This is a genomic window from Kribbella sp. NPDC000426 (assembly GCF_040300265.1).
Taxonomy (GTDB): domain Bacteria; phylum Actinomycetota; class Actinomycetes; order Propionibacteriales; family Kribbellaceae; genus Kribbella.
On sequence record NZ_JBEPDK010000002.1, the window covers coordinates 111,509 to 223,617 of the forward strand.

Sequence of the window (112,109 nt, forward strand, 5' to 3'; positions counted from 1 at the left end):
CCTGCTCGAGGCCTTCGTCGACCAGTACAACCACCGCCGCCCGCACCGCTCCCTGCCGCACCGAGCCACCCCAGCGACCGCCTACCACGCCCGCCCGAAAGCCGGCCCCACCACCGACCGCACCGGCGAGGTCCACCACCGGGTCCGCACCGACAAGGTCGACGACACCGGCGTGGTCACCCTGCGGGTCAACGGCCGGCTCCATCACCTCGGCATCGGGCGAACCCACGCCCGAACCCACGTCCTGATCCTCGCCCACGACCTACACATCCGCGTCGTCGACGCCGCCACCGGCGAACTCCTGCGCGAACTCGTCCTCGACCCCACCAAGGACTACCAACCCACCGGACGACCACCCGGACCCGTCCCCAAAAGAAACAGGTGAACCCACGTTTCGTGGGTTCACCTGTCCGGGATGTCTTGAGACATCACATTTGCGCGCCCGGCAGGATTCGAACCTGCGACCCACAGATTAGAAGTCTGTCGCTCTATCCAGCTGAGCTACGGGCGCGTGGCAGGGAAGAGTGTCTCAGATCGGCGGGTGATCTCGCCTCTGGGTTCCTGATCGGCGCGGTTCGCGCGGCGCGAAGTACAGGGTTGTCGTTCCATCCCGGTAACGCTGAGTGGGTGGTCCTGCCGGTTGATCGGCACCCCAACTAGGCTTCGGGGCATGAGTCACCCCTCACCAGGCCCGGCAGGCACGCCGCAACCCGCGGCGGGGTCGGCGTACTCGCCCGGCGGACCGTACCCGCAGCCGAACGTTCTCGGCAGCCATCCGGTTCCCGGCCAGCGCCGCAACCAGGGCGTGCTGATCGGCATCGTGATCGCGGTGGTCTTCGCGATCGCGGGCCTGGTGATCTTCGGAATCGTGGCCAAGTCGACCGGCGCCGGCGGCTTCACCTGGGGTCTGATCTTCGCGTTCGTGCCGGTGATCCCGGTCATCGCGCTCTACCTCTGGCTGGACCGGTACGAGCCGGAGCCGACGAGGTACATCGTCTTCGCGCTCTGCTGGGGCGCGTTCATCGCCACGCTGGCCGCTATCTTCATCAACACCGAGGTGTCGCACCGGCTGGCCGAGACCGGCGTCGGTGGCGACCGGTCCGCGGTCTTCGTCGCCCCGCCGGTGGAAGAGTTCGCCAAGGGGTCCGTCATCCTGCTGCTGGCGCTGGTACGCCGCAAGGAGTTCGACGGCATCATCGACGGCCTGGTGTACGCCGGGATGGTCGGTGTCGGCTTCGCCTTCACCGAGAACATCCTGTACTACGGCCGCGTCTTCAACACGCTCTCCGAGGAGTCCGGCAGCGACGCCGGTCTGCGTGGCGCGTTCGCCCTGTTCATCATCCGCGGCGTGATCTCGCCGTTCGCGCATCCGCTCTTCACGTCGTTCACCGCGATCGGGATCGGCGTCGCCATACGCCACCGAAGTACGGTGGTCCGTTTTCTGGCGCCCGTCGTCGGGTACCTGGCTGCGGTGCTGGCGCACGCGTCCTGGAACGCTTCGGCGAGCTGGGCCGGTGGCGGGGGCTTCATCGTCGCGTACCTGTGTCTGATGGTGCCGCTGTTCATCTGCCTGGTCGTCTTTGCGCTCGTGATGCGATCACGGGAGGGACAGATGATCGCGTCGCGGTTGTACGACTATGTGCGGTTCGGCTGGCTGGTTCCACAGGACGTACCGCTGATAGCGACGCTGCGAGGGCGCAAGGCGCTGCGGCAGAACGCGCGGCGGTACGGGCCCCAGGCGGAAACGGCCGCGAAGGCGTTCCAGCACGCCGCGACCGAGCTGGCGTACCTGCGGGACAAGATCGTGCGCCAGGTGATCGGGCCGGACGCATTACAAACGGAGAAGCAGCTGCTGGACGAGCTGCGGGAGCGGAGGCCGAGCGTGCCCTTCCCTCCGATGCCTGCGTTCGCACAGGCGGCTCCGCAGTACGCCGGGGGAGCGTTCCCGCCGGGTGCTCCGGGGATGCCGATGGGTCAGATGGGTCCGGGTATGCCGATGGGGCCGGGCGGTCAGATGGGACCGGGCGGTCCGATGGGCGGCCCGGGTGCCCCGATGGGTCCGGGCGGACCGGGTGGTGCCGGGCAGGCACCTGGTGGGCCGGGTCCCGGCGTACCGGGAGGTGGCGCCGGGGAAGGCGCATACCCGCCGCCTCAGGGTGGTTATCCGCCCGCTCAGCCGGGGTATCCCTCGGGGCAACCCGGTTACCCAGCCGGTCAGTCTGGTTACCCACCGGGACCCCCCGGTCAACAAGGACCGCCGGGAGGATACGGTCCGTATCCACCACCGCAGTGACTGCCACCCGTCCACGCCGCCAAACGGGACTGACGATGACTTTGCTTCTGCGCTGTCCGACCGGGCACTCTGTGCTCGTGGGCGGACGACGTGGCTGACACCAGGTCAGCAGCTGGTGACGGTTCGGAACCGGGGGTTCCGAACCAGGATCAGCATGCCCAGGAGCTGGCGAACCTCATCGCCCAATCCACCCCCAAACCCCGAGGCTTCTGGCGCCGCCGCCGCAAAAAGCCGGCCGACCAGGACCCGACCCCCACAACACCGCCGCCCGAGGCCCAGTCCTCCGACGGACCCGCTGCCGAGGCACTCGACGGTGCAGTCACCCCTGCCCCCAAGGACAAGGTGACGCAGGACGGCACCCCCACGCCCAACCAGCCAACCGAGCAGTCAGCTGAGCCCACCGCGAGCACGTCCGACGCCCCCAAGCCCGCCGACGCCGCAGCCACGGCCGCCGGAGCCACGGCCGCCGGAGCCCTCGCGACGGACTCCGACCAGCCTGGTACGACCGACGCGTCCTCCGGGACCAACCAAGCGACCTCGAACGCCACCTCGAACGGCGCATCCGCCTCGGCCGACCCGTCGGCGGCCGAGCCCACCGACGTACACACGGACGACGCCACCGGCGACGCGGCTAAAGCCTCCGCGCACGCGAATGGCGACACCGCACAGACCGACGTCGGTACAGCGAAGGCCGGCGACGGCACGGGCCAGGCCGGCGATGGCAGCGTGCCGGGTGGTCACGGCACGGCGCAGGTCGACGTGGCGCAAGCCGGTGACGGCACCTCGCAGGCTGGTGACGGCACGGCGGAGGACGAAGGCGCCGTGCCGGGCGGCGCCGGAATGGCGCAGGCTCGTGACGGTGCTGGACCCGCCGGCGCAGGCGCCGCACAGGGCGGTGAGGGCACGGAGCGGGCCGGCGAGGGTAGTGCGCAGGCTGGTGACGGCAGCGCGGTACCAGATGCGGGCCGTGCGGGATCGCCGCGGGCTGGAGGCACCGGCGTACCCGAGGTAGCCGACGAGGTGCGGCCGCGAGTGGGTGTTGTGTACGAGCCGGATGAGTCGCCTGACGGCTTTCCGCTCGAGTACGGCAACATCATCATCGGTCTGCCCAAGCAGCCGGAAAACACCACCCAGGACGCCGCAGGAACACAGTCTGACGCCGACCCGGACGCTCAGACCGGCTCAGGTGAGCAGTCGGACGTGAGCGACCCCGACCCAACGGACGCAGCCGCCCACGAGAGCGCCGACGGTGCTTCGGACGGGACCGACCTGGCTGGCGAGTCGGGTGCGGAGGAAGGCACGGCCGAGCAGGCCGAGCCCGCGGCCGCGGACGAGTCAGTTGAGATCGCCCACGAGTCGTCGGACGGCGTGGTGGACGAGGCTGAGGACGGTGCTGCCGCCGAGGTACCTGAGGACGCCACCGACTCGGCAGGCGAGTCGAGCGCTGAAGGCGCGGAGCACGCGAGCGAGTCGAACGCTGAAGGCGCGGAGCATGCGAGCTCCGAGGCCCCAGAGGCCGCAAGCGGCGCTGAGCCTGGTGCTGCCGGCGCGGCTGGTGCTGGAGCGGCTGGTGACGGCGTGGTTGGTGACGGGCCGGATGCAGCGGACGGCGACGTAGTGGAGTCGGCGGTTGATGGTGCTGCTCATGCAGGACGGCATGCTGCGGGCGCTGCAGTTGACGCGGATGCTGCGCAAGAGTCGCCGGGGGCGCCTGAGGCGGACGGTGCGGCCGAGCAGGCCGAGCGCGCGGCCGCGGACGGTGACGCCGCCGGTGACCAGGCCGTGGACGAGGCCGCGGACGGTGACGCCGGGGATGAGGCCGCGGACGGTGACGCCGGGGATGAGGCCGCGGACGGTGACGCCGCGGACGGTGATGCTGGTGATCAGGCCGCGGATGAGACCGCGGAGGAGACGGCAGTCGGCGGTGTCTCGGGTGGGGCGGCTGGTGGGTCCGCGGATGGTGCGGGCGAGGCGGCCGTGGATGGTGACAGGGCTGCTGGTGAGTCTGTGGATGGGCCGACGGGTGCCGGCGCGGATGGTGCTGGCGACGGGACTGGCGATCAGGCTGGGCGGGATGGCGGCGCAGGTGCTGCTAGCGGCACGGCCGATGAGTCGGCTATCGGTGATGGCGACGACGCCGGCGGTGAGGGCGCTGAAGCTTCTGATGGGGCTGTCGAGGGTGACGGCGCCGGGGCTGCAGATGGTGCCGCTGTAGGTGAGTTGGCCGACGAGACTGCGGATGGCAGTGCGGGCGAGCGTGATGCCGACGGCCCGACCGATGGTGACGCGGGCGGCGCGGTGGCTGGTGCTGCTGCTGGTGAGGCTGGCGAGCCCGATGGTGAGTCGGCTGGCGGTGGCGACGACGCCGGGACCGGCGGTGAGGGCGTTGACGCTGCCGATGAGGGTGCTGAGGGTGGCGCCGATGGCGCGGTGGATGGTGCTGCCGTAGGTGGGTCGGCGGATGAGGTTGGGGACGAGGCTCGGAGTGCTGAGGGCGACGGCGAGGGGTCGGCTCAGGAAGAAGAGGAGCTGAGCGCGGCGCAGTTGGCGGAGCGGTTGGCGGCTGAGCAGGCTGCTATGGCTTTGATTACTGCGTTGATGAAGTTGCGGGGTGTGCTGGCCGGTAGTCGGTTGCCGCTGGAGGTTGTGGGGGCTGACGAGGCTCGGCAGCAGCAGAAGGCGATGCTGGATCAGCTGGATGACTACCTGCTGCCTCGGTTGGTGCAGCTCGAGGCGCCGGTGCTGGCTGTGGTCGGTGGGTCGACCGGGGCCGGGAAGTCGACGCTGGTCAACACCGTGATCGGCAAGGTTGTGAGTGAGCCGGGCGTGTTGCGGCCCACGACCAGGTCGCCGGTGTTGATTCATCACCCGGCGGATGCGGACTGGTTCGTGGGTGACCGGGTGCTGCCGGGGATGGCGCGGACGAGTTCGGACGAGCCGGGTGGCATGGAGGATGCGGGGCAGCTGCGGTTGGTTGCCGCTGACACCGTCCCGCGCGGGCTCGCGATCCTGGACGCACCGGACATCGACTCCGTCGTCGAGGCGAACCGTGATCTCGCGACGCAACTGCTCGGGGCGGCCGATCTCTGGTTGTTCGTCACCACGGCGGCGCGGTACTCCGACGCCGTCCCGTGGGAGTTCCTGCAGAGCGCGTCGGATCGCAGCACGGCGGTCGCGGTTGTGCTCGACCGGGCTCCGAGCGAGACGATCGACGACATCACCGGGCACCTCGCGCAGATGCTGCTCGAGCGCGGACTCGGCGATTCGCCGCTGTTCTCCATCCAGGAGACAGTTGTCGATGGCAACGGGATGTTGCCGCAGGCATCGGTTGCCTCGATCAAGGACTGGCTGATCGACCTGGCCGCCGACGCGGAGGCTCGCGCGGGCGTGGTCCGCCGCACCTTGCAGGGCGCGGTCAGTGCGATGGTGAAGAAGACGCCGCCGTTCGCGGAGGCTGTGAAGGCGCAGGCCGATACTGCGATCGAGTTGCGGTCGTCGGTGGAGTCGGCCTACGACCAGGCTGTGAAGGACATCGCCAAGGCGTGCCAGGACGGGACGCTGCTGCGGGGCGAGGTGCTCGCTCGGTGGCAGGAGTTTGTCGGCACGGGCGAGTTGCTGAAGGGTCTGCAGTCCAACGCGGGCCGGCTGCGTGATCGGTTGAAGACTTCGCTCGGCAACAAGCCGGCGGAGACGCGTGACGTGAGTGACGCGATCCAGTCCGGGCTGGAGTCGCTGTTGCGCGAGCACGCGACAGCCGCCGCGGAACGTGCCGAGAAGGCGTGGCAGGCAACCGCGCCCGGTCGCCAACTGCTGGCTGCCGGTGATGCCCAACTCGCCGAGCAGGACGCGGACAGCTCGCTCGGCGCGTTGTCGCCGGCGTTCCCGGATGCGGCGGCTCGTGCCGTCCGGGAGTGGCAGGAGTTCGTGCTCGACGTGATTCGTAAGGAAGGCGGCGCCAAGAAGTCGACGGCGCGCATCCTGGAGTACGGCGTGAATGGGCTTGGCCTCTCGCTGATGGTGGTGGTTTTCGCCCGCGAGACCGGGATCCCGAAGGGTGCCGAGGCAAGCGTCGGTGCGGGCAGCGCGGTGGTCGGGCAGCGGCTGCTGGAGGCAGTTTTCGGCGACAAGGCAGTTCAGGGCATGGTGGACAAGGCACGCGAGGACCTTGACGGTAAGGTTCATGCACTGATGGATGCCGAATTCGCCCGCTATCTGGCTGTCCTTGACCAGCATCCGGTCGACGCCGAGACGGCCAGGCAACTGACGGAGGCCGCGCGCGCGGTGGAGGACTGCACGTGACGGAAACAGTGGATACGGTCGAGACCCCGGTGCGGGGCGAAACCGATGTCCTGAAGAAGATCGATGCCATCGACGTGGCCGCGAAGGCCGGCGACGGCCGGCTCGACCCGGTGGTGCTCACCGAGGCGACGCAGATCGTCGACCGGGCCGGACAACGCCTGCGCATGTCCGGCGACCTCACCGTGGTCGCGCTGGCCGGCGCGACCGGCTCCGGCAAGTCGTCGCTGTTCAACGCGCTGACCGGGCTGGACCTGGCCGCGATCGGAACGCGTCGGCCCACGAGCTCGATGCCGCTTGCCTGTGTCTGGGGTGACGAGCCGGCCGGCGAGGTGCTGAGCTGGCTCGGGATCCCGCGCCGGCACCAGGTGCAGCACCGGAGCTCGCTCGAGGAAGCGCACTCCGAGGACCTGGACGGCCTGGTCCTGCTGGACCTTCCCGACCACGACTCGACCGAAGTCGAGCACCGCCTGATCGTCGACCGGCTCGTGGAGCTGGTCGACATGCTCGTGTGGGTGGTGGATCCGCAGAAGTACGCCGATGCGGCGCTGCACAACCGGTACATCAAACCGTTCGCCTCGCATTCCGGGGTGATGGTGTTCGCGTTGAACCACATCGACAAGCTGACGCCGGACCAGCGGAAGAGCTGCCTCGAAGACCTGGACCGGCTGCTCAAGTCGGACGGGCTCAAGTCGCCGACGGTCGTCGCGACCTCGGCCGTCAGCGGTGACGGTCTCGAAGAGGTGCGTGGCCTGCTGGTGAAGCGGGTCAGCAACAAGCGCTCCGCACGTGAACGGCTCTCTGCCGACGTCGACCGGGTCGCGGATCGCATGGCGAGCCAGTGCGGTAACGCGAAGACTCCGGAGATCGCCGACGCGGACGTCACCGAGTTGGTCGACGCGCTGTCGGACGCGAGCGGCCTGTCGGTCGTCGCAGACGCAGTACGCCGCTCCTACCTGCAGCGTGCTCGTGCTGCAACGGGGTGGCCGTTGACCAAGTGGCTGGAGCGGTTCCGTCCGGATCCGTTGCGGCGGCTGCACGGCGACCAGGTGTCGCGCGAGCAGGGCAAGGCGTTGCGCAAGTCGGCGTCGAGCGAGGTGGCGATCGCACGCTCTTCGTTGCCTGCGGCAACACCGGTGCAGCGGGCGCGGATGGATGCCGCCGTCCGCACGATCACGAACAAGGCTGCGGAAGGGCTGTCGCGTCCGTGGGCCGACTCGGTGCGTACGGCGATCCGGCGGCGCGAGGAGTCGCTGGGCGACGAGCTCGACCAGGCGGTCGCCCGGACGGACCTCGGCGTCTCCAACAACCCGGGCTGGTGGAGCTTCGCCCGGATCGTGCAGTGGCTGCTGTTCCTGGTCACGCTCGGCGGCGCCGCGTGGCTGATCGCCTTGCTGGTGGCGCGGATCGCCGATCTGAACGACCCGCCGCTGCCGGAGTGGAACGGCATCCCCTACGCATGGGTCATGCTGGTCGGTGGTGCCGTCCTGGGCCTGGCGCTCTCCTTCGTCTGCCGGGTGTTCGCGACCAACGGTGCGCTGCGTCGCTCCCGGCAGGTGGCCAAGGCGCTGCGGACCGAACTCGAGAAGGTTGCCGACAGCCACGTAGTTGCGCCGGCCCGCGACGAGCTGGCCGCCTACACAACGTGCCGCGACAGCCTCGCCACTGCACGCGGCTAGGCCTTCGCTGAGCGGATAGTCGAGCTGCCGCCTGGGCGCGCGCAAGAGCTGGCGCGCGCCGAGGCGGACAGCACAGGTCAGAGCTCGGCGTCGGGAGCGTACTGCGACATCGAGATCTTGGCCGCGGACATCAGGTCGTCCTCCGTCGTCGTTCCGGAGGCGCGGATCGCTTCGATCCACGCGCGGACCGATTGCTCGTTGTAGCTGATCACCTCGGCGGAGTTGGCCATTTCGGTCGGGTCGGCGTCCGCCGGGAGCTCGCCGGTGACGTAGAGCCCGAGGCCGAGCAGACCGCCGTCCCAGCCGGGGCCGACCCAGAGCGCGCCAGCGCCGCCGGGCGCCGGAGCCTCGCTCATCGAGTGCTCGAGCTCCAGCTCGGTGGAGGCGTCCGCTCCGGGGAGCAGACGCAGCTCGAGGAGACTGTTGGGGCCACCAAAGGTCACCTTGAACCGCTTGGGCGGCTCGCATTCCAGGATCTCGCCGCCGGCGTTGCCCTCCAGCTGGAAGGTGCCGCCGACCTCGAGGTCGCCGGAGACGGGCATGAACCAGCGCTTCATCCGGTCGGGGTCCGTGAGGGCGTCCCACACCTCCGCCGGCTCGGCCTGGTACGACCGGCGCATCAGCACCGTCACGGTCTCGCCGGTGCGGCTGACTTCGCGCTGGACCGCGTTGATGTGCTCGAGGATGTCGATCACAGGTAATTCCCTCTCCTGCTCGGCTGCTGGGATGGACCTCAGAATGCCGGGCCAGGCTTATATAAGTCAAGCGTGAGATAATCATGCTGCCTCCGCCGCCAGTGGGAGTGAGGTGACGGGGTACTCCTCGGCGGGGAAGGGCGCCGCGGTGGTCTCGGCAGGTGCGGGATGTGGAGCGAGCGCGGAGCTGTCGAACGCGGCCTCGGCGCGGGGCGCGTTCTTGGTGAAGATCGCCGTACCTCTGCTGAGGTCGTGGCCGATGGAGAATGCCTCGAGGATGACCTTGCTGATCTGCTCGCCGGCGTCGTTGGTCCACTCGTGGGTCCGGAGCCGTCCGGTGACGATGACGGGCTGGCCGGTTCGGATCGAGTCGAATGCGTTCTGAGCCAGGATCCGCCAACAGTCGACGGTGAACCAGGTCGTCGGTTTGTCGATGAGCCGCTGGCTGGTCTTGTCGAACTGGCGTGGGGTCGAGCCGATCCGGAAGGTGGCGTGGGGTTGCTGCCCGATCTCCTTGAAGTCGGGGTCGCTGCCGACCCAGCCTTGCACTGTCACATACGTGTCGCCGACGCTCATCGCGGTTGCCGTCCCTTCGGTGCGGGGTTGCCTGTCGGCAGAGAAGATGCACCGGTCGCGGCTTGGTGAGACGCCCGAATTCGTGCCTGTGGAGAAAGCACATAGGCTCTAGGCATGGCGGAATTCATCTACACGCTTCGCAACGTCCGGAAGGCGCACGGCGACAAGGTCGTTCTCGACAACGTCACCCTGAACTTCCTCACCGGCGCGAAGATCGGCGTGGTCGGGCCCAACGGCACCGGTAAGTCCTCGCTGTTCAAGATCATGGCGGGGCTGGACCAGCCCTCCAACGGCGAGGCGCGGCTGGCGGAAGGGGCGACGGTCGGGATCCTGCTGCAGGAGCCGCCGTTGACCGAGGGCAAGACCGTGCTGGAGAACGTGCAGGAAGGGGTCGGCGACACCAAGCAGAAGCTCGACCGCTTCAACGAGATCTCCGCCGAGCTGGCCGACCCGGACGCCGACTACGACACGCTGCTCGCCGAGATGGGCGACCTGCAGACCGAGCTCGACCACCGCAACGCCTGGGACATCGACGCCCAGCTGGAGCAGGCGATGGACGCGCTGCGCTGCCCGCCGCCGGACGCGATCGTCGACAAGCTCTCCGGTGGTGAGCGCCGCCGGGTCGCACTGTGCAAGCTCCTGCTGCAGCAGCCCGATCTGCTGCTGCTCGACGAGCCCACCAACCACCTGGACGCCGAGTCGGTGCAGTGGCTGGAGCAGCACCTGCAGAAGTACCCGGGCGCCGTCATGGCGATCACCCACGACCGGTACTTCCTGGACAACGTCGCCGAGTGGATCCTCGAACTCGACCGCGGCCGGACGTACGGCTACGAGGGGAACTACTCGAAGTACCTGGAGACCAAGAAGGCGCGTCTGGTCGTCGAGGGCCAGAAGGACGCCAAGCGGCAGAAGATCCTGGAGCGCGAGCTCGAGTGGGTCCGGTCGAACGCGAAGGGCCGGCAGTCCAAGAGTAAGGCCCGCCTCCAGCGGTACGAGGAGCTGGCCGCCGAGGCCGAGCGCGCCAAGAAGCTGGACATCGACGAGATCAACATCCCCGCCGGTCCGCGCCTGGGCAGCACGGTGCTCGAAGCGAACAAGCTGGTCAAGGGCTTCGGCGACCGCAGGCTCTTCGACGGCCTGAGCTTCTCGCTGCCCCGGGCCGGCATCGTCGGCGTCGTCGGGCCCAACGGTGTCGGCAAGTCAACGCTGTTCCGGATGATCGTTGGCGAGGAACAGCCGGACGCCGGCAGCCTGAAGCTCGGTGACACGGTCAAGATCTCGTACGTCGACCAGTCGCGCGGCGGTCTGGACCCGAAGAAGACGGTCTGGCAGCAGGTGTCCGACGAGCTCGACTTCATCAAGGTCGCGAACTTCGAGATGCCGAGTCGGGCGTACGTCGCGTCGTTCGGCTTCAAGGGTCCGGACCAGCAGAAGCCCACCGGAGTCCTGTCCGGCGGTGAGCGGAACCGGCTGAACCTGGCGCTGACGCTGAAGATGGGCGGCAACATGCTGCTGCTCGACGAGCCGACCAACGACCTGGACGTCGAGACCCTGCAGTCGCTGGAGGATGCGCTGCTGGAGTTCCCGGGCTGTGCGGTGGTCGTGTCCCACGACCGGTGGTTCCTGGACCGCGTGGCGACCCACATCCTCGCCTGGGAAGGCAACGACGAGGACGAGGCCCAGTGGTTCTGGTTCGAGGGCAACTTCGCGTCGTACGAGGCGAACAAGGTCGAGCGGCTGGGCCCGGAGGCGGCCCGTCCGCACCGCGTCACGCACCGCAAGCTCACCCGCGACTGAGCGAGCTGTCGAAGGACCCCGCTTCCGGATCGGAGGCGGGGTCCTTCGTGTTTCCTGATAGTTAGCCCTTGCGCTAAGTATCGGCCGACGGCGATACTTAGCCTCATGGCACAGTATTCGGCCGAGGTGGACGGGGTGTTCGTCGCGCTCGCTGATCCGACCCGGCGTAGTGTGATCCGGCGGCTCGGGCGCGGGCCGACCAGCGTGGGCGAGCTTGCGGCGGACTTCCCGATCACGCTGCCGTCGTTCATGAAACATGTCCGGACGCTCGAGTCGAACGGGCTGATCCGCACGGTCAAGGTCGGCCGGGTGCGGACTTGTGTGCTGAATCGCGAGCGGCTGGCGCTCGTCGACGACTGGCTCGCCGAGCAGCGCCAGATCTGGACCGACCGCACCGACCGGCTGGAACGCCTGGTCACCGAACCGAACGCACAATCAGAAGTCCAGCAGGAGGAAGAGTCATGATCGATCCCGAGCTTGATCTGACCGTCGAGCGCGTGATCCGGGCGCCGCGGGCGACCGTCTGGAACGCCTGGACCGATCCGGCGAAGTTCGCCCAATGGTGGGTGCCGGCCCCGGCCGTGTGCCGCGTCGAGCGGCTCGAGGTTCGTCCCGGCGGCGCAATGGTGACACAGCTGAGCGAGGACGGAAAGCAGTTCGTACCGCATCTCGACGCGAGCTTCCTCGTGGTCGAGGAGATCGAGCGGCTGGTGTTCACCAACGCGATCGACAGCAGTTGGCGTCCGGCCGATCCGGAGCCGTTCCTGATGACCGCCGAGGTGACGCTCGCCGAACACCCGGAGGGCACGGACTACCGCATCATCGTGCGCCACGGCACGCCTGCAGCAAGGGCGCGGCACGAGGAGCTGGGATTCGCGGACGGCTGGGGAACCGTCACGAAGCAGCTCGCTGCAGTCGCGGAGGGCGTGCGATGAAGCTGGTGCTGACGGAGTTCGTGACGCTGGACGGGGTCAGCCAGGGCCCGGGGTCTCCGACCGAGGACACGAGTGACGGGTTCACGCGTGGAGGCTGGTTGGTGCCGTTCATCGACGAGCTGTTCGTACGGCGTACCTCGGAGTGGCTCGATCGTGCCGACGGGCTGTTGCTGGGCCGGCGGACGTACGACGCGTTCGCGCGGGACTGGCCCCGGATCACCGACCCCGACGATCCGTACGCGGACGGGATGAACTCGTTGCCGAAGTACGTCGTGAGCCGAACGATCGGCGCGGGTGACTGGCAGCCGACCACTGTCCTCCAGCTCGAAGGCGTCGAAGAGCTGAAGGCGCGCGAGGGTCGCGAGCTACAGATCCACGGGAGCGCTCGATTGGGGAGCGCCCTGTTGAGGGCGGGAGTGGTGGACCTGGTGAGATTGGTGGTTGCACCAACGGTCATCGGGGCCGGTCGGCGGCTGTTCGAGCGGTCGGAGGACACCGCAGGGCTCAAGCTGGTCAAGCATGAGGCGACGCCGAGCGGCCTCATGCTGCTCGAGTACGAGGCCGTCGGCGTTGCTGCGGTGGGGGAGTACGAAGGCGTCAGCGCGTTTGTGTGACGTGGTCGTCGAGGACGGCCCGCACCACAGCGAGGTCTGAAGTGATCAGCGCTTTCCACAGCGCCCAGCCGCGGGCGCGGGCCCACATGCCGGCGTCCTGGCCAACGGCCTCGCGAAAGGCGTCGCGCGAAGCCCCCGAGAAGAACGTGTACGCGATCACCAGATCGCAGGCCGGATCGCCGACGCCCGACGTACCGAAGTCGATGACGGCTGTCAGCCGGCCCTCCTGCACCAACAGGTTCCCATGCGCGATATCGCCGTGGAACCACACCGGGGGCCGATCCCACTGAGACGCCAGAGCGGCGTCCCACACCTCGCCCGCGAGGTCCGCATCGATGCGGTCCTTCAGTACGACGAGGGCCTCGACCGTCTCCTCGTGGTAGTGCTGCAGCGGCGCACCGCGATAGAAGCTGTGCTCTCCGGCAAGCGGTCCGCCCGTGGCGTCGATGCTCTGCAGCGCGTGGATGAAGTCCGCGATCGACTCGGCAAAGGCGATGAGGTCGGTCACGGTCTCGGTCGACGCGGTCCGGCCGTCGATCCATCGCCGGATCGCCCACGGATGCGGATACCCCTCACCCGGCGCACCCTTGGCGATCGCGGTCGGGATCTCGACCGGCAGGTACGGCGCGAGCACCGGCAACCACTGGTGTTCCTTGTCCACCGCTGGCACGTAGGCAGCGGCCGTCGGCAGGCGCGCGGTCAGGTCCGTGCCCAGCCGGTACGTCCGGTTGTCCCAGCCGTCGACCTTCACCGGCCTCACCGGGAGGTCGGCCCACTGCGGGAACTGCGTCGCGATCAGCCGGCGTACCAGCTCTGCGTCGATACCGGCCCGGCCGTCGATGTCTGTCACGCCGAGAAGCCTTCCGGAGCCGTCCGGCACGCTCAAACGCTTTAGCCGCCGGCTTCAGCGACCGAGTCGGCGAGGAACGCGGAGATCGTCCGGAGCTCTTCGACGCTCCGCGACGCGAGGACGCCGTGCATCCGCTCGCCCTGCTCGGCGTACAGCGGGACGAGCTTGTCCTGGATCGCCTCGAACGACGGGGTGACGACCACCTTGCGGCGATCGCCGGGATCGGGCCGGCGGGTGACGAAGCCGTGCGACTCGAGCCGGTCGATGACGCCGGTGACCGTGCCGGAGGTCAGGCCGGTGTGTTCTGCGAGCTGCCGCGGCGTCAGCGGGCCGTACGCCTGCAGCAGCGTCATGAACTGCGAGTCGCTCGCGCCGAGTCCGACCTTGGCGGAGACGGCGTGGTTGTACAGCACGACCTCGGCGATGAACCGGATCATGCGCTGCTGGATCTCGCCGGTGAGCTCTTCACGCGTACTGGTCATGGTCCGCCTCAGCATAGGGCTTGCATTTCTCTTGGATCTCCAAGATACTCGGATTACCGAGATACTTGAAGGGACGAGACAAATGAAGGTTCTCATCATCGGCGGCGGCACCGGCGGCCTGGCGCTGGCGCACGGCTTGAAGCGGGCCGGTATCGGCGTGACCGTGTTCGAGCGGGACGCGGTCCGGACCGACGGCCTGCACGGCTACCGGGTCGGGATCGACCCGGACGGCAGTCGCGCGCTGCATGCGCTGCTGCCGAAGGAGCTCTACGACACGTTCGTGGCGACGAAGGCGCGCGACCCGAAGTACTTCAACATGCTCACCGAGGACTACAAAGAGGTCCTCTCGATGGAGATCCCGCAGTCGACGGATCCGGTCGAGAGCGAGAAGTCGATCAGCCGGATGACACTGCGGCAGGTGCTGCTGACCGGGCTGGACGACGTCGTCGAGTTCGGCAAGGAATTCACCCGGTTCGAGCAGCACGGCGAGCAGGTCACGGCGCACTTCGCCGACGGTACGAGCGCCACCGGTGACCTACTCGTCGCCGCGGACGGATCAGGCTCGCGGGTACGGCGTCAGTACCTGCCGCAGGCGAAGACCGAGGAGACCGGCATCGTCGCGATCGCGGGCAAGCTGCCGATCACCGAGGAGAGCGCGAAGCTGGTCCCGCCGAAGGTGTTCGAGGGCATCTCGATCGTCACCGCGCCGCGCGGATTCGCCTGCATCCTGCACGTGATGGAGTTCCAGTGGGACCGCGACGGCCACCTCAAGAGCGGCATCGGCGGCAACACCGAGGAACTCATCCGCCGCTGGCCGGGCCTGCAGTTCGACAACACCCGCGACTACATCAACTGGGGCCTGTCCGCGACCAGGGACAAGTTCCCGGCGAACATCATGCAGCTGGGCGGCGAGGAGCTGATCAAGGTCGCCCTCGACGCCACCCCGGGCTGGCATCCGAACCTGCGCCGGCTGTTCGAGCTGACCGATCCGGGCACGTGCTTTCCGGTGAACATCTGGACCTCGGTCCCGCTCGACCCGTGGAAGACCACGAACGTCACGCTGCTGGGTGACGCGATTCACACCATGACACCGGGTCGTGGCGTCGGCGCGAACACCGCGCTCCGCGACGCGGTGAACCTGTGCCGCGCGTTGATCGACGTACGCGACGGTCGTCGGGAGCTGATCCCGGCCGTCAACGCGTACGAGACCAAGATGATCGAGTACGGCTTCGACGCCGTGATCAAGTCGCGGGCGCAGATGACGTCGGCCGACCCGGTACACAAGCCGGTCGTCGGGCGCGTCGCACTGGCCGGCATGCGTACGGCGATGCGCACCGTCAACCACCTGCCGGCGGTCAAGCGCCGGATGCGGGACAAGATGATGGCCTACCGCGGTGCCGACCGGGATGAGTTGGCGCTCGAGATCACCCCGGCCGTGCACTGATCAGCGCTGGCCGATGTGCTCCGAGACCGCGTCGAAGACCCGGCCGACGGCGGCGAAGTCCTCGGAGCTGGCGAGGTCGACCAGGTGCTCCCGGACGCCTTCGACGTGGTACGGCGCGGCCTGCTCGAGCAGCGAGAACCCGGCGTCGGTCAGCTCGGCCCAGACGCCGCGCTTGTCGCTCGTGCACGACGTACGGCGGACCAGGTCGGCGGCCTCCAGGCGGCCGACCGTGTGGGTCAGGCGCGACCGGCTCTGGTGCAGCCGGTCGGCCAGATCCGCCATCCGGAGCCGCCGGTCGGGGGACTCGGAGAGCCGGACCAGGATCTCGTAGTCGTTGATGCCGATGCCGAACCGGCGCAGGTCGTCGTCGAGCTTGGCCATCAGGCGTGCGGTGCCCAGCAGGTACGCACGCCACGCCACCTGCTGCTCGGGGCTGAGCCACCGAGTCCCAGTCTCCATCGTCGTCACGGGAACAGTGTACCGGGAATGTAGTTGACTTTTAAACCGTTACTGCCTACTGTCGTAGTCATCGGTTGAAGTTTTAACTATAGACCCGGCTGCGTCGCCCCCGACCAGTACGTACACCTTCCCGAGAGGACCCCATGAGCGACACCACCACCGGCACCCTGACCAGCACCATCCCCGGCCTGGTCGCCGGTACGTACGCCCTCGACACCGCGCACACCGAGATCGGCTTCACCGTCCGGCACCTGATGACCAAGGTCCGTGGCACCTTCCAGGAGTTCAGCGGCGAGATCACCGTCAAGGACACCATCGAGGAGTCCGGCGCGAACGTCTCCATCGAGCTCGGTTCCGTGCACACCCGGAACGAGCAGCGCGACGGGCACCTGAAGTCCGGCGACTTCTTCGACGCCGAGAACAGCCCGAAGATGACCTTCGTCAGCACCGCCATCAAGCCGGAGGGCGACGACTACGTCCTCGCCGGTGAGTTGACCATCAAGAACGTGACCAAGCCGGTCGAGCTCGGCGTCGAGTTCCTCGGCGTCGACCAGAACGCCTACGGCCAGACCATCATCGGCTTCGAGGCCTCGACCTCGATCAGCCGCAAGGAGTGGGGCATCGACTTCAACGTCCCGCTCGAGGGTGGCAAGCTCCTGATCGGCGACAAGGTGGAGATCCACCTCGACGTCCAGGCCGCACTGCAGGCCTGACGCACCACGACCAAAGCCCCGCATCCCAGGTGGATGCGGGGCTTCGTCATGCCTGGACCATCCGGTGGGCGAGGTCGGCGTACAACTTCCCCAAGGTCTCGGGGTCACCGCGGTGCGGCGTGTACCAGCGGGCTACGTCGATGGAGAGCGAGAGTACGGCGAGGGTGGTGCCGGGCAGGTCGCTGACGGCGAACTCGCCGGCTGTCACGCCGTCGGCGAGGACCTGTTCGATCTGCAGGGAGATGGCGCGGCGGATCGTCGCGACCTCGGCCAGGTGTTCGGGGGAGAGGGCGGCGAGCTCGTACTGCACCACGCGCGCGATGGTGTGGTGCTCGGCGTGCCAGGCCGTGAAGGCCGCGACGAGTGAGCGGAGACGATCCGCGGGGGTGGCGCCGGCGTCGGCGGAGCGCAGTACCTCTAGCGCTGCGTTGTGGCCGTAGAGGCTGATCTCGAAGAGCAGGCGCTCCTTGGACGGGTAGTGCACGTAGAGCGCGGCCGGACTCATCCCCGCGCGGGACGCGATGTCGCGGGTCGTCGTGGCCTGGTACCCGCGCTCGGCGAACGCGTCGACGGCGCCGGTCAGCAGCCGGCGTGCGGCGGCCGGCTGGACATGCTCCCAGACCAGGGGACTCGTGACTGCGGACACGTTGACACCTTGCACCAAACGCAGGAAGCTAAGCAAGCGCTTAGCCAGACATCTCACACCTTGGGGAGGCCTAGATGGAGCGCGTCATCTTCAACGAGGACCACCACGCATTCCGGGCCAGTGCGAAGGAGTACTGCGACCGCTCGCTGGTACCGCGGATGGAGCAGTTCCTCGAAGAGAAGACGATCGACCGGGCCGCCTGGCTGGAGGCCGGCAAGCAGGGCTTCCTCGGTCTCGACGTACCGGAGGAGTACGGCGGGTCGAGCGTCGGCGACTACCGCTTCAACCAGGTCTTCGCCGAAGAGGTCTCGAAGGTCTCCGCGTCGCTGTCGAGCTGCTTCGGCATCCACTACGACTGCTGCGCGCCGTACTTCGTCGACCTCGGCACCGAGGAGCAGAAGCAGCGCTGGCTGCCCAAGTTCTGCTCCGGTGAGTACGTCGCCGCGATCGGGATGACCGAGCCGTCGGGCGGCTCCGACCTCGCCGCGCTGAAGACGACCGCGAAGCGGGCCGACGGCGGCTGGGTGCTGAACGGCTCCAAGACCTTCATCACCAACGGCGACATGGCCGACCTGGTCATCGTCGCGGCCCGGACCGACCCGTCGAAGGGCGCGAAGGGCATCACGCTGTTCGTGGTCGAGGAGGGTATGGAGGGCTTCGCCCGCGGCCGCAAGCTCGACAAGGTCGGCCAGACCGAGTCCGGTACGTCGGAACTGTTCTTCGAGGACTTGTTCGTCGGCGACGACAACGTGCTCGGCGAGCTCGACCGGGGATTCATCCACATGATGGAGCGGCTGGCGCAGGAGCGGATCGGCGCCGCGGTGTCGAACATCGCGCACGCGACCCAGATCCTGCACGAGACGATCGAGTACGTGAAGCAGCGCAAGGCCTTCGGTCAGTCGGTCGGCTCGTTCCAGTACAACAAGTTCCTGATCGCCGAGCTCGTCACCAAGGTCGAGGTCACCCAGGCGTACGTCGACAACGGCGTGGTCGCGCACGACGAGGACCGGCTGTCCGCGGTCGATGCCGCGAAGACCAAGTGGTGGAGCGCCCAGGTGCAGAACGAAGTACTGGACGCGTGTGTCCAGCTGCACGGCGGGTACGGCTACATGAACGAGTACCGGGTGGCCCGCGCCTGGCGCGACGCCCGCGTGACGAAGATCTGGGCCGGCTCGAACGAGATCATGAAGGAACTCATCGGCCGCGATCTGGGCCTCTGAAAGGGACAAGAGATGCCTGAAGCAGTCATCGTCTCCACCGCGCGGTCGCCGATCGGGCGTGCGTACAAGGGATCGCTGACGACGATCCGGCCGGACGACCTCGCGGTCCAGATGATCAAGGCGGCGACCGAGAAGATCGGGCTGACCGGGGACCAGATCGAGGACCTCGCGCTCGGGTGTGCGGAGCCGCACGACGAGCACGGGGGCAACATGGCCCGCCGGGTTGCGGTGCAGCTCGGCTGGGACAACACCCCGGCGACCACGGTGAACCGGTTCTGCGCGTCGTCGACGCAGACCGCGCGGATGGCCTTCCACGCGATCAAGTCCGGTGAGGGCGACATCTTCGTCAGCGCCGGCGTCGAGTGCGTGTCGCGGTACAAGAACTTCGGCTCGGCCGGGGTCGGCGACCCGAGTTCGTTCAACCCGGTCTTCACCGACGCGGTCGCGCGGACCGAGAAGTACGCCGAGACCAACGACACCTGGCACGACCCGCGCGCGGACGGGCAGATCCCGGACATCTACATCTCGATGGGCCAGACGGCCGAGAACGTCGCGACGCTGCGCGGGATCACGCGGGCCGAGCAGGACGTGTTCGGCGTACGGTCGCAGAACCTCGCCGAGAAGGCGATCGGGAACGGGTTCTTCGAGCGCGAGATCGTCCCGGTGACGCTGCCGGACGGCACGGTCGTGAGCAAGGACGACGGCCCGCGGGCGGGTACGACGCTCGAGGGCGTCAGCGGGCTGAAGCCGGTGTTCCGTCCCGACGGCACAGTCACGGCGGGCAACTGCTGCCCGCTGAACGACGGCGCCGCGGCGGTCGTGATCATGAGCGACACCAAGGCCCGCGAGCTCGGCCTGACGCCGCTGGCGCGGATCGTGTCGACCGGGGTGAGCGGTCTGTCGCCGGAGATCATGGGCCTCGGCCCGGTCGAGGCGTCGAAGCAGGCGCTGGCCCGGGCCGGGATGAGCATCAACGACATCGACCTGGTCGAGATCAACGAGGCGTTCGCGGTCCAGGTGATCGGTTCGGCGCGCGAGCTCGGGATCGACGAGGACAAGCTGAACGTGCACGGCGGCGCGATCGCGCTCGGCCACCCGTTCGGGTCCACCGGTGCGCGGATCATGACCACGCTGATCAACGGGCTGCAGTTCGAGGACAAGCAGTTCGGCCTCGAGACCATGTGCGTCGGCGGCGGCCAGGGTATGGCGGTCGTGCTCGAGCGTCTCAGCTGATGACGCTGGAGAACCGTACGGCGATCGTCACCGGGGCCTCGCGGGGGATCGGGCTGGCGGTCGCGCAGCGGCTGGTGGCCGACGGCGCGCGCGTCGTCATCACCGGCCGGACCAAGGAGACGCTGGACGAGGCGGTCGCCACGCTGGGCGGCCGGAAGCACGCGTTGGGGATCGCCGGAAACGCTGCGGACGCCTCGCACCGCGGTGCGGTGGTTGCGGCAGCGGTGGCGACGTACGGGTCGGTGGATCTGCTGGTGAACAACGCCGGCATCAACCCGATCTACGGGAAGCTGCTCGACGTCGACCAGGGCGTCGCGGCCAAGATGGTCGACACCAACGTGCTGGCCGCGATCTCGTGGGTGAGAGCCTGCCGGGACGCCTGGATGCGCGCGCATGGTGGTGCTGTGGTCAACCTGTCGTCGGTGGCCGGTCTGGGACCGTCGCCGGGCATCGGGTGGTACGGCGCGACCAAGGCGATGCTGTCCCGGATCACGCAGGAGCTGGCCGTCGAGCTGGCTCCGGAGATCCGGGTCAACGCTGTGGCTCCGGCGGTGGTCAAGACCAAGTTCGCCGGAGCCCTCTACGAAGGGCGTGAGGAGAAGGTCGCCTCGACGTACCCGCTCGGTCGGCTGGGCCGGCCGGAGGACGTCGCCTCGCTGGTGTGGTTCCTGCTGTCCGACGAGGCGTCGTGGATCACCGGCCAGACCATCACGATCGACGGCGGGCTGACGTTGAACGGCGGGATCGCCTAGGGCTGCCGGCCCTGCCAGGCCACCAGTTGGTCGTACGGCGGGGCGTCGTCGGCGACCGGCACGACCGGGCCGAACGGGATCTGACCGCCACGTGGCTCGGCGGGCAGGTACTGCTTGCTCATCGGGAGCAGGTACGTCGCGATGCCGTCGTCGAGCACGTCCAGCCGGCCGGTGGCTTTGGCCAGGTCCCACGAGTGCGTCGCGAGCTCGCGGGCGTAGGAGACCAGCGCGACGGCGCCGGAAACCGTGCCCCACGGAACCCGGCAGACCCGCTCCAGCACGTCGTCTGCCGCGAGGGTCGCCTCCAGGGCGGTCCGGCGCTCCTTCCAGAGACCGGCGACGTCCTCGGTCTCGGTCACTGTCGGGATGCTGAAGATGTCCTCGCCGGACAGCGCCAGATCGATTCGGCCGACCACGGTGAGCAGGTGGCCGAGCAGCGTACGGACGTCGTACTCCGTGCACGGCGTCGGCAGGCCGAGTTCCTCCGGCCTGACCGACTCCATCAGCTGCTGGGCCTGGTCGAGGGCTCGGACGAACATCGGTCGGGGGTCTTCGAAGTTGTTCATGGCAAACAGCTTCGCGGGGTATATACGACATCTTCTGTCGCATATTCTGACCTCGTGCGAGCGGACCGGTTGTTGCAGATCATCCTGCTGCTGCAGCGGCATGAGCGGCTGAGTGCGCGCGACCTCGCCGAGCGGCTGGAGGTGTCGACGCGGACTGTCATGCGTGACATGGAGGCGTTGTCGGCTGCCGGGGTACCTGTCTACAGCGAGCGCGGGCGCAACGGCGGCTGTGTGTTGCTGCCGGGCTATCGGGCCGACGTCAGTGAGCTGACGCCGCGGGAGGCGCAGGCGCTGTTCGCGTGGTCGGGGCGGGCTGCCTTGTCGGAGGAGTTGGGGCTGCAGGACGCGCTGCACTCCGCGATGGGGAAGCTGTCCGCGACGCTGCCGCTGGAGTTGCAGGGAGACGCGGATGCGTTGTCCGGTGCGATCGTGGTCGACCGGCGGCGCTGGTTCGCAGAGGCCGAGGACCACGGTGCCTTGCCGGTACTGCGACAAGCTGTGGTCAAACGCAGACGGGTCCGCCTGCGGTACGCGTCGGCCAGCGAGGGCGTGCAGCGACGTACGGTCGATCCGTGGGGGCTGGTGGAACAGGCGGGGCGCTGGTACCTGGTGGCGGCCCATCGCGGGGCGGCGCGGATGTACCGGGTGTCGCGCGTGGAGCACGCGGACGTCCTTGAGGAGCTGGCGGATCGGCCGGACGGGCTCGACGTACGGGCGGAGTGGGAGCGGCTGCGGTCGGGGCTGGAGCGGCAGATGCCGCTGGGGGTCGACGTACTCGTCCGGGTGCGGCCGGAGCGCGTCGAGATGGTGCGGCGGATCGCGACGCCGATGCTGGCCAAGGGCGAAGTGGCGCGTGACGTGCCGAGCGACGACGACTGGCCGCACCTGCGGATGCAGTTCCGGGTGCGGGAGGCGGCGTGCGGGGTGTTGCTCGGGTTCGCCGGTGATGTGGAGGTGCTGGAGCCGGCCGACATCAGGGCGCGGATGCTGGAGCTGGCCGAGGCCGCGGTCGCGACCTACCGCTGACGGGTCGCGACGAAGGTCTGCCGCAGGATGATGTTGCCATCGGCATCTTCATCCTCGTTGCGCCAGTGGAAGCCGGTCTCGGTGATGCCGGTGAACTCCCAGCGGGTCTTCGCGCTCTGCGACTCCAGCGTGATCGTGTCCGCGGTCGCGTGTGCGACGAACGGCATCACGAAGGCTGCCTTCGGCCCCATCCAGGTCGAGCGGAACGCCTGCAGCTCGGGATCGAAGATGCGCATCGACAGGCCCCACTCGCCGTCGCCCTCGGTGGCGCGGGCCGCCCGGCTCGGGGTGATCCAGATGTCCGCGACTGCGCGTCCGTCGAGCACCCAGGCGAAATGCCACTCGCCCTTGGTCTGCCGGGTGACCGCGCCGCTCTCGTCGTACCAGGCGACGTCGAGATCCCAGCTGCCGATCAGCGGGGCGAACGGCGCGAACGGTTCGGCGTACTCCGGGCGCGGGCCGTCGGAGACCATCAGCTCGGCGAAGGTCCGGGCCGCCGAAGCGCCGTCGGTAATCTGCATGATTGTTGTTTACGCCTGACCTCAGAACGCGGTCAAGCACAAATGCGGACGCCCCGCCGCCGGTGACCCCGTCGCGTGCAACCACGATGGCACTTCCGGCGGTCGGGGCGATCAGTCCGACAGCACCGCGTCACTCTAGTACGACTCCGCTACACAGCCGAATCACGAGACTCTCGCCGCTGTTGCGATCGCGTTGCTGGTTGTTAATGCATGGCGTGGACAGGACGTGCTGGTTAGGGTCCGGGGCATGACGAGGCTCGTGGCGGTCCGGCAGGCGGTGGGTGACGACGCCGAGGCGGTGGCGGCAGTACGGCGGGCTGTGTACTCCTACAAGGCGATGTCAGCAGCCGCGACGCGGCACGTGATGACTGTGGCGGCGCCGGCGGAGCGGTTCCTGCCGCTGGTGGCCGAGGTCGACGGCCAGGTGGTCGGCTGGGGCGCGGCCGGACTCAGCGTCTGGACGAGCGAACCGGGGGAGAGCCACCTCACGATCTTCGTGCATCCGGACCACCGCAAGCAGGGCATCGGCAGTCAGTTGGCCGAGCGGTTGCACCAGCACCTCACCGAGGTCGGTGCGATCCGGGTGCGGGCGTTCGTCCACCCGGACGGCCTGGAGTTCGCCCGCAACCTCGGATACGACGGCGCGCGGCAGATGCACTTCGCCGGGGTCGAGCTGACGTCGTTGCCGGAGCCGCCGGAGACGCCCGCGGGGATCGAGTTGCGGTCGTTCGACGAGGTCGACCCGCGGGCGGCGTACACGGCCGACACGATCACGGCCCTGGACGAGCCGACCGATGCGCCGATGGACTCGATCGAGTACGACCGGTGGCTCGCGGAGATCTGGGACAGCCCGTCGATGGACAAGTCGCTCAGCATCGCGGCGATGGCCGGTGACGAGATGGCGGCGTTCACGATCGTCGAGACCGATGGCGACCGGATGTGGTCGGGCATGACCGGCACGATTCCGGCGTACCGCGGCCGGGGTCTGGCGAAGCTGGTGAAGTCGGTGGCACTGCGCCGGGCGGCCGCGGCGGGGATCACGTCGGCGTACACGTCGAACGACGACGAGAACGGGCCGATGCTTGCCGTCAACAACTGGCTCGGTTACCGCCGCGTCCAGACCGAGCTCGGCCTCCTGCGCACGCTGGACAACTGATCGATGACGACGATCGCCTTCGACCGCCTGCAGCATCTGATCCAGGTTCCGGTGACAATCGGTACGGCGGAGTACCGCTTCCTCGTCGATACCGGGATCGGGACCACAGTGATCTCGTCCGCGGTCGCCGATCTCCTCGACGGCGCGACGACCGGCGAGACGTTCACCGGCCGGCGGATGTCCGGCCAGGCGGTCGAGGTGCCGTTGGTGCGGGTGCCGCGGATCGCTCTCGGTGACTTCGTGGTCGAAGGACACGTGGCCGGCGTCGCCGATCTGGGTGACGAATTCGCCGGGATCCTCGGTCCGACCTTCTTCGAGAACCACACGGTCACGACGGATCCCGACGCGAGGACGCTGACGATCCGGCCGCGGGACAGTTTCGTTGCCGATGGCCCGGAGGTCCCGCTCGACGTACGGCGTGAGTCGGTGTCGGCCGATCCGTTCACGCAGCTCGTGCTGCCGAGCGGGCGGGAGATCACGGTAGAGGTGGACACGGGGTCGGACAGCGCCGCGGGTTCTGTTCCAGAAGATCATTCATGACGGGCTTGTGGGTACCGGGTATCTCGAGCGGTACAGGACGACTTTCGACATCACGGGGGCTCGCCTCGTGCTCGCTGCGCGCGAACCCTCTGAGACAGAGCTGTAATCGGTTTACTTCCGGTATGCACCTGAAAGGGCGTTACCTTCCGGGGGACTTCGTCGTTGGAGTTCCCGAGGGAGTTGGGATGGAGATCAGGGCGGCTGGGCCGGGGGATGTCGACGCGGCGGTGGCGTTGCACGACGCACTCGTTCCGTATCTGGTGGTCACCCGGAGTTCGCTGATCCGGCGGCTGACGGCGCCGGCCGCTCCAGGCAACGGCGCGTTCGCGGCGGTGGACGGCGGTGAGCTGGTCGGCTGGGCCTCGGGCGGGCTGATCGGCGGCTCGGATCCGCTGGACGGCGAGCTGCGGCTGCTGGTCCGGCCGGAGTACCGCGGCCGCGGTATCGGCACGAGCTTGCTGGAGGCAACGCACGCGGACCTGCGCAGGGCCGGGGCGACGTCCGCCCGGGTGTTCGCCGACCCGAGCAGCGTCGGCTGGGCCGCGCGGTTCGGTTACCGGCAGACGCGCCAGGTGCACTACGCGGGTATCGACCCGCGCAAGGTGCCGGACAGCCCCGAGATCCCGAGTCAGGTGAGCCTGGTGCCGTTCACCGAGGTCGATCCGCGGCTGCTGCACGCCGCGGACGAAGTTGCCCAGCGCACGAAGCCCGGCGACGCGAAGATCCCCTCACATCCGTACGACGCGTGGCTCGCCGACATCTGGAACGCGCCGGACCTGGTCCGCGAGGTGAGCATCGCCGCGATGTACGACGGGCAGATCATCGCCTTCACCCGCAACCACGGCGATCGCGCCAAGATGTGGTCGAGGATGACGTCGACGATGCCGGAGTACCGCGGTCGCGGGCTCGCCAAACTGGTCAAGAGCGCGGCCCTGCATCGCGCCGCCGACGCCGGGATCGAGGGCGCCTACACCGCCAACTACGACGGCAACACCCCGATGCTCGCCGTCAACGAATGGCTCGGCTACGACCGGATCGCCACCCACGCGGTCCTGATCTGCCCGCTCTAGGGGACGAGCAGTACGACGGTCTCCGCGACGCAGGCGGGCTTCGTGGAGCCCTCGAGCTCGATCACCCAGTTGAGGGAGACCTGGACGCCGGCCGGGGTCTCGACCGCGTTCGAGATCGAGGCGCCGGCGCGGACCCGCGCACCGACCGGGACCGGGGCGGGGAAGCGGACCTTGTTCACGCCGTAGTTGAGTTTGGCGGTCACGCCGTCGACCTTGAACAGTTCGTCGCCGAAGCGCGCGATCAGGCTCAGGGTCAGGTAACCGTGCGCGATCGTCCCGCCGTACGGGCCCTTCTTGGCGCGCTCGACGTCGACGTGGATCCACTGGTGGTCACCGGTCGCCTCGGCGAACTGGTTCACCTGCTCCTGGGTGATCTCCAGCCACTCGGTCTCACCCAGCGGGGTGCCGACCGCGTGGACGACTTCGTCGACTCCGGTGTAGGTCTGCGGCATCGTCGAGTCCTCAGTTCCCGTTAGTTCCCGATTAGTTGCGCGGTCCGCCGGCGACGTACAGCACCTGGCCGGATACGAAACCGGCCTCCTCGCTGCAGAAGAACGACGCCGCGGCGGCGATGTCCTCCGGCTTCCCGGTCCGCTGCACCGGGATGGTGGCTGCGGTGGCCTTCTTGAACTCCTCGAAGTCGACGCCGACCCGGGCGGCGGTCGCCGCCGTCATGTCGGTCTCGATGAAGCCCGGCGCGATCGCGTTCGCGGTAACGCCGAACTTGCCCAGCTCGATCGCCAGGGTCTTGGCCAGGCCCTGCAGACCGGCCTTCGCGGAGGCGTAGTTGGCCTGGCCGCGGTTGCCGAGCGCGGAGGTCGAGGAGAGGAACACGATCCGCCCGTACGCGGCGTCGACCATGTGCGCCTGGACCGCCTTGGACATCAGGAAGCTGCCCTTGAGGTGGACCGACATGACCGTGTCCCAGTCGTCCTCGGACATCTTGAACAGCAGGTTGTCCCGCAGTACGCCGGCGTTGTTGACCAGGATCGTCGGCGCGCCCAGCTCGGCCACCACCCGCGCGACCGCGGCCGCGACCTGGTCGGACTTGCTGACGTCGGCGCCGACGCCGATCGCCTTGCCGCCGGCCTCGGTGATCGCCTTCACGGTGGCGTCGCAGGCGCCTTCGTCGAGGTCGATGACCGCGACGGCGTTCCCGTCCTGGGCGAGCCGCTGCGCGACGGCCGCGCCGATTCCCCGGGCTGCCCCGGTCACGATCGCCACCCGCTCGCTCATTCACCGCTCCAATCGGTCACTGGTCTGCCGGGGATGACATTACCCACGCTGTGTCACCCGGGAAGTACCCCGGATGCGATGATCGCCGTGTGGATCATCACAACCGGCACGTTTACCACTGCCCGTTGCGCTGGGGAGACATGGACGCGCTCGGCCACGTCAACAACGGCCGGTACGTCGACTATCTCCAGGATGCCCGCGTCGACTTCCTGTTCCGGACTGCCGCCGAGCTGGGCGCGGACGCGCTCGAGACCGGACTGCTGGTGGCGCGGCACGAGGTCCAGTACCGGGCACCGCTGCTGTTCCGTCCTGAACCGGTTCGGATCGAGCTGTGGATCAGTGAGATCAAGGCCGCGTCGTTCACGGTCGACTACGAGATCCTGGACGCGGAGCCCGAGCGCCGTACCTATGTCGAGGCGCGGACCAGGCTCGTGCCCTTCGACTTCACAGCCAACAGGCTCCGGCGGATCACACCGGTCGAGAAGGCCGCGCTGACCAAGCTGGTGGGCGCATGACGTTCACTTACCAGGTCCTGGTCCGCTGGTCCGACATCGACTCGTACGACCACGTCAACAACGTGCGGTACTTCGACTACCTGCAAGAGGCCCGGATCGCGTTCCTCGCCCAGATCATGGGGACCACGGGGGACTACTTCGCGCAGTACCCGGTCGTGCTCGTCAGCCAGACGGTGGACTACCTGCGTCCGATCCACCTGCGGCACCCGCCGTACGACGTGGACGTGTGGGTCGCCTCCGTCGGTACGACGTCGTACACGCTCGGGTCGCGGATCGTGGACCGCAGCGGCGAGTCGGAGGACGTGTACGCGAAGGCGGAGTCCGTATTGGTCGTCGTGGACGGTGAGACGCACGCCAAGCGGCAGCTGGGAGACGCCGAACGGGCAGCCCTCCTCGAGCACGTTGTGACCACTTGAGAGACTAGATCCAACATGAGCGAGCAGCAGAGCTTCTATGACGCCGTCGGTGGGGCGGATACCTTCCACCGGTTGGTGGCGGCCTTCTACCGCGGTGTTGCCGCCGACCCGGAACTGAGAGCGTTGTACCCGGAGGAGGACCTCGGTCCGGCCGAGGTGCGCTTCCGGATGTTCCTGGAGCAGTACTGGGGCGGCCCGAAGACGTACTCCGAGCAGCGCGGGCACCCCCGGCTGCGGATGCGGCACGCCCCGTTCGCGGTCACCCCGAGCCAGCGGGACCGGTGGCTCGGCCACATGCGTGCCGCGCTGGACGAGCTCGGCCTGACACCTGAGCAGGACGAGCAGATCTGGACCTACATGGTGATGGCCGCGCACAGCATGGTGAACACCGACGAACCGCAGTACCCGGGCGCGATCGACGTGTCCGGCCGCTGAACTTCTCTTCGAAGGAGACAACACGAGCATGGCTACCACTCGTACGGCCAAGGCCCACTGGGAAGGCTCGCTGATGGAGGGCGCCGGCCAGGTCGCTCTCGAGTCGTCCGGTGTCGGCACCTACGACGTCACCTGGGCCTCCCGCGCGAACGACGCCAACGGCAAGACCAGCCCGGAAGAGCTGATCGCGGCCGCGCACTCCACCTGCTTCTCGATGGCGCTGTCGCACGCGCTCGCCGGTGCGGGGCACGCGCCGACGTCGATCGACACCCAGGCCGACGTCACCTTCCAGCCGGGTGAGGGCATCACCGGCATCAAGCTGGCCGTCAACGGCAACGTCCCCGGCCTGACCGCGGACGAGTTCGCCGAGTACGCCGAGGGTGCGAAGAAGAACTGCCCGGTCTCGCAGGCGCTGTCGGCCGTCCCGATCACGCTGGACGTCACCTTCACCGCCTGATCACGACCAGACGTCCGGCGAACCCAGGTGGGTTCGCCGGACGTTCGTTTTCAGCCGTGGAACTGGGCGACGACCTTGGTGAAGTCGTACGCGTTCTGCGAGATCCCGCTGCACGAGTCCCCGTCGGTGTTGCTCCCGCCGCACTTGCGGTCCCGGTTGACCGACCAGAACGTGAAGCGGGCCAGGTGGTGCTGCTGCGCGTAGGCGAGCATCGTCTTGAAGTCCTGCAGCCGGACCGTCTCGCCGTCGTCGGTCTTGCCGTTCATCGACGAGATGCCCATGTGCCGGTACGCCGTGTCGTCGGAGTACCCGTAGGCCGTCTTCAGCCGGCCCTTCAGACCCTCCTCGGCCTTCTGGGTGAGCGTCGCCATGTTGGTCGAGCCGCCGCCGAAGTCGAACGGCATCAGCACCCAGCCGTCGTTGGCCAGCCCGGCCTTGGCGGCCCGGTTGATCAGGTCGACCCCGGAGGAGTCCGGGCCGGTCTGGTCGGTACCCATCGTGATGTAGGTCTTGATCCCGGAGTTCTTGGACTTGACGGTCTTCAGTGCGTCGACGACCCGCTGCCGCGCGGCCGAGCTGTGGAACTCGGTGTCCTCGATGTCGATGTCGATCGCCTTCAGCTTGTAGGCGTCGATCACCTTCTGGTACGCCCCGGCCAGTGCGGAGGCCGAGGTGCACTTCTCGCCGAGCTTGTTACCGGACCAGCCGCCGAACGACGGGATGACGTCACCGCCGGCCGCCCGGATGTTGTTGATCGCGGTCTGGTCGGAGCCGCCGGTCAGCGCGCGGTCGCCGTCCCACTTCGGGTTGCAGCCGCCGTCGGACAGGATGAACGCGAGCGTGAACCACTTGTTGCCGGCCGCCTTCATCACGTCGGCGGGCTTCTGCGGGTTGCCCCAGCCGAGGTACTCGTACGGCGCCGCGCCGATGCTGGCCGGGTCCGCCTGGGCCCGGGCGGGTGCCTGGGTGGAGGCTTGGGCGGCGAGGGCCGCGCCGACCACCAGCGTGCCGGCGGCGACCGTCGCGGCGGCGGCCTTGAGGATGCGCATCTGGAACTCCGATCTTGGGGGCGGTTAGGAGTTAGGAAAGTTTCCTATCAGTTGCTGATGTGGTCAAGACCTGCTCGTTCATCAGCAGGAAGGCGCCGAGGCCGTGGAAGTCGTTGGTGGCGCGTTCGCGGCCGACGTAGTACTTGTAGTCGCCGACGTTCGTGCCGATCGAGATCCCGGCCAGGTTGGTGCGACCGTCCGAGCCGAGGCTGAGCTTGGCCATGACGCCCCGGTAGCCGCGGTCCGCTGTCGATTGGTACGACGCGTCGACGTACCCGCGTTCGACCGCGCGAGAGATGACGAAGGTGTACATCGAGGAGCAGGACGTCTCGGTCCAGTTGTCGGACCGGCTGCCCTTGTCGACGACCTGGAACCAGCGCCCGGTGGCCGGGTCCTGGTACTGCGCGTACGCCGCGACGAGCTTCCGCAGTACCTCGATCAGCTCGGCCCGCCGCGGCTGGTTCGCCGGTACGACGTCCAGCACGTCGATGGTCGCCATACCGAACCAGCCTTCGGCGCGGCACCACACCTCGGGGGACTGGCCGGTCTTGGGGTCGGCCCAGGTCTGCGTGTGGGACTCGTCGTACGCGTGCCGCAGCAGGCCGTTCGACTGCTGCAGATGGCTGGCGTAGACGAGGAGCTGGTTCACGGTCTCCTTGTCGGTGTACGCCGAGTCGCCGAACTCGTGGCCGTACTCCGCGAGGAACGGGTCCACCATGAACACACCGTCACCCCAGAGCTGGTGCTGACGACTGGTGGCGTGCCAGAAGCCCTGGTCCGCGGTCCGGGGATAGGTGTTCAGCCGTTTCCGGATCTTGGCCGCCGCAACCTCGTAGCGGTGGTCGCCGGTCTCGTGGTGCAGTACGACGAGCAGGCGGCCGGCGAGCATGCTGTCCAGGCTGTTGAAGCTGTTGTCGATGTTCCCGGACTTGTCGACGAACCGGTCGACCCAGGACCTGATGTAGCTCAGGTACTTCGGGTCATGCGTGCGTTGGTAGACCAGGTATTGGCCGTAGAGGTACAGCCCGACCGGATAGGACCAGCCGCCGATCGTGGTGGGCTTGTAGCGAGCCATGGTCGAGTCGACCATCCGCACCGACCAGTCTGCTGCTGCCAACGCTGCTGGTGGATTCACAGCGACATCCAGGTAGTCCAGGTTGGGAGCGCCGTTCGCTGTGGTCGCTGTGACGCGGACGGTGTTGGCGCCGGCTCGCAGGTTCGTTGTGGTGTGGATAGTCCGCCACAGGGTCCACGCGCCGGTGGACGGGATGGCGACGTTCTTGGCGACAGTGGCGCCGTTGACTGCGATGTCGACGGCGCGGTTGGCGGTTGTCCCGTTGGCGTGGTCGAAGACGAGCGTGGCAGGACCGGCCTGGTCACGGTCGAGCTTCCACTCGACGTAGCTGCCGGTCTGGTTGGGCGTGTTGACGAACCCCGCACCGGAGTACCCGGAGTGGTCTTTGTCGACGGTGCTGCCAGGGGACAGGGTCGCCGCCTCGGCCTCGTACCGCTGGGTCGTTCCAGCCCGGGAGACGCGATACATGACTGTGCCATGCGCCGGCACCGATGCGCTGATCTGACCTGTGGTGCTTCGGGACGTCTTACTCCACAAGTCTTTCAGCATGTACGACGCGGAGCCGCCGAGGCCGACTGCCTCCGCTGTCGTGCTGACCGTTGCTGTCGAACCAGTCTCGTTGGAGAGCGCTACGGCTCGGTCTCCGTTCGCCAGGGTCTTGGTGTAGACGACCAGACCGCTCGACGAGCTGACCACAGTGGCCTGGCGGCCCAGGCGGTCCTGGTCGATGGCGATGACGTCCGGGTTCGTCAGGATGTCGAAGGTCTCCGCGGATGCCTTGCGAAGGTCGGTGCCGATCAAGAGCGGCGCCGACATCATCGCCCAGAGGCTGAAGTGCGTGCGGTACTCCGTTGCCGTCATGCCGCCGTTGCCGACCTCCAGCATGTCCGGGTCGTTCCAGTGCCCCGGTCCGGCGTACTGGCTCAGGTCACGGTTGGCCTGGGCCTTGCCGATCATGCTGGTCCAGTTGTCGCTGATGTCGCCGGTGGTGCGCCACAGGTTGCCGACGTCCGCGCCCCACTGCCAGACCTTCGGCGGTCCGGTGCGACCCCACTCGCAGATGGAGTACATGATCGGCCGTCCGGTAGCCAGTAGTGCGTCACGCATCGCGGTGTACCGCTGCTGCGCGTCGACGCCCTGGTTGTTGCAGTTGTCGTACTTCAGGTAGTCCACGCCCCATGACGCGAACAGATCGGCGTCCTGCTTCTCATGGCCGAGCCCACCCGGGAAGCCGTTCCTGTCGCAGGTCTTCGTCCCTGCGCTGGTGTACAGCCCGAACTTCAAGCCCTTGCTGTGGACGTAGTCGGCCAGACTCTTGATGCCGTGCGGGAACCGCGCCGGGTCCGGCACCAGGTTGCCCTGTGCGTTGCGCTGGGGGAGCGCCCAGCAGTCGTCGATGTTGACGTACTGGTACCCGGCGTCCCTCAGACCGCGGCTGACGAACAGGTCCGCGATGCTCTTGATCATGGCCTCGTTGAACGCGGACGTGCACTTGGTCGAGTTCCAGTTGTTGAACCCCATCGGCGGTGTCCGGGCCTGTCCGTTCTCGAGGTTCGCAGTACGGCAGTTGCTGGACGAGTCGGTCGCCTTAACCCGCAGCGAGCCACCGCTCACGCAGTACCCGTTCACGGCCTGGAACGGCCTGGTGCCGATGCTGTTCGGGTTGTAGTCCTTCGGGTCGTTGCTCGGTACGCCGGTGCCCGTCGTCGTGCTGCCGCCCGGCACCGTCAGCTGCACGTTGTCGAACGTGATGTCGCTGATCTTGTCCTCACCCCAGAGCGTCGGGCTGTACGCCGTACCCCTCGCACCGTCGTACGTGCCGGTGACGTTCTGGTAGGTGATGTTGCTGATCGAGCCGACACCCGGACTGCCGCCGCAGCGTTTCCGGGTGCCGACCTTCTGCATGATCGGGCTGCGGGTGCCGGACATCGTGATGTCGCGGTAGTGCACGTCGGAGATGTTGCTGCCGTCCATCGAGACCATGCCGAGCCCGGACTTGCCGGCGCCCGTGATCTTGATCCGGTCGAACGCGTAGTCGGTGAAGTTGCCGCAGGTCTCCGAGCCGAACATCAACGCGTTGCAGCAGCCTGCGGAGAGCTGGCTGTCGGAGACCCGCACGTGTCCGTTGTCGATCGTCATGCCCAACGCCCAGTCGCTCTTGAAGACCAGTGCGTCGTCGTTGGCGGCGATGTTCGCGTGGGTGATCGTGACGTTCTTGGCGTTGATGATGTTCCAGCCGTCGCGGTTGTCGGCGGTGTCGATCCGCAGGCCGTCCGAGCTGATGTCGTCGCAGCCGTTGGTGAGCATCGCGAAGTGGCCGCCGCGGCGCAGCCGGATGCCGTCGACGCGCAGTCCGTCGCAGCGCGTCAGCGAGATGATCTTGTCGGCCTGGCCAGACTTCGGGTTGCCGGTGATCAGGTGACCGCCGCCGTCGATGGTGCCGGCGCCGGTGAACGCGATGTCGGTCAGCTGGTCGCCCCACAGCATCGCGTCGTGGAAGTGACTGTGGCCGTAGTCCTGGTACTTGTCGTTCGGGTTGGCCTCCGCTTTGTCATAGGTGTTGTTGCTCGCGCCGAGGATGGTCGCGCCGGAGTCGAGTTGGTACGTGAGGTGGCTCTTCAGGTGGATGGAGTTGGCGCTCTTGTACGTGCCAGCCGGGAACCGCACGGTGCTCCCGGGCGCTGCCGCCGCGATCGCCTTGTTGATAGCCGCGCTGTCGTTGGCCTTGCCGTCGCCCTTCGCGCCGTAATCCTTCACGTTGGTGTCGAGAGCCTGCGCAAGGGTTGTTGCCGGTTGCGCGTACGACGTGCCGATCCAGGCCTCGTCGATGCGGAGCCGTTTGTAGCGGGTTGGGTCTGAAGAGGCGGCGTAGGTGTTGACGACCTCGAGGCGGACATGGCGGGTGGTGGTGGCCGGCAGGTCGATGTAGACGACGGCGCGACGGCTGGGGAGGGTGCCGGTCTTGATGGGGGAGCCCCAGGTCTTCCCGTCGGCGCCCGCGTAGACGTGGTAGCTCTTGATGCGGGCAGACTGCTCGCTGGCGGAGCGTGCGTATGCGACCGAGTCCTCGCGCTGGTTGAGGCCGATGAACCGGACCGGCTTCGACGACCCGAGGTCGAAGTCCAGCGAGACCGGCGTGGTCCTGTTGCTGTCCCAGTAGGTCAGGTAGCTGCCGTCAGCCGCCGCGGCCGGGTTGGTGCCGGCCGTGGCGCTCATCGTGTACGACGACGCAGGGAAGATGCCCTCGCGGCCGGCGCTCTCGACTTTGAAGACGGTGTCGTACGCGTCCCAGCTGGTCAGGCCGGTGAGCGTGAGGATGCCGTTGGCCTGCGAGTGGGCGATCGCCTTGCCGGTCCGCAGATCGGTGACGTCGGCGATGCGGTAGCCGTTGTCGCGGATTCGCAGTGTGTTCGTGGACGGCTTGGTGAGTACGTGGATGTACTGCTCGTCCGGATCGGTCCGGCTGACCGTGGTAACGCCGTACGCGCCGTCGTTCCACGCGCCGGGTTTCAGGCCGCCGTACAGGTACCCGCCGCCCTCGGTGCCGTGGATCGACGGCCAGATCGGCCGCAGGTATTTGTCGAAAAGGTTGTTGAAATCTTCCTGGTGGGACGGGAACCGGCCGTCGACCATCGCGGTCTCGGCCATCAGCGACTTGATCGACGAGCCGGCGTTGGCGACGTACCGACCGATCGTCAGGCGGGTGTCGACGGTCGGGTTGGTGCCGTCGTACCACCAGGCGCCTTTCGACGGCAGCTTGAAATCGGCCTCGATCAGCCGCGGCGCCGCGGTGTAGACCGCCTGCGGGTAGTCGTAGTCCGGGGACATACCGGTCTTCTGCTCGTTGCTGATCATGTCCATGATCGGCGTGTCCTCGTTGTTGTTGCTGAGCGTGTACTCCGGTCGGTCATGGCGGATCTTGTCGTACAGCCCGTGGCTCTCCCAGTAGGTGTTGTCGTTGTCGATCCAGAAGCCGCCGAGGTCCGGGTACCGCTGCATCACCTCGACGAAGTTGTCGTAGCTGAACTCGCCGAACCCGTCGCGGGTGCTCAGATCCACGCTGTGGCCCTTGTACTTCGAGTACGCCGCCGAGTCGAGCCAGTCCTTGCCGGACGGCAGCCCGTCGTTGTGCCACTGCGGGTCGTCGGTCATGTAGAGGATGACCTTGAGCCCCTGCGCCTTCGCAGCGTCGATGGTCTCGCGGAGTAGGTCGCGGTTGGTGTGGCAGCTGCCCGGGATCTTCGACGGCCACGGCCGCGCATACCCGAGCCGGCTGTGGAAGGTCGCCAGGACCAGGTACTGCGTGTGCAGCTTTTGCGCCTCCCGGACCCAGTACGCCGGGTCCCAGCCGCCGGCCTTCACGGCGTTCTCCCAGGCGCTGCAGTTGGTGTAGCCGGGGGAGGACCGCATCCCCCAGTGCAGGAACAGGCCGCCGGTCGACTCGCGGAGGAACTGCTGCCGGGGATGTTCCAGCTCGGCGCGGGCCGGCTGTGCGGGGAACAGAACTGTCAGCAGGGTCGTGAGCAGGAGAAGAGGGAGGAGTGCCGCCGGACAGCGGCGCAGGGCGGATCGTGCGCGCATTTCGAGCTCCAAACCTGGGGGCGGTCAGAGTTGGGCTTCTGTTAGGAAGGTTTCCTAATGGTTCGCTCGATCATGACGCGCCGGTCGCGATGCGTCAACAGCTGATTTCTGTCGGTGCCGTCTTGGAGACTGCTCGCATGCCTGACGACTCCGCTCTGCTCGACAACCATCTGGCCTTCCTCGCGGCCCATCGCGGAGTTGTCCGCCGCTCGGCCGAGGCGATCGAGGTAGTGGGCGAATCGGACGAGTTCTCCGCGTGGACCCCGCTCTCGCTGACCGCTGAACTCCCGGCCGGGACGTCCACGGTCCGCCTGGTGCCGTGGAGTGGCGCGGGCTGGGTTGAGCGCCTGGCCGCGGCGGGCTTCGAGCCGGCCGAGGTTCTGGTGCACATGGAGGCGTCGGCTGGATCGGTGGCGGGAGAGCCGGTCGAGCCGATCGACTCGGATGCGGACGCCTTGGGGTTTGCGGAGGTGCAGAGTGCGGCGTTTCTCGAGGTCGGCGAGCCGGACTACGACTGGTGGCAGAAGATGTTCGCCGAGCGAGCCGTCCAGAACTACCGGGCGCCGGGGCAGTCGCTCTACCTGCTCCGCGTCGACGGCCGGCCGGCGTCGAGCACGCTGGTACTGCGGACCGGGTCAGTCGTCGGCGTCTACCCGGTCGCGACCAAACCGGAGTACCGGGGGCGAGGGCTGGCGACGGCACTGCTCGCGCAGGCGCGGCGGGACGCGGTCGGCGACCGGCTCACGCTGCAGGTGGTCGAGGGGTCGGACGCGGAGCGGCTCTACCTCAACCTCGGGTTTCGTCCTGCTTTTCGCTCCCCGCACTTTCGTCGGCTTTAGCCTCTTCCTTCTCGGTGCCCGAGCCGACACCGGAGGAGGCCTCGCTGTTCGGGTCGCGGTTGGTCAGGTTGCCGATCCGGACCACTTCGCCGTTGCGGACGTACCAGGTGGTGCCGTCGTCGCCGCGGAGCGTCGTGATCCGCAGGCCGACCGCGACCACGGTCCCGGTCGCCTTCTCCATGTCGATCAGGTCGCCCACGCCGTACTGGTCCTCGAAGATCATGAACACACCGGCCAGGAAGTCCTTCACCAGCGTCTGCGCGCCGAAGCCGAGCGCCACACCGATGATGCTGGCGGAGGCGATCACCGGCAGGATGTTGAAGCCGAGCTCGGCCAGCACCATCACCACCAGGACGGCGGTCAGCACGATCGTCACCGCGCTGGTCAGCAGCGACGCGATCGTCTCCGCGCGCTGCGCCCGGCGCTCGTTCGCGAGGGTGTTCTCGACGAACTCCTGGCCGCGCTTGGACTTCGCCAGCACGCCGGCCACCGCGCCGTTGCCGGTCCGGCGGGCGAACCGCCGGATGACCTTGTGCAGCAGCCAGCGGAGCACGAAGAAACCGATGATCAGTCCCGCGATCCGGGCCGGGACGACCACGATCTGGTCGGTCACCTCGAGTTTGCCGTCGTTGCCGGTGCGGAAGAACGTCGGAAACGCGTCCGGGGGCGACAACAGATGCGAAAACAGGGGGTGACTGAACGGGGACAGAAGGTAGCTGGTCAGAATAGGCATCTCGCCGCCTGATCTTAGTAAGGCTGACAAGGAGACGGAAAAGCATGTCGAGCCGGCTGGATGACGAGCTGTCCAGGCTCGTGAGCGCTGGGGTGCTGCGCCAGTACCAGGCCGACTCGATCCGTGACGCCGCCGACGCCGAGATCGACGCGGCGCTGGCCGACCCCGGCCGGCCCCTTCCGAAAGGGGCACCGCAGACAGCCCAGGCGCCCGAGCCGGCCAAGCCCAAGGCGCCGCCGGTCGAGGCCCACCCGAACGCGTTGGTCGAGGTGCTCGGGTACATCGGCGGCGCGCTGCTGCTCGGTGCGGTCGCGCTCCTGACCTTGGCGAACTGGGGCGAGATGGGCCGCGCGGCCCGGGTCAGCACCGGGACGACGGCGGCGGTCGTGCTGCTCGGCGCGGCCGTGGTGCTCGCGTTGCTGCGGCGCCGTGAGCAGCTGAGTTCGGCGCTCGCGTCGCTGGGGTGCTGTGTGGCCGGCTTCGCGACGTACGTGGCGATCGAGGGGCAGGCCGGGCGGGTCGCCGGGGTGGCGGTCGCGCTCGCGCTGGCCGCGGTCGGGTTGTGGTGGCTCGAGGGGTCATCGTTGCTGGTGGCAACGTTCGGCATCCTGGCCGTGGGTGTGTTGGTGATCACGGCAGACGTCCTCACTCCGGACACCGGCTCGGCGATGAACAGCGCTGGGATCGCCGGCACCGGCTTCATCATCGTCGCGTTCGTGTTCGCGATGCTCGGCCTGGTGCGGGATCAGGTGACCTCGTGGTCACTGGCCGGGGCGGCGATGTTCAGCTCGTCGATCTGCTGGCTGGTGCAGGAGCGCGGCGAGATCATGGCGCTGGCCGTCGGTACGGCGGGCCCTGCGGCCCTGCTGGTCGCCTACGGCCGGACTCGGCGTCCGGCGTACGCCGTGGTGGGCTGTGCGATCCTCCTGGTCATCTGGCCGACCTCGCTGTACCAGCTGACCGACAACATGGCCGGTGTGGCGATCGGGCTGGTCGTGGCCAGCGGTGTGCTGCTGCTCGCCGTACTGATGCTCAGCAGGCGGCCCTCGAACGAGTGACACGGCGCGCGCCGTTTAGCCGTTGGCGCGGTTGATGCGGCAGACTCGCTGAGGTGACAGCTCCCACTGCAGCCCTTGTCGAGCTAGCGGTTGCCCATGGCGTGGCGACGGAGTACTGGAACTGGCAAGGCGAGCATGTGATCGTCTCGAGCGAGGTCGTCGCCGACGTACTCGCTGCGCTCGGCGTGGACGCGTCCACACCGGACAGGGCGGCTCTTGCACTTGCCGAGCACCAGGAGGCGCGCTGGCGGCGTACGCTGCCCGCCACCGTGGTGATGCGGGAGGGCTGGACGCCCTGGTTCGCCGTACACCTGCCGCATGGGTCGACAGCTGAGGTCTGGGTCGACCTTGAGGACGGCGGTCAGCGACGGGACATCCCGCAGCAGGACCACTGGGTCGAGCCGCAGTGGGTCGACGGCGTACAGGTCGGCGAGGCGACGTTCCAGCTGCCCGGGGACCTGCCGCTCGGGTACCACCGGCTGTGCGCACGGGTCGGTACCAATCCGGAGATCTCGGTCAGCACGCTGATCGTCACACCGCGCAAGCTGGAGCCGGAGAAGCTGCGCCGCACCTGGGGCTGGGTGCTGCAGCTGTACTCCGTTCGCTCGCGGCGGTCCTGGGGGATCGGCGACCTGCACGACCTGGGCGACCTGGCTGCGTGGTCTGCGCATGACCTGGGCGCCGGGTTCGTGCTGGTGAACCCGTTGCACGCCGCGGAGCTGGCCGGGCGGATGGAGCCCTCGCCGTACCTCCCGGCGTCGCGGCGCTTCAGCAACCCGATCTACCTGCGGATCGAGGACATCGACGAGTACGGCGACCTCGCGCCGGCCGAGCGGGATCGCGTGCGCACGCTGGCGCTGCAGGCCCGGGCGCTCAGCGAGGACGTCACCGCGCTGGACCGGGACACGGTCTGGGCCGCCAAGCGCGAGGCGCTGCAACTGCTGTTCCGGGTGCAGCCGTCGGTCGGACGGATCGCGGAGTACGGCGCGTACTGCGACCGGGAGAGCCAGGGGCTGATCGACTTCGCCACCTGGGCCGCCATCGCCGACGTCCACGGCCCGGAGTGGAGCAAGTGGCCCGACGAGCTGCAGGAGCCGACGTCGTCGGCAGTCGTTGCCTTCCGCAACGAGAACCCGGACGCGGTCGAGTTCCACTGCTGGCTGCAGTGGCAGCTGGACGAGCAGCTGGCGCGGACGCAGGCCCGGGCGAAGGCGGCTGGTATGTCGCTGGGCGTCGTACATGATCTTGCGGTCGGTGTGCACCCGGATGGCGCAGATGCGTGGGCGCTGCAGAACGTGCTCGCGCCGAACATCCACGTGGGTGCGCCGCCGGACGCGTTCAACCAGCAGGGGCAGGACTGGTCGCAGCCGCCCTGGCGGCCCAACGCGCTCGCCGAGACCGGGTACGCCGCGTGGCGGGACCTGGTGCGGGCCGTGATGCGGCACGGCGGCGGACTGCGGATCGACCACATCCTCGGGATGTTCCGGCTCTGGTGGGTGACGTCGCCGGAGCGGCCCACCGAGGGGACGTACGTGCGGTACGACCACGAGGCGCTGATCGGGATCCTGGTGCTCGAGGCCCAGCGCTCCGGGGTGACCGTGATCGGCGAGGACCTCGGGACGGTCGAGCCGTGGGTGCGCGACTACCTCACCGAGCGCGGCATCCTCGGTACGTCGGTGCTGTGGTTCGAGCGGGACGCCAACGGGAAGCCGCTCGCGCCGGAGCGGTGGCGGGAGCTGTGCCTGGCGACCGTGACCACGCACGACCTGCCGCCGACCGCGGGGTACCTGGCCGGCGACCACGTGGAGCTGAGGAACCGGCTCGGGCTGCTGACGCGTCCGGTCGCGGAGGAGCTCGCGGTCGACGAGGCGGACCGCGACGCGTGGCTCGCAGCCTTGCGTGAGCGTCATCTGCTGAGCGACACCGACGGCGACGTCGAGCGGATCGTCGAGGCGCTGCACCAGTACGTCGCGCACACGCCGTCCAAGCTGGTCGGGGTCGCGTTGACGGACGCGGTCGGCGAGCGACGTACGCAGAACCAGCCGGGGACGACGGACGAGTACCCGAACTGGCGGATCCCGCTCGGTGGGCCGGACGGCGAGCCGGTCCTGGTCGAGGACCTGCCGAACAACCACCGCCTCCGCCGGCTGATCGGCGCACTGAACATATAGCTTTCTGTATTCGACTGCTCACCAACCGTTGACAATAGATTTGAACGGTTGTTTTCTATTGAGCAGGAGGCGCGCCTTCCTTCGCTGTTCTACCGCCCCAGCAGTTGAAGGAGTTCGCATGCAACGGAAATGGAGCATGGCCGCGACGGCCGTCGGCGCATTGGCGTTGACGGTGTGTACGTCGGTGCCGCTCGCCTACGGACACGGGTATACGACCGGGCCGATCAGCCGGGCCAAGAATTGTCAGGACGGAGTCGTGCAGGACTGCGGTCAGATCCAGTGGGAGCCGCAGAGCGTGGAAGGACCCAAGGGGTTCCCGCAGGTGGGTCCTGCGGACGGGAGCCTCTGCTCGGCGGGGCTGCCGCAGTTCGCCGAACTCGACGATCAGCGCGGCGGGACCTGGCCGGCTACCCAGCTCCAGGGTGGTCAGGGGTTCACGTTCACGTGGCATCTGACGGCGGCGCACGCGACTACGGACTTCAAGTACTACATGACCAAGCAGGGCTGGGATCCGACCCAGCCGCTGACGCGGTCCGCGCTGGATCTCGAACCGTTCCTCACCGTCCCGATGAACGGCGCGCGACCGGCGACCGATGTCTTCCACCCCGGAACCATCCCGGCCGGAAGGACCGGACGGCACCTGATCCTCGCGGTCTGGACGATCGCCGACACCGCGAACGCCTTCTACCAGTGCTCGGATGTTAATTTCTAATTCAATCTGACGTTTCGCCAATATCTTTCCTGGGCAGTGCACTCCTTGAAATAACCGCCCCATATTTCAAGGAGTGTCCCCATGAAGTCAGTGCTCCGTCGCGTCGTCGTCCCGATCGTCGCCGTACTCGTCGGCCTGCTGCCCGGTGTGGTCGCAGTCGAGCAGGCGTCGGCGCTGACCAAGATGACCCACGCCCAGGCGACCGCGATCTTCTCCGCCGCCGGCATCACCTGGTCGTCCAGCGGCAACTGCTCGAACCGCAACAACTCGACCTGTACGTCGTTCGACCAGATCAACGACAGCACGGTGTACGGCGTCCGTACGCTGCGGCAGGCGAGCGGGTGCGCGATCCGGATCACCGGCGGCACCGAGACCGGCCACGCGAGCGGCACCTACAGCCACTGGAACGGCTACAAGGTCGACGTCGCGATCACCACGTGCGTCACCAACTACGTCCACAACAACTTCACCCGAATCGCCGACCGCGGCGACGGCTACCCCCAGTGGCGCTCCGGCGCCGGCAACATCTACGCCAACGAAGGCAACCACTGGGACATCACCTACTACAACTGCGGCGGCTGCTGACAACAAAAGCAGCCGCGCTCCGCGCGGGGTGTGGAGTGGCAACTGCGGCGGCTGCTGACAACGAAAAGCAGCCGCGCTCCGCGCGGGTAGTGCGGAGGTAACTGCGGCGGCTGCTGGCACCGCTGACTGACTGGCGGCCGCTCCAGGGTGAGGCCCTGGGGCGGCCGGAGTCCGGTGGGTACTAGGCTTCGGGGCGTGATACCTCAATTGTCGGGGCACTCCCTGTTGGTGTTCGTCGGGATTCCTCTGTTGGTTGTCGCGGTGCTGGCGTTGCTGGTGTTCGCGTCGTCGATCGCTGACGGGCCGCGGTACCGGCCGGGGTTGTCCTGGTGGGCTCCGCCGGTCTGGATCAACGGGCCGACGGCGACCAAGCCGGACCCGGCCAACCTGCCCGAGCTGCCGGAGCTGACCGGTGCGCCCGGGACCACGAACACCGCGACCACTGCCGTCGCCCGCACGACCGGAGGCGCAAGTGCCAGCTGGTGACGCATTCACCCCGGACCAGCTCTACGACATCGAGCGAGCGGTCAGGTACGCCGAGGAGACCTCCGGCCTGCACTTCTCCGTGTACGTCGGCGGCGCGGACTCCGAGACCCGTCCGTTCGCGCTCGAGCTGTTCAACGAGCTCGACGACCCGGACAGCACCGTCCTGGTGTACGTCGACCCGGCCGGCCGCCGGCTGGAGATCGTCACCGGCCCGCTGGCCAAGCGACAGCTGTCTGACACCGCCGCCGGACTGGCCGCGCTGACCATGCAGACGTCGTTCGCCACCGGCGACCTCACCGGCGGTCTGGTCACCGGTGTACAGCAGCTGGGTACGCACGCGCACCAGCCGCCGCTGCTGCACGCCAGCGACGAGCAGCACAAGCTGTAGCACGTGGCACCGGCCCTGCAGCCCCGCATGATCGAGCTGGGCGACGTCGTACTGCGTCCGTTCGTCGCATCCGACGAGGCTGCTGTGGCCGAGGCGCTGCGTGACCCGGGCATCCTCCGCTGGACAGCTGGTACGGCGGTCATCCGCGCACCAGCCGATCAGCGTGCCCGCAGGTGGCTGGAGCCGCGTATCGACGGCTGGAACCGTGGCAGCGCCATCTTCGCGATCGCGGACGCTGCCACGGACCAGGTGCTCGGCAACGTGTCGCTGCGGGACGTACACCGCATCCCGGACCAGGCCGTCGCGGCGTACTGGGTCAGCCCGCTCGCCCGCGGCCGCCGGCTCGGTGCGCGCGCACTCGACGCCGCGGCGACCTTCGGCTTCGCAGCCAACGGATTGGGCCTGCACCGCATCTCACTCGACCACTCGCTGATCAACGAGGGTTCGTGCCGCGTCGCGCTCCGCGCCGGCTTCCAGCTGGAGGGCGTTATGCGCGACTACTACGTCGAGCCGACCGGGAAGCGGCACGACTCGCACCTGCACGCCCGGCTGGCCACCGACGTGGTCCCGTCAGCCGGCTGACGCGGCCGGCTCGTAGGTCGGGCAGGCCGGGCTCGGGTACGCCGCCTGCGTGCGCGGGTCCAGGCACAGGTTCACGACCTGCGCCGAGGACGACCCCGGGCCCAGGTAGACGATCCAGGTGTTGATGACCGGGGTCATCGAGCTGCTGTTCGTGATGCCCGGGTACTGCCCGTTGACCAGCATCGCCTTCGCCGGGATCCCGGCCCGGGTGAGCGTGGCCGCGGTGTTCTTCGCCGTCTGGTCCGCAGGCATGCCGACGTCGGTCGGGTACTTGTCGATCACGACGATCCACTGGCCGCGCTTGAACTTCGGCGAGACCGGCCCGGTGTTCACCTGCGGCGTGGTCTTCTCCGCCTTGGCCTTCGGCGCGGTCGAGGAGGCCGGCGGCTGCCGATCCGCCTTCGAGGCGGTCCCGCTCGCGGTCTCGGTCGGCACCTGTGGTGCCGCGGCGCCGGTGTCGGTGCCCGACCCCATCCGCAGCCCGTCGGCCGGCGGGTCGTCCGAGGTTCCGCGGGTCAGGATGAATCCGAATATCGCGGCCATCGCCGCCGCTGCCACCACGCCCGCGCCGATGGCGCTGTGCGAACGCTGGGCCTTCCGCGGGCCTGCTGCCGGCGTACTCCGCCTGGCAGCGGTCTTCTGTTGTTTGCGCGCAACCCGAGCGGGCGGCTTCCGGTGATCGACGCGAGTCACGGCAAGGGCCCCTCCCCAAGAAAACCCGGACCGCCCCGTGGATGGGACAGTCCGGTGCAGCTTAAACCGAACGACCGAATAAGTGAGCCTCTCTCAGGTGGCGAGAATCTCTTTCCCTGTAAGGGAATCGCGCACCGCTTACGACTCCTCACGATCCGCCGACGAGCAATCGTTTGACCCTCACTGAACGAGGTCGTCCGAGTCGGTAGCGCAATGTCTTGACCTAGACAGCGCTCTAGCTGATTCGCTGCTGCTATGCGTTATCTGACCATCGGAAGTGACCCCGCGCGACAGCGCCGGGTGAGCCAGATCGCCCTCGGGGCGATGCTCATGGGTACGACGACCGACGAGGCGACGTCGTACGCGATTCTGGACCGGTACGTCGAGGCGGGCGGCACGTTCGTCGACACGGCCAACAACTATGCGTTCTGGGTCAACGGCACCCAGGGCGGCGAGAGCGAGCAGCTGCTCGGGCGGTGGCTGCGCAGCCGCGGCATCGGGGACGAGCTGACGATCGCGACCAAGGTGGGCGGACGGCCGCCACAGCCCGCCAAGGGCTTGAGCGAGCATCTCGAGGGCCTGTCGGCCCAGGTGATCAAGGAGTCCCTGGCCCGGAGCCTGGAGAACCTCGGGCGCGACCACGTGGACGTGTACTACGCCCACGTGCCCGACCCCGCCGTACCGCTGGCGGAGCAGGTTGAGACGTTCGGGGCGGTGGCCGCGGACGGGACGGTCGGTCTGCTCGGGCTGAGCAACCACTGGAGCTGGCAGATCGAGCGGGCGAGGACGCTGGCGGCTGCGGCGGGTCTGCCGGGTTGTGAGGTGCTGCAACATCACCACACGTACTTCCGGGCCCGCACCGACCAGGGTGGTCTTCGCTCGCGCGACGGCAGCATCGGTGTCACGGACGGGCAGCTCCTGAGTTACCTGCGCGCAGAGCCCGGCCTGACGCTGGTGGCGTACACACCACTCCTCAGCGGCGGGTACGTCCGAGCTGACAGGCCGCTGGACGAGCTGTACGACCACGCCGGCACGAGAGCTCGCAAGATCGCGCTGGACGACGTCGTACAGCAGACCGGTGCCACAGCGAACCAGGTGGTCCTCTCGTGGTTGATGGGCGGTGACATCCCGATCATCCCGCTGGTCGGCGCATCATCCGTCACCCAGCTCGACGAGACCCTCGCGGCCGCCGACCTCGAGCTCACACCCGAGCAGCGGAACCGACTGGACGCAGCCGGCCAGAACTAAGTCCCAGACGGGATTCCGTCGTACTTCGCCTTCGGGCGGGTGTCGAGGGCGTCGTCCAGCCAGGCGTCGATGTCGACGCCGCCGGAGAGGATGTGCTGCACGTACGACGCGCGCTCGTGGCTCAGCACCTCCAGCTCCCAGACGCACGGGGCAGCGCCGATCGGAGCAGGGCGGAGGTCGTCCACTTCCATGCCGCTGAAGATGCTCAGGCGGGACTGGAAGTCCCTCGCCCAGCTCTGCACGACCAGGTAGATGCCGTCGTCGCCCAGGTGCAGTACGACGACGCCGAGGCCGACCGACCCCATCGCGTCGTCGAACTCGAGCTGCCGCGTCGCAGTGCCGCGGGCCACGTCGACCATGTGGTCGTCCCACTGCCGTCCGCGGGCCGTGACGATGTACGGCTTCACCAGGCGGTTGGAGTACCGCCAGGGCATCAGGGGAGTGACTGGGCGGGGTCTGTACGCCTCTGCGAGTCCGGTCAGCGCTACAGCTGCCGCACCGGCCAAGGCGGGGTCGGAGGCGGGCACCGAACCAGTCTTACCGCACTGCGAGGTTCAAAAACAGCAGGGCCGGTCTCTGATGAGACCGGCCCTGCTACAGCACAGCTCAGGCGACGATGTCCTTCGCCTGCGCGGCAATCGCGCGGGTCAGGTCGGCCTGTGCCTCGGTGACGTACCGGAGCGTCGGAGCGTCGACTGCCGACGACTCCGCGGCCAGCCAGCCGGTCAGCGCGTCCAGTGCGGCCTGGTCGGCCAGGTGGCGCGGTGACAGGTACACCAGGACGTTCTCGCCCATCGACGAACCCAGCCGGGTGTACACGTCCTTGGCTGCGTTCAGGTACTTGTCGACGTACGGCCGGAGCAGGTCCTCCTGGCCGGGCTGCTGGAAGCCGAGGATGGTCCGGAACTGCGTCTCGTTCGGGGTGTCCTCGGACTCCACCGCGATCCGCCAAGCCTCTTCCTTCGCCTCGGCTGTCGGCCGGGCGGCACGGGCCTGCGCGGCCCGCTCCTGACCGGTGATCGTGGTGTCGCGGGTGAGCTCGTCGTCGATCTCGTCCGCACCGATCTTCCCGAGGCGGGCCAGTGCCACGATCAGCGTCCAGCGCAGGTCGGTGTCGACGGCCAGGCCTTCCGGCAGATCGCGCCCGTCCAGCCAGCCGGCGAGCCGGTCCGCGCCGGCTGCAGAGAACACCGCCGAGCTGTACGCCCGGACGAATGCCAGCTGGTGGTCGCTGCCCGGCTCCGCGTCCGCGACCAGACCGGACAGTGCCTCCTCGAGCTGGGCCCGCAGGGCAGGCCGGTTCTGCGGGGCGGCGTACTGGTTGACGGCGCTGTTCGCCTGGGCGAGCAGCGAGCGGACACCGGTGAGGTCGGTCTCGGCCCGGATGCCGCGTAGGACGATGCCGACGTACTGGCTGGCCGGCATCTCGGCGTCGCGGGTCATGTCCCACGTCGAGCCCCAGGCGAGTGCCCTGGGCAACGACTCGGTCAGCTGGTCGATCGACTCGACCAGCGTGGCGCGGGAGCGCTCGTCCAGCCGGATCTTCGCGTAGGTGAGGTCGTCGTCGTTCAGCAGCACGAGATCCGGCTGCGTGGCGCCGGTGAGCTCGGGCAACTCGGTGCGGGCGCCGTCGATGTCGACCTCGAACCGCTCGGTCCGGACCAGGCCCTCGTCGGTCCGCCGGTACAGGCCGACCGCGAGCCGGTGCGGGCGCAGTACGGGGAACTTGTCGGTCGCGGTCTGCTCGATCGCGAAGGAGGTGAAGGCTCCGGCGTCGTCGACGGTGAAGTCGGCGCGCAGCGTGTTCACCCCGGCCGTCCGCAGCCAGCGCTCGGTCCAGTCGTCCAGGTCCCGGCCGGACGCCTTCTCCAGCGGCTTCAGCAGGTCGGTCAGCTCGGTGTTGCCGAACGCATGGTCGTGGAAGTACTCCTTCAGCGCGGTGACGAACGTGTCCTCACCGACGAACGCGACCAGCTGCCGCAGCGTCGACGCGCCCTTGGCGTAGGTGATGCCGTCGAAGTTCACCTCGACCGCGTGGAAGTCGATCATGTCGGCCGCGATCGGGTGCGTCGACGGCAGCTGGTCCTGCCGGTACGCCCAGTTCTTCCGGGCGTTGCAGAACGTCGTCCAGGCGTCGGAGTACTTCGTCGTCGCGACCACCTGGGCCCAGTGGCTGGCCCACTCGGCGAACGACTCGTTCAGCCACAGGTCGTCCCACCAGGTCATCGTGACCAGGTCGCCGAACCACATGTGCGCCAGCTCGTGCAGCACGGTGTTGGCGCGGGACTCCAGCTCCGCATGCGTCGTCCGGCTGCGGAACAGGTACTCGTCCCGCAGCGTCACGCAGCCGGCGTTCTCCATCGCGCCCATGTTGTACTCCGGCACGAAGGCCTGGTCGTACTTGTGGAACGGGTACGGCGTCCCGAACGCCTCCTCGAACAGCGCGAAGCCCTGCTTGGTGACCTCGAACAGGTCCTCGACGTCCAGCGCTTCCTTGAGCGACGGACGGCACAGCAGCGACAACGGGTACGTCCCGTGCGGACCCTCGTACGCGTCCGTCACCACGTGGTAGGGACCCGCGACCACAGCGGTGATGTACGTCGAGATCCGCTCGGTCGGCGGGAACTCCCAGCGCGCCAGCTCCTCACCGTGCTCACCGGTGTACGTCGTGGGCTCGGGGGTCGGCGCGTTCGAGATGACCGCCCAGCGGGCCGGGGCGGAGACGGTGAAGGTGAAGGGGGCCTTGAGGTCGGGCTGCTCGAAGGTGGTGAACACCCGGCGGGCGTCCGGCACCTCGAACTGCGTGTAGAGGTAGGTCTCCTTGTCGGCCGGGTCGACCGAACGGTGCAGCCCTTCACCGGTGCGGGAGTAGAGGCAGTCCGCGACCACGGTCAGCTCGTTGCGCTCCGCCAGCCCGTCGAGCTGGATGCGTGCGCCGTCGTACACCACGTCCGGGTCGAGGGCGACGCCGTTCAGCGTCACCGAGCGGACCTTGTCCGCGATCAGGTCGGCGAACGTGCTCGCGCCGGCCGTCGCGGTGAAGGTGACGGCGGTCACGGACGGGAACGTGGGGGCGCCGCTCGGGGCGCCGGTCAGGTCGAGCTCGATCGCGTAGGTCACGTCACTGACCACGCCCGCACGGGAACGCGCCTCGTCGCGCGTCAGGTTGGTTCCAGGCATGTCCGCATCCTATGCACCTGGTTCTCAGGTTCGCCGAGGGTTTCCCCGCGACATTGGGTATTGGATACCGAGACGATATCTGGTGTTCTTCAACTTTGTATGATGGTGAATATGACTGCCTCTGCAGATTTCTGGTTCGACCCGGCCTGCCCCTGGGCCTGGATGACGTCCCGCTGGATGCTCGAGGTCGAGCAGGTCCGGGATGTGAAGACGACCTGGCACGTGATGAGCCTCGCCGTCCTGAACGAAGACCGCCGTGAGCACGACGCCGACTGGCTGCGGTTGCTCGGCCGGGTCCGGGTGCTGATCGCCGCCGAGCAGGCGCACGGCAACGAAGTGCTGCTGCCGCTCTACACCGCGCTCGGCCGCCGGATCCACAACGAGGGCCGCGGCGGCAAGGACGACGCCGTGCTGGCCGAGGCGCTCGAGGAGGTCGGTCTGCCGTCGTCGCTGCTGGAGGCGGCCGACACCGACAAGTACGATGACGCGCTGAAGAAGTCGCACCACGCCGGCATGGACCTGGTCGGCATGGATGTCGGTACGCCGGTCATCGCGGTCGAGGGCACCGCGTTCTTCGGGCCGGTCGTGACGCCGGCGCCCAAGGGCGAGGCGGCCGGCAAGCTCTGGGACGGCGTCCGGCTCGTCGCCGGCACCGAGGGTTTCTTCGAGATCAAGCGCACCCGCGACCGCGGGCCGATCTTCGACTGACACTTCAGGGCTTGCATTCGAACGGCCCGGCCGGTGAAAGTTGCTCACCAAAGATGTCCGTCCAGTGGTGAGTAGGTTCCAAATGACCGCCGTACCTCCAGGTGTAACCGCCGGGATCGCTGTGTTCGACCGGCACACCGGACAGTTCGTCCAGCAGTTCAACGCCGACCACCAGTTCCGGTCGGCGTCCGTGGTGAAGCTGCTGATCGTGCTGGACTTCCTGTGGGACCGCGGTCCGCAGTACGACGTCCCGGTGGCGGACCGGGAGCGGCTGGACGTCATGCTGCGCAGTAGTGACGACGACGCGGCCAGCCACTACTGGGACGAGTTGGGCGGCGCGGCGATCGTGGAGCGGATGGTGGAGCGGCTCGGCCTGACCCGTACGGCCGGACCGCCCGCCACCCACCCGGGCTTCTGGGGGTACGTCGCCATCACCGCTGCCGACACGGTACGGATCTATCGATACATCCTGGACAGCGCTCCGCAGCCGGTCCGCGAGTACGTGATGGAGCTGCTGCACCGGCCGACCCGCCACGGCACCGACGGCTTCGACCAGTACTTCGGCATCGCCTCCGCCTTCGACCCGGACTTCAGCATCAAGCAGGGCTGGTCCGGGTTCCAGGGGTCGAGCGGCTACCGGTCCGACCGCGCGAAGCCGGACTCCACGCTGGATCTGGTCAGCGACGCGCTGCACACCACCGGGACGGTCGGCCTGGACGACCGGAGCATCGTCGCCGTCTTCACGCTGCATCCGAGCGGAACGCAGTACGAGCAGGCCTATGCCGCGGTCACCGAGTTGACCGCAGGGCTGACAGTGCCGGGCGGCGTTCGCGCGGCGGCGAGCTGACAGTAGATTGCTCGCCATGCGAGTGCACATCGGCTGCGACCATGCCGGCTTCGAGCTGAAGAACCACCTGGTAGCGCACCTGACTGCCGCCGGGCACGACGTCGTGGACCACGGTCCGGCGGTGTACGACGCCGTGGACGACTACCCGCCGTTCTGCCTGCGGACCGGGCAGGCCGTCGTCGACGACCCGGGCAGCCTGGGCATCGTGATCGGTGGCTCCGGCAACGGTGAGCAGATCGCCGCGAACAAGATCAAAGGCGTCCGGGCCGTGCTGGCCTGGAGCACCGAGACCGCACGCCTCGGCCGCGAGCACAACAACGCCAACGTGATCAGCGTCGGCGGGCGGATGCACACCGAGGAGGAGGCGACCGGGTTCGTCGACACGTTCCTGGCCACCGACTACTCCGGCGAGGCGCGGCACACCCGCCGGATCGACATGCTGTCGAACTACGAGTCGACCGGCGAACTCCCGCCCCTGCCCTGACTGTCCTGAGCCTCTTGACCGTCGTCGGACTTTTGCGGCGCCGGCCGGCGTTCTACCTCTCGACGCGGCCGCGACACGTCCCGGGCCCGCATCGACCGCCCGGTCCCGACCACGGCCGGCGTCGGCGGGGCCGCGCGTCCGCCCCTGGCTGCACCAGAACCACCTGTCGTCCCCATAGAAGGAATCATGCCTGAAGGTCACACCCTGCACCGCCTGGCGAACGACGTTTGGGACGCGTTCGGTGGGCGACTGGTCCAGGCGTCCAGCCCGCAGGGCCGGTTCGTCGACGGGGCCGCACTGCTCAACGGACATGTCCTGCGGCAGACCGAGGCCCACGGCAAGCACTTCCTCGCCGACTTCGAGGGCGCCGGCTGGCTGCACATCCACCTCGGCCTGATCGGCAAGATGGACATCCGACCCGCCCCGGTGCCGGAGCCGGTCGGTCAGGTACGGCTCCGGCTGCAGAACGCCACGTCGTACGCCGATCTGCGCGGTGCGACCGTGTGCGAGGTCATCACCGGCGAGGAACGCGACAAGCTGCTCGGCCGGCTCGGACCGGACCCGCTGCGCGACGACGCCGACCCGGAGCTCGCCTGGAAGCGGATCCACCGCAGCAAGCTGCCGATCGGGCAGCTGCTGATGAACCAGGACGTGCTCAGCGGGGTTGGCAACGTTTACCGCGCCGAGGTCCTGTTCCGGGCCAAGCTGAACCCGATGACGCCTGGCAACGTGGTCAAGAAACGCGAGTGGCAGGGCATGTGGGACGACCTGCTCGCGCTGATGAAGTACGGCGTCGAGACCGGCCGGATCGACACCGTTGCCGACGACCACACACCCGAGGCGATGGGGCGTGACCCACGCAAGGACGATCATGGTGGCGAGGTCTACGTCTACCGGCGGCAGGGGCAGAACTGCTTCGTCTGCCAGTCGGTGATCCGGACCAAGATCCTGGCCGGCCGCAACCTTTTCTGGTGTCCCAAATGCCAACGCACCGGACTCACGCGCAAGAGCTGAAACCCATCGGTTGTGTTGCGAATTGATGCGCGGACCGAGAGGTGCCGTTATCTTCTTCACACCATGAGGAAGAACGGCGGACTCGCGCTGGTACGACGCATCGGCCGCCGGGTCGAAGCGCTGGGCCGTCGCGCCCGCCGGTCCCACCGGCTGGCGTTCGTCGCCCTGGCGCTGATGCAGTTGGTGATCGCGATCGCGAGCCACGTCTGGATGACCGCCGTACCGGCGTCGTTCCTGATCATCCCGCTGGTCGTCGGCGGCGTCCTGTTGCGGTTCGGGGAACTTGTGGCGCTGACCGGGATCACGGCGGCGTTCGGTTCGTACGTCGTCCTGTCCCGCGGATTGACGATGCCGCGGATCGGGTTCGTGCTGGTGCTGGTGATCGTCGGCTGGATCATGATCACCAGCGCGAAGGTGCGCAGCCGGCTCGGCGTGGCCGGCACCCGGAGCGAGTCGATGCTGATGGAGCTGCGGGACACGCTCACCGCGCAGGGGCTGATTCCGGCGCTGCCGCCGGGCTGGCGGGTCGAGGTGGCGATCCAGTCCGCCGGCGGGTCGACGTTCTCGGGTGACTTCGTCGTGTCGACGATGCACGGCGAGTTGCTCGAGGTCGCGCTGGTCGATGTCTCGGGCAAGGGAATCGACGCCGGGACCCGGGCGCTGCTGCTGTCCGGTGCGTTCGGCGGTCTGCTGGGCGTCGTACCCGAGGCGGAGTTCCTGCCGTCGGCCAACCAGTACATCCGCCGCCAGGACTGGGACGACGACTTCGCGACCGTGGTCCATGTCGTGCTCAACCTGCGGTCCGGGGACTTCGACGTCCGTACGGCGGGGCATCCGCCGGCGATCCAGTTCGACGCCTGGTCGGGGCGCTGGCAGACGCGCGACGCGGACGGCCCGTTGCTCGGGTTGATGGAGGCGCCGGAGTTCAAGGCGAACCACGGGCAGCTGCGGCTCGGCGACGCGTTGTTCCTCTACAGCGACGGCATGGTGGAGACGCCGCGGCGCGACATCGGCCGCGGCACCGACCGCCTCACCGGCCACGCGGAACGCCTTGTGGCACAGGGGTTCGTGGGCGGCGCCGCCGACCTGGTCGCAACCGCCGGCGGCCCGGGCGACGACTCGGCGATCGTGATCATCCACCGGGTGGCGCACGGCTGAGACCGGCAGGCCCACGGATGGCGTAGCCTGCTCCGTCGTGACGATCGATGGGTTGGGCGACACCTTCGGTGCCGGGGCGGACCGGGTTGCGCCCGACGTCTCGTTCGACGAGTTGGTCGCGATGATGCCGGAGGCGTTGCGGGAGGTGTTCCCGCCGTACCACTGGCAGCTGGCGAAGCTGTGGGAGCTCGACCTGAAGGTCGAGCCGGTCGAGATTGCCGACCTGGTCTGGATGTTCGACCTGCCGCTGTGGCAGCTCGACGGCAAACGGTTCCGGGTCACGCCGAACCAGGTCGCGGAGACGCCGATGAACTTCCGCGCGCACTACCAGCGGGTGATGGACGCGGACCTCGACTTCCCGATCAACCTGGTCGCGTACCGCGGGCGGCTGGTCGTCCTGGACGGCGTACACCGGCTGGCCAAGGCGCACTTCCTGCGCCGCCGGTGGATCGAGGCCACGATCGCCACCGCGACCCAGCTCCGGTCCTGCGCTGTTTGACAGGATGGGCTCCATGGACAGCGTGGAGCGTGAGGTGTACGTCGAGGCTCGCCCGGAGGAGGTCTGGGCCGCGGTGACGCAGCCCGAAGGTCTCACCCGGTGGTACGCATTCGGCGGCGCGGAGCTCGACCTGCGGCCGGGCGGACGGCTGGTGCTGCGCTGGGACGAACACGGGCAGTTCCTCGGCTTCGTCGAGAAGGTCGAGCCGGGCCGCCGCTTCGCCTACCGGTACGCCGTCGCGCCGGACGTCGATCCCGCGCCGGGCAACGCGAACCTGGTCGAGTTCACGCTCACGCCGGAAGGCGAGGGCACCCGCCTGCTCGTCGTGGAGTCCGGGTTCGACCGGCTGGACCTGACCCCGGAGGAGCAGGCCGAGCATGCCGGCCAGTCCGCGCAGGCCTGGGAGAACTCCCTCGGCCTGCTGACCGGCTGGGCGACACGCGGCAGTTGGTAATGTTGACGTGTCACCTTACGATTGCTGACATGACATCGGATAACGACGACTACGCGCCCAGTCCCACCGGTTGGGTCCGCGACCAGGTGGAGAAGGTCACCGCGGCCGGCACCACCGCGGCGGTCGACATCAAGGGGATGCGCGTGGTGCTGCTGACGATGCGCGGCGCCAGGTCCGGCAAGATCCGCAAGGTCCCGCTGATGCGGGTCGAGCACGACGGGGTGTACGCCGCCGTCGCCTCGCTCGGCGGCGCCCCGAAGAACCCCGTCTGGTACTACAACCTCAAGGCCGACCCGAAGCTCACCCTGCAGGACGGTGAGACCACCAAGGAGTACGTCGCCCGCGAGATCGACGGCGCCGAGTACGACGAGTGGTGGCCGCGCGCCGTCGAGGCCTACCCGCCCTACGCGGAGTACCAGACCAAGACCACCCGGAAGATCCCGCTCTTCGTCCTGGACCCGGTCGACTAAGTCCTTGCAAAGATCTCGCTCCGGATGACGGTCGGTGATCGGAGCGGGCCCAGGCTTGTGAGACGCTGGCGACGGCCGGGTTCACTTCGACCCGGCCCGGCGCGTTGCGCCGCTTGAGTTCTGGGAGTCGTCCTGACCACACACGATGCGGTGCCGGAACCGTTCGTCGGGTCGACGCGGTTGCGTCTGGCCGGACTTGCACTGCATGCCTATACCGCGAGCGGAACGGTGCTCGCGTTGCTGATCGTGATCGCCGCCATCGACGGCGACGCGGTCCGGGCCCTCTGGCTCGGGCTGGCGACCCTGGTGATCGACGGTACCGACGGGATGCTCGCCCGCCGGCTGCGGGTGAAGGAGACGATCCCGTGGTTCGACGGCGCGATGCTCGACAACATCGTCGACTACCTCACCTACGCGTTCGCACCGATCGTCCTGCTGTGGACCGGCGGCTTCCTGCCGTCCGGCACCTGGGGCGCGCTCCTCGGCGCGCTGCCGTTGCTTGCCTCCAGCTACCAGTTCTGCCGGGTCGACGCGAAGACCGAGGACCACTTCTTCCTCGGCTTCCCCAGCTACTGGAACGTGGTCGCGTTCTACGTCGTGGTGCTCAGCCTCAGCCCGATGATCACCGGCATCATCCTGGTCGTCTGCTCGATCCTGGTCTTCATCCCGGTGAAGTACGTGTACCCGTCGCGGACGAAGGCGTTCCGCTCGCTGAACCTGCTGACGACCGCGATCTGGCTCGCGTCGTACGCCGTACTCCTCGCGCAGATGCCGAACCCGAACCCGATCGTGGTCGCGGTCTCATTGTCGTACCTGGTGTACTACGGCGTCCTGAGCCTGTACCTGACGTGGCGCCGTAAGGCTGTCGCGTAGATGGTCCTCGGTCTTGGCGCGGCTCTGGGGGCCGCGGTGCTGTTCGGTGTCGGCGCGATCATGCAGGCGGTCGGTTCGCGCAAGGTGCCGACCGAGTCGGAGCTGAATCCGCGGCGCTTCGGCGCGTTCGTCGTGTCGTTGCTCAAGCAACCCGCGTTCCTCGGCGCGCTCGCGCTGAACCTGGCCGGCTTCGGCCTGCACTTCGTCGCGCTGCGGCTGCTCCCGCTGTACCTGGCGCAGGCCGGGATCGCGGTCAGCCTGGTCGTCACCGCGCTGCTCGCGACCAGGCTGATGTCGGATCAACTCAGCGCGCTCGAATGGTCCGCAGTGGCAGGCGTCGTGGTGGGTCTCGGCCTGCTCGCGGTGTCAGCCGGAGACGCCGGCGCGGCCGCGCAGCATCACGGGCTCACGATCGGCATCATCGTCGGACTGATCACGATCGCCGTACTGGGGGCCATCGCCAGCCGGTCGCAACACGGTGTTTCCACCGCCCTGCTCGGACTCCTCGCCGGTCTCGGGTACGCCGGCGTGGCCATCTCAGCTCGTCTGCTCCAGGACGGCTCCATCTCCGAGCTGATCCACAGCCCGACGCTCTACACGCTCCCGATCAGTGGAGCGCTCGCTTTCATCCTGTACTCGCTCGCACTGCAGCGCGGTTCGGTGACGTTGGCAACGACGCCGATGATCGCCCTGCAGACCATCACGCCGGCCGCCGTCGGCGTCTTCGTCCTCCACGACGCCGTCCGCGCAGGCTGGTGGCCCGCAGCGATCATCGGCTTCGCGCTCTCGGCTGCCGGCTCGGTGATCCTGGTCCGCTTCGAGTCGGTCAAGCACTGAGCTCAGCGCGACGGCCACTTCCAGGGTGGCTCGTCGAGCGGGCCCTGGCCGTCGATGGTGGTGGCACCGCGGTCCTTGACCAGCTCGATCGTCTGCAGGTCGGGGGACAGGGCCTGCAGCGAGGAGATGAACGGGCGCGAGTGCGTGACCACGATGACCTGCGCCTCCTTGGCCGCGGTGACTACGAGGTTCGCGAGGGCCGGCAGGAGATCGGGGTGCAGGCTGGTCTCGGGCTCGTTGAGGACCAGGAGCTCCGGCGGCCGAGGGGTCAGGAGGGCCGCGACCCACAGGAGGTATCTGAGCGTGCCGTCGGACAGCTCGGCACCGGACAGCGGCCGGAGCAGGCCGTGCTGGCGGAACGCGACCTCGAAGCGACCGGAGGTGTTCACGACCTCGACCCGGCTGCCGGGGAAGCCCAGCTCGATGGCTTCGTCGAGTGCGCCGTTCGGGCCGAGCTCGCGGATCGTCTGTAGGGCGGCCGCAACGTCTCCGCCGTCCTGGGACAGGACGGGCGTCCGCGTCCCGATCTGCACCCGGCGGGCGGGCGCATCGGCGTCGGTGCGGAAGTGATCGTAGAATCGCCAGCCGCGCAGCCGGTCCCGCACCAGCATGAGCTCCGGCGCACGTTCTGGATCCGCGAACTCGCTCAGCATGGAGTCGAACGTCTGGAGCTGATGACCAGCGCGTTCCCACGCGCCGCCGGACGAACGGATCCGCGCCTCGCGATTGCTCCGATCGACCAGCAGCGCGGCCGGCCGGAGGAAAGGCCCGGCCCACAACGCTTCCCGCTTGATCTCGGGGTCGAGATCGAACTGCGAACCGTTGGGCACCGGCAGCCCGAGGTCCATCAGATAGCCGTAGTCATCGCCCGCGAACCCCATCCGCAACGTCACCGGACCGGTCCGAACTGTGCCCTGGACCGGCCGATCCTTGCGGACGTGCTCCGGCCCGGCCCACAGCGTCGACTGCAGTCCGCCTTCGCGTGCGAGGGCAGCGATAGCGCCGTTGCGTGAGGCATCGGCAAGCAACCGGAGCGCCCGGTACAGGCTGGATTTGCCCGTCCCGTTCGCTCCGGTCACCACATTCAATCCGCTCAGTGGCATGACGATCCGCCGCAGGGACCGGTAGTTCTCCACCGCCAGCGTCGTCAGCATGCGCCCAACGTACTGGGATCCGCCGACAGTCCTAGGGCAGGCGGCGCCAGCGGACCGCGTCGGCGATCACGTAGCCATTGGCGTTGTCGCTCAGCTCGACGTAGCCGTCCAGGCCGGCGTTGAACGTGAACGTGCCGAGCGAAACCCATTCGCCGGTGCGTGGGTCCGGTACGCCGCGGACCTGCTGGTTGACCGCGACCGTCGTCGTACCGCCGGCGTGGTGTACGACGTACGGCGCGTTGGAGGCACGGTTCGGATCGGCGGTGTACGACGTGAGGACCTCGTACTGGCCGGTGCCGGGGATGGCTGGGCGGAAGCGGGCCAGGTTCGCGCCGGTGCCCTTCGCGTGGGTGAGGTAGTTGAACCCGTAGTACCCGAGGATGCTGCGCCCGCTGGCCCACGTCCCGACCGTCTCGAAGCCGAGCCCGCCGTTGTCGACGGTGATCTCTTCGCGGACGTCCGGGGTCGCCGCTGCTTTGACGAGGGTCAGTTGCTCGAGCGCCACCGCGGTACCGCCTCCTCGGCCTGCTCCAGCCAGGGTGAAGCGGATGGAGTGCCGACCTGCGGTGAGCTCGCGTCGGTCGAGCAGCACCATGTCGTAGCCCTCGCCACGGAACGAGGTCAGGTCCAGCGCACTGACTCGCGGCGCGTCCCCGTCGACAGTCACCGTGACCAGTCCGCCGTCAGCAGAGCGGTAGTAACGCAGCCACAGCTCGTACGTGTCTGCGCGGTCCACATGGATCGCCTGGTCGACGTACGCGCCGACAGCGCCCGCTGGCAGCCGCGGGTAGTTCATCGGGTACGACGACGTAGAAAGGCCCGGCCCGGTGGCCAGACTGTCGCGTCCCTGGGTCAGCCACTCCAGGTTGAAGCGGGCGACCGCCACCCGGCGCGGACTGCTGTCGATGTCGCCGTCACACCCGTACAGCAGGACGATCGTGCCGTCGGACAGGCGGGCGAGGTCGGAGTAGTACCCGCGGATCGGGCTGATCGAGCGGCTGTAGCGGAACGACTTGCCCTCGTCGTAGCTGACCGCCACCGTCATGTTCCAGCGCATCGGTGAGTCAGGACGACTGAGCAGTACGCGGTTGGCGTCGTCGGTGTACCTGAGAAAGCCCATGTCGCAGCCGTTGAACAGGCCGACGCTGAAGTCCATGACTGCTCGAGACCAGCTCAGACCGTCGTCAGTGCTGATGGCGAAGTCGCGCGGCCAGTCGTTGCCGGAGCCGGGCCGGCTGTTCATGACGATCGACCCGTCCGCCCGCTGGAGCAGTCTGGCCTCGCCAACCGTCGGCAGACCCGTCCCGAGCGGTACTTCGCCACCCGCCTTCCAGGTGCGGCCGTGGTCGTCGCTGTAGATCGTGGAAGCGCCGTAGTTGCGGTCTGCGGTCGGCACTCCGGTGATGATCGTCCGGTGTGACACGCTGAGCAGCAACCGGCCGGACTTCAGCTGGATGCCGTGGCCGGGGCCAGGACCGTGCATCTCCCAGTTGAACGGGAAGCTGTCGAACAGACCGTCCAGACTGTGCCGCTCGCCCCACGTAGCGCCGTTGTCGGTGCTGGAGCGGTAGTGCACGATGCCGGTGTCGGAGGAGCAACTGGTGTTCTCCGGCAGCCGCGCGCAGAGGTTGTAGAACAGGAAGACCTCACCGGTGTGGCCGTCGGCAACGAACGTCGGGTTGGCCCAGCTCTCACCGTTCACCGACGCCTCGACGGTCTGCGTCGGCAGCCACGTCTGTCCGCCGTCCGTACTGCGGCGGATGAGCAGATCGTGCGGTCCGGCGTCACACACCTCGTGCCTGCCCTCGCAGCACGCGATCAGGGTGTCGTTGCGCGTCGCGATCAGCCCGTAGACGAAGTAGCTGGCCAGCGGGTCGACGGTGTTGTCCCACAGCGTTGTCTCGCCGAAGACCGGCGCCGCCGGCTGATGGTGTCCACGACCGCCACCACCGCCGTGCGGTACGACGGCGTTGGCGGACGCCGGCAACGCGGCCGCGGCCGCTCCGGCTGCGATCCCGAGATTCAACGTACGACGACTGATCGGCATCCCACTCTCCTCACGACGGAAGGTGGCAGGACCGTACTCGCTCGGTTCGCGCAGGCGCTAGACGCTAATAGGTATTACTCCTTCGAGATAGCGGATCAGTCGGTGGACGCGGCAGGTTGTCACCGGCCGCCGAAGGTCTCGTACAGCTCGTCGCGCTCGGCCTCGGTGAGGTTGGTGTCGATGAGCTTGCTGTGCATGCCGTGGAAGCGTTCGCCGACGCGGTCGAGGTCGCCCTGCTCGGTGACCACGAACAGGGCCGAGCTTCCCGGTGTCACCTCGGTGCGGATCTTGTGCAGCTGCTCCTTGGTGATGCCGGACTTCTCGGTCGTCTTGGCTATCGCGCCGATCGCGGCGCCCGCCACGCCGCCGATCACCGGCACGAAGAACAGGGCACCGAGGAGAACGCCCCACAACGCACCCCACCCGGTTCCGCGCCAGGTCTCTTCGTGTGCCTGCTTGGTAGTCGGATGCGAGGCGCCTTCGGGCCACGAGACGACCGCATGGTCGACGATCTTCACCAGCCCGTCACGCTCGCAGCCTTTGAGCACCGTAGCGGCGTGCTCGGCTCCGCCGGGCGTATCGAACTTCCACACCGTAAACGCGGTCATGGTTTGCTCCTTGCCGTTCTTCACTGCCGGTCACCACATGGTGTCGGCTGGAAGACACGGCGGATTCACCCCGCCGGGGTGAATCCGGAAGCAGAACGGGCGCGTGGGTTCAGGAACCCACGCGCCCGCGATCACAGACTGTCAGGCCAGGGACTCTTCCCAGGCCTGGTGCAGGCCGGCGTAGTGGCCGTCCCGGGTGATGAGGTCGTCCGGTGCGCCGTCCTCGATGATCCGCCCGTGCTCGAGCACCAGCACCCGGTCCGCGGTCTCGACGGTGGACAACCGGTGGGCGATCACGATCGCCGTACGGTCGGCCAGGATCGTCTTCAGAGCCCGCTGGATCAGGCGCTCGCTGGGGATGTCCAGGCTGGACGTCGCCTCGTCCAGGATCAGCACGCTCGGGTTGGCCAGGAACGCCCGGGCGAACGCGACCAGCTGGCGCTGACCGGCCGACAGCCGGGAGCCGCGCTTCTCCACCGCGGTCTCGTAGCCGTTCGGCAACGCCGAGATGAAGTCGTGTGCGCCGATCACCTTCGCCGCCTCGACGACCTCCTCCATCGTCGCGTCGGGCTTGCCGAAGCGGATGTTGTCGGCCACCGAGCCGGTGAACAGGAAGTTCTCCTGGGTCACCATGACCACCCGCTCGCGCAGGTCGTCCTCGGACAGGTCGCGCAGGTCCACACCGTCGAGCAGCAGGTGCCCGCCGGTCGGGTCGTAGAACCGTGCGACCAGCTTGGCGATCGTGGTCTTGCCGGCGCCCGTCGTACCGACCAGGGCCAGCGTCTGACCGGCCGGCACGTCCAGCTGCAGACCGGGCAGCACGGGTACGCCGTCGACGTACTCGAACCGCACGTTCCGCAGTTCCAGGTGGCCGCGCGGCTTGCCGGGCTTGGCAGGCTCGATCGGCTCCGGGACGTCCGGGGTCTCGTTCAGTACGCCGGACAGCTTCTCCAGCGCGGCCGACGCGGACAGGAACGTGTTGTAGAACTGCGTGATGTCCTGCAGCGGCTCGAAGAACTGCCGCAGGTACAGCAGGAACGCGGTCAGCACGCCGACCGTCACGTGCCCGTGGTAGGCCTGGTAACCGCCGTACGCCAGGATCGCGACGATAGTGATGTTGCCGACGCCCTTGATCGCCGGCATGAAGACCGCGTTCAGCCGGAACGACTCGAGGTTCGCCTTCCGGTAGCGGTCGTTGACCCCGTGGAAGATCTCCTCGTTCCGCGGCTCCCGGCGGAACGCCTGGACCGCGCGGATGCCGGTCATCGACTCGACGAAGTGCACGATGACCAGTACGACGGCCTCACGCGTCTGCCGGTAGACGACCGCCGACCGCTTCCGGAACCACGCCGTCAGCAGCAGCAGCGCCGGGAACGACAGCAGCGCGAGCAGACCGAGCTTCACGTCGAGCGTGAGCAGGATGATCGATGTACCGACCAGGGTCAGTACTGCGGTGACCAGGCTGTCGAACCCGCTCGCCAGCATCTCGTCGATGACCTGTACATCGGACGTCAGCCGCGAGATGACACGCCCGGAGGTGAACCGGTCGTGGAACGCGGGGCTGAGCCGCTGGAAGTGGTCGAACACCCGCTTGCGCAGGCCGAGCAGGATGGTCTGGCCGAGCCGGCCGGACCGCATCAGGAAGATCTGCCGGGCCCAGGCCTGCAGCAGCGCCGAGAACAGCACCGCGATCACGATCGTGATCAGCTTCCCCGACCCCTCGCCGGCCAGGATCGGCGGGATGCCGTTGTCGATACCCAGGTGGACCAGGTACGGCACCGCGAGCCGGGCGGCGTTCTCGACGATCACGATCACGACCAGCAGCCAGATCAGCTTCTGGTACGGCCGGAGCAGCTCCCCGAGCAGCTTGCGGGAGTCCTCCTTCAGCCGGATCGTCGTCGCCCGGGAGATCTCCCGGTCCGGGTCCTCCTCGAACAGGCCCCGCCAGCTCTGCTCCTCCGGCGGCTTCTGGTCGCGTTCCTTCGCCCGTTCCGAAGCGCGGGGAGGTGTTTGCTGGGTCGTCGTCATGCGTGCACCTCCTCTTCTTCGGCTGCCAGCAGGTGCCGGTACTCCGGCACTGTCGCCAGCAGTTCGTGGTGGGTTCCTACGTGGGTGATGGTCCCGCCCTGCAGCAGCGCGACCTTGTCGGCCAGCATCACCGTCGAGGCACGGTGCGCCACGACGATGCCGGTGGTGTCGGCGAGCACGTTCTGCAGCGCCTCCTCCACCAGAGCCTCGGTGTGTACGTCGAGCGCCGACAGCGTGTCGTCGAGCACCAGTACGGCCGGCTTGGCGAGCACTGCGCGGGCCAGTGCGAGCCGCTGGCGCTGTCCGCCCGACAGCGACATGCCCTGCTCACCGACACGGGTCTCCAGACCCCACGGCAGCTCGTTGGCGAACTGTGCCTGAGCCACCTCCAACGCCTGCTGTACGTCGGCATCGCTGGCGTCCGGCCGTCCGAGCGTCAGGTTCTCCCGGACGCTCATGGAGAACAGCGTCGGGTCGTCGAACGCGGAGGCGACCGCGGTCCGCAGCGACACCAGGGACAGGTCCCGGATGTCGTGGCCGTCGATGGTGATCCGTCCGGCGGTCACGTCGTACAGCCGGGGGACCAGTGCGGTCAGAGTGGTCTTGCCGGACCCGGTGGCGCCGACCAGTGCGAGCGTCGTGCCAGGGGTGAGGTCGAGGTTGATGTCGTGCAGCACCTCGGTCGAGTCGTCGGAGAACCGGAACCCGACGTGCTCGAAACGCAGGTGACCGCGCGAGTTGACGAGCTCGTCCGGACCCGACTTGATCACCGAGTAGGTGTCGAGGATCTCGCTGATCCGGTCCGCCGCGGTCATCGACTCCTGCGCCATCGCCAGGATCGCGCCGAGCGAGGTGACCGGCCAGACCAGGGACAGCATCAGCGTGATGAACGCGACCAGGGTGCCGAGGGTGATCGCCTGCCGGCCGGCCGCGAGCGCGCCGAGCAGCAGAACGATGACCAGGGTCAGGTTGGGGATGACGCCGAGGAAGCTCCAGAACCGCGACGCCAGCCGCACCTTCTCGACCTCGGTGTCGTACAGCGTGGTCGCCTCGTCGTCGAACTGGCGCTGGACGTGCGGCCGGCGGCCGAACGCCTTGATCACCCGGAAGCCGAGCGCCGACTCCTCGATCCGGGTGGCCAGGTCACCCTGCTGGTCCTGGACCTTGCGGGAGATCCGCAGGTACTTCTTCTCGAACTTCAGCGACACCATGACGACCGGTACGGCGGCCACCAGGACCACGAGACCGAGCGGCCAGTACAGCTGCAGCAGCAGGATCGTGACGACGACCAGTTGCAGGACGTTCATCACCAGGAAGAGCAGACCGAAGCCCATGAACCGGCGGATCGTGGACAGGTCGGTGGTGACGCGGGACAGCAGCTGACCGCTCTGCCACTTGGTGTGGAACTCCATCGGCAGCGACTGGAGCCGGACGTACAGGTCGTGCCGGAGAGTTGCCTCCAAATCACTGACCGTCCGGGATTGCGCCCAGCGGCGCATCCACACCAAGATGACTTCGGCGAGGCTGAGCCCGAGGGCGAGCAGCGCCAGCGGGACCAGCAGGTTCAGCTCGTGGCGGGTCACCGGGCCGTCGATGATCGACCTGGTGACGAGCGGGACGCTGAGGCTGACTCCGACGCCGAGCATGGCGGTGGAGAACATCACCGCGAGACGCCAGCGGTGGGGCCTCAGGTAGGGACGCAGTCGCCACAGGTTGCGGCTGCGTTCGGGGACACGGGTGGTAGGGGCTGCGATCGACGGCGCTTTGACAGCGTGCTCTGACGGCATCTGGACGGGCGCACTTCCCATCTACTTCGGTTCACAAGGGGCTTGGGCGACCTGAAAACGGCGCACTTTCCAGTATCGCCCAGTAGGTAAGCGCTTGTCCCGCCAATTCCATTCCCTCCGGATGAAACGCAATAACCCATCCCGGACCCACGCGGGAGGCCCGCCCGGACCTATCACGATCCGCAATCAGTCCCGTCAGATCGATCGCCGGTCCGCGACCGTGGCTGCCCGATCGGGCGACCGTTGCGGGCCGAACCCGGCGGACACCGGGGCAGTGGTCGGCCGAACCGCGTGGTTCCGCGCCCGGGTGCCCGGATCGTTGAGGCATGGGACAGATCGGGCTTTCGTCGGGCTTCGCACAGCAGGGCAGTTACGGACCGGGGAACTGGGAATTGGTGATCCCCTGGCCGGACGGGGGCTTCGCCGCGTTCTACCGCGACGACTCCGGCTGGCACGGCCCGCTGGTTGTCACGCCGCCGGCCAGCCCGGTGGTCCGGTCGCTGGCGTTCATGGAGGGTGACTACCAGTCGGAGTCGAACGGCGACCATCAGAACTTCGAGCTGATCGCCGTCGAGGGCGGCAAGCTGGTCCACTGGTGGCGGGACAACGCGGAGCCGTTCGCCTGGCACCGGGGTGCCGAGTTGCCCGGGATCACCACCGCGGGCGGCGTCACGCTCGGCCGGTCGCACTGGGGAGTCCCGCCGAAGCAGACCCATCCGGTTCACGAGGCAATGCTCGTCACCGCGCAGCTCTCCGGGGGCGGCGTGCTCTCGTTCGAGATGCCGCGGCAGATCGGCAACAACCCGCCGCCGCTGGTGTGGACCCAGGCCGGCACCGTCGACTACCCGGAGCAGCTGTTCGAGGGCCTCGGGTGGGCCTTCGGCGCCGTCGGCTCGACCGATCCGGACTGGGACGAGTCGACCAGGTACGCCTCCTTCGTCAGCGCGATCCGGCTCGCCGTACGGTCCGACGGCAACCTGCTCAGCTACGAGTGGTTCCACGACGGCACCGGTCAGCAGATGAACGAGAACCCCGGGTACGTCGGCACCGGCGTCCGCGGCCGGCCCGCCGTACTGGAGTCCGATCGGGGCTACAACCGCAGCTGGCCCGGCTCGGCGCAGTGGCACCACGGCCACTACGAGGCGTTCGCACCCGCGGCGGGCGGTGGTGTGACGCACTTCTGGCGAGCGAACGAGGACGGCATCGGCGAGGCCTGGAACCTCGGTGCGACTGTCGGGCGCCTGGTGTACGACGAGGTGTCGGCGTTCCAGTCGCGGGACGAGGAGAAGAACCTCAACGACTCCACGGCGCCGCTGCAGGTGTTCGCCCGGATCGACGGCGAGCGCTGGGTTCACCACTTCACCCATCGGGACCTGGAGTCCGGCTTCGAGTGGCGCGGCCCGTTCAAGATCGGCTTCAAGCCACCGGCGGCGGGTCTGTTGCCCGGATCGCCGGTCGGGCTCGGCCGCGGCAACCGGGACGCCGTTGCGCTCGCGGTGGCCGCCGACGGTTCGGTGCAGGCGACCTACCGCACGCAGTCGGGCTGGGAGCCGCTGGATACCGTCAGCCCGGCTGGGACAGCTCTGCCGGGGACGCCGGTCAAACTGATCAACCGGTCCGAGCAGGCGACGTTCAGCGCCGGGCAGATGTACGCCGTCCTGTCCGGTGGGGACGGTTCGGTACGGCTGATGGTGATGTCGGCGGCAGGGTCCTGGACGGAGGCGTCCGAGCTCGCCCCGGCCGGTGCGACGGTGCCGGGAGCCGCCGTGGAGATCGAGCTGCAGGGCGCGTGGACCGGCTGGACCAACGTGGTGTACGCCGGTGCGGACGGGTCCGTCAAGGTCCACTGGGTCGGCAAGGACGACGCGTACGTGTGGCACGGCCCGGGCGAGATCGCGCCGCCCGGAACCGTGCACGCAGGTGCCAGAGTGTCGTTGCATCTGCAGACGTTGCACCAGCTCGACGCCGTTTATGTGCCTGAGGACGGCTCGGTGCAGGTGCGGTGGGTCGACGAGGACGGTGGCCAGTGGAAAGGGCCGGCCGTCATCGCGCCGCCCGGGTCCGCCGTACCCGGATCCCGGGTCGCGCTCGCACAGCAGGGCGAGCGGGACCAGTTGGACGCCATCTACGTCGCACCGAACGGGTCGCTACAGCTGATCTGGGTCTCCGGACGCGAATCCTGGCAGGGGCCGTCGGAGCTCGCGCCGCCGGGCTCGGTGACCGAGGAGACCGTGGTCAGCATGACGCCGCGCACCCAGATCGATCAGGTCAACGCGATGTACGTGGCCGCCGACGGCTCGATCCAGGTGGCCTGGACGACCAAGACCGAGCCTTGGCGGCCGTTCGGCCCGGTTGCTCCGCCCGGCACCGCCCGCGCCGGCAGCGAGCTCGGCCTGCTCACGCAGGGCCGCGCGATCACCATGGCCTACGTCGCTCCGGACAACTCCCTGCAGGAGCTGGTGATCAACCAGGACGGTTGGGTCGGGCCGATGCAGATCGCGGCGGCATTCCCCGCGGCGACGTACGGCGGCGTGCAGACGCTGCTGACTCTGGCGAACACCGCCGCGGCGAGACCGGACCGGGCGCTGGCGGCGATCCACTCCTTCGAGGCCACCGCGGCCGCGCGGGACCTGGCCGCACTCAACCCTGCCTACCGGTCCAGCCTCGGTGAGTGGCTGCTGTACCCGATCCAGGCCTACATCAGTGCGGCCGGGAAGACGGCCGAGGCGATTTCGGCAGCGACCGAGGCGCTGGACGTGTTCCGCCGGCTCCGCGACGAGGATCCCGCGGACCTGCGGCTCGGGTACCAGCAGGCCCGTGCGCTGGTCACACTCGCCACCCGGCTCGCCGACGTACCCGATGCCGCAGGTGCGTCGGCCCGGGCGCTGGAGGGCGCCGGTCTGGCCCGGCAGGTGGCAGTGGCCGATCCGGTCTATCGGGACGCGTTCGGGCAATGGCTGATCTGGCCGATCCAGGTGTACGTCGCGGGCGCGGGCGACCGTCGCACGGCACTCGCCCTGGCTACCGAGGCGCTCGGGATCTTCGAGGCACTCGAGCAGGAGCAGTCCGGAAAGCTCGATCACGTGTACCACCACGCCAACGCGCTGGTTCAGGTCGCCGTACGGCTGTGGGATGTCGACGACCGCGCGGGAGCGGTCGTACGGGCGGGTGAGGCGGCCCGGGTCGCGGCGCGGCTCACGGCCGCGTCCACGGCGTACCTGCCCAGTCAGGGCGACTGGCTGCTATGGCCGATCGTCCCGTTCCTGCGGTCCGCGGGGAGCCATGCCGACGCGGTTGCGGCTGCGGACGAAGCGGTTGCCGTGTTCGAGAAGCTCTCGGCCGATGCGCCGACGAAGTACGCCGAGAAGCTGGCGGCGGCGCGGGCTCTGCGGGCAGGACTCGGTTAGGCCACCTCGGCGGGTTCCGGGACCTCCTGCAGCCCGCGGAGAGGCGAGAAGGCGGCGACCAGGAATCCGACGAGCATGCCGGCGGTGGCGATCAGGAGGGTCGGGCGGATGTGGAGAGCGGTGGCCAGCACCCCTGAGACGGCCGCGCCGGCGGCCTGGCCACCGATGACCAGGGTGCGCCAGGAGGCCGTGACCTGACCCAGGAGGTGGTCGGGCGCCAGGGCCTGGCGCAGTGTGCGTTGCGGTACGCCGAACAGCGCCATGCCAACACCCGCGAGTACCTGGCCGAGGAGGATGAGCGGCGTACGGCCGGTGAAGAGCAGGGCACCGTTGAGTGAGGCGAGGAAGCAGCCGCACAGGTATGAGCGACCGATGCCGACCAGTCGGCACCACGGTGCGGCTACGAGCGTCCCCGCAACCGCAGCGGCGCCGAAGGTGGTCAGCGTCAGTCCCACGAACGCGGGGGTGCGGTGCAGCTCGCGGATGAGGAACAGGACCATCAGTGGTCCCTGCAGGGATCCGGCCAGGGCCGCAATGCCCGCGGACAGGACGAGCGGCCTGAGCATCGGGTGGCCGAAGAGCACGCGCAGACCGGCCGACAGCTGTACTTCGGAGCGGGCCCTTGTGGGTGGGCGGTCCGGCTCGCGGATCAGATACGCCGCGATCGCGGACACGACGTACGACGCGGCGTCGATGACGATTGCGAACGGTGCGGTGAGGACCTGCACCAGGAGGCCGGCGACGGACGGTCCGACCGTCGAGGCGACGTTCAGGTTCAGCAGGGCGGCACTGTTGGCCCGCATCAGGTCCTCTCGTGGAACCAGGATCGGGATCATCGTCTGGGACGCGGTGTCGGACAACAGGGTGAGCACTCCGGTCAGTACGGCGACGACGTACAGCTGCTCGATCCGCAGCGACTGCAGGGCCGCCGCAACCGGCACCGAGCCGAGGAGCAGAAGTCGTCCGACGTCGGTAATGATCAGCACGCGCCGTCGCGACCACCTGTCCACCCAAACACCCGCCAGCAGTCCGAACAGCAGGTGCGGAGCAATCGACACCGCCGACAGCGCACCCATCTGCACAGCCGACGCCTGCAGAGTCACTACCGCGACGAGCGGCAGCGCGACAGTTGTGATCGCACTGCCGGACGCGGACACCAGTTGTCCGATCCATAGCTTCCTGAACTCGCCGTTAACGACCCACGCCATACCTGTGAACCTGTCACTGAGGAGAGTCATTCGACTACGGCTGTTCGCCACCAGCAGAGCTTGTTCACTCCACGCGAAACACAGGACCCCTTGCAGTGAAGGGGAGTGAGGCACCACGGGGGATCAGCCAGGCGTGCTCACGCCGTACTCGGACGACGTCGCACTGCCCGTCGGTGATGAGCAGGATCGGGCCCTCAGCGGGGAAGTCCTTCGCCCGCTCGAGCAGGTCGACACCGGGCTGCAGCACTGTCCCACCACGACCACGGACCTGCACCCGGCCGGCGATGTCGTCCACGGGCACGTACCCGGCGTCGTACGCCGCGGCGTCGCAGTACACGACCCGAGCGGCCGGTACGTCGCGAGCGCGCGAGTACGACGCGATCGCGCCGAGCGCCTTACCCAGCAGCTCACGGTCCATCGAGCCGGAGGTGTCCAGCACCACGCCGTACGTCGGGAGGCGGTCGAGCTCGACCGGCCGGATCCAGCCCGGGCGCGGGATGTCCGGCGTACCGGACTGGCGTCGGGACGCGCGGGCGTACGTGCGGGTCTTCTCCACGGCCGGCACGTGCTCCTCGAACCAGCGGGCCAGCCGTGCATCCCAGGCGAGGGGCGGGTGGTCCAGCGCGCGGATCGCCTCGACCAGTCCGGCAGGAAGCGTGCCACGGGAGGAGTCGTGGTACGCCAGGCCGGTGGTGAGTGCCCGCCGGTAGATGTCGTCCAGACCGGCGCCGCGTGCGGCCTCACCCGCGTGCGGCAGCGGGTGGCCGAGTACATCGCCCAGTCCGACACCGCGCAGGGTCGCGAGCTTGCGGTAGCGACGCAGGTCGGTGGTGATGCGGTCGTAGACCTCTTCGGCGGACATGCCCTTCAGGACCGGGTCGTGCAGGGCACCGTCCGGCATGCTGCCGACACCCATCTCCAGGAGCCAGCCGTTGATCACCAGGTCCGCGGCCACGTTCCACAGGTACGGATCGCGGCCGCCGACGCGCTCACCGTGGCGCAGGGCGGCATGCAGCATCTCGTGGGCCATGACGAACCGCCACTCGCTCAGGGACATGCTGATGAGCGGATTGACGTAGATCTCGCCCGCGGCCGCGTTCACTGCGGCCACGTGGATGTCCCAGCCGCGGGCGAGTTCCGCCTCAGCGACGATCGTCATGCTCGACGCGATCGCACCGAGCAGCGGGTACGACGAGACGAACCAGCCCAGCGCGAGGTCCCACTTGTCCCGCCCGCCACGGTCCGCGCTCAGCGAGGAGCGTGCACCGCCTGCGACCTCCACGGCTGCTGCTGCCGCGGCTGACAGTCCGGCGGCGAACAGCTCGCTCCAGTCCGGCGGCTTGCCCCAGCCGTTCCAGCGCGCCGTCTCGACGTCCGACACCCGGCCCGCGACACCGAGTCCGTCGTACTCCGCCGGCACGCCCTCGCGCCGCCAGAGACGTGCCAGCGGGTCCTCCTCCATGGCAGGGAAGGACGGGGGCTGCTCGGCGATCGGCGTCCCGAGCTTGAGCGACTGGAGGTAGCGGTTCACGGCTACGTCGTACGCGGCCTGGCCGGCGTGGTCCGGCTCCGGGCGGTCGCGGTCCGCGTGGCCGAGTCCGAGGTGGATGAGCAGGTGCGCGAACACCCACGTCCACTCGTCCGGCGTGGCCCTGCGGGTCCGGTGTGTGCGGATCTGGCCGTTCGAGTCGATGATCGCCCAGGCGTCGGCTGGACAGGCCTCGTCACGAACCGGACTGTGCGCCCAGTCGGCCATCGGCGCGAAGAGTGGGTGCTGCACGACGGTGGCCCAGCCGGCCTGGACTGCCTCCCACGCCGGATCGCGCTGCTTCTTGCGCTTAGGCACGTGCCGCTACCAGCCGCGGCAGGTCGCGGCTGACCTCGACCAGGAACCAGGTCGGCAGCACCGGGCGGCCGTCGTCGTCGGACGCGATCACCAGCTGCGCGATCTCGAGCGAGATCTCCGCCAGCTCCACCAGCAGCGCCTTGCCGCGGTGCGCGAGCTGACGGGCTGCCGGGTTGGCGGAGGCCTTGTCGGCGGCCAGTTCCTTGATCAGGCGGGCGCGGAAGGTCTCGGCGAGGAAGTACAGCAGGTCGCGGTCCTCCGGAGCGGCCGGCCAACCGGTCTCACCCTTCAGCACGGCGTCCAGCCCGAACGCGTGGCGGACCGTCTTCACGTACGCACGGAACGTGGAGGCGTGCGCGGGAGACAAGGTGCCGAAGGCAAGCACTCGGAGGGTCTCGTCGGACACGTCGTCGCCGTACGAGTGGAGGGCGTCCGAGAGCATGTGCCAGGAGCGCGGGGTGGAGAACGGCTCCTCGGTCTTCGGCGGTGCGGTCCACAGGTGGTCGGGGCGGTTGCGCAGGTACTCCAGCACCCACGGGTGGATGCCCGCCGTACCGGCCCAGTGCAGCCAGTCGCCCGCGGAGGCGCGCAGGTGGACGTGGACGAGCCGGTTGACCAGTGCGCTCGCCATCGGACGCGCCAGCGCGTTGTCGGTGGCGCGGTTGCCTGCCCCGATCACCACGGAGCCTGCGGGCAGCTCGTACTCGCCGATCCGGCGGTCGAGGATGAGCGAGTAGAAGGCCTTCTGGACCTCGGCGGACGATGCGTTCAGCTCGTCGAGGAACAGGCAGTACGGCTCGTCCCGCGCGATCGCCACGGGCGGTGCGAAGCGGCTGCGGCCGTCCACGATCTGCGGTACGCCGATGAGGTCCTCCGGCGCGAGTTGCGTGCCCAGGAGCGTCACGCACTCCAGGCCGAGCGATTCGGCGAAGGCCCGCACCAGACTGCTCTTCCCGATCCCCGGTGCGCCCCAGAGGAAGACCGGTCGTACCACTGCGACGTGCAGCAGCACTTCGGGCAGCTCTGCCGCCGATACCGTGATTCCTGCCTGCATTCATTCCTTTCCTGGCTGCCGTCCTTGGTCAGCCCTCCAGGATCCTCTTGGAGTCACGGTGTGTCACTCTGTTTTCCAGGGTGCTTCCGTTACCGGTGGTTACTGGCTAGGGTGCGGCCCGTTGTCTTCGGAGTACTGGGGGGTCTCTCGTGGTGAGCTTTCGGGTCAAGGCGGCGGCTGTGTGCGCCGTCGTACTGCTGCCGTTGTCGGCGTCGCAGGTGATGGCTGCCGACCCGCCACCGCACCTGGGGGCGGGGGTGCTGGTCCCGGGGCGGTCCGCGGTCGACGTCGGGATGTCCGGTGCCCGCGTGGTCGTGTCGAACCCGGTGTACGAGACCAGCAACAACGGGACCACCTGGACCGCCTCCGGCGGTACGAACGTCGGCAAGCCGCTGCAGGTGGAGGGGAGTGCGCTGCTGACGTTCGACGGGAGTACTGCGAAGGTCGGCGGGCTCTCGTTCCCCGCGACCGACGAGGTGGTGCTCGGGAAGGGCGGCAAGCTCGTCTCGGACCGTACGTCGGCCGGAGCGACCGCTGCGGTGTACGACGTTGCCTCCAAGACCAAGCTGGCCGACTATGCGCCGCCGTTCGCCATGTCCGGCGACACCGTGTGGAAGGTGACGTCGCCGGGGCACCTGGACGGCAAGAACCTGACCACTGGTGACGTGAAGACCGTGCTGGTCGCGACTGCGTGCACCGTCGGTCCGGACGACGTGAACGGCCGGTGGGCCGTGCTGAGCGGCTGCAACCAGGTAGTCGACGTCAACGGACCGCAGCCGCCGCGGAACTTGTCCGTGGCGGCGGACTCCCAACTGGGCAACGGTTTTGCTGTCCAAGCGTCCGGATCGGACCTGCTGGTCACAGACGTCAACGATCCGGCTCTCGGGCAGCGCAGGTACGGACCGATCCGCACGGCTGGGCCCAGCTTCCGCGCGGACGGCTCCGGTCTGGCGAAGATCGTGTACGCCGACGCGGACGGCAACCCGCGCGTGATCACGCTGAGCTGGCTGACCCCGGACCCGCAGCAGCACCCGGACACGGTCGCGCCCGTACTGACCAGTGCGTCGGCCGGCGACCGAGTGCGTGACAACACCAGCCTGTCGTTCGACTGGGCCTTCACCGATCCGCAGGACCCGAACTCGCCTGCTACGGGTGTGTTGAGCTACGACGTACGCATCCAGCAGCGGCCGAACCGCACGTCGCCGTACGGCGCCTGGAACCTGGTGGCTGCGTGGCAGGGGCTGAAGACGACTGCTGCGAGCTTGACTGCGGCGATCGGCACGGACACGTGCTGGTCGGTTCGTGCGCGGGACTATGCGGGCAACGTGAGCGCGTGGAGTGCGTCGTACTGCAGTGAGGTGGATGGGACCGCGCCGGCGCTTGTCACTTGGCGGATCGGGGACCGGGTGCAGCTGAGCGGGACCGCGACCGTCCGCTGGGCGTACAAGGACGACACCGACATCGCGTCGTACGACGTGGTCTACAAGACCGCCGCACCGGGTGCGGCGCTCGGCAAGTGGATCTACCCGGCTACGTGGCAGAACACGCGCATCACGTCGATCACCTGGGCCCCGCGGCTGGGCTGGGACGAGTGCTTCATGGCCCGCGCCCGCGACTACCTGGGCAACCTGTCCGCCTGGTCGGCACCTATCTGCTCAGTAGCCCCCGAGGACGACCGCGCGCTGACTTCCGCCGGCACTGTCACTCGCACTACGAGCACGCTGGCGTTCCAAGGCACCACCACCATCCTCAAGGCCAACGGTGCTTACCTGACCAAGGCCACGGAAGCCGGCCAACGCATAGCCCTGGTAGCCCTCCATGGCCCAGGCCAAGGCCGCGTGGACATCTACCACGCCAACATCAAAATCGGCACTGTCTCCCTGGCCGCCACCACCACGAGCCGGGTAGTCACCTACCTTCCCACTACCGTCTTCCGCACCGGCGCCCTCAAAATCATCTCCACCAGCACCGCCCCCGCCTCCATAGACGCCGTAGCCCTACTCCGCGCCCCATGAGCCAGAGCGCATCCCAGGCCGCGGCCTTCTTCCGCGATGTAGCCCGAACGGGCCGGCTCTGGACCGTGCGCGACGAGGGCGGCTACCCCGCCCCCTACGGCTCGACCGGCGGACGGGCCCAGCCGTTCTGGTCCACCGAGTCCCGCGTTCGGCGCATCATCAAACTCGTCCCCGCGTACGCCGCCTTCGACGCCGAGGAACTGGACCTGACCCAGTGGCGCGACCACTGGCTGCCCAACTTCCGCAAATCCGGCATCCGCCTAGGCATCAACTGGTCCGGCCCTCGAGCCGCGGGCTACGACTTCACGCCCGACGAAGTCCAAAACCGTCTGGCCGCCCAAGGCCTAGCTACCTGGAGCCGACCTCCCGCGGAGGGCTGATGCTCCACTTGGCGGGCGCTGCTAGGTGAGGTTGGTGAGTGCCTCGAGGGCTTGGGTGGCGTGGTGGGGGAAGGGCTTGTCGTCGGGGGAGTCGAGCCAGTGGGTGAGGGCTACTCGGGTGACGGCGACGGTGGCGGCTGCTATCGCGCTGGCAGTTAAGGGGTCTGGGAGGCGGTCCTGGATGGCGGCTGCCAGCGGGGCTTCGAGGGTGCTGAGGTCTTTGAGGTACTCGCCGCGGAGGGCGGGGTCGCGGGTGATCAGGCGCAGCGCGGCCCGGTCCGGATCCGGGCCGAGGAACTCTGCTGTGATCGCCGCGGTGATGGCTGCCAGCAGCGGCTGGTCGGCGGGACGGGCTCGCAGGGCGTCTGCGATCCGGCCGGCGCGATCGGCGTACAGCGCGCAGATCGCCTCCTCGCGGCTCCCGAAGTACCCGTTGTACGTGCGCGGCGCGACGCCGGCGCGGTCGGCGATGTCCGCAACCCTGACGTTCTCGGTCCCGACCTCGACCGCCAGGCTCCGCGCGGCCGCACCCAACGCCGCCCGGGTCGCCAGCTTCTTCCGCTCCCGAAGTCCGCTCATGACGCGATAGTAGCGCACCACGCATATTTGCGTGGCACGCAAGTTTGCGTATGCTGCCGACCATGGATCAATTCATCGAGGTTCCCGGCGCCCGCTTACGCATCCGGTCCGGCGGCTCCGGCCCGATCCTGCTGCTGCTCGGCGGTGCAGCCGACGGCGGCGGCCTCGGCGTACTGCGCGAGCTGCTCGAGCCGTCGTACACCGTCATCACCTACGACCGCCGAGGCCTGGGCCAGAGCACCGTCACCGATCCGGACGCCCCGTCGAATTAGCCGACGACGCCGACGACGCAGCCGCCGTCCTAGCCGCCCTCACCCCCGAGCCCGCCTACGTAGCCGGCACCAGCAACGGCGCCGTCCAAGCCCTAGAACTAGCCCTCCGCCACCCAGCCCGGATCCACACCCTCCTAGCCCACGAGCCACCCCTCCCACAACTCCTCCCCCCACCCCAACGCGCCAAGATCACCGCCGCCCAATCCCAAATCACCACCCACCTAGAAGCCGGCAACCCCAAACCCGCAACCACCCTCCTAGCCACCCTCACCGGGCTCCCCACCCCCACCCCTCCTGCACCCGATGACTCAGCTGCCGATGCGCGGGCCACGTTCCTCCGCCGCGTCGCGCTGCCGCTGCATCGGTACCAGGCGGACCCTGACGCGCTTGCCGCCAGTCCAGTGGCGATCGTCGTCGGAGCAGGCGAGGAAGACGGCGACCTGGTCGGCCCGCTCAGCGCGACGGCCCTGGCCACCCTCCGCCAAACCTCGGTAACCGCCTTCCCAGGCGGCCACGCAGGCTACCTGCAGCATCCCGCCGCGTTTGCCGCGACGCTCAAGACCGCTCTGCCGCCGGCCTGAAAGTTGCCCGCGGCAAGTACGTCGTAACGGCCGACCGTCTCGTGCGATAGACGGTTCGTGACGGGGAACAGCAGGATCTGGCGCCTGGGCGGAGCCATCTACGTGCTCGCCGTCCTAGCCTTCGCGATCTACGTGTACGCCGTCGACTTCGACCTCATCAGGTACCTCTGGCTCACAACCGCGCCGGCGGGCCTCGCAGTCCCGTACGTGAGCTACCTGATCTCAGTACCGCTGATCTTGCTAGGCCTAGTAGACCCAGTAGACGGCAACGGTCTGCTCCCAGTCCTCATCCTCCTGTGGACTCTCGCCGCAATCACCAACGTCCTCATGGCCCGACTGCTGTTCGACACCCTCCACACCCGCTGTCGAACCACGCCCACCCAACGCCGGACCGGCACCTAACCGGACCCTGGGGCCAGGAGGCGAGCCGAGCAGGAGACCCGGCCCACGCAGGTGAGCTGAGCAGCCGACCTGAGCCAGGAGCCGAGCGGAGCGAAGGCGTAGGGGGTGCGGGTGGCGGAGCCCCCGCTTGCGCCGAGCGGAGCGAGGGCGCACAAAGGAAGAGGGCGAAGCAGGCCTGCGCTCTCCGCAGGCATACTTCGCCCCTTCGACCGAGCGGGTGACGAGAATCGAACTCGCGTAGTCAGTTTGGAAGACTGGGGCTCTACCATTGAGCTACACCCGCGTGGTGCTGCGGAACATGATTCCACAGACCGGGGGGTGGACTCAAAATGGGTTTCGGGAGCCCGGTGGCGCGAGCAGTGGTTCGGGGCGGCTAGACTTCTCCGGTCACTGCGGGGCGTAGCGTAGTGGCTAGCGCGCCTGCTTTGGGAGCAGGAGACCGCAGGTTCGAGTCCTGTCGCCCCGACAAACCCCCTGCAGCACTGCTGCGGTCCGGGCCGTCGCCCGTGCTGGCAATGTCATCGAATCAAGGAGAACCGCCACCGTGAAGAGCACCGTCGAGTCCTTGAGCCCGACGAAGGTCAAGCTCATTGTCGAGGTGCCGTTCGAGGAGCTCAAGCCGAGCCTCGACGCGGCGTACAAGAGCATCGCCCAGCAGATCCAGGTGCCGGGCTTCCGCAAGGGCAAGATCCCGCCGCAGGTCATCGACCAGCGGGTGGGCCGCGGCCCGGTTCTCGAGGAGGCGATCAACGACGCGCTCCCGAAGCTGTACTCGCAGGCTGTCAGCGACAACCAGGTCAAGGCGATCGGCCGGCCCGAGGTCGACGTGACCGAGTTCAACGACAAGGAGAGCCTGCAGTTCTCCGCCGAGGTCGAGGTCCGCCCGGAGATCACCCTGCCGGACCTGGAGGGCCTGGAGGCCCAGGTCGAGGACATCGCGATCTCCGACGACGAGGTCGACGAGCAGATCGAGGGCCTGCGGCAGCGGTTCGGCTCGCTGAACCCGGTCGAGCGCGCGGTGCAGGACAAGGACTTCATCACCCTGGACCTGTCGGCCAGCAAGGACGGCGAGAAGGTCGAGGAGGCGCAGGCGACCGGCCTGTCGTACCAGGTGGGCAGCGGTCAGCTGCTGGACGGCCTGGACGAGGCGGTCACCGGCCTGAGCGCGGGCGAGAAGAAGACGTTCGTGACCCAGCTGGTCGGCGGTGCGCTCAAGGGCGACGACGTCGACGTCGAGGTGACGGTGACCGCGGTGAAGGAGCAGGAGCTGCCGGAGCTGGACGACGAGTTCGCGCAGACCGCTTCGGAGTTCGACACTGCGGAGGAGCTGACCGCCGACGTCCGGACCCGGCTGGAGCGCGGCAAGCGGCTCGAGCAGGCCGGCGAGGCGCGGGACGCCGTGCTGGAGAAGATCCTGACGCTGGTCGACGTGCCGGTGCCCGATGGTCTGCTGACCGACGAGCTCGCCGCCCGCAAGGAGAACCTCGAGCAGCAGCTCGGGTACTCCGGGATGACGATGGAGCAGTTCCTCGAGGGTGAGGAGCAGACCCAGGACGAGTTCGACGAGGACCTGAAGAAGCGCTCCGAGGACGCGATCAAGGCGCAGTTCGTGCTGGACCTGGTGGCCGAGCAGCAGGAGCTGAGCGTCAACGACCAGGAGCTGACCGAGCACATCGTCCGGCACGCGCAGCGTTCCGGCGTCAGCCCGGACCAGTTCGCCCAGCACGCGGTCGAGAACAACCTGGTCCCGAGCCTGGTGTCCGAGGTCGTCCGCGGCAAGGCGCTGGCGTACCTGGTCGAGAACGCGAAGGTGACCGACGCGTCCGGCAACACGGTCGAGCTGAAGACCCTGCAGCCGGACGGCACGTACGCCGAGCCGGAGGCCGAGGGCGCCGACGAGGCGGCCGACGCCGAGGCCCCGGTCGCGGAGCCAGCGAAGGCCTGACATACGCCGCAACGGCCCGGAACCCAGCGATGGGTTCCGGGCCGTTCGTATTTCGCGAACCGGTTGCAAGGAAATCGATGGACGGACCGCCTAGCGTGATCGGTGAAACGATTTCCGAGCGAGGAGGCTGGTGTGACCGCGCTGCTGGAGGAGCCCGAGGTCGACCGGCCGGAGCTCCGCGAAGTACCTGACGAAGCAGCGGTCGAGGAGCCCGGATCCGTTGTTCTGTGCGGCTGGTGAATGCGGCCCGGATTCGCTCACAGCAGACAGAACAGGCACCGGGGTGCGCCGTGAGCGAACACCTACGGCCCAGCCTTAGGTCTGTCGCCGCCGACCAGTAATGTCGGGGTCGTGAACGAGACATTTGCAGCCATCCCCACCGCCGCGGGCGGCAATGGATCCGGCGGACAAGACGACGACATCTACCGCGAGCTGCGGAAGAACCGGATCATCTTCCTGGGGTCCGAGGTTCGCGACGACAACTCGAACGCGATCATCGCGCAGATGCTCCTGCTGAACGCTCAGGATCCCAGCGCGGACATCTGGCTGTACATCAACTCGCCGGGTGGCTCGGTGGACTCCGGCATGGCGATCTACGACACCATGCAGTGGATCTCCAACGACGTCGCCACCGTCGGAATGGGGCTGGCGGCCTCCATGGGCCAGTTCCTGCTCTGCGCCGGCGCGAAGGGCAAGCGCTACTCGCTGCCGCACGCGCGGATCATGATGCACCAGCCGTCCGGCGGCATGGGTGGTACGGCCTCGGACATCAAGATCCAGGCCGAGCAGTCGCTGCACCTGAAGGCGCTGCTGTTCAAGCTGATCGCCGATCACACCGGCCAGCCGCTCGAGCAGGTCGAGAACGACGCGGACCGCGACCGCTGGTTCACCGCCGAGGCGGCGAAGGAGTACGGCTTCATCGACCACGTGGTGACCAGCGCCGCCCAGCTGAGCCAGGGCAGCCCGAACTCCTGATCTCCCACTCCAGTTAAGGACGCACCATGAATTACTTCATCCCGCAGTGGGAGGAGCGCACGTCGTACGGCATGCGCCGGATCGACCCCTACACGAAGCTGTTCGAGGACCGCATCATCTTCCTCGGTACGCCGATCACCGACGAGATCGCGAACGCGGTTATGGCGCAGCTGCTGTGCCTGCAGTCGATGGACTCCGACCGCGATATCAGCATCTACATCAACTCTCCGGGCGGCTCGTTCACGGCGCTGACCGCGATCTACGACACCGTTCGCTACATCAAGCCGGACGTGCAGACGGTGTGCCTCGGCCAGGCGGCCTCCGCGGCGGCGGTGCTGCTCGCGGCCGGTACGCCGGGCAAGCGCCTCGCCCTGCCGAACAGCCGGATCATCATCCACCAGCCGGCTACCGAGGGCACCTACGGTCAGTCCTCCGACATCGAGATCCAGGCGAACGAGATTCTCCGCCTGCGTGCGCTGCTGGAGACCATGCTGGCCGACGCCAGCGGCAAGTCCCGCGAGGAGGTCTCCCGGGACATCGAGCGGGACAAGTTCCTGACCGCCGAGCAGGCCATCGAGTACGGCCTGATCGACGACGTCCTGCAGACCCTCAAGACCCCGGTCCCGGCCGGCGTCTGACCAGCCTGACGGGCTGTCAAGAGCTCGACGCGTTCGCCACCGGCGTAGTCACAACCCGGTGGCGAGCGCGGTTTTTTAGCCCGTGACGGGGTACCGTCGAAACGGTCCGACTGCGCATAGAAGGGATCTGTCCCGGTGGCACGCATTGGTGACGGCGGCGACCTGCTCAAGTGCTCGTTCTGCGGCAAGAGTCAGAAGCAGGTCAAGAAGCTCATCGCCGGTCCCGGCGTCTACATCTGCGACGAATGCATCGATCTCTGTAACGAGATCATCGAGGAGGAGCTGAACGAGGGCTCCGAGGTCGGTCTCACCGAGCTGCCGAAGCCGCGGGAGATCTACGACTTCCTCAACGCGTACGTTGTCGGACAGGACGTGGCGAAGAAGGCGCTCGCGGTAGCGGTGTACAACCACTACAAGCGGGTCCGCGACGGTCAGGGCGCCTCGAGCGCCGGCCGGCACGCGAAGGACGAGGCCGTCGAGCTGGCCAAGTCCAACATCTTGCTGATCGGCCCGACGGGCTGCGGCAAGACCTATCTCGCCCAGACGCTGGCCCGGATGCTCAACGTCCCGTTCGCGATCGCGGACGCGACGGCCCTGACCGAGGCCGGGTATGTCGGCGAGGACGTCGAGAACATCCTGCTGAAGCTGATCCAGGCGGCCGACTACGACGTCAAGAAGGCCGAGACCGGGATCATCTACATCGACGAGGTCGACAAGATCGCCCGCAAGAGCGAGAACCCGTCGATCACCCGCGACGTCTCCGGTGAGGGCGTCCAGCAGGCGCTGCTGAAGATCCTGGAAGGCACCACCGCGAGTGTCCCGCCGCAGGGCGGCCGCAAGCACCCGCACCAGGAGTTCATCCAGATCGACACGACCAACGTGCTGTTCATCGTCGGCGGCGCGTTCGCCGGTCTGGACCACATGGTCGAGCAGCGGGTCGGCAAGAAGACCCTCGGCTTCAACACCTCCCGTGAGCCGGAGAAGCCCAAGGAGCTCGGCGGGTACGCCGACGTCATGCCGGAGGATCTGCTCAAGTTCGGGCTGATCCCCGAGTTCATCGGCCGGCTCCCGGTCATCACGACGGTGTCGCCGCTGGACCGCGAGGCGCTGATCAAGATCCTGTCGGAGCCGAAGAACGCGCTGGTCAAGCAGTATCGGCGGCTGTTCGAGATCGACAACGTCGAGCTGGAGTTCAGCGACGACGCGGTCGAGGCGATCGCGGACCAGGCGCTGCTGCGCGGCACCGGCGCCCGCGGCCTGCGGGCGATCATGGAAGAGGTCCTGCTCAACGTGATGTACGAGGTGCCGAGCCGCGAGGACGTCGCCAAGGTCGTCGTCACCGGCGACGTCGTACTGGAGAACGTCAACCCGACGTTGATCCCGCGTGACCAGATCGAGCGCACCAAGCGCCGCGAGAAGAGCGCGTAACAGAACACGACGAACGGAGGCCGGAGTCCGCTGTACGGCGGACTTCCGGCCTCCTTCTCGTTTACAGGGCGGCCAGCACCGACTCCGCTGCCGCGACGGTCTCGTCGACCTGGTCCGCGGTGTGCTCGGTGGACAGGAACCACAGGCCGCGCGGGACGATGTTGATCCCGGCCGCGAACAGTCCGGCGTGGAACCGAGCCATCGCGGCCCGGTCGCAGGCCGCGAACGACCGGTAGTCGACTACCTCGGGCTGGTCGGTGATGTAGGTCTGGAACACCGGACCCGGACCGTCCACCAGCAGCGGTACGCCGTGCTTGGCGGCTGCGGCGCGCAGGCCGGCCATCAACCGCTGGCCGGTCGCGTTGAGCGACGGGTAGACGTCGTCGCGGTTCTCGTCGAGTTGACGCAGTACGGCGTCAGCCGCGGCCATCCCGACCGGGTGGGAGTTGAACGTGCCCGCGTGCGCGACCTTGCCGTCAGCAATCGTCCCCATCACCTCGGCCGAGCCGACCAGCGCGGACACCTGCATCCCGCCGGCCATCGCCTTCCCGAACGCGGCCAGATCGGGTACGACGCCGAGCAGCTCGCCGGCACCGCCCGGAGCGACGCGGAAGCCGGTGATGATCTCGTCGAAGATCAGCAACGAACCATGCTGCCTCGTCAGCTCCCGCAGCGCCTCGAGATAACCGGGTCGAGGCGTGATGCAGCCGGTGTTGCACAGCAGGGGTTCGAGGATGACGGCGGCGATCTCGTCGCCGTACCGCAGCAGCACGTCCGAGACGGCGGCCAGGTCGTTGTACGGGAGGACGATGAGGTCGTCGGCGTCATGGCGCGGCTGGCCCGCCGTACCGCCGACTGCGGTCGGATGGCGGGCGTCACCGGCCAATGCGAGGTCCGGGTGCACGCTGTAGAGCACGGGGTCGAGCCAGCCGTGGTAGTTGCCCTCGAACTTCACGATCTTGGGCCGGCCGGTGTGACCGCGGGCCAGCCGGATCGCACCGTGCACCGCCTCCGAGCCGACGCTGTTGAAGCGGACCAGCTCCGCTGCGGGCACCATGGCGCAGAGGCGTTCCGCGACAGCGGACTCCAGTTCGTGCTGGGCGGCGTACGCGACGCCGCGGCGTACCTGCGTCGAGACCGCGTCGGCGACCACCGGTGCGGCGTGGCCGAGCAGGTTGGGGCCTTGGCCGAGCACGTAGTCCAGGTAGCGGTTGCCGTCCACGTCCCACAGCTCTGCGCCGCTGGCGTGGTCCACGAACAGCGGCCGATCGGCGCGGCGTGCGTCGCTGGAGACTCCGCCGGCGATCACCTGCCGGGCGCGTTTGTACAGGCGGTCGGCCTGGTCGTGGGTCCTGTGCACAAAGCCTCCTGGGGCGTCAGTCGAGCTTCTCGGTGAGCAGGCGGAACTGCTGGCGCGGACGGCCGCCGCCGGTGGACTTGGCCGGTGGCAACGGCCACGCAAGACCTGCCTCGACCAGCTCCTTGAGCATGCGACGTCCGGTGCGTTGAGTGACCTGCATGATCGCGGCGACGCTCTCGACGTCCACAACCAGCTGCCGGCCCGGTGTGGCGCTCATGGCCGATGCGATCGACGTGACGATCTCCAGCGCCCTCTGATCGAGCGGAGCGCTGTCAACCGGAGCAGCGTCAGCCGTTGCAGGACCAGGCTCCAGGTCCAGCCGGTCGCTGCCGCCGTCCAGGTACACGGCGACCTTGCCGCCGGCAGCAACTGAGTCCTCCACAGCCATCAGCGCGTTTGCCTCGGCCGCACGAGCGGTCTGGCCAGTGCCGGCACCCACTGCGACCGGTACGCCGAGCTGCGCCGTCAACGCACTCAGGAACGGCGCAACGGTGAACTGCTCGGTCAGCCGGACCAGTGCGCCATGCGTGGTGGTGACGAGGAACAGCGTGTCCGACCGACGCGCCACCGACGCACCGACCTGCCGTGCCTCTGCGAGCAGCTTCTGGTGGGTCGACAGCGCCAGCTCCTGCTGCCAGTAGTCGCCGGACTCGGCCCCCGAAGGAATGACCTGTACGGCGATCATCGCCAGCTGGTGCGCCCCCATCCGCGTGCCCTGCCCGAGCAGTACGGCGGTCTCCAGCGCGTCCCGCACACTCGACCGCGTCGGCGCGATCCGCAGTACCGGTACGCCGTCGGCCCGCAGCTCGCGCTCCACGGACAGGATCGTGGTCAGCGCGACCGTGGTGTGCTGGCGCTCCCACTTGTCCCGGTGGAACGCCGCGAATCCGTCGACCGACTCGGGCCCGTCGTACGGGACGTCGTAGACGTGGGCCGTGTCCAGGCCGATCTCGCCGTACGCCTCGGTGACGTCGGCGAGGGAGAGCGAGTCGATACTGACCCGGCTGAGGTCGACGTCCTCGATCGTGAGCGAGGCGCGCAGCAGGGCGGCGTACAGCGCGGCGCCGGTCAGTGGGAGGTGAGTCGACGGGACAGTCAGCCAGTGGCCGGTGGTCGCCAGGTCGAACGCCCACGGGCCGGGGAAGACGGCCGAGTCGATCCGGTCGCGGAGCCGCAGGTAGCGCTCCTCGGCGTCGGACTGGTCGTCGTACCCGCCGGTGAGGAACCGCACGCCGTGCGCGGACCGCTCCGCGACCTCCTGCCCGACCTCGGCCATCGTCTTCACCAGGCGACGTGGCCCGAACAGTCCAACGGTCACCGCCGGTACGCGCTCACCAGCCACCGGCTCGGTATCGTCACTCATCGTCAACCCCTCGTTCTCCCGGCAGCGGCCGCCACCGGAACAGCTTGCGGGCGTTCCCGCTGAGAACATCTTGACGTTGACTGTCCGTCAGAGGCGCGCACACCACCCGGCCGAGCGACATGCGCTGGTCGATGAAGGGGAAGTCCGAGCCGAACAGGACCCGCCCGCTGCCCACCTGCTCGACCATCGCGCCGATCATCGGACCGGTCATCTGCGAGCCGCACACCTCCAGCCAGAGCGATTCGTACCGGCTCGCGGCCTCGATCGCCTCGGCCACGCCGGCCGGGGTGATACCGGCGTGGCCGAGCATGACCGCGGCACCCGGGAAGCGCTCGGCGACCGTCTGGAACATCGCGGGAGCGTCGTACGCCGACTGATGCTCGGAGTGGCTGAGCACCGGACAGCCGGTCGACTCCGCGAACTCCCAGACCGCGGCGTACCGCGCCCCAGTGACCGGATAGCGATGCAGGGACGGGTGCACCTTGATCCCGACGAACCGCTCGTCGGCCGCGAGCCGCTCGAGCTCGCGCTCCGGGTCCTGCCACGGATTGATCACCGCGTACGCCGCGATCCGGCCCGGGTGCGCGTCGACGGCGGCCAGCGATTGCGAGTTGCCGAGATGCGCGTCCTGCTGGATAGCCCGATTGGCCGAGAGCACCGTGACCTCGGTGCCGGTCAGGTCCATCACCGCGACCATCGTGGCGGCGTCCGGGTCCGGGATGTAGAACAACGAGTACGGCCCGAGATGCGCGTGGACGTCGATGGTCCGGTGCGTCGGCCGGCGCCCGATCACGAGCGGCCTCCGGTGAAGAGCCGACTCGCGGTGCCGGCGCCGACCAGCCGGACCGTCGCATCGTCGAGACCCGACCACGCCAGCCGTACGACGCTCTCGCCGGGATCGCGCAGCCCGAGACCGGTCGCGAACAGCAGCCGGTCGGCGAGGTCGTTGGCGGCGAGCCACTCGACGCCCTGGTGTGCGGCGAAGTCGACCAGGTCCATGTAGATGTTGGTGTGACCATCGAGTGCGGCCCAGAGCTCGCGGAGTTTGCGGTAGCCGAGATTCGAGATGACGATCGCAAGCTCCGGGTAGCGGGCCGCGATCGCCGTCAGCTCCGGCCAGGTGATCTCGGCGGAGTCGATACACAAGGGCAGCTGGTCGGCCTGCATCGCGGCGTACAGCTCGTCGAGCAGGCTGGGGGGGAAGCCGTGCGAGGCCGGGTGGATGCGGAAGGCCGCGACGCCTTCGTCGACCGCGCGCTCGACCAGCTGCCGCAGCGAGTCCAGTTCGCCCGGGGTGGCGGGGACCGCACTCCAGCACGCGAGTACGCCGCGGTCGGCCAAGCTGTGCGCGAGGGCGGTCGCCTCCGCGTTACCGCCGATCGGGTCGTGCAGCCAGGAGGCCATCGCACTCACCAGGGCGCCCGACAGCGCGAACCGGTCGAGATGCGCGCTTATCGCATCCCGGTCGGTCGCCGGCTGCAAGCTGGCCGGATGCGGGCCGGTCACGACCCGCGCATCGAACCACCCAGCTGTGACCTCATCCATGAGCCATCCCCCCGTCAACAGTCCACGCGCCTGCGTATGGCAGCGTCAAGTGCGCCCAGCCGTCCTCGATCGCTGCGTCGATGGCGATTCCGTTGAGGCGGAGCTCGCCCGAGGCCCGTACCCACAGGCCGCAGCGTCCGGAACAGGCGAGGTGGTACCGCGTCCCCTCGACCGTGACGTCGATGTCGTCGGTGGCGCGCACCAGCGACGGCAGCTCCCGCACCCGCCAACCGGTTGCCCAGGACAACTTCCCGTTGACCGAGCGGGTCCAGGTTGAGGGGGTCAGGAGGTCGGTCGTGGTGCCGATGGTGACACGCAGACAATCGTCCATCCGGGTGACTACTACGTCGTCGGCATGCGGCACGAGAACTGTTGTGAAGTCGCCGCTCGCGCGCTCCAACGTGAGTGAATACAACGGACCGTACTCAGCCGTCTGAGACTCCACGACCGGTCGGCGGGCAGTGCCCTCCGTCGTACTGGCGATCGTCCTCGCCGGATCACCTACCTCCGCCAGCAGCAGCGGTCCTGCCGCATAGGCGAGCGGGCCGACCTGCTGCCAGGGGTGGAGTGCATGCCACATGGCGCGGAAGGTGTGCGGTCCGCTCGCCCTGTCCGTCACGACGACGTACGCCGGCTCCTCGCGGACCATCGCGATCGTGCGCGCTTGCTCCAGCCCGTTGCCGTGATGGCGGCCGGAGAAGACTGCCACCCGACCGTTGTCGATGAGCGGGTCGACCGACACCTGGCGATCCGTCGACAGCTCGCGATCGTCGACGAGGACCGTGTTGTGGCCCCGACCCGACTGGTACCAGGTCAGATAGCCGGGATCGTCGTAGCTCGGCGGACCACCGGCCTCCCACAGCAACGGTTCGCCCCACCCGTCCAGCACCAGGTCGAGGACGGCGCGATGCGAGTGCGACTCCAGTTCGTGCTCGATATGCGGACCGTGATTGATCACCGCCCGCAGCTCGTCACTGCGCAGGATCGTGTACCCCGACTCCGGCAGTACAGTTGCCAAAGGCAAAGGCTTGTCCGGGACGGAAGCGCCACGCTCCAGCATCGCGGCCGGCCAGACGATTCCGCTGTCCTGTAGATGCGGCACCCATCCGCCCGACGACACCAACTCGCGGAACCAGGTATGCATCGCGGCAAACCGCGGATGTGCCGCCACCGCAGAGTCGATCCGCGCCGCCGTCTGCAGCGCGCTCAGCACCATCCCGTGGTACCCGGGCGACCGCTCGTAGTGCCCGCCGTCCGGATAGACATCGAGCATCAGATGTTCCTGGATCCGCTGACGCGCCCGCGAAGCCCACGCCGCCGACTCCACCAGCGACGGCAGTACGGCGCTGATATGCAGCAGCTCGGTCGCACACACCAACTGCCAGTTCCCGTGCCGGAAGACGTCATGCTCGTGGTACGCCCACCGGGCTCCACCGACCAGCGTCGCGAGCAGCCGGCCCCACGCTCGATCGGACAGCGAGGACGGTGTCAGTACCTCGAGCGTCGGCAGCAAGTTCCGGCAGCGTGCCCACGTGCCGAGCGAGTACCAGATGACGTCCAGTCCCGGCCACTCACCGATGACCGAGTCGCGCTGTTCGACCCACTCGTCCAGGTGGCGCTCGAAGGCCCGCAGATAGTTCTCGTCGCCCGTCAGCAGCCAGGCATCGACGCCAGGCTTCAGCCAGCCGAGGTAGTGGAAGCCGTACAGCTGCGACCGGCCAAGCCCCTTCCCGGTCACGTCCACACCCTCGAGCAACGGCGCCGCAGCCTCCATTACGCCGTCAGGTGCGTCCGGCAACGGCCACGCCGGACGCTGCATCCGGGATCCAACGAAAGTTCGGAGCTCAGCCAGATCGTCCACCGGTGACCCGAAGGCCTCCAGCAGGTCGACCTGAGTGATCCGCTCGTCGATGTGCCGCGGCTTCTCCGGCCCGCCACTCATGCGACCTCGACCGGTTGCCGGGTCTCGATCGACAGGTGCGCAGCCTCGAGTACGGCGGTCACGTCGCGGCTGCTCTCGATCGTGATCAACGGCTGCCGCCCGGTCCGGCAGCAGTCGACCCAGTGCGCGATCGCGTCGGCGTACGCACCGGCCGGGATCCCGTGCATGACCCGCTGCAGCATGTTCCTCGGGTAGCTGTAGCCCTCCGGACGAGCCAGTACGACGCTCTCCTTCTGCCGGTCGAGCTGGACGACGCCGTTGTCGGTGATGACCGCGACGTACGAGTCCACCGTGGTCGGGAACGTGTTCGGATAGATCCACGCCGACTCGAACGTGGCGACCGCGCCGCGTGAGTACTCCGCCTGGATCTGGATCGCGTCCGGGGTGTCGATCCCGAGCGACCGCAGCTTGCCCCAGCGGGCAGTCGCGTAGACCCGGCGGACCTGGTCGCGCAGCAGCCACGAGACCAGGTCGATGTCGTGGCTGGACAGGAACCACGCGCACGTCGTCCGATCGGCCCAGGACAGCATCTCGGTCGGCACGAAGATCGTGTCGTCCTTGCGCGCGTACGCGACGGCGGCCTCGCCGAGATCCGCGAGCAGTTCGTAGGCCTGCGCGTACGCCGGGACCCAGCGATGGTTGAACAGGCACATCGCGATCACGTCGTTCTCGCGGATCGCCTTCACCGCCGCGTCGGCCTCGGCGACCGACGTGGTCATCGGCTTCTCGACCAGGATGTGCTTCCCGGCCTCGGCCGCGCGCACCATCATCTCGCCGTGCACGTGATCCGGAGTGGTGAGTACGACGGCGTCCACCGCCTCGTCGGCCAGCAGCGCGTCGAGGTCGGGATGGATCGTGGGCCGGGGCGCGCCGCGTCCGGCGATCTCGCCGGCCAGCTGCCCGGCCGAATCCGCCGACCGGCTGGTCACCGCCGTGATCTCGGCATCGGACCGGCCGGACAACGACAACGCGTTGCCCCGCCCCATGATCCCGGCTCCGACAATCCCGATCCGCAACACGCTACTTACCCTTCGCCAGTGTCTCGTTCCACGCCTTCTCGGCGTCGTCCAGTGCCTGCTTCGCCGTCTTGGTACCCGACATGTACGCCCGGACCTGGTCGTCGAACAGCTGCCGCAGCTGCTCGTCGTTGCCCGAACCCATCGACGCGTCCACGCTGGTCTTGAACGTGTCGACCAAGATCTTGCGGGCCTGGTCGGCCGGCGTGTTCCCGGAGATGTCGGTGAAGAACGGGTCGGCGAGCGCCTTCACCGACGACGGGTAGATCGGCACGAGCTTGCAGAGCGCGAGCTGCTGCTCGGGTGCGGCGACGTACTTGAGCCACGCGGCCGCCGCGGCCTGGTTGTCGGACTTCGCCGGGATACCCATCACCTGCTGGCCGGACATGTAGTACTTGCCGTCGGCACCGGTCACCGGGGGACCGACCACGATCGAGGAGTAGACGGCGGGTGCGTTCTTCTCGACGTTCAGCAGCGAGCTGGAAACGGCCGCCGGGTTGAACGCGATCAGCTTGTTCTCCAGCGACTGCGGCAGGTCCCGCGGGTTCTGGCTCAGGCTCCCGGGCGCGATCGCACCCGACGCGAACAGCGGCTTGAACTTCTCCACCAGCGCGAGTGTCTCCGGGGTGTTGAACGCGGCCGTCTTCCCGTCGTCCGAGAGCAGCGGGATGCCGTCGGCCTGGACCACGCTCGAATAAGCCATGAAGTTGGTCGCGGACTTCCCGGTCGCGTCGTGGTACTTCGCCGCGAGCGTCAGCGCGTCGTCGTACGTCTTCGGCGGCTTGGCCGGGTCGAAGCCGGCCTTGGCCAGCAGATCCTTGTTGTAGAACGACAGCGACGTACCGCCGTTGTACCAGGGGATCGCGATGCGCTTGCCGTCGACAACCAACGGCTGGGCCAGGTTGGGCAGGTAGGCGGCGATGTCGTCCTGGCTGAACAGCGAGCCCAGGTCCGCCATCGAGCCGGCGAACAGCCCGGTGGTCGCGGACGTGAAGTTGACGACGTCCGGGACCTTCCCGCTGGCGATCGCGGCCAGCAGCTTGGTGGTGATGTCCGCGCCCGGTACGTCCACCCAGTTGATGTGGACCTTCGGATGCTCCTGCTGGTACGCGTCGATCCATTTCTGGATGTCCGGCCCGTAGTTCTTCTGCAGGTTGATCGTCCACCACTCGACGTCGCCGGCGTACGCGTCGCTGGACTGCTGCTTCGGTTCGTCACCGCCGGCCGGCTTGCCCGAGACGCAGCCGGACAGCGCGAGCGCGAGGGCGGCACCCACCGCGAGGTACCTGAGCAGGGATCGGGCCATCAGTGGCTCCTCAGAACGGAATGTCCTAAACCTGACTTACAGACACCTGAGTGTTCGGCATCAATTGGGAGGAGTCAAGGGAAGATCGCAGAACTTTCTGGGAGTTAGCGCTTCCTGCGGCCGCGTTCGTGCGTTACGGTTCCGAACATCCGGGAATCTGAAAGCTAGGTTTCAGACACGAGGGGCGACCCATGCGAGGACGTGTAGTCGGGCAGCACTGGTACACGCCGTACGTGTTCATGCTGCCCGGGCTGCTGTTCTACGCCGCGATGTTCGCCTGGCCGGCGGTGATCGCGATCCAGTTGGCGTTCTCCGACTACGACATCGTCCATCCGGTCCGCTTCTCCGGGCTGGACAACTTCATCCGGCTCGGCCACGACCCGCGGGTGTGGATCGCGTTGCGGAACTCGCTGCTGTTCGTGCTGATGTTCCTGCCGCTGACCGTGATCGCGCCGCTGTTCCTGGCGATGCTGGTCAACCTGAAGCTGCGCGCGATCCAGGCGTTCCGGATGCTCTACTACCTGCCGGTGATCACGTCGATGGTCGCGGTGGCGGTCGCCTGGCGGTACGTCTTCAACCGCGAAGGCGTCGTGAACTGGCTGCTCGGCCTGTTCGGCGCCGGCCCGATCGACTTCCTCCTCGACCGGCACTGGGCCCTGCCGACCGTCGTACTGCTCGAGGCGTGGAAGAACGCCGGGTTGTTCATGATGATCTACCTCGCCGGACTCCAGGCCGTCCCCTCCGACCAGGTCGAGGCGGCGACGATCGACGGCGCGAACGCGTGGCAGCGGCTGCTGCATGTCGTCGTACCGTCGCTGCGTCCGACGTTCGCGGTGACGCTCGTGCTCAGCATGCTCGAGGCGATGCGCGCGTTCGAGTCCGTCTACGTGCTGACCCGCGGCGGGCCCCTCGACTCGACTCTCACGCTCGGTTACTACATCTGGTCGAAGGCCTTCCAGGACTACGACATGGGCTACGCGAGCGCGGTCGGCCTGCTGCTGTGGGCGATCATGATCGTTCTGGCCGGCTTCAACCTCCTCGTGACGCGACGGAGGGACGGCTGATGGCCCGCCGGTTGTACCGGAGCCGGCCGCGGATCAACGGGCGCCGGATCGGCCTCTACGTGTTGCTGATCGCGGTGGCCGCGTTGTTCATCGGCCCGTTCCTGATCCTGCTCAGCTCGGCGACCAAGCCGGCCAGTCAGGACGTGTTCGGTTTCCCGCCCGACCTGATCCCGCGGCCCCCGGTCTTCGACTGGTTCCGCGAGGCGTGGACGACGATCCCGTACGCGCGCTTCCTGGTGAACTCGGTCATCTACGTCGGCATCACCGTCCCGGTGTACCTGGTGGTCTCCGCGCTGACGGCGTACCCGCTGGCCAGGATCGCGTTCCGCGGCCGCGGCGTGTTCTTCATGCTGTTCCTGTCGATCATGTTCCTGCCCGGCGAGCTGATGCTGATCCCGCGGTTCCTGGTGATGAGCCAGCTCGGGCTGACCGACACGTTCGCCGCAGTGATCCTGCCCGCGGTGCTGTCGTCGCTCGGGATCTTCCTGCTCCGCCAGGCGTTCTCGCAGATCCCCGACGAGATCGTCGAGGCTGCCCGGGTGGACGGCGCGAACGAGTTCGCGATCTTCTGGCGGATCTGCGTGCCGATCGTCGGGCCGACCCTGGCCGTGCTGGCGATCCTCGGCTTCGTCTCGGTCTGGAACAGCTTCATCTGGCCGCTGGTGGTACTGAACAGCCAGTCGAAATTCCCGATCGCGCTCGGGATCGCCTACCTGAGCGGCGTCGCCGGGACCGACGTCCGCGGTCTCGCCGCCGGCACCGTGATCTCACTGGTCCCGGTGATCTTCGTGTTCCTCCTGCTGCAGAAACGCATTCTCAACAGCATGGGCGGTGCAGTCAAAGGCTGAACCGCCCACCCCGTCCACCTGTGAGGCCCTCATGCAAACTTTCAGCCGCCGCACGCTCATTCTCGGAACCACCGCCGGCGGCATCGCCGCCTGGGCCGGTCTTCCGGCCCTGTCCGCGTCCGCCGATCCACTCGTCTACGACTCACCCGAAGCCTTCGACGTCGCCCAGGCCGGCTATCTCGCGTCCGACCCGCAGGACAACGAGGCCGGCGTATATGCCTGGGGCGAGTCCTACTTCCTGCTCAGCCTGCTCCGGATGTACGAGGCCTACCAGGACGAGCGGTACCTGCGGACGTTCGAGGACCGCGCCCACCACCTGATGAAGACCACTGACCACGCCCGCCACGTGACCGACTACGCCGGCCGGTCCGGCAAGGTCTGGCGTACGGCGGGCAACTACACCGCCGGCCATGGCGTACTCCCCGACGGCGACGGCAAACCCGCGATCCAGCTCCGCTGGGCCGGTTCCCGGTCGGCCGAGTCGACGGCCGAGGTCTCGAACGTTGCCAACGGCACCTTTGACCTCGTACTCCGCAACCCCGGCACCACCACCGTCGTCACGCTGCCCGGCGTCAGCCTCGACCCCACTGCATCGACGTACGTCGTGACTGCCGTCAACAACGCCTACACGGCAGGGCTGCGCTGGACCGCCGCCGAGCTGCGCGCGACTCCCGCGGCAGCCCCGGCGCCCGCTGCGGGCACGATCACCTTCCAGCCGCAGTACTACGTGTTCGCCGTACACACCGGCATGATCGCGTTCCCGTTGGCGCGCTACGCCCGGATGGTGTTGCAGTCGCCGAAGCTCCGCTCGCGCCAGAAGTTCGCGCGCGACGTCCTCGACGCGGCCACCGCGGCCGTGGCGTTCCACGATCCGGAGTGGGTCTCGCGGCCGGACGGGACCGGCGACTACGTGTGGCCGAAGGGTGCGCCGATCCCGTTCGACGGAACGATCCAGCCGTACAACCAGAGCCAGGGCATCGGGCAGGTGCTGGTCGAGCTCTTCCGCGCGACCAAGCAGCCGCGGTACAAGACCCGGGTCCAGCAGATGCTCAAGGCGTACCAGCCCGCGCTGCGGCTCGTCGACGGCGCGTACGTGTGGACCTACTGGCCGCCGTACAGCGAGCTGTACGCCGGTTACCCGAAGACCGCGGGGATCTCGGAGTACACGCCCTCGTACCCGGCGTCCAAGCAGATCGAGGATCTCAGCCACGCCGCGATCAGCACCGAGTTCGTGCACGCGGCGTACGACGCGGGGATCGACGGGGGACCGGTCACGGACGTGACGATCTTCGCGAAGACGTTCACGCAGAAGCTGATCCGGTCCGCGAACGAGGTCTGGTTCCGGGTCGACGGGACGGGCGACGCTGTACCGGCCAATGCGGTGCAGTGTGCGCGATGGGGCGAGTACGCCGAGCAGGATCTGCTGGTCTATCAGCAGTCCTTGCGCGTGTACGACGCCGCCCAGCTCCAGCCGGTGCAAGGCTCGCACGCATTGGGTATCGCGTACCTGAACTGGGCGAAGAACTCTGGTTGGAGGAACAAGTGAGACTGCTCCGGATCCGCACCGAAGACGGTCTACGCGACGCCGTACTCGACGACGACGGTCGGGTGCAGCCGCTGACGGACGGATCACCCGACGGTGACGCCCTGGACCTCGCGGACGTCCGGCTCGCGGCGCCTCTCGATCCAGGAAAGATCGTGTGCGTCGGGCTCAACTACGCCGATCATGCAGCCGAGGGCGGGCAGCAGGCACCTGCTGAGCCGATCCTGTTCATGAAGGCGCCCGACACGGTGGTCGGCGCGTACGACGACATCGTCATCCCGCGCGGGAGTGAGAAGACCGACTGGGAGGTCGAGCTCGGGGTGGTGATCGGCCGCACCGCGGCGTACCTGAGCTCTGCGGGCGAAGCGCTTGAATACGTCTCGGGGTACGTGCTGGTGAACGACGTGTCCGAGCGGCACTTCCAGCTCGAGCGCGGAGGCCAATGGGACAAGGGGAAGAACTCGGCGACGTTCTGCCCGCTGGGTCCGTGGATCCTGACCGCCGACGAGGTGCCGGATCCGCAGGCGATCAGGCTCGGGCTGGACGTGAACGGCGAGGCGATGCAGGACGGCTCGACGGCGAACATGATCTTCGGCGTCGCGCACCTGGTGCACTACATCTCGCAGTTCATGACGCTATACCCGGGCGACGTGATCAGCACCGGTACGCCGGCCGGCGTCGGCGCAGGTCAGAAGCCGCCGCGGTACCTCCGGGAAGGCGACGTACTCCGGGTCTGGGCCGACGGTCTCGGCGAACAGCACAACGTTCTGAGGGCGTAGGAGTCAGCTGGAGAGTGCGGCAGCGATCGAGTCCGCGATCGGGGTGGTGGGGCGCCCGATCAGGCGGGTGAGGTCGCTGCCGCGGCCGGCCAGTAGGCCGCGCGCGATCGCCGCGTCGACGTCCACGAGGATCGGCGCGAACTGCTCCGGCAGCCCGGCCCCGAGCAGGATCTGCAGGTGGGTCTCGGCCGGAACGTTGTTGTAGGCAACATTCTTCCCGGACTGGTCGGCGAGCTCGGCGGCGTACTCCGACAGCGTCCACGCGGCGTCGCCGTTGAGGTCGTACGCCTTCTTCTCGTGCCCGTCCCCGGTCAGTACGACGGCCGCCGCAGCCGCGTAGTCCCGGCGCGCGGCCGAGCCGATCCGCCCGTCACCGGCGCTGCCGACGACACCGTGCTCCAGCTGTGCGGCGATCTGGTCGGTGTAGACCTCGTTGTACCAGCCGTTGCGGAGGAACGTGTACGGCAACCCCGAGTCGAGGATCGCCTGCTCGGTCGCGAGGTGATCCGCGGCGAGGTCGAAGTCGGCCTCGGGTCCGCCGAGCACGCTGGTGTACGCGATCCGCGCGACGCCGGCGTCCTTCGCGATCGTGATGATCGACTTGTGCTGGTCTACCCGGTTCGGCTCGAGGCCGGAGATCAGCAGGACGGTGTCCCCGGCGCCGAACGCCTTCGCCAGCGCGGCTGGGTCGTTGTAGTCGGCGATCCGGACCTCGACGCCGCGGTCCGCGAGCGGCGCGGCCTTCTCGGCGTTCCGCGCGACCACGACGACCTGGTCGGCGGGGACCCGCTGCAGCAGTTCGTCGATGACGAGGTTGCCCAGGTGGCCGGTGGCGGCGGTGACGACGATGCTCATCTGTACTCCTAGTCGTTGATGTCTGTCACCGACAGTAGGCAGCCTGTGCGAGCGGATCTATGTCTATTGAGCGCTGGTTTATGTCCGATCGTCTTGTACGCTGAGTGTTATGGATGTTCTCGCTGATGTGGTCACGTCGCTGCGGACCGGGCCGGCCACCTCGGCGCGCACCGACCTGCGCGGGCCGTGGGGGATCCGGTTCGCGCACTCGTTCGGTGCGACGTTCCATGTTGTGCTGCAGGGCAACGCGTGGGTGCTGCCGATCGAGGGTGAGCCGGTCGCGCTCGGTCCGGGCGACGTGGTGCTGATGCCGCGCGGCCTCGAGCATGCGCTCGTCGACCACCCGAGCTCGCCGGTCGTCACGTTCGACCCGGTGACTGCCCAGATCCCGCAGGGAGACGGCCCGCGGTCGCTGGTGCTCTGCGGCACCTATCGGCTCGATCGCGAACGCCCGCACCCGGTGCTGAGCCGGTTGCCCGACGTCGTCGTCGTACCCGCGGATCCGGGCCGGCACCGAACGTTGCACACGGCAATCAGCATCCTGGGCGAGGAGCTCGATGCGCAGCACCCGGGCGCGGCGGCCGTCGTGCCGGCGCTCGTCGATGCGCTGCTGGTCCTGATCCTGCGGGCCTGGTTCGAGAACAACGACTGCCCGACGGATCGGGGTTGGGCGCGGGCGCTGACCGACCCCGCGGTCGTGCAGTCGCTCGAGCTGATCCACGAGAAGCCCGGTGCCGCGTGGACCGTTGCCGATCTGGCGGCCGACGTCGGGTTGTCGCGGGCCGCGTTCGCGCGCCGGTTCACCGAGGCGGTCGGCGAGCCGCCGCTCACGTACCTGTCCCGTTGGCGGATGACGACCGCGGCGCGGCTGTTGCGTGATCACGATCGCCCGCTCGCCACGGTCGCGAAGGAGATCGGCTACACGTCGGAGTTCGCGTTCGCCAAGGCGTTCAAGCGCGACTTCGGCGTACCGCCGGGGACGTACCGCAAACAGCTCACGCCGGCCTGACGGTCAGGTCCTCCGGGCGCAGTGTGGCGACGAGCTCGCCACGGCTGCGGACGCCGACCTTCGCGAACGCGGACTTCAGGTGGTCCTGGATCGTGTGCGGCGAGATCGACAGCCGATCGGCGATCTCGGTGGTGGTGTGCCCGGAGATGATCTCCAGGCAGATCTCCCGCTCGCGCGTGGTCAGGCCGTACGCCGCCAGCAGCATCCCGACCAGGTGATGGCCGGACGCCGGCTCGATCGTGACCACGACGTCTTCGTCGCCGTCCCCGAGCAACCGGCTGCCCTGCAGCACGACCCATCCGCCCGACGACGTCTGCACCCGCGCCTGGAACGTCCCGCCGGCCGCCGCCCGCGTGCCGGTGACGACTGCGCGCAGCAGTACGCCGAACCGTCCGGGCGCGATCTCGTTCAGCTCGTCCTGCCAGGTCTGCGCGGCCGCGGTGATCGCCCGGGGCTCGCCGGTCGGGCCGGTGACGATGATCGACGGGCCGACCCCTCCGCGGTACCCGTGCGCATCGGTCCGGACGGCGACCCGCGTCGCCGCGCCGATCACCGGCGCCACCGACCCGAGGAACTCCAGCTCGCGATCATTGAAGTCCGGGCCGCTCCGCACGAACCCGGCCGCACCCCAGCAGTCCCCGTCGACGGTGAACGTCGTCCGCACCTCGTGCTCGATCCCGAGCGGACGCCACACCTCGTTCAGCCGCCGGTGCCCGACGACCTCGCGGTACGGCAGGTCGGACATCCGCGCGACCCGGCGATCGCTCCGTGCCAGCTCGGCGAACGAGTTCGGCACGTTCGCGGCGTACTCCGTCTCGGCCAGCCGTGGCTCGTACTCCGAGGGGATGCGGGCCTGCCCGCTGGTCATCGAACTGATCACCAGCGTGGCCGGATCCAGGCCGGCCCAGCAGGTCAGCTCGCTGCCGACGACCCGCTCGACCACCTCGATCGCGGCCGCGTGGAGTTCGGCGACGCCCATCCCCGATGTCGCCAGTGCCGCGATGTCCCGGCGTGCGGTCCGTGCCCGGCCCTCCCACATGCGCTCAGTATGCGCCGCCGTACCGGGGCCGCCTATCCCGGAAATGTGGGGATTCGGGCCGGGTGTTGAGCCCAGCCGCACGGGATTTCGGCCGGCTTCGTCGCTTCCTACTGTCCCGGTCATGACCGAATCAGTGCATCTGAGCAATGCCGGCAGCGGGGTCGAGCACGCCGCTCCGGATGCGACCGTGACCGTCAAGATCGGCGCCGAACACACCGGCGGGCAGTACGAGCTCTTCGAGATCGACGCGCCCCGCGGCGACGCGACACCGCCGCACAGCGAGTCCTGGAGCAAGGCGTTCTACGTGCTGCAGGGCCGGATCCTCGTGCAGGCAGGCGATCAGGGCTACGACCTCGGCCCGGGTTCGTCGATCAGCATCCCGGCCGGCACGCTCAACACCTTCTCGGTGCTCACGCCGTCGGCGAAGTTCCTCACCATCAGCCAGTCCGGCCGGATGGGCGCCTTCTTCGCGGAGCTCGCCACCGCCGACCCGACCGACTACGCCGCGCTGGGCGAGGTCTCCGCCCGCCACGGGGTGTCGCTGTCATGACTACGGCGGCGCAGGTCCTGGCGATCGTCATCGCGGTGATGCTGGCATCGGTCTGGCTGATGGAGTCGTTCTTCTACCGCAATCGGCGGCTGTATCCGCTGTTCCTGCTGGAGCCCCGGGACTTCGGCGCGGTCCGGCTATGGATCGTGAACCTCGGGTTCTACAACCTCACGACCGCGGTTGCGCTCGCGCTCGGCGTCGTGCTGGCGGCATCGGGGCACGTTCCGCAAGGCGAGGCGCTGGTCGCATTCACCGCCGGGCAGCACGTCTTCCTCGCGCTCGTCCTGCTGGCGACGGAGCGACGACTTTGGTTGAACGCCGTGCTCGAAGGACTGCCGACTGCCGTTCTGTTGCTTCTCGTCGTGCTGTAGGAAATTTACCAGCCCTGCGCGATCATGGGCATGAAACACCGCACACACTCAAGGTTCCCGGATGGTCACCGAGCGTTCGGCCAATCCGGGGGCCTGCCGCCCTGAGTAGGAGTGAAGGTGAGGCTCATGAGCCCAATCAGTCGCAGGACCCTTGTTCTCGGCGGACTCGCCGCGGCTGGGGTCGGCGCCCTCCCGGCTGCCGCCCAGTCGTCGGTGATCACCGCCACCGCCGCCGTCCCGTACCCGTTCCAGCTCGGCATCGCCTCCGGCGAACCGGACGCCAACAGCGTCGTGCTGTGGACCCGCCTGGCCCCCTCGCCGACCAACGCCGACGGCCAGGGCGGGATGGCGAACGCCGATGTGGCCGTGGACTGGCAGGTGTCGACCACCGACACCTTCAGCACCCTGGTCGCATCCGGCACCGTCACTGCCCAGTACGCCGCCGCGCACTCGGTGCACGCCATCGCCGGCGGCCTCAACCCGGACTCCGACTACTTCTACCGCTTCCGTGCCCAGGGCCACGTCTCCCCCGTCGGCCGGACCCGCACCACTCCGGCGATCGGTGCCGCCGGACGAGACCTGACGATGGCGTTCACCTCCTGCTCGCACTACGAGGAGGGCTACTTCACCGTCTACCGCCGGATGGCCGAGGAGAACCCGGGCGTCATCCTGCACCTCGGCGACTACATCTACGAGTACGGCGCGACCACCGGGCGCCCGCGGCTCCATCTCGGCAGCGAGATCGTGTCGCTGGCGGACTACCGCCGCCGGTACGCGCAGTACAAGACGGACCCGGATCTGCAGGCGGCACACGCCGCAGCGCCGTGGATCGTCGTACCGGATGACCACGAGGTGGAGAACAACTACGCCGGGACGGTGCGCGAGAACAACACGCCCGCGCTGACTGCGGCGCAGTGGACGGCTCGACGTTCGGCGGCCTACCAGGCGTACTACGAGAACATGCCGCTGCGGCCTGCTCAGGTGAACAGCGGCAACAGCATCCAGCTGTACCGGCGGCTGCGGTGGGGGAGCCTGGCGACGTTCCACATGCTCGACACCCGGCAGTACCGCAACGACCAGGCATGCGGTGACGGCTGGCAGCTGTGCTCGGACGCCGATCTGGCCAGCCGCAGTCTGCCCGGTAACCCGCAGGAGACCTGGCTGCTGGACGGTCTGGGGCAGCACCTGGGTACGTGGGACATCATCGGCCAGCAGGTGTTCTTCGCCCGCCGGTTCAACTCGACCGGCGCCAGCATGGACTCCTGGGACGGGTACCGCGCTTCGCGGGCGCGGATCCAGCAGGGCTGGGTGGACCGGTCGGTCCGCAACCCCGTCGTACTCACCGGAGACGTGCACCGGGCGTGGGCCAACGACATCAAGGCCGACTACAACAACGCGAACTCGGCGACCATCGGCACCGAACTCGTCACCAGCTCGGTCACCTCGAGCGGTGACGGAGACGGGGCTACGACGATCCCCGACGTCGGGACGAATCCGTGGCTGAAGTTCTACAACAACCGGCGCGGCTACGTCCGCGCGACCGTCAGCCCGACCGAGATGCGAGCCGACTTCCGCAACGTGGCAAAGGTGTCCGAGCACGGCGCTGCTGCTGCGACTGTGAAGTCGTTCGTCATCGAAGAAGGCCAGCCCGGACTGCAGGCGGTGTGAGATGAAAACCCTTGCTGTACTGATGATTGCGGCCGTCGCTCACGTCGCTACCCCCACCTGGACGACAGCGAACAGTGTGTCCACCGGCGACCAGGACAACGCGTCCGTTGCGATCAACCGGAACGGGTACGTCGCTGTGGCGTGGGAGGACGACCGCGACACCGACAACGCGACCGACAACGTCCACAGCGACATCTGGGTGCGGCTGTTCCACAACGGCACCTCTGTGTACGAGAAGAAGGTCTCCGCCGGCGGCGACAGCGGAGTGACCAACTGGCGACACCTGCACCCGGACGTCGGTCTCGACGACAAGGGCAACGCAGTCGTGGTGTGGCAGGACGACCCGGACGGCAACGGGTACTACAACATCCCCTACCGCGTCCTGAACACCGCTGGAACTGTCACCGCGTCCGGCAACGCCAACACGAGCGCGACTGGTCAGCAGATCAACCCCCGGGTTGCTGTGGACCCGGACGGCGCGCCGTCCACTGCTGCAGTCGCGTTCTCTGTTGTGTGGGAGGACATCCAGACCGGTACGCCGGCCACCGTGAAGGCAGCCGGCTACACCGGACCGACCACGCGTGCCTGGGAGGTCACCGCCTCGCAGACCACCGGCCAGCACCACAACCCGGACGTGGCAGTGTCGGCGTCCGGTGACGCGGTAGTCGTCTGGGACGAGGACGGCGACGCCAACGCCTTCTACAACGTCGGACTCGTCCGGCTGGCCCGGACAAATGGAGCGGCCACGCTCTCGCGCCGGATCGCCAACTCAGAGGGTGGGGGACAGCAGACGCACGCGTCTGTCGCCGCCAACTTCAACGGGGACTTCGCCGTCGCCTGGGAGTCCGACCACACAGGTACGGCGGGCGTGTGGACGCGTTCGTTCGACTCGTCCGGCGTGGCCAGGTATGCCGACGTACTGGTCGCTAACGGCGGCATCGCACCGTCGATCGGGATCGACGACCAGGCGCAGACCGTGGTGGGTTGGACGGTCCAGGCCACCGACCTCGATGTGTGGATCCGCGGCTTCGGGACGGACGGCACGGACACCGGTCGGTTGTCCGCGCAGCAGCTCAGCTCGGCGACCGATGGCCGGCAGGAACAGATGACGCTCGCGGTCTCGCCGTACGCCGAGGTTGCTGTCGCCTATACCGACGACAGCGACGGCAACACGTACGACCAGGTCATCCTGGGCGCGGGGATCTCCAACAACAGCTGGTGATTCAGTGCGAGGTCGGGGACATCGTGCTGAGCACCTTGTCCCCGGCCGTGACCACGTCGAGCCCGACGATGTCCTGCAGCGGGATCGACGTACTGGCCGGGACATGTGCCTGGTTGTCGCGGTTCGCTGCCCACCACCCGGCTGTCTCGGTGGTGCCGTTGCGACTGCGGACCACCAGCATGCAGTGCTCGTACGGCTGCAGGTCCTTGAGCTTCAGCTGGATGTCAGTACCCCAGCCGTGGCTGGTCAGCTTGGCCGTGGTGTCGATACCGCCGACGCCGTCCGTCGCAGTCCAGGTAGCCGAGGCCGGAGCGGATACGAGACCCCAGCCGAGCACGCCGCTCACCATGGCTGCCGATGCGGCCGCCAGCACCCAGCGTTTGCGGCGTGGTCGCTTGCGCTTGATCAGGTGAAGCGGGGCAGGCTCGGGCTGCTCTGCCTCGATGTCTTCGACCGGTACGGCGTGCAGGAGCCCCGGGAGGTGGGCGAACTGCAGCAGCGTCTCGCGGCACGCCGTACAGGTCGCGAGGTGTTCCTCGGTCGCACGCCGCTCGGACGCCTCCAGCGCACCGAGCACATAGGCGCCGATCGACATCGTCTCCGGGCACGTCATGAGCCGGTCACCCCTCGTTCCTGCAGCGCCGCGCGAAGTGCGTGCAGCGCGTAGTAGCTCCGTGACTTCACCGTCCCCGGCGGTACGCCGAGCACCGCCGCCGCCTCGTTGACGGTCCGCCGCCGGTAGAACAGCTCCACGATCACCTGCCGGTGGTCGTGGCTCAGCCCGCGCATGACCTCGATCACCTGCCAGACCTGCAGCACGCGGTCGATGTCGTCGCCGAGCTCCGCGAACTCGCGGTCGTCGATCGGTACTTCGGTCACCCGGGCCGCCTGTTTGCGGTGACCGGAGATCACCAGGTTGCGCGCGACCGTGAACAGCCAGCGGCCGGCCCGGTCCGGGTCCAGTTCCGACGCGTGCGTCCAGGCCCGCGCCATCGTCTCCTGCACGATGTCCTCGGCGTACTGACGGTCGCCGCCGACCGAGCGCAGGACATAGCCGTAGAGCGGCCGCCGGTACCTGTCGTACAACGCCCGGATCACCGTGTCGTCCTCCACATCTCAGGACTACGCACCGGAGCCGTAGAAGGTTCAACTGAACCGGTCGGCCCTGTCCTGCGTATCTGCCGGTGAAAGGAGCTGTTGATGAAAACGACAATATTGTTGCTAGGAGCAACCGTGGCCGCGGTTGGAACGCTGGCTGCCTGCGGGGGCAACAACACCGCTCAGACAAGCACCGGCGGCGCGGCCGCGGCAGGGGCCGCGGTTTCGGTCCAGAACGTGAGCGGGGTCGGCCAGACGCTGGTCGACTCGTCCGGGAAGACGCTGTACTTCGCCGACCAGGAGGCCGGCGGGACGATCAAGTGCACCGGCAACTGCCTGAGCTTCTGGATGCCGGCCACCGGTACTGCCGCCGACGCGAAGTCGGTGACCGGCCTGGCCGTCACGAAGCGCTCCGACACCGGCGCCGACCAACTCACCTTCCAGGGCAAACCGCTGTACACCTTCAAACTCGACACCGGAGCCGGCAAGGCCCAGGGCAACAACGTCACGGACTCGTTCTCCGGTATGAGCTTCACCTGGCACGCTGCCACAACCACCGCAGCAGCGGCACCTTCGCAGGCGCCGTCCAGCTCGTCCGGCGGCGGCTACGGCTACTGACGCTCGTACAACGCCGTGAGGCGGCCGCGGGCGACGGTGTCGGTGTCGATGGCTTGGAGAGCCTCGTCAAGGCTGGCGCCGTCGGCCAGACCTGTCGGCTTGGACAGCGCGTAGACGGTGAAGCGGTAGTGGTGCGTGCCGCTGGGCGGGCACGGGCCGGCGTACGACGGTTTGCCCGCGGAATTGCCGGCCTGCTTGGCGCCCGGTGTGGTGGCGCCTTCAGCAAGCTGGGTCGTCTGCGGGGAGAGGTCGAGCAGGACCCAGTGGGTGAAAGTGCCGTTGGGCGCGTCGGGTTCGTCGACCACGATTGCCAGCGACTTCGCGGTGGCCGGCAGGCTCTTTCGGGTCGCTACCACCGCAGCCGGCGGTCAGCAGTACGGCGGTCGTCAACAGCAGTAGACGCACAGCATCACGCTAATGCCTATCGCTCAGCTTGATGACCGGGAGTTCGCGGTCGGTCTTCAGCTGGTAGCCCGCGAACCGCGGGGCGGCCGCGATGATCCGCTCCCATTCCGCGGCCCGTTCCGCGCCGTGCAGCTGCTCTGCTCGGACGTCGATCGTCTGGTTGCCGACCTCGATCCGGACCTGGTCGGGATGTGCGGCCAGGTTGTAGTACCACGCCGGGTTGCTAGGAGCCCCGGCGGCGGAGGCGATGATCAGCCGATTCCCGTCGGCGGCCGGGAGCCAGCTCACCGGTGTCATGCGTGCTTCGCCGGACCTGTGTCCGACCGTGTGCAGTACCAGGATGTCGATGCCGATGACCCTGCCTGCGCGGCGCCGGATCACTGGCGCGACCAGCTTGTTCAGCAAGCGCCAGGCGCGGCCGTTCGGCTGCCGAGCGCCACGCGTGCCGGCTCGGCCGTCGAAGCTCATCCCGTCACGCTACTTGCCTTCAGTGCCGTTCGGTCAGCTTGATCACCGGCAGTTCGCGGTCGGTCTTCACCTGGTACTCCGCGAACCGCGGCGCGGCCGTCGTGATCCGCTCCCACGCCTCGGCTCGCTCGGCGCCGTGCAACTGCTCCGCCCGGACCGCGACGGTCTTGCCGTCGATATCGATCAGGACGTCAGGGTTCGCGGCCAGGTTGTAGTACCACGCCGGGTTCTTGGGTGCCCCGGCGGCGGACGCGACGATCAACCGGCTGCCGTCGGCGCCCGGGAACCAGCCGACGGGCGTCCTGCGTTCCTCGCCGGACTTCCGCCCGATCGTCCGCAGTACCAGCGCGTCGAAGCCCATGAACTTGCTCCCGCGGCCGATCCGGCGGGCCATCAGGGCGTTCATCCAGCGCAGCACCCGGCCCTTCGGCTGCCGCGCGCCGTGGGTGCCGGCCATCGTGTCGAAGCTCATCGCGAACCCGCCTCCTCGTGGACGGTGCGATTGGTGCTGACCGTGTCCTCGTAGCCGAACGGCTTGCCCTCGAGGTTGAAGCTCCATGAGGTGGTCGGCGTGATCCGTAGATAGCTGCCCGCGCCGAAGCGACCGGTGCGCTCGACCAGCTCGGCCTCGCCGTAGATGCGCAGGTAGCGGGGGATCCAGGGATCGGTCGACGGGAGATCGTCGAGGATGACGGCGACCTTGGTGTTGCCGGCCTGCACGTTGCGGTACTTCCGTGTGCGCACCGGGTCGATGCCGCCGATGTAGAGGTGCGTGCCGTCGTACTCGAAGCCGACCGGCACCGCGTCCGGCTGCCCGTCGGCGCCGACCGTCGCGATCCGCGCGATGCGCTGAGACCGCAGGTACTCGAGTTCCTGGTCGCTGAAGGACATCTGCCCTCCTCGATAGTTAATGGCATTGACTGTATGTGTCATTAACTATACATGCCCTGTACCTTGGTGGATATGACCGAGACCGAAGCCACCCGGGCCCGCACGGGTCCGCTGTTCGGCGCCGACCTGGCGGCCGACCAGATGGACACGGCCACCGGTCTCATCCAGCTGACCGGCCTCGTTCAGGGGATCTACACCCGTATCGCCGAGCGGCACGACCTGACGCCCGTGCAGGCCAGGCTCCTGTGCGTCCTGCTCGGCGGTCCGCGCGGAATGGCCGAGCTGGCGAGTTGCTTCGGCGTGGAGAAGGCGGCGCTCACCGGGTTGATGGACCGGGCCGAGAAGCGCGGTCTGGCGGAGCGTTCGGCGGTCCCGGGCAACCGGCGCGCCCTGCAGGTCAACCTCACCGAAGCCGGCCGCCGGGCCGCGACCCGGTTCCACGCCGATGTCGGCGAGGAGCTGACCAAGCTGACGGCGAGCCTGAGCGCCGCCGATCACGAACGTTTCCGCGCCGTCATGGCCGGCATCGTGACCAGTTGCCGCACCGGCAACGGGCCTTGCTGACCGTCCGGTCGCTGGAAGCCCGAAGTCGCCGGACAGCGGTTTCCTATACGATCGCAGCGTGCCGAAGCCGCTGAGTACCTGAGATGTCCGCCGTCATCGGTGCGTTCGGCGCGCTGGTCGCGGTCGCCGTGCTCGGGTACGTCGTCGGCCTCCTCGGCGTACTGCGGTCGCAGGACGAGCTGGTGCTGTCCCGGCTGGCGTTCTTCGTAGCGACGCCGGCGCTGCTGTTCACGACGGTCGCGCGGGCGGATCTGCGGGCGATCTTCTCGGTGGTGCTGGTCACCAACCTGCTGAGCCTGTTCGTGGTCCAGGTGGTGTTCGTCGTCATCGCGGCGCTGATCTGGCGGCGTACGCGGTCCGAGACGACGATCGGCGTGCTCGCGTCGTCGTACGTGAACGCGGGGAACCTCGGCGTACCGGTGGCGGCGTACGTGCTGGGGAACGGTGCGTTGGTGGCACCAATCGTGTTGTTCCAGGTCGTGATCATGGCGCCGATCGCCTTCGCCGTACTGGACCACGACCGCCAGGGGAGCGGGCGCCGGGTCTCGCTCCGCACGATGCTGACGCGACCCTTCCGCAATCCACTGACCGTCGCGTCGCTACTCGGCTTGCTGTTCTCGCTCCTGGGCGTGCACCTGCCGGACCTCGTGATGCGCCCCATCGACCTGGTCGCCGCCGCAGCCGTGCCGGTCGCGCTGGTCGCCTACGGGTTGAGCCTGAGCGCGGGTACGAAGGACTCGATCACGCTGCGTCGGGACGTCGTACTCGCGGTCGCGTTGAAGACGTTCGTGCAACCGTTGGTCGCCTACACCATCGCCCACTGGATCCTCAACCTCCACGGCCCCGCCCTACTGGCCCCAACCCTCCTGGCGGCGCTGCCCACCGCCCAGAACGTCTACGTCTACGCCGTCCACTACCGAGCCAGCCGCACCCTCGCCCGCAGCGCCGTCCTGCTGAGCACACTGCTGTCGATCCCGCTGATGATCCTGATCGCGGGACTGCTCGCCTAACGCATCGCCTTGAAGGCCTCTTCGGCGACCGGTTCGACCTGGTCTACGTTGACGCCCTCGTTCGCGGACTGGGCGATGACTGTGAGCGTGTTCGAGCCGCGATAGCACTGGGTCGGCAGGTTGCCGGACGACTCGACGCAGGTGGAGCTGCCGATCTTCTTGATCTTGTCCGGGGTCGCGCCGGAGTCGGCGACGGTCTTGTCGATGTCGACCTTGCCGCGCAGCGCGATGATGACGTACAGGCGGTCGCCGTCGAGACTTCCGTACGCCTCGACCGTCACCTGCTTGCCGTTGTTGATCCGGCTCAACGCCTCGCGCGTCTGGTCGAGTCCGGCCTGGTCGCGGATCGTCTTGTCGGTGATCCGGTCGAGCCCGGCCAGCTTCGCCGGCGGCGTGATGCCACGCTCGGTGTTCAGCCGGTTGAGCGGCCCGAGACCCCAGATGTAGCCGAGCAAGGCCAGCGCGATCAGTACGACCAGCGCCGCGCCCACCGTGACCCACGGTCCGCGGACCTTGATCCGCCGCCACCACTTCTTCTTCGGCTGCTGCGGGGTCGCGTCGACCTTCGTGTCTCCGGGCGTGTCCGCAGCAGGTCTCCCGGCTTCAGCCGGCTTTCCGGCCTCACCGGGCTTCTCGGCCCCGGCAGGCTTCTCGGCCCCGGCAAGTTTCTCGGCCCCGGCAGACTTTTCGGTCCCGGCAGACGTCTCGGCCGTAGCCGGGACGGCGGCCAGCTCGGCGGTGTCCGCGCCGGCGTCGGCCGTGGTGACGGCCTTCTCCGTCGGCTTCGGATCCGCCGGGTCGATGGGGTCGCTCATGGGGTGGCTCCTCGGACGTTCGGTCACGGGGTTCGGACCCGATGCTTCCACATCAGCACAAACCGGTCTCGCAGGGTAGTCGCTCCGCGACACGTGCCGATGCCCGCCTCCATCGGGAGACGGGCACCGGGAAACGCACTCAGAGTGTGGCGACGACCTTGACCGCGTCGGAATCGTCGGCGTGCCAGACGATCTCGCCGGTGATCCGGCCCGCGGCCCGCAGGTCGGGCTCGGCCCGCTCGGCCAGCTCCAGTCGCGCGGCCGGGCCGGTGACCTCGACCTTGCTGACTTCGGTCTTCATCGAGACCTGCGCTTCGGACTTCGCGCCGCGGATGCCGGCGAGGACCTCCGAAACCGCGTCCAGGACCTCAGGCTCCTGTGCGGCGATCGGGAGGTCGACGTCCGGCTGCGGCCAGGTGGTCAGGTGGATCGAACCCTCCTGCCACCACGACCAGACCTCCTCGGTCGCGAACGGCAGGTACGGCGCGAGCAGGCGCAGCTGGACCGACAACGCGACGGCGAGCGCCGCCTTCGCGGAAGCTGCTGCGGCTTCACCTTGACCGCCGTACGCCCGCTCCTTGACCAGCTCGACGTAGTCGTCGCAGAACGTCCAGAAGAACCGCTCGCTGACTTCGAGCGCACCGGTGTAGTCGAAACGCTCGAAGGACGCGGTCGCGTCCGCGACGACCGAGCGCAGCTGCTGCAGCATCGCCAGGTCGACCGGCTCGGTGACCGCTGCGGGGTCGGCGACGACGACCGCGGACGGGTCGGCCTCGGTCGCGCCGAACCCGAGGACGAACTTCGACGCGTTCAGGACCTTGATCGCGAGCCGCCGACCGACCTTCATCTGCGACTCGTCGAACGGCGAGTCCATCCCCGGCCGCGCCATCGCCGCCCGCCACCGGACCGCGTCCGCGCCGAACTTGTCCAGGATCTCGGTCGGGACGACCGCGTTGCCCTTGGACTTCGACATCTTCTTCCGGTCCGGGTCGACGACGAATCCGGAGATCATCGAGCGCGCCCACGGCAGCGTGCCGTTCTCGAAGTGGGCCCGGACGACGCGGGAGAACAGCCAGGTCCGGATGATCTCGTGCGCGTGCGTGTTCAGGTCCATCGGGAACGTACGCCGGAACAGGTCCTCGTCGCGCTCCCAGCCGCAGGCGATGTGCGGGGTCAGTGACGAGGTCGCCCACGTGTCCATCACATCGGGGTCGGCCTCGAACCCGCCCGGCTTGCCGCGCTGGGACTCGTCGTACCCCCGCGGTGCCTGGGAGGTCGGGTCGATCGGCAGCTCGGCCTCGGACGGCATCAGGGGGTGCGCGTAGTCGGGCTCGCCGTCGGCGTCCAGCGGATACCAGACCGGGAACGGGACGCCGAAGTACCGCTGGCGGGAGATCAGCCAGTCACCGTTCAGCCCCTCGACCCAGTTCAGGTAGCGGTGCCGCATGTGCTCGGGGACCCACGCGAGCTCCTCGCCGCGCTCGATGAACTCCTGCTTGAGCCCTTCGTCGCGGCCGCCGTTGGTGATGTACCACTGCCGGGTGGAGACGATCTCGAGCGGCTTGTCACCGTTCTCGTAGAAGTTCGCCATCCGCTCGGTGGGCTTGGGCTCGCCGTCCAGCTCGCCGCTCTCGCGCAGCTTGCCCACGATCAGCTCGCGGGCGCTGAAGACGGTCTTGCCGGCCAGCTCGCCGTACAGCTCGGCGGAGTCCTCGAGCCAGGCCGGAGTCTCGCGCAGGAACCGGCCGTCGCGGCCGATGACCGTGCGGACCGGCAGCTGCAGCTCGCGCCACCACTGGATGTCGGTCTGGTCGCCGAACGTGCAACACATCGCGATACCGGCGCCCTTGTCCATCTCGGCGGCCGGGTGGGACAGGACCGGGACCTCGACGCCGAACAGCGGCGACTTCACCGTCGTCCCGAACAGGTGCTTGTAGCGGTCGTCGTCGGGGTGGGCGATCAGCGCGACACAGGCCGGGATCAGCTCGGGCCGGGTGGTCTCGATGTAGATCGGGCCGTCGACGCCGTGGAACGCGATCCGGTGGTAGGCGCCCGGATAGGGCCGGGCCTCCATCTCGGCCTGCGCGACCGCGGTCTGGAACGTGACGTCCCAGACGGTCGGTGCCTCGGCCAGGTAGGCCTCGCCGCGGGCGAAGTTGCGTAGGAAGGCACGCTGCGACGTACGCCGGGAGTCCTCGGAGATCGTGGTGTAGAGGTGCTCCCAGTCGACACTCAGGCCGACCGTCCGCCACATCGACTCGAACGCCTGCTCGTCGATGTGGGTGAGCTCACCGCACAGGTCGACGAAGTTCTGCCGGGCGATCGGGACCTGCTTCTTCGGGTCCGGCTTGGCCGGCGGGGTGAAGTCCGCGTCGTACGGCATGGAGGGGTCGCACTTGACGCCGTAGTAGTTCTGGACCCGGCGCTCGGTCGGCAGGCCGTTGTCGTCCCAGCCGATCGGGTAGAAGACCTTCTTCCCGCGCATCCGCTGGAAGCGCGCGACCAGGTCGGTGTGGGTGTAGCTGAAGATGTGCCCGACGTGCAGCGACCCTGAGACGGTCGGCGGCGGCGTGTCGATCGAGAACACGTCGGCCCGCTCGGCGGTGCGGTCGAAGGCGTAGGTCTGCTGCTCCTTCCATACGGCAGCCCACTTCTCCTCGAGGCCTTCGAGGGTGGGCTTGTCTGGAACGCGGGACGTCTGGCTCATGCGCACAATCGTAGTGGTTGTCAAGGGGTGCTCCGAACGCTTATCCACAGCCCTTGCCTAGACTGGGCGTTCTGATGAGCGACCTCTCTTATGCCGACGTGTCGGCCCTGCTCCAGGCGCGCTGGCCGGAGCACAAGATCGAGCCTTCCCTGGACCGGGTTCGGCGGCTCGTCGAGCTGCTCGGCGACCCCCAGAAGGCCTACCCGGTGGTGCACCTGACGGGGACCAACGGCAAGACGTCCACGGCCCGGATGATCGACACCCTGCTGCGGGCGGCGGGGCTGCGGACCGGCCGGTTCACCAGCCCGCACCTGGAGTCGGTGCGGGAGCGGATCACGCTGGACGGCGAGCCGATCAGCGAGGAGCGCTTCGTCGAGGCGTACGCGGAGATCGCGCCGTACCTCGACGTCGTCGACGCCGAGCAGGAGCACCCGCTGACGTTCTTCGAGGTGATGACCGGCATGGCGTACGCCGTGTTCGCGGACGCACCGGTCGACGTCGCGGTGATCGAGGTCGGGCTGGGCGGGTCCTGGGACTCGACCAACGTCGCCGACGGCACGGTCTCGGTGATCACGCCGGTCGCGGTCGACCACGCGCACATCCTCGGCGCGGATCCGGTCACGATCGCCGGCGAGAAGGCCGGCATCATCAAGGCCGGCGGTACGACGGTGATGTCGCAGCAGAGCCTGGAGGTCTTCGAGGTCCTGCTCCGCCGCGCGGCCGAGGTCGGCTCGCAGGTCGCCCGTGAGGGGATCGAGTTCGGCGTCGTCAGCCGCACGCTCGCGGTCGGCGGCCAGGTGATCTCGATCAAGGGCCTCGGCGGCGAGTACGACGACCTGTTCGTCCCGCTGCACGGTGAGTACCAGGCGCACAACGCCGCCACCGCGGTCGCCGCGGTCGAGGCGCTGCTCGGCGCCAGCCCCGAGACCGAGGGCCGGGTCACCACCGAGCTGCTGCAGGCCGGGTTCGCCGACGTCACCAGCCCGGGCAGGCTGGAGGTCGTCCGGCAGAGCCCGACGATCGTCGTGGACGCCGCGCACAACCCGCACGGCGCGGAGGCGACCGCGGCCGCGGTCTCGGAGGCGTTCCAGTTCCAGCCACTGATCGGCGTCCTCGGCTGCATGAAGGACAAGGACGTGTACGGCGTCCTCGAGGCCTACGAGCCGATCATGGAAACGGTCATCTGCACCCGGAACAGCTTCGTCGAGCGCTCGATGCCGGCCGAGGAACTGGGTGAGCTGGCGGCCGAGGTGTTCGGCGAGGAGCGGGTGCTGGTCCGGCCGCACCTGATCGACGCGATCGACGACGCGATCCGGCTGGCCGAGGAGAACGCGGTCGCGCTGGGCAGCGGCGGCGTACTGATCACCGGCTCGGTCATCACTGCCGGCGAGGCGCGCACGCTGCTGGTCCGCAAGTCGAAGGGCGAGCAGCCATGAGATCGCTGGCATCGATCGTGCTCGGGTTCGAGTCGATCGTGCTCGCGCTGGTCACGCCGGTGATGATCTCGGTGGCCAACGTCCGGCCCGCGGTCGCCGTACCCGTCTGCATCGGTCTTGCGGTGCTCGCGATCGTCGCGGCCGGCCTGCTCCGGTTCCAGGTCGGGTACGTGCTCGGCTCGGTGGTCCAGGTCGGCGCGGTCGGGCTCGGCTTCGTCGTCTCGGTCATGTTCGTCCTCGGCCTGGCGTTCGCGGCCTTCTGGGTCGCCGCGATCGTGCTCGGCCGCCGCATCGAGGAAGCCAAGAGGTTAGGCTCAGCCGCCCACCCAAGTCCGAAAGAGAGTTGAGAGATGTCGCAGCGCACCCTGGTCCTGCTGAAGCCCGACACGGTCCGCCGCGGCCTGGTCGGTGAGGTGCTCGGCCGGTTCGAGGCCAAGGGGCTCCGGATCGTCGCGATGGACCTGCGCACGATCGACGGCGAGATGGCCGACCAGCACTACGCCGAGCACGTCGAGAAGGCCTTCTACCCGCCGCTGCGCGACTTCGTCACCAGCGGGCCGCTGGTCGCGATGGTGCTCGAGGGCGACGAGGCGATCGAGGTCATCCGCGCCGCCAACGGCGCCACCGACGGCCGCAAGGCCGCACCCGGCACCATCCGCGGCGACTTCTCGCTGTCGAACCGCGAGAACCTCGTCCACGGCTCCGACTCCGAGGAATCCGCGAGCCGCGAGATCAAGATCTGGTTCCCCGACCTGCCTTGATCCGCTTTAGACCACTCGAGGCGCTGAAAGCGTTTTGAAAGCACCGCACCCCACCATTTCGGCGTCGGCCGCCACGGCCGATCCGATCTGGAGGGGTGACGAGTGGGGACTGGGTCAGGCAAGTGGGGAGTACGCCGGGTCGTGCCCGGCGTACTCGCGGCATTGCTGCTCGCCGCATCGCTGGTACAGAGCTCGGTAGCAACTGCGCGTCCCGCCACTGAGAGCGCGGCCAGTGCCGGGGCCGATGCCGAGGGGCGGGCGAGTGCGGAGGCACGGCGTACCGGCAAGCCGGTTGAGGTGATGGAGAAGCGGACTGCGACCACGAGAGTGGTCGCGAACCCGGCCGGGACGTTCACCGCGACACTGAGCGCGGCGGGCATGGCGCCCGCTGGTGCTCCTGGGCAGCCGACGGCACCCGGGATGAGTGGGTGGGCGATTGTCTTTCGTGGCAAGCCGGGCAACAGCTATTGGCTTGGCGACGGTGACGGTGTCGCCAAGGTCGGCCAGTGCTACGACGACGGCTGGTGCAACGGCATCCAGGCTGCTCGTTCGTACTTCCAGTACGACACCGGCTGGCTGAACGGCCGGGAGATCCTCAGCAGCTCGTTCAAGGCGCTGGAGGTCTATGCGCCGAGCTGTCAGGCCCGCTGGGTCGAGGCCTGGGGCACCCGGCCGGTCGGTCCGGGAACGACCTGGAACAACCAGCCGGCCGCAGTGATGGGCATCGGCTCCTACAACGTCGCTGCAGGTCGTACCGGCTGCCCGTCGCAGTACCTCGAGTACAACGCCACCGGTTTCGTGCAGTGGTCTACCAATCCGGCCAACGGGCTCGGCTCGACCACAGTGATGCTCCGGGCCAACAACGAGGAAGACCAGCTGGCCTGGAAGAAGTTCGGTACGACGCCGGTCCTCAGCGTCACCTACAACACCCGCCCGGACACGCCGACCGCGCTGGCCGTCGAGAACGACCGGGTCTGCGGCAGCGCAGAGATCCGGGTCAACCCGCAGCTGTACGCGCCGAGCCGCGGTCCGCGGCTGTGGTCCACGATCAGCGACCCTGACGGTGGCAGTGTCGCTGCGCGCTACCGGATCTACGAGCGCGACCACACGACCTTGCTGTACTCCACAGAGACGACCGGCCTCAACTCACCAGGCCGGTTCAGCATCGACACACCGACGAACCTGAACGCCGACGGCCGCAAGCTGTCGTTCCGGGTCATCGGCTGGGACAGCCTGCACGAGTCGAGATCCGCATCAGCCTGGTGTGACTACACGATCGACAAGACGGCACCGCAGTACGGGCCGGCCGTCTCGTCACCGACGTACAAGGAGTGTCCGGACGACCTGACCTGTCCGGCCAGCGGTGCGGCCGGGTTCACCGGCGGCTTCGAGTTCCGGGCCGACGAGCGGGACACGGACGTGGCTGGGTTCCGCTACACGCTGGAAGGCTCGTCGCAGCAGGACCAGTACGTCGCGACGGGCTCGGACAAGGTGGGCCGCGTGCTGGTGACGCCGAGCGCCGACGGCCCGCAGACGCTGACCGTTCGGGCCGTCGACCAGGCCGGGAACGTGTCGCCGGTGGTGAAGAGCTTCCGCTTCTGGGCCGGCCGGGGTACGCCGCCGGTCGCGCAGTGGCGGCTGGACGGCCAGGGCACGGACACCGGCGTCGTCGACGATCGTCCCGGCCGGCTGGACGGGGTACGGCCGGCCGGGACCGCTGTTGCCTGGCGGACCGGACGGATCGGCGACGCGCTGTGGACGAATGGGACGGCCGCAGCGAACGTCGCACTCGGTACGAAGTCCGCGATCGACACCAGCAAGTCGTTCACCGTGTCGGCGTGGCTGAAGCTCGACCAGGTCGACGGTGAGTACCGGACCGCGGTCAGCCAGGACGGTACGTCGATCAGCGGCTTCTTCCTGCAGTACAACCCGCAGCGTCAGAAGTGGAACTTCGTACTGCCGCAGACCAACAACGACAATGCCGTCCGCGAACTCTCCGAGTCGGCAGCACCAGCTGTGGCAGGGCGCTGGACGCATCTGGTCGGCGTGTACGACGCAGGCACGAAGCAGATCCAGTTGTACGTCGACGGCGTACCCGGGTCTGTCGGTACCCATGCGACGCCATGGGCCGCGACGGGACTGACCCAGCTCGGCCG

Annotated in this window: 108 protein-coding genes and 3 tRNA genes (2 of these 111 running past the window's edge); 67 read left to right on the forward strand and 44 right to left on the reverse strand. The window is 68.4% G+C overall.

Annotated elements, in window-relative coordinates:
• Positions 1–385: the 3' portion of an integrase core domain-containing protein gene (locus ABT313_RS08400; protein WP_350852082.1), read on the forward strand. It extends 80 nt beyond the left edge of the window; 385 of the gene's 465 nt are visible here — the last part of the coding sequence; its start codon lies off the left edge, out of view; the stop codon is at positions 383–385.
• A gap of 52 nt (positions 386–437) precedes the next feature.
• Here ABT313_RS08400 and ABT313_RS08405 read toward each other — a convergent pair.
• Positions 438–511, reverse strand: a tRNA-Arg gene (locus tag ABT313_RS08405).
• A 159-nt stretch (positions 512–670) separates the two neighbouring features.
• On the opposite strand from ABT313_RS08405, the gene ABT313_RS08410 reads away from it, so the two are divergent.
• The 3 genes from ABT313_RS08410 to ABT313_RS08420 all read left to right on the forward strand — a co-directional run bounded on the left by ABT313_RS08410 (position 671) and on the right by ABT313_RS08420 (position 8,268).
• Entirely contained in the window at positions 671–2,293 is a 1,623-nt protein-coding gene (locus ABT313_RS08410; protein ID WP_350850115.1) for a PrsW family intramembrane metalloprotease, read from the forward strand.
• Positions 2,294–2,383: 90 nt separating this feature from the next.
• Complete coding sequence (locus tag ABT313_RS08415) at positions 2,384–6,592, forward strand: AAA family ATPase (protein WP_350850117.1); 4,209 nt, start codon at positions 2,384–2,386, stop codon at positions 6,590–6,592.
• On the forward strand, positions 6,589–8,268 hold the full coding sequence (locus ABT313_RS08420) for a GTPase (RefSeq protein WP_350850119.1): 1,680 nt from the start codon (positions 6,589–6,591) through the stop codon (positions 8,266–8,268). Before ABT313_RS08415 ends, ABT313_RS08420 begins: the two co-directional genes overlap by 4 nt.
• A 77-nt stretch (positions 8,269–8,345) precedes the next feature.
• Here the strand turns inward: ABT313_RS08420 and ABT313_RS08425 are convergent, their stop codons facing one another.
• The gene (locus tag ABT313_RS08425; protein WP_350850121.1) at positions 8,346–8,963 is read right to left on the reverse strand and encodes an SRPBCC family protein; all 618 of its coding nucleotides are present in this window, start codon (positions 8,961–8,963) and stop codon (positions 8,346–8,348) included.
• Positions 8,964–9,044: 81 nt separating this feature from the next.
• Positions 9,045–9,539, reverse strand: a complete 495-nt coding sequence (locus tag ABT313_RS08430) for a single-stranded DNA-binding protein (protein ID WP_350850123.1) — start codon at positions 9,537–9,539, stop codon at positions 9,045–9,047.
• A gap of 114 nt (positions 9,540–9,653) precedes the next feature.
• Here ABT313_RS08430 and ettA point away from each other — a divergent pair, with 114 nt between their 5' ends.
• The 4 genes from ettA (at position 9,654) to ABT313_RS08450 (ending at position 12,885) form a co-directional block, all read left to right on the forward strand.
• Positions 9,654–11,336 carry an energy-dependent translational throttle protein EttA gene (ettA, locus tag ABT313_RS08435; RefSeq protein WP_350850125.1) on the forward strand — a complete coding sequence of 561 codons (1,683 nt, stop codon included), beginning with the start codon at positions 9,654–9,656 and terminating at the stop codon, positions 11,334–11,336.
• A 105-nt stretch (positions 11,337–11,441) separates the two neighbouring features.
• Positions 11,442–11,801, forward strand: a complete 360-nt coding sequence (locus tag ABT313_RS08440; protein WP_350850127.1) for an ArsR/SmtB family transcription factor — start codon at positions 11,442–11,444, stop codon at positions 11,799–11,801.
• The gene (locus tag ABT313_RS08445; protein ID WP_350850129.1) at positions 11,798–12,271 is read left to right on the forward strand and encodes an SRPBCC domain-containing protein; all 474 of its coding nucleotides are present in this window, start codon (positions 11,798–11,800) and stop codon (positions 12,269–12,271) included. The genes ABT313_RS08440 and ABT313_RS08445 overlap by 4 nt, the downstream gene beginning before the upstream one ends.
• The gene (locus ABT313_RS08450) at positions 12,268–12,885 is read left to right on the forward strand and encodes a dihydrofolate reductase family protein (protein WP_350850131.1); all 618 of its coding nucleotides are present in this window, start codon (positions 12,268–12,270) and stop codon (positions 12,883–12,885) included. The genes ABT313_RS08445 and ABT313_RS08450 overlap by 4 nt, the downstream gene beginning before the upstream one ends.
• On the opposite strand, the gene ABT313_RS08455 is transcribed toward ABT313_RS08450, so the two are convergent.
• Positions 12,869–13,735, reverse strand: coding sequence for an aminoglycoside phosphotransferase family protein (locus tag ABT313_RS08455; RefSeq protein WP_350850133.1), 867 nt, complete (start codon positions 13,733–13,735; stop codon positions 12,869–12,871). The genes ABT313_RS08450 and ABT313_RS08455 overlap by 17 nt on opposite strands.
• Before the next feature lie 41 nt (positions 13,736–13,776).
• Positions 13,777–14,217, reverse strand: a complete 441-nt coding sequence (locus ABT313_RS08460) for a MarR family winged helix-turn-helix transcriptional regulator (RefSeq protein WP_350850135.1) — start codon at positions 14,215–14,217, stop codon at positions 13,777–13,779.
• Positions 14,218–14,299: 82 nt separating this feature from the next.
• On the opposite strand from ABT313_RS08460, the gene ABT313_RS08465 reads away from it, so the two are divergent.
• The gene (locus ABT313_RS08465; RefSeq protein WP_350850137.1) at positions 14,300–15,661 is read left to right on the forward strand and encodes an FAD-dependent oxidoreductase; all 1,362 of its coding nucleotides are present in this window, start codon (positions 14,300–14,302) and stop codon (positions 15,659–15,661) included.
• Here ABT313_RS08465 and ABT313_RS08470 read toward each other — a convergent pair whose 3' ends face one another.
• The gene (locus ABT313_RS08470) at positions 15,662–16,120 is read right to left on the reverse strand and encodes a MarR family winged helix-turn-helix transcriptional regulator (protein ID WP_350852085.1); all 459 of its coding nucleotides are present in this window, start codon (positions 16,118–16,120) and stop codon (positions 15,662–15,664) included.
• Between the two features lie 143 nt (positions 16,121–16,263).
• On the opposite strand from ABT313_RS08470, the gene ABT313_RS08475 reads away from it, so the two are divergent.
• Positions 16,264–16,833, forward strand: a complete 570-nt coding sequence (locus tag ABT313_RS08475; RefSeq protein ID WP_350850139.1) for a YceI family protein — start codon at positions 16,264–16,266, stop codon at positions 16,831–16,833.
• A gap of 46 nt (positions 16,834–16,879) precedes the next feature.
• Here the strand turns inward: ABT313_RS08475 and ABT313_RS08480 are convergent, their stop codons facing one another.
• Positions 16,880–17,479: a TetR/AcrR family transcriptional regulator gene (locus ABT313_RS08480; protein WP_350850141.1), complete on the reverse strand. Its 600-nt coding sequence runs from the start codon at positions 17,477–17,479 to the stop codon at positions 16,880–16,882.
• Between the two features lie 74 nt (positions 17,480–17,553).
• On the opposite strand from ABT313_RS08480, the gene ABT313_RS08485 reads away from it, so the two are divergent.
• From ABT313_RS08485 to ABT313_RS08495, 3 genes are read left to right on the forward strand one after another with little or no spacing between them, the layout of a single operon-like run.
• Positions 17,554–18,699 (forward strand): acyl-CoA dehydrogenase family protein, encoded by a 1,146-nt coding sequence (locus ABT313_RS08485; RefSeq protein ID WP_350850143.1) that lies wholly within the window; start codon positions 17,554–17,556, stop codon positions 18,697–18,699.
• Between the two features lie 12 nt (positions 18,700–18,711).
• Entirely contained in the window at positions 18,712–19,932 is a 1,221-nt protein-coding gene (locus tag ABT313_RS08490) for an acetyl-CoA C-acetyltransferase (protein ID WP_350850145.1), read from the forward strand.
• On the forward strand, positions 19,932–20,684 hold the full coding sequence (locus tag ABT313_RS08495) for an SDR family oxidoreductase (protein WP_350850147.1): 753 nt from the start codon (positions 19,932–19,934) through the stop codon (positions 20,682–20,684). Before ABT313_RS08490 ends, ABT313_RS08495 begins: the two co-directional genes overlap by 1 nt.
• Here ABT313_RS08495 and ABT313_RS08500 read toward each other — a convergent pair.
• Entirely contained in the window at positions 20,681–21,250 is a 570-nt protein-coding gene (locus ABT313_RS08500; protein ID WP_350850148.1) for a TIGR03086 family metal-binding protein, read from the reverse strand. The genes ABT313_RS08495 and ABT313_RS08500 overlap by 4 nt on opposite strands.
• Before the next feature lie 54 nt (positions 21,251–21,304).
• Between ABT313_RS08500 and ABT313_RS08505 the strand changes: the two genes are divergently transcribed.
• Complete coding sequence (locus ABT313_RS08505) at positions 21,305–22,276, forward strand: helix-turn-helix transcriptional regulator (protein ID WP_350850150.1); 972 nt, start codon at positions 21,305–21,307, stop codon at positions 22,274–22,276.
• Here ABT313_RS08505 and ABT313_RS08510 read toward each other — a convergent pair.
• A complete protein-coding gene (locus ABT313_RS08510) occupies positions 22,267–22,797 on the reverse strand; it encodes a hypothetical protein (RefSeq protein ID WP_350850152.1) in 531 nt (176 codons plus the stop codon). The genes ABT313_RS08505 and ABT313_RS08510 overlap by 10 nt on opposite strands.
• 247 nt (positions 22,798–23,044) lie before the next feature.
• Here ABT313_RS08510 and ABT313_RS08515 point away from each other — a divergent pair, with 247 nt between their 5' ends.
• From ABT313_RS08515 to ABT313_RS08525, 3 genes are all read left to right on the forward strand, one after another.
• On the forward strand, positions 23,045–23,953 hold the full coding sequence (locus ABT313_RS08515; RefSeq protein WP_350850154.1) for a GNAT family N-acetyltransferase: 909 nt from the start codon (positions 23,045–23,047) through the stop codon (positions 23,951–23,953).
• Between the two features lie 3 nt (positions 23,954–23,956).
• Positions 23,957–24,493 carry a retropepsin-like aspartic protease gene (locus ABT313_RS08520; protein ID WP_350850156.1) on the forward strand — a complete coding sequence of 179 codons (537 nt, stop codon included), beginning with the start codon at positions 23,957–23,959 and terminating at the stop codon, positions 24,491–24,493.
• Positions 24,494–24,678: 185 nt separating this feature from the next.
• A complete protein-coding gene (locus ABT313_RS08525; RefSeq protein ID WP_350850158.1) occupies positions 24,679–25,563 on the forward strand; it encodes a GNAT family N-acetyltransferase in 885 nt (294 codons plus the stop codon).
• Here the strand turns inward: ABT313_RS08525 and ABT313_RS08530 are convergent.
• Both ABT313_RS08530 and ABT313_RS08535 read right to left on the reverse strand, forming a co-directional pair.
• Entirely contained in the window at positions 25,560–26,015 is a 456-nt protein-coding gene (locus tag ABT313_RS08530; protein WP_350850160.1) for a MaoC family dehydratase, read from the reverse strand. The two genes, ABT313_RS08525 and ABT313_RS08530, sit on opposite strands and share 4 nt — an antisense overlap.
• A 31-nt stretch (positions 26,016–26,046) precedes the next feature.
• The gene (locus ABT313_RS08535) at positions 26,047–26,799 is read right to left on the reverse strand and encodes an SDR family oxidoreductase (RefSeq protein ID WP_350850162.1); all 753 of its coding nucleotides are present in this window, start codon (positions 26,797–26,799) and stop codon (positions 26,047–26,049) included.
• A gap of 89 nt (positions 26,800–26,888) precedes the next feature.
• On the opposite strand from ABT313_RS08535, the gene ABT313_RS08540 reads away from it, so the two are divergent.
• Genes ABT313_RS08540 through ABT313_RS08555 form a run of 4 tightly spaced genes read left to right on the forward strand, consistent with a single transcriptional unit; the run spans position 26,889 to position 28,622 of the window.
• Positions 26,889–27,314: an acyl-CoA thioesterase gene (locus ABT313_RS08540; RefSeq protein WP_350850164.1), complete on the forward strand. Its 426-nt coding sequence runs from the start codon at positions 26,889–26,891 to the stop codon at positions 27,312–27,314.
• Positions 27,311–27,730, forward strand: coding sequence for an acyl-CoA thioesterase (locus ABT313_RS08545; RefSeq protein WP_350850166.1), 420 nt, complete (start codon positions 27,311–27,313; stop codon positions 27,728–27,730). The genes ABT313_RS08540 and ABT313_RS08545 overlap by 4 nt, the downstream gene beginning before the upstream one ends.
• A gap of 15 nt (positions 27,731–27,745) precedes the next feature.
• Entirely contained in the window at positions 27,746–28,165 is a 420-nt protein-coding gene (locus tag ABT313_RS08550) for a globin (RefSeq protein ID WP_350850168.1), read from the forward strand.
• Between the two features lie 28 nt (positions 28,166–28,193).
• Complete coding sequence (locus ABT313_RS08555; RefSeq protein ID WP_350850170.1) at positions 28,194–28,622, forward strand: OsmC family protein; 429 nt, start codon at positions 28,194–28,196, stop codon at positions 28,620–28,622.
• Positions 28,623–28,672: 50 nt separating this feature from the next.
• Here ABT313_RS08555 and ABT313_RS08560 read toward each other — a convergent pair whose 3' ends face one another.
• Together ABT313_RS08560 and ABT313_RS08565 are read right to left on the reverse strand one after the other, a co-directional pair.
• Positions 28,673–29,671, reverse strand: coding sequence for a chitinase (locus tag ABT313_RS08560; protein ID WP_350850172.1), 999 nt, complete (start codon positions 29,669–29,671; stop codon positions 28,673–28,675).
• 31 nt (positions 29,672–29,702) lie between these two features.
• Positions 29,703–35,327 carry a glycoside hydrolase family 88 protein gene (locus ABT313_RS08565; RefSeq protein ID WP_350850174.1) on the reverse strand — a complete coding sequence of 1,875 codons (5,625 nt, stop codon included), beginning with the start codon at positions 35,325–35,327 and terminating at the stop codon, positions 29,703–29,705.
• Between the two features lie 137 nt (positions 35,328–35,464).
• Between ABT313_RS08565 and ABT313_RS08570 the strand changes: the two genes are divergently transcribed.
• On the forward strand, positions 35,465–36,166 hold the full coding sequence (locus tag ABT313_RS08570) for a GNAT family N-acetyltransferase (protein WP_350850176.1): 702 nt from the start codon (positions 35,465–35,467) through the stop codon (positions 36,164–36,166).
• Here ABT313_RS08570 and ABT313_RS08575 read toward each other — a convergent pair.
• The gene (locus tag ABT313_RS08575; RefSeq protein WP_350850178.1) at positions 36,114–36,899 is read right to left on the reverse strand and encodes a mechanosensitive ion channel family protein; all 786 of its coding nucleotides are present in this window, start codon (positions 36,897–36,899) and stop codon (positions 36,114–36,116) included. The genes ABT313_RS08570 and ABT313_RS08575 overlap by 53 nt on opposite strands.
• Positions 36,900–36,943: 44 nt before the next feature.
• Between ABT313_RS08575 and ABT313_RS08580 the strand changes: the two genes are divergently transcribed.
• The 7 genes from ABT313_RS08580 to ABT313_RS08610 all read left to right on the forward strand — a co-directional run bounded on the left by ABT313_RS08580 (position 36,944) and on the right by ABT313_RS08610 (position 42,881).
• A complete protein-coding gene (locus ABT313_RS08580) occupies positions 36,944–37,957 on the forward strand; it encodes a hypothetical protein (RefSeq protein WP_350850180.1) in 1,014 nt (337 codons plus the stop codon).
• Positions 37,958–38,010: 53 nt separating this feature from the next.
• Positions 38,011–40,128 (forward strand): 4-alpha-glucanotransferase, encoded by a 2,118-nt coding sequence (gene malQ / locus ABT313_RS08585; protein ID WP_350850182.1) that lies wholly within the window; start codon positions 38,011–38,013, stop codon positions 40,126–40,128.
• Positions 40,129–40,246: 118 nt separating this feature from the next.
• A complete protein-coding gene (locus ABT313_RS08590; RefSeq protein ID WP_350850183.1) occupies positions 40,247–40,840 on the forward strand; it encodes a lytic polysaccharide monooxygenase auxiliary activity family 9 protein in 594 nt (197 codons plus the stop codon).
• A gap of 81 nt (positions 40,841–40,921) precedes the next feature.
• Positions 40,922–41,425 (forward strand): hypothetical protein, encoded by a 504-nt coding sequence (locus ABT313_RS08595; protein WP_350850185.1) that lies wholly within the window; start codon positions 40,922–40,924, stop codon positions 41,423–41,425.
• A gap of 195 nt (positions 41,426–41,620) precedes the next feature.
• Positions 41,621–41,911, forward strand: a complete 291-nt coding sequence (gene ctaJ, locus ABT313_RS08600; RefSeq protein WP_350850187.1) for an aa3-type cytochrome oxidase subunit CtaJ — start codon at positions 41,621–41,623, stop codon at positions 41,909–41,911.
• Positions 41,898–42,299 (forward strand): DUF5130 family protein, encoded by a 402-nt coding sequence (locus ABT313_RS08605; protein ID WP_350850189.1) that lies wholly within the window; start codon positions 41,898–41,900, stop codon positions 42,297–42,299. Before ctaJ ends, ABT313_RS08605 begins: the two co-directional genes overlap by 14 nt.
• A gap of 3 nt (positions 42,300–42,302) precedes the next feature.
• Positions 42,303–42,881: a GNAT family N-acetyltransferase gene (locus ABT313_RS08610; protein WP_350850191.1), complete on the forward strand. Its 579-nt coding sequence runs from the start codon at positions 42,303–42,305 to the stop codon at positions 42,879–42,881.
• On the opposite strand, the gene ABT313_RS08615 is transcribed toward ABT313_RS08610, so the two are convergent.
• The gene (locus tag ABT313_RS08615; protein ID WP_350850193.1) at positions 42,870–43,574 is read right to left on the reverse strand and encodes a hypothetical protein; all 705 of its coding nucleotides are present in this window, start codon (positions 43,572–43,574) and stop codon (positions 42,870–42,872) included. The genes ABT313_RS08610 and ABT313_RS08615 overlap by 12 nt on opposite strands.
• Before the next feature lie 255 nt (positions 43,575–43,829).
• On the opposite strand from ABT313_RS08615, the gene ABT313_RS08620 reads away from it, so the two are divergent.
• Entirely contained in the window at positions 43,830–44,822 is a 993-nt protein-coding gene (locus ABT313_RS08620; protein ID WP_350850195.1) for an aldo/keto reductase, read from the forward strand.
• Here ABT313_RS08620 and ABT313_RS08625 read toward each other — a convergent pair.
• The gene (locus tag ABT313_RS08625) at positions 44,819–45,349 is read right to left on the reverse strand and encodes a hypothetical protein (protein WP_350850197.1); all 531 of its coding nucleotides are present in this window, start codon (positions 45,347–45,349) and stop codon (positions 44,819–44,821) included. The two genes, ABT313_RS08620 and ABT313_RS08625, sit on opposite strands and share 4 nt — an antisense overlap.
• A 79-nt stretch (positions 45,350–45,428) precedes the next feature.
• A complete protein-coding gene (gene pepN / locus ABT313_RS08630; protein WP_350850199.1) occupies positions 45,429–48,002 on the reverse strand; it encodes an aminopeptidase N in 2,574 nt (857 codons plus the stop codon).
• A gap of 111 nt (positions 48,003–48,113) precedes the next feature.
• Here pepN and ABT313_RS08635 point away from each other — a divergent pair, with 111 nt between their 5' ends.
• From ABT313_RS08635 to ABT313_RS08680, 10 genes are all read left to right on the forward strand, one after another.
• Entirely contained in the window at positions 48,114–48,710 is a 597-nt protein-coding gene (locus ABT313_RS08635; RefSeq protein WP_350850201.1) for a mycothiol-dependent nitroreductase Rv2466c family protein, read from the forward strand.
• An 82-nt stretch (positions 48,711–48,792) separates the two neighbouring features.
• Entirely contained in the window at positions 48,793–49,557 is a 765-nt protein-coding gene (locus ABT313_RS08640; RefSeq protein ID WP_350850203.1) for a serine hydrolase, read from the forward strand.
• Between the two features lie 16 nt (positions 49,558–49,573).
• Positions 49,574–50,041, forward strand: a complete 468-nt coding sequence (locus tag ABT313_RS08645) for a ribose-5-phosphate isomerase (RefSeq protein WP_350850205.1) — start codon at positions 49,574–49,576, stop codon at positions 50,039–50,041.
• Between the two features lie 186 nt (positions 50,042–50,227).
• Complete coding sequence (locus ABT313_RS08650) at positions 50,228–51,055, forward strand: Fpg/Nei family DNA glycosylase (RefSeq protein ID WP_350850207.1); 828 nt, start codon at positions 50,228–50,230, stop codon at positions 51,053–51,055.
• Positions 51,056–51,118: 63 nt separating this feature from the next.
• Entirely contained in the window at positions 51,119–52,213 is a 1,095-nt protein-coding gene (locus ABT313_RS08655) for a PP2C family protein-serine/threonine phosphatase (RefSeq protein WP_350850209.1), read from the forward strand.
• A gap of 37 nt (positions 52,214–52,250) precedes the next feature.
• Positions 52,251–52,712 carry a hypothetical protein gene (locus ABT313_RS08660; protein WP_350850211.1) on the forward strand — a complete coding sequence of 154 codons (462 nt, stop codon included), beginning with the start codon at positions 52,251–52,253 and terminating at the stop codon, positions 52,710–52,712.
• 13 nt (positions 52,713–52,725) lie between these two features.
• A complete protein-coding gene (locus ABT313_RS08665) occupies positions 52,726–53,166 on the forward strand; it encodes an SRPBCC domain-containing protein (RefSeq protein WP_350850213.1) in 441 nt (146 codons plus the stop codon).
• A 29-nt stretch (positions 53,167–53,195) separates the two neighbouring features.
• The gene (locus tag ABT313_RS08670) at positions 53,196–53,636 is read left to right on the forward strand and encodes a nitroreductase family deazaflavin-dependent oxidoreductase (protein WP_350850215.1); all 441 of its coding nucleotides are present in this window, start codon (positions 53,196–53,198) and stop codon (positions 53,634–53,636) included.
• A gap of 150 nt (positions 53,637–53,786) precedes the next feature.
• Complete coding sequence (locus ABT313_RS08675; RefSeq protein WP_350850217.1) at positions 53,787–54,509, forward strand: CDP-alcohol phosphatidyltransferase family protein; 723 nt, start codon at positions 53,787–53,789, stop codon at positions 54,507–54,509.
• The gene (locus tag ABT313_RS08680; protein ID WP_350850219.1) at positions 54,510–55,346 is read left to right on the forward strand and encodes a DMT family protein; all 837 of its coding nucleotides are present in this window, start codon (positions 54,510–54,512) and stop codon (positions 55,344–55,346) included.
• 2 nt (positions 55,347–55,348) lie between these two features.
• On the opposite strand, the gene ABT313_RS08685 is transcribed toward ABT313_RS08680, so the two are convergent.
• From ABT313_RS08685 to ABT313_RS08705, 5 genes are all read right to left on the reverse strand, one after another.
• Entirely contained in the window at positions 55,349–56,500 is a 1,152-nt protein-coding gene (locus ABT313_RS08685) for an AAA family ATPase (RefSeq protein WP_350850221.1), read from the reverse strand.
• Between the two features lie 31 nt (positions 56,501–56,531).
• On the reverse strand, positions 56,532–58,547 hold the full coding sequence (locus tag ABT313_RS08690) for a golvesin C-terminal-like domain-containing protein (RefSeq protein ID WP_350850223.1): 2,016 nt from the start codon (positions 58,545–58,547) through the stop codon (positions 56,532–56,534).
• Positions 58,548–58,666: 119 nt separating this feature from the next.
• Complete coding sequence (locus tag ABT313_RS08695; RefSeq protein ID WP_350850225.1) at positions 58,667–59,155, reverse strand: DUF1269 domain-containing protein; 489 nt, start codon at positions 59,153–59,155, stop codon at positions 58,667–58,669.
• 141 nt (positions 59,156–59,296) lie between these two features.
• A complete protein-coding gene (locus tag ABT313_RS08700) occupies positions 59,297–61,183 on the reverse strand; it encodes an ABC transporter ATP-binding protein (RefSeq protein WP_350850227.1) in 1,887 nt (628 codons plus the stop codon).
• Positions 61,180–62,844, reverse strand: coding sequence for an ABC transporter ATP-binding protein (locus ABT313_RS08705; RefSeq protein WP_350852088.1), 1,665 nt, complete (start codon positions 62,842–62,844; stop codon positions 61,180–61,182). Before ABT313_RS08705 ends, ABT313_RS08700 begins: the two co-directional genes overlap by 4 nt.
• A 452-nt stretch (positions 62,845–63,296) precedes the next feature.
• On the opposite strand from ABT313_RS08705, the gene ABT313_RS08710 reads away from it, so the two are divergent.
• A complete protein-coding gene (locus ABT313_RS08710; RefSeq protein ID WP_350850228.1) occupies positions 63,297–66,377 on the forward strand; it encodes a hypothetical protein in 3,081 nt (1,026 codons plus the stop codon).
• Here the strand turns inward: ABT313_RS08710 and ABT313_RS08715 are convergent.
• The 3 genes from ABT313_RS08715 to ABT313_RS08725 form a co-directional block, all read right to left on the reverse strand.
• A complete protein-coding gene (locus ABT313_RS08715; protein WP_350850230.1) occupies positions 66,374–67,585 on the reverse strand; it encodes an MFS transporter in 1,212 nt (403 codons plus the stop codon). The genes ABT313_RS08710 and ABT313_RS08715 overlap by 4 nt on opposite strands.
• Positions 67,586–67,649: 64 nt before the next feature.
• Entirely contained in the window at positions 67,650–69,431 is a 1,782-nt protein-coding gene (locus tag ABT313_RS08720; protein WP_350850232.1) for a vWA domain-containing protein, read from the reverse strand.
• Positions 69,424–70,485, reverse strand: coding sequence for an AAA family ATPase (locus tag ABT313_RS08725; protein WP_350850234.1), 1,062 nt, complete (start codon positions 70,483–70,485; stop codon positions 69,424–69,426). The genes ABT313_RS08720 and ABT313_RS08725 overlap by 8 nt, the downstream gene beginning before the upstream one ends.
• A 152-nt stretch (positions 70,486–70,637) precedes the next feature.
• Here ABT313_RS08725 and ABT313_RS08730 point away from each other — a divergent pair, with 152 nt between their 5' ends.
• Positions 70,638–72,500, forward strand: a complete 1,863-nt coding sequence (locus ABT313_RS08730) for a phage tail protein (protein WP_350850235.1) — start codon at positions 70,638–70,640, stop codon at positions 72,498–72,500.
• Entirely contained in the window at positions 72,497–72,880 is a 384-nt protein-coding gene (locus ABT313_RS08735) for a DUF2750 domain-containing protein (RefSeq protein WP_350850237.1), read from the forward strand. Before ABT313_RS08730 ends, ABT313_RS08735 begins: the two co-directional genes overlap by 4 nt.
• A 21-nt stretch (positions 72,881–72,901) precedes the next feature.
• Here the strand turns inward: ABT313_RS08735 and ABT313_RS08740 are convergent, their stop codons facing one another.
• A complete protein-coding gene (locus tag ABT313_RS08740) occupies positions 72,902–73,459 on the reverse strand; it encodes a TetR/AcrR family transcriptional regulator (RefSeq protein ID WP_350850239.1) in 558 nt (185 codons plus the stop codon).
• 62 nt (positions 73,460–73,521) lie between these two features.
• Here ABT313_RS08740 and ABT313_RS08745 point away from each other — a divergent pair, with 62 nt between their 5' ends.
• The 3 genes from ABT313_RS08745 (at position 73,522) to ABT313_RS08755 (ending at position 74,714) form a co-directional block, all read left to right on the forward strand.
• The gene (locus ABT313_RS08745; protein WP_350850241.1) at positions 73,522–73,731 is read left to right on the forward strand and encodes a hypothetical protein; all 210 of its coding nucleotides are present in this window, start codon (positions 73,522–73,524) and stop codon (positions 73,729–73,731) included.
• Between the two features lie 401 nt (positions 73,732–74,132).
• Complete coding sequence (locus ABT313_RS08750; RefSeq protein ID WP_350850243.1) at positions 74,133–74,312, forward strand: hypothetical protein; 180 nt, start codon at positions 74,133–74,135, stop codon at positions 74,310–74,312.
• Between the two features lie 57 nt (positions 74,313–74,369).
• Entirely contained in the window at positions 74,370–74,714 is a 345-nt protein-coding gene (locus ABT313_RS08755) for a hypothetical protein (protein ID WP_350850245.1), read from the forward strand.
• Positions 74,715–74,926: 212 nt separating this feature from the next.
• Here the strand turns inward: ABT313_RS08755 and ABT313_RS08760 are convergent.
• Positions 74,927–74,997, reverse strand: a tRNA-Gly gene (locus ABT313_RS08760).
• A gap of 110 nt (positions 74,998–75,107) precedes the next feature.
• Between ABT313_RS08760 and ABT313_RS08765 the strand changes: the two genes are divergently transcribed.
• The 5 genes from ABT313_RS08765 (at position 75,108) to clpX (ending at position 79,700) form a co-directional block, all read left to right on the forward strand.
• Positions 75,108–75,180, forward strand: a tRNA-Pro gene (locus ABT313_RS08765).
• Between the two features lie 78 nt (positions 75,181–75,258).
• Positions 75,259–76,659 carry a trigger factor gene (gene tig, locus ABT313_RS08770; RefSeq protein ID WP_350850247.1) on the forward strand — a complete coding sequence of 467 codons (1,401 nt, stop codon included), beginning with the start codon at positions 75,259–75,261 and terminating at the stop codon, positions 76,657–76,659.
• 351 nt (positions 76,660–77,010) lie between these two features.
• Positions 77,011–77,634, forward strand: a complete 624-nt coding sequence (locus ABT313_RS08775) for a ClpP family protease (RefSeq protein ID WP_350850249.1) — start codon at positions 77,011–77,013, stop codon at positions 77,632–77,634.
• 26 nt (positions 77,635–77,660) lie between these two features.
• On the forward strand, positions 77,661–78,272 hold the full coding sequence (locus ABT313_RS08780) for an ATP-dependent Clp protease proteolytic subunit (RefSeq protein WP_350850251.1): 612 nt from the start codon (positions 77,661–77,663) through the stop codon (positions 78,270–78,272).
• Between the two features lie 135 nt (positions 78,273–78,407).
• Positions 78,408–79,700: an ATP-dependent Clp protease ATP-binding subunit ClpX gene (gene clpX, locus ABT313_RS08785; protein ID WP_134097008.1), complete on the forward strand. Its 1,293-nt coding sequence runs from the start codon at positions 78,408–78,410 to the stop codon at positions 79,698–79,700.
• Between the two features lie 61 nt (positions 79,701–79,761).
• On the opposite strand, the gene ABT313_RS08790 is transcribed toward clpX, so the two are convergent.
• Genes ABT313_RS08790 through ABT313_RS08820 form a run of 7 tightly spaced genes read right to left on the reverse strand, consistent with a single transcriptional unit; the run spans position 79,762 to position 88,232 of the window.
• On the reverse strand, positions 79,762–81,060 hold the full coding sequence (locus ABT313_RS08790; protein ID WP_350850253.1) for an aspartate aminotransferase family protein: 1,299 nt from the start codon (positions 81,058–81,060) through the stop codon (positions 79,762–79,764).
• Positions 81,061–81,076: 16 nt separating this feature from the next.
• Positions 81,077–82,423, reverse strand: a complete 1,347-nt coding sequence (locus tag ABT313_RS08795; protein ID WP_350850255.1) for a hypothetical protein — start codon at positions 82,421–82,423, stop codon at positions 81,077–81,079.
• On the reverse strand, positions 82,416–83,216 hold the full coding sequence (locus ABT313_RS08800; protein WP_350850257.1) for an amidohydrolase family protein: 801 nt from the start codon (positions 83,214–83,216) through the stop codon (positions 82,416–82,418). The genes ABT313_RS08795 and ABT313_RS08800 overlap by 8 nt, the downstream gene beginning before the upstream one ends.
• Positions 83,213–83,968 (reverse strand): amidohydrolase family protein, encoded by a 756-nt coding sequence (locus ABT313_RS08805; protein ID WP_350850259.1) that lies wholly within the window; start codon positions 83,966–83,968, stop codon positions 83,213–83,215. Before ABT313_RS08805 ends, ABT313_RS08800 begins: the two co-directional genes overlap by 4 nt.
• Positions 83,961–85,910, reverse strand: coding sequence for a heparinase II/III family protein (locus tag ABT313_RS08810; RefSeq protein WP_350850261.1), 1,950 nt, complete (start codon positions 85,908–85,910; stop codon positions 83,961–83,963). The genes ABT313_RS08805 and ABT313_RS08810 overlap by 8 nt, the downstream gene beginning before the upstream one ends.
• The gene (locus ABT313_RS08815) at positions 85,907–86,929 is read right to left on the reverse strand and encodes a Gfo/Idh/MocA family protein (RefSeq protein ID WP_350850263.1); all 1,023 of its coding nucleotides are present in this window, start codon (positions 86,927–86,929) and stop codon (positions 85,907–85,909) included. Before ABT313_RS08815 ends, ABT313_RS08810 begins: the two co-directional genes overlap by 4 nt.
• 1 nt (position 86,930) lies before the next feature.
• Positions 86,931–88,232, reverse strand: a complete 1,302-nt coding sequence (locus ABT313_RS08820) for an ABC transporter substrate-binding protein (protein ID WP_350850265.1) — start codon at positions 88,230–88,232, stop codon at positions 86,931–86,933.
• Between the two features lie 191 nt (positions 88,233–88,423).
• On the opposite strand from ABT313_RS08820, the gene ABT313_RS08825 reads away from it, so the two are divergent.
• From ABT313_RS08825 to ABT313_RS08840, 4 genes are read left to right on the forward strand one after another with little or no spacing between them, the layout of a single operon-like run.
• Positions 88,424–89,296 carry a carbohydrate ABC transporter permease gene (locus ABT313_RS08825; RefSeq protein ID WP_350850267.1) on the forward strand — a complete coding sequence of 291 codons (873 nt, stop codon included), beginning with the start codon at positions 88,424–88,426 and terminating at the stop codon, positions 89,294–89,296.
• Positions 89,296–90,144 (forward strand): carbohydrate ABC transporter permease, encoded by an 849-nt coding sequence (locus ABT313_RS08830; RefSeq protein WP_350850269.1) that lies wholly within the window; start codon positions 89,296–89,298, stop codon positions 90,142–90,144. The genes ABT313_RS08825 and ABT313_RS08830 overlap by 1 nt, the downstream gene beginning before the upstream one ends.
• A 31-nt stretch (positions 90,145–90,175) precedes the next feature.
• A complete protein-coding gene (locus tag ABT313_RS08835) occupies positions 90,176–91,690 on the forward strand; it encodes a hypothetical protein (RefSeq protein ID WP_350850270.1) in 1,515 nt (504 codons plus the stop codon).
• A complete protein-coding gene (locus ABT313_RS08840; RefSeq protein WP_350850272.1) occupies positions 91,687–92,466 on the forward strand; it encodes a fumarylacetoacetate hydrolase family protein in 780 nt (259 codons plus the stop codon). The genes ABT313_RS08835 and ABT313_RS08840 overlap by 4 nt, the downstream gene beginning before the upstream one ends.
• Positions 92,467–92,469: 3 nt before the next feature.
• Here the strand turns inward: ABT313_RS08840 and ABT313_RS08845 are convergent, their stop codons facing one another.
• A complete protein-coding gene (locus ABT313_RS08845; protein WP_350850274.1) occupies positions 92,470–93,321 on the reverse strand; it encodes an SDR family oxidoreductase in 852 nt (283 codons plus the stop codon).
• A 109-nt stretch (positions 93,322–93,430) separates the two neighbouring features.
• Here ABT313_RS08845 and ABT313_RS08850 point away from each other — a divergent pair, with 109 nt between their 5' ends.
• The gene (locus tag ABT313_RS08850) at positions 93,431–94,330 is read left to right on the forward strand and encodes an AraC family transcriptional regulator (RefSeq protein WP_350850276.1); all 900 of its coding nucleotides are present in this window, start codon (positions 93,431–93,433) and stop codon (positions 94,328–94,330) included.
• Here the strand turns inward: ABT313_RS08850 and ABT313_RS08855 are convergent.
• Complete coding sequence (locus ABT313_RS08855) at positions 94,317–95,369, reverse strand: helix-turn-helix transcriptional regulator (RefSeq protein WP_350850278.1); 1,053 nt, start codon at positions 95,367–95,369, stop codon at positions 94,317–94,319. The two genes, ABT313_RS08850 and ABT313_RS08855, sit on opposite strands and share 14 nt — an antisense overlap.
• 121 nt (positions 95,370–95,490) lie before the next feature.
• Between ABT313_RS08855 and ABT313_RS08860 the strand changes: the two genes are divergently transcribed.
• From ABT313_RS08860 to ABT313_RS08875, 4 genes are all read left to right on the forward strand, one after another.
• Positions 95,491–95,919 (forward strand): cupin domain-containing protein, encoded by a 429-nt coding sequence (locus ABT313_RS08860; protein ID WP_350850280.1) that lies wholly within the window; start codon positions 95,491–95,493, stop codon positions 95,917–95,919.
• Positions 95,916–96,290 carry a DUF1304 family protein gene (locus ABT313_RS08865; protein WP_350850281.1) on the forward strand — a complete coding sequence of 125 codons (375 nt, stop codon included), beginning with the start codon at positions 95,916–95,918 and terminating at the stop codon, positions 96,288–96,290. The genes ABT313_RS08860 and ABT313_RS08865 overlap by 4 nt, the downstream gene beginning before the upstream one ends.
• Before the next feature lie 126 nt (positions 96,291–96,416).
• A complete protein-coding gene (locus tag ABT313_RS08870; RefSeq protein WP_350850283.1) occupies positions 96,417–97,958 on the forward strand; it encodes an alkaline phosphatase D family protein in 1,542 nt (513 codons plus the stop codon).
• 1 nt (position 97,959) lies between these two features.
• On the forward strand, positions 97,960–99,180 hold the full coding sequence (locus ABT313_RS08875) for a hypothetical protein (protein WP_350850285.1): 1,221 nt from the start codon (positions 97,960–97,962) through the stop codon (positions 99,178–99,180).
• 1 nt (position 99,181) lies between these two features.
• On the opposite strand, the gene ABT313_RS08880 is transcribed toward ABT313_RS08875, so the two are convergent.
• Together ABT313_RS08880 and ABT313_RS08885 are read right to left on the reverse strand one after the other, a co-directional pair.
• Positions 99,182–99,793 carry an anti-sigma factor family protein gene (locus ABT313_RS08880; RefSeq protein ID WP_350850286.1) on the reverse strand — a complete coding sequence of 204 codons (612 nt, stop codon included), beginning with the start codon at positions 99,791–99,793 and terminating at the stop codon, positions 99,182–99,184.
• Complete coding sequence (locus ABT313_RS08885) at positions 99,790–100,293, reverse strand: sigma-70 family RNA polymerase sigma factor (protein ID WP_350850288.1); 504 nt, start codon at positions 100,291–100,293, stop codon at positions 99,790–99,792. The genes ABT313_RS08880 and ABT313_RS08885 overlap by 4 nt, the downstream gene beginning before the upstream one ends.
• 87 nt (positions 100,294–100,380) lie before the next feature.
• On the opposite strand from ABT313_RS08885, the gene ABT313_RS08890 reads away from it, so the two are divergent.
• A complete protein-coding gene (locus ABT313_RS08890) occupies positions 100,381–100,896 on the forward strand; it encodes a COG4315 family predicted lipoprotein (protein ID WP_350850290.1) in 516 nt (171 codons plus the stop codon).
• On the opposite strand, the gene ABT313_RS08895 is transcribed toward ABT313_RS08890, so the two are convergent.
• From ABT313_RS08895 to ABT313_RS08910, 4 genes are read right to left on the reverse strand one after another with little or no spacing between them, the layout of a single operon-like run.
• Positions 100,890–101,252 (reverse strand): YbhB/YbcL family Raf kinase inhibitor-like protein, encoded by a 363-nt coding sequence (locus ABT313_RS08895; protein ID WP_350850292.1) that lies wholly within the window; start codon positions 101,250–101,252, stop codon positions 100,890–100,892. The two genes, ABT313_RS08890 and ABT313_RS08895, sit on opposite strands and share 7 nt — an antisense overlap.
• A gap of 58 nt (positions 101,253–101,310) precedes the next feature.
• On the reverse strand, positions 101,311–101,769 hold the full coding sequence (locus ABT313_RS08900) for a nitroreductase/quinone reductase family protein (RefSeq protein ID WP_350850294.1): 459 nt from the start codon (positions 101,767–101,769) through the stop codon (positions 101,311–101,313).
• 19 nt (positions 101,770–101,788) lie between these two features.
• A complete protein-coding gene (locus ABT313_RS08905; protein WP_350850296.1) occupies positions 101,789–102,241 on the reverse strand; it encodes a nitroreductase/quinone reductase family protein in 453 nt (150 codons plus the stop codon).
• Positions 102,238–102,660, reverse strand: a complete 423-nt coding sequence (locus ABT313_RS08910; RefSeq protein ID WP_350850298.1) for a PPOX class F420-dependent oxidoreductase — start codon at positions 102,658–102,660, stop codon at positions 102,238–102,240. Before ABT313_RS08910 ends, ABT313_RS08905 begins: the two co-directional genes overlap by 4 nt.
• Positions 102,661–102,732: 72 nt before the next feature.
• On the opposite strand from ABT313_RS08910, the gene ABT313_RS08915 reads away from it, so the two are divergent.
• Positions 102,733–103,224: a MarR family winged helix-turn-helix transcriptional regulator gene (locus ABT313_RS08915; RefSeq protein WP_350850299.1), complete on the forward strand. Its 492-nt coding sequence runs from the start codon at positions 102,733–102,735 to the stop codon at positions 103,222–103,224.
• 83 nt (positions 103,225–103,307) lie between these two features.
• A complete protein-coding gene (locus tag ABT313_RS08920; RefSeq protein WP_350850301.1) occupies positions 103,308–104,234 on the forward strand; it encodes an AEC family transporter in 927 nt (308 codons plus the stop codon).
• On the opposite strand, the gene ABT313_RS08925 is transcribed toward ABT313_RS08920, so the two are convergent.
• Positions 104,231–105,049 carry a hypothetical protein gene (locus tag ABT313_RS08925; RefSeq protein ID WP_350850302.1) on the reverse strand — a complete coding sequence of 273 codons (819 nt, stop codon included), beginning with the start codon at positions 105,047–105,049 and terminating at the stop codon, positions 104,231–104,233. The genes ABT313_RS08920 and ABT313_RS08925 overlap by 4 nt on opposite strands.
• 139 nt (positions 105,050–105,188) lie before the next feature.
• Entirely contained in the window at positions 105,189–107,756 is a 2,568-nt protein-coding gene (gene valS, locus ABT313_RS08930; protein WP_350850304.1) for a valine--tRNA ligase, read from the reverse strand.
• 74 nt (positions 107,757–107,830) lie between these two features.
• Here valS and ABT313_RS08935 point away from each other — a divergent pair, with 74 nt between their 5' ends.
• The 4 genes from ABT313_RS08935 to ABT313_RS08950 form a co-directional block, all read left to right on the forward strand.
• Positions 107,831–109,192 carry a bifunctional folylpolyglutamate synthase/dihydrofolate synthase gene (locus ABT313_RS08935; RefSeq protein ID WP_350850306.1) on the forward strand — a complete coding sequence of 454 codons (1,362 nt, stop codon included), beginning with the start codon at positions 107,831–107,833 and terminating at the stop codon, positions 109,190–109,192.
• A complete protein-coding gene (locus ABT313_RS08940) occupies positions 109,189–109,539 on the forward strand; it encodes a DUF4233 domain-containing protein (RefSeq protein ID WP_350850308.1) in 351 nt (116 codons plus the stop codon). Before ABT313_RS08935 ends, ABT313_RS08940 begins: the two co-directional genes overlap by 4 nt.
• A gap of 3 nt (positions 109,540–109,542) precedes the next feature.
• A complete protein-coding gene (gene ndk / locus ABT313_RS08945; protein WP_130438888.1) occupies positions 109,543–109,953 on the forward strand; it encodes a nucleoside-diphosphate kinase in 411 nt (136 codons plus the stop codon).
• 102 nt (positions 109,954–110,055) lie between these two features.
• Positions 110,056–112,109, forward strand: the 5' portion of a protein-coding gene (locus ABT313_RS08950) for a LamG-like jellyroll fold domain-containing protein (protein ID WP_350850310.1). Its footprint extends 1,474 nt past the window's final position; the window shows 2,054 of its 3,528 coding nt (coding positions 1–2,054); the start codon lies at positions 110,056–110,058; its stop codon lies beyond the right edge, outside the window.

What these genes read in the sequence shown, in the direction of transcription:
- ABT313_RS08410 (WP_350850115.1), top strand. Translation starts at nt 671, where the DNA reads ATGAGTCACCCCTCACCAGGCCCGGCAGGCACGCCGCAACCCGCGGCG.
- ABT313_RS08430 (WP_350850123.1), bottom strand. Translation starts at nt 9,539, where the DNA reads ATGAGCGTCGGCGACACGTATGTGACAGTGCAAGGCTGGGTCGGCAGC.
- ettA (WP_350850125.1), top strand. Translation starts at nt 9,654, where the DNA reads ATGGCGGAATTCATCTACACGCTTCGCAACGTCCGGAAGGCGCACGGC.
- ABT313_RS08440 (WP_350850127.1), top strand. Translation starts at nt 11,442, where the DNA reads ATGGCACAGTATTCGGCCGAGGTGGACGGGGTGTTCGTCGCGCTCGCT.
- ABT313_RS08445 (WP_350850129.1), top strand. Translation starts at nt 11,798, where the DNA reads ATGATCGATCCCGAGCTTGATCTGACCGTCGAGCGCGTGATCCGGGCG.
- ABT313_RS08450 (WP_350850131.1), top strand. Translation starts at nt 12,268, where the DNA reads ATGAAGCTGGTGCTGACGGAGTTCGTGACGCTGGACGGGGTCAGCCAG.
- ABT313_RS08460 (WP_350850135.1), bottom strand. Translation starts at nt 14,217, where the DNA reads ATGACCAGTACGCGTGAAGAGCTCACCGGCGAGATCCAGCAGCGCATG.
- ABT313_RS08465 (WP_350850137.1), top strand. Translation starts at nt 14,300, where the DNA reads ATGAAGGTTCTCATCATCGGCGGCGGCACCGGCGGCCTGGCGCTGGCG.
- ABT313_RS08470 (WP_350852085.1), bottom strand. Translation starts at nt 16,120, where the DNA reads ATGGAGACTGGGACTCGGTGGCTCAGCCCCGAGCAGCAGGTGGCGTGG.
- ABT313_RS08475 (WP_350850139.1), top strand. Translation starts at nt 16,264, where the DNA reads ATGAGCGACACCACCACCGGCACCCTGACCAGCACCATCCCCGGCCTG.
- ABT313_RS08485 (WP_350850143.1), top strand. Translation starts at nt 17,554, where the DNA reads ATGGAGCGCGTCATCTTCAACGAGGACCACCACGCATTCCGGGCCAGT.
- ABT313_RS08490 (WP_350850145.1), top strand. Translation starts at nt 18,712, where the DNA reads ATGCCTGAAGCAGTCATCGTCTCCACCGCGCGGTCGCCGATCGGGCGT.
- ABT313_RS08495 (WP_350850147.1), top strand. Translation starts at nt 19,932, where the DNA reads ATGACGCTGGAGAACCGTACGGCGATCGTCACCGGGGCCTCGCGGGGG.
- ABT313_RS08500 (WP_350850148.1), bottom strand. Translation starts at nt 21,250, where the DNA reads ATGAACAACTTCGAAGACCCCCGACCGATGTTCGTCCGAGCCCTCGAC.
- ABT313_RS08510 (WP_350850152.1), bottom strand. Translation starts at nt 22,797, where the DNA reads ATGCAGATTACCGACGGCGCTTCGGCGGCCCGGACCTTCGCCGAGCTG.
- ABT313_RS08515 (WP_350850154.1), top strand. Translation starts at nt 23,045, where the DNA reads ATGACGAGGCTCGTGGCGGTCCGGCAGGCGGTGGGTGACGACGCCGAG.
- ABT313_RS08520 (WP_350850156.1), top strand. Translation starts at nt 23,957, where the DNA reads ATGACGACGATCGCCTTCGACCGCCTGCAGCATCTGATCCAGGTTCCG.
- ABT313_RS08525 (WP_350850158.1), top strand. Translation starts at nt 24,679, where the DNA reads ATGGAGATCAGGGCGGCTGGGCCGGGGGATGTCGACGCGGCGGTGGCG.
- ABT313_RS08530 (WP_350850160.1), bottom strand. Translation starts at nt 26,015, where the DNA reads ATGCCGCAGACCTACACCGGAGTCGACGAAGTCGTCCACGCGGTCGGC.
- ABT313_RS08535 (WP_350850162.1), bottom strand. Translation starts at nt 26,799, where the DNA reads ATGAGCGAGCGGGTGGCGATCGTGACCGGGGCAGCCCGGGGAATCGGC.
- ABT313_RS08545 (WP_350850166.1), top strand. Translation starts at nt 27,311, where the DNA reads ATGACGTTCACTTACCAGGTCCTGGTCCGCTGGTCCGACATCGACTCG.
- ABT313_RS08550 (WP_350850168.1), top strand. Translation starts at nt 27,746, where the DNA reads ATGAGCGAGCAGCAGAGCTTCTATGACGCCGTCGGTGGGGCGGATACC.
- ABT313_RS08555 (WP_350850170.1), top strand. Translation starts at nt 28,194, where the DNA reads ATGGCTACCACTCGTACGGCCAAGGCCCACTGGGAAGGCTCGCTGATG.
- ABT313_RS08560 (WP_350850172.1), bottom strand. Translation starts at nt 29,671, where the DNA reads ATGCGCATCCTCAAGGCCGCCGCCGCGACGGTCGCCGCCGGCACGCTG.
- ABT313_RS08565 (WP_350850174.1), bottom strand. Translation starts at nt 35,327, where the DNA reads ATGCGCGCACGATCCGCCCTGCGCCGCTGTCCGGCGGCACTCCTCCCT.
- ABT313_RS08570 (WP_350850176.1), top strand. Translation starts at nt 35,465, where the DNA reads ATGCCTGACGACTCCGCTCTGCTCGACAACCATCTGGCCTTCCTCGCG.
- ABT313_RS08575 (WP_350850178.1), bottom strand. Translation starts at nt 36,899, where the DNA reads ATGCCTATTCTGACCAGCTACCTTCTGTCCCCGTTCAGTCACCCCCTG.
- ABT313_RS08580 (WP_350850180.1), top strand. Translation starts at nt 36,944, where the DNA reads ATGTCGAGCCGGCTGGATGACGAGCTGTCCAGGCTCGTGAGCGCTGGG.
- ABT313_RS08590 (WP_350850183.1), top strand. Translation starts at nt 40,247, where the DNA reads ATGCAACGGAAATGGAGCATGGCCGCGACGGCCGTCGGCGCATTGGCG.
- ABT313_RS08595 (WP_350850185.1), top strand. Translation starts at nt 40,922, where the DNA reads ATGAAGTCAGTGCTCCGTCGCGTCGTCGTCCCGATCGTCGCCGTACTC.
- ABT313_RS08620 (WP_350850195.1), top strand. Translation starts at nt 43,830, where the DNA reads ATGCGTTATCTGACCATCGGAAGTGACCCCGCGCGACAGCGCCGGGTG.
- pepN (WP_350850199.1), bottom strand. Translation starts at nt 48,002, where the DNA reads ATGCCTGGAACCAACCTGACGCGCGACGAGGCGCGTTCCCGTGCGGGC.
- ABT313_RS08635 (WP_350850201.1), top strand. Translation starts at nt 48,114, where the DNA reads ATGACTGCCTCTGCAGATTTCTGGTTCGACCCGGCCTGCCCCTGGGCC.
- ABT313_RS08640 (WP_350850203.1), top strand. Translation starts at nt 48,793, where the DNA reads ATGACCGCCGTACCTCCAGGTGTAACCGCCGGGATCGCTGTGTTCGAC.
- ABT313_RS08645 (WP_350850205.1), top strand. Translation starts at nt 49,574, where the DNA reads ATGCGAGTGCACATCGGCTGCGACCATGCCGGCTTCGAGCTGAAGAAC.
- ABT313_RS08650 (WP_350850207.1), top strand. Translation starts at nt 50,228, where the DNA reads ATGCCTGAAGGTCACACCCTGCACCGCCTGGCGAACGACGTTTGGGAC.
- ABT313_RS08655 (WP_350850209.1), top strand. Translation starts at nt 51,119, where the DNA reads ATGAGGAAGAACGGCGGACTCGCGCTGGTACGACGCATCGGCCGCCGG.
- ABT313_RS08665 (WP_350850213.1), top strand. Translation starts at nt 52,726, where the DNA reads ATGGACAGCGTGGAGCGTGAGGTGTACGTCGAGGCTCGCCCGGAGGAG.
- ABT313_RS08670 (WP_350850215.1), top strand. Translation starts at nt 53,196, where the DNA reads ATGACATCGGATAACGACGACTACGCGCCCAGTCCCACCGGTTGGGTC.
- ABT313_RS08680 (WP_350850219.1), top strand. Translation starts at nt 54,510, where the DNA reads ATGGTCCTCGGTCTTGGCGCGGCTCTGGGGGCCGCGGTGCTGTTCGGT.
- ABT313_RS08685 (WP_350850221.1), bottom strand. Translation starts at nt 56,500, where the DNA reads ATGCTGACGACGCTGGCGGTGGAGAACTACCGGTCCCTGCGGCGGATC.
- ABT313_RS08690 (WP_350850223.1), bottom strand. Translation starts at nt 58,547, where the DNA reads ATGCCGATCAGTCGTCGTACGTTGAATCTCGGGATCGCAGCCGGAGCG.
- ABT313_RS08695 (WP_350850225.1), bottom strand. Translation starts at nt 59,155, where the DNA reads ATGACCGCGTTTACGGTGTGGAAGTTCGATACGCCCGGCGGAGCCGAG.
- ABT313_RS08700 (WP_350850227.1), bottom strand. Translation starts at nt 61,183, where the DNA reads ATGACGACGACCCAGCAAACACCTCCCCGCGCTTCGGAACGGGCGAAG.
- ABT313_RS08705 (WP_350852088.1), bottom strand. Translation starts at nt 62,844, where the DNA reads ATGTTCTCCACCGCCATGCTCGGCGTCGGAGTCAGCCTCAGCGTCCCG.
- ABT313_RS08710 (WP_350850228.1), top strand. Translation starts at nt 63,297, where the DNA reads ATGGGACAGATCGGGCTTTCGTCGGGCTTCGCACAGCAGGGCAGTTAC.
- ABT313_RS08715 (WP_350850230.1), bottom strand. Translation starts at nt 67,585, where the DNA reads ATGGCGTGGGTCGTTAACGGCGAGTTCAGGAAGCTATGGATCGGACAA.
- ABT313_RS08725 (WP_350850234.1), bottom strand. Translation starts at nt 70,485, where the DNA reads ATGCAGGCAGGAATCACGGTATCGGCGGCAGAGCTGCCCGAAGTGCTG.
- ABT313_RS08735 (WP_350850237.1), top strand. Translation starts at nt 72,497, where the DNA reads ATGAGCCAGAGCGCATCCCAGGCCGCGGCCTTCTTCCGCGATGTAGCC.
- ABT313_RS08740 (WP_350850239.1), bottom strand. Translation starts at nt 73,459, where the DNA reads ATGAGCGGACTTCGGGAGCGGAAGAAGCTGGCGACCCGGGCGGCGTTG.
- ABT313_RS08745 (WP_350850241.1), top strand. Translation starts at nt 73,522, where the DNA reads ATGGATCAATTCATCGAGGTTCCCGGCGCCCGCTTACGCATCCGGTCC.
- ABT313_RS08780 (WP_350850251.1), top strand. Translation starts at nt 77,661, where the DNA reads ATGAATTACTTCATCCCGCAGTGGGAGGAGCGCACGTCGTACGGCATG.
- ABT313_RS08795 (WP_350850255.1), bottom strand. Translation starts at nt 82,423, where the DNA reads ATGAGTGACGATACCGAGCCGGTGGCTGGTGAGCGCGTACCGGCGGTG.
- ABT313_RS08805 (WP_350850259.1), bottom strand. Translation starts at nt 83,968, where the DNA reads ATGGATGAGGTCACAGCTGGGTGGTTCGATGCGCGGGTCGTGACCGGC.
- ABT313_RS08810 (WP_350850261.1), bottom strand. Translation starts at nt 85,910, where the DNA reads ATGAGTGGCGGGCCGGAGAAGCCGCGGCACATCGACGAGCGGATCACT.
- ABT313_RS08820 (WP_350850265.1), bottom strand. Translation starts at nt 88,232, where the DNA reads ATGGCCCGATCCCTGCTCAGGTACCTCGCGGTGGGTGCCGCCCTCGCG.
- ABT313_RS08825 (WP_350850267.1), top strand. Translation starts at nt 88,424, where the DNA reads ATGCGAGGACGTGTAGTCGGGCAGCACTGGTACACGCCGTACGTGTTC.
- ABT313_RS08830 (WP_350850269.1), top strand. Translation starts at nt 89,296, where the DNA reads ATGGCCCGCCGGTTGTACCGGAGCCGGCCGCGGATCAACGGGCGCCGG.
- ABT313_RS08835 (WP_350850270.1), top strand. Translation starts at nt 90,176, where the DNA reads ATGCAAACTTTCAGCCGCCGCACGCTCATTCTCGGAACCACCGCCGGC.
- ABT313_RS08845 (WP_350850274.1), bottom strand. Translation starts at nt 93,321, where the DNA reads ATGAGCATCGTCGTCACCGCCGCCACCGGCCACCTGGGCAACCTCGTC.
- ABT313_RS08850 (WP_350850276.1), top strand. Translation starts at nt 93,431, where the DNA reads ATGGATGTTCTCGCTGATGTGGTCACGTCGCTGCGGACCGGGCCGGCC.
- ABT313_RS08855 (WP_350850278.1), bottom strand. Translation starts at nt 95,369, where the DNA reads ATGTGGGAGGGCCGGGCACGGACCGCACGCCGGGACATCGCGGCACTG.
- ABT313_RS08860 (WP_350850280.1), top strand. Translation starts at nt 95,491, where the DNA reads ATGACCGAATCAGTGCATCTGAGCAATGCCGGCAGCGGGGTCGAGCAC.
- ABT313_RS08865 (WP_350850281.1), top strand. Translation starts at nt 95,916, where the DNA reads ATGACTACGGCGGCGCAGGTCCTGGCGATCGTCATCGCGGTGATGCTG.
- ABT313_RS08870 (WP_350850283.1), top strand. Translation starts at nt 96,417, where the DNA reads ATGAGCCCAATCAGTCGCAGGACCCTTGTTCTCGGCGGACTCGCCGCG.
- ABT313_RS08875 (WP_350850285.1), top strand. Translation starts at nt 97,960, where the DNA reads ATGAAAACCCTTGCTGTACTGATGATTGCGGCCGTCGCTCACGTCGCT.
- ABT313_RS08880 (WP_350850286.1), bottom strand. Translation starts at nt 99,793, where the DNA reads ATGACGTGCCCGGAGACGATGTCGATCGGCGCCTATGTGCTCGGTGCG.
- ABT313_RS08890 (WP_350850290.1), top strand. Translation starts at nt 100,381, where the DNA reads ATGAAAACGACAATATTGTTGCTAGGAGCAACCGTGGCCGCGGTTGGA.
- ABT313_RS08900 (WP_350850294.1), bottom strand. Translation starts at nt 101,769, where the DNA reads ATGAGCTTCGACGGCCGAGCCGGCACGCGTGGCGCTCGGCAGCCGAAC.
- ABT313_RS08905 (WP_350850296.1), bottom strand. Translation starts at nt 102,241, where the DNA reads ATGAGCTTCGACACGATGGCCGGCACCCACGGCGCGCGGCAGCCGAAG.
- ABT313_RS08910 (WP_350850298.1), bottom strand. Translation starts at nt 102,660, where the DNA reads ATGTCCTTCAGCGACCAGGAACTCGAGTACCTGCGGTCTCAGCGCATC.
- ABT313_RS08915 (WP_350850299.1), top strand. Translation starts at nt 102,733, where the DNA reads ATGACCGAGACCGAAGCCACCCGGGCCCGCACGGGTCCGCTGTTCGGC.
- ABT313_RS08920 (WP_350850301.1), top strand. Translation starts at nt 103,308, where the DNA reads ATGTCCGCCGTCATCGGTGCGTTCGGCGCGCTGGTCGCGGTCGCCGTG.
- ABT313_RS08925 (WP_350850302.1), bottom strand. Translation starts at nt 105,049, where the DNA reads ATGAGCGACCCCATCGACCCGGCGGATCCGAAGCCGACGGAGAAGGCC.
- valS (WP_350850304.1), bottom strand. Translation starts at nt 107,756, where the DNA reads ATGAGCCAGACGTCCCGCGTTCCAGACAAGCCCACCCTCGAAGGCCTC.
- ABT313_RS08935 (WP_350850306.1), top strand. Translation starts at nt 107,831, where the DNA reads ATGAGCGACCTCTCTTATGCCGACGTGTCGGCCCTGCTCCAGGCGCGC.
- ABT313_RS08940 (WP_350850308.1), top strand. Translation starts at nt 109,189, where the DNA reads ATGAGATCGCTGGCATCGATCGTGCTCGGGTTCGAGTCGATCGTGCTC.
- ndk (WP_130438888.1), top strand. Translation starts at nt 109,543, where the DNA reads ATGTCGCAGCGCACCCTGGTCCTGCTGAAGCCCGACACGGTCCGCCGC.